This window comes from Puerhibacterium puerhi (assembly GCF_009846865.1).
GTDB lineage: Bacteria > Actinomycetota > Actinomycetes > Actinomycetales > Cellulomonadaceae > Puerhibacterium > Puerhibacterium puerhi.
In genome coordinates, this window is record NZ_WUWN01000015.1 from 1 (window position 1) to 83,151 (window position 83,151).

The window sequence follows — 83,151 nt, forward strand, 5'->3', positions numbered from 1 at the left end:
CGCGCCGGACGGTGCCGCCCGGGGCAGTGCCGTGCAGGCGCCGCCCGCGCCCTCCGCGCACGGCCGCCCGGCGCGCGACGACCGCCCGGCGCGCGACGACCGCCCCGCCGTGCCGACCTCCGGCGCGCCGGGGCGCTCCCCGCAGGCGTCCGCCGTCGCGGTGGTCGAGCGTCCGGTCGAGCTGGCCATCCCCGCGCAGGAGGTGCCGCGACCCCGGACCGCCGGCCCTGACGAGCGCCCGGTCGAGCGGTTCGCCGACGCGTCGGGCCTCCCCGCACCGGACCTTCCCGTGACCGTCCAGTCGGTGGCGGTCAACGAGGCCGACGCGGCGTGGCTCGCCGGCGTCCCGCTCAAGGATCCCGCCGCGGCCGACGACCCCGGCCCGGACTGGGGCCCTCCCGGGTCCCCGGCGGCCGACCCGGTGCCGGCGCGCCCGGCGGCGAGCGCGCCGGTCGCGAGCCCTGTCGCCACGCCCCCGGCCGCGCCGGCGGCCGCCCCGGCACCCGCGGCTGCCCCGCCGGCTGCCGCTCCTGCTGCCGCGCCCGCGTCGGCGCCCGTGCCGGCTCCTGCAGGTCTGCGGCGTGAGTCCCCGCTCGAGGCGGTGCAGCGCCACGCGCTGCAGGCCCGCGGCGCGGCGCCCGCGCCGCCGGCCGGCGCCGGTGCGCGCCCGACCGTCCCGGACGCCTACTACGACGACGTCTCCGCCGACGACCCGGACATCACGTCCACCGGGCTGGTCGGCGTGCCGCTCGTGGTGCGGATGCTCGACGGCACGGTGATCGAGGAGAAGCTGGACAACGAGTGACGCCGCGAGGCCCAGCCGACAGCGCCTACCCTGGCGGGGTGCCCGCCGCATCGCCCACCGTGCTGAACATCGTCGCCGCCGTGATCGTCCGCGACGGGCGGTTCCTGCTCGTCCGCAAGCGCGGGACGGCGGCGTTCATGCAGGTGGGCGGCAAGATCGAGCCGGGCGAGGAGCCGCTGGCGGCGCTGCTGCGCGAGGTCGCCGAGGAGATCGGGGCCGACGTCGCGCCGGACGCCGTGCGCCCGCTCGGCCGCTGGTCGGCCGTCGCGGCCAACGAGCCCGACCACGTGGTCGACGCGCACGCGTTCGCGGTCGAGCTGCCGGCCGGGTTCGACCCGCGGCCTCAGGCCGAGCTCGAGGACCTCGTGTGGGTCGACCCGGCGGCGCCGGTCACGCCCTACCCCGTCGCGCCGCTGTCCCTCGACCTGCTGGCCGCCGCCGTCGACGCCGGGCGCTGACCGGCGCGCTGCCCGGCGCCGGCGCGCCGGCCGGCACCGCCCGGCCGACGCGCCGACCGGCGTCAGACAGCGGTGACGTGCACGACGAGCGCCTGGACCGGCCACAGCGTCGGCAGCTGCAGCCCGATCTCGCTCAGCACGCGCCCGGGCAGCACCACCGGCTCCTTGCCGATCCACGCCGGCGTGATCCAGCCCCACCGCCCGGCGCCGATCTCGTCGCGGACCCGCACGGCGTAACGGCGCTGCGGGTCCAGCCCCTCGAGGCGCACCCGCTCGGTCAGCGCCTCCTCGAGCGACGCCACGGTGGCCACCGTGAACACCGCCTCGCCGCGGTCGGCGGCCACGACGCCCCGCACCCGCAGCGCGGGGTCCACCACGTCGGGGTGCACCACCGTGCCGGAGTGCAGCAGGCCGCGCAGCTCCTTGTACAGCGCGCCGAACGCGGTGATGGCGGCGGTCTCCTCCTCGCTGCACTGCAGGATGTCCCACTCGAAGCCCGCCGAGCCCTGCAGCGAGGTGGCGATCCGGTAGGACAGCGCCGCCGCCCGCCCCGAGGAGTGCGCGGGGGAGGGGCCCACGTGCGCACCGATCAGCTCCGGCGGCAGCACCAGCTCCGTCCAGCGCTGGATGTCCTGGCGCTCGACCGGGTCGTTGGAGTCCGAGGCCCACACCCGGTCGGTGCGGGCGAGGATCCCCAGGTCGGTGCGGGCGCCGCCCGAGGAGCACGACTCGATCTCCAGGCCCGGGTGGTCCGCCTTGAGCCGCTCGATCAGCCGGTAGGCGGCCAGCGTCTGCGCGTGCGTGCCCGGGGCGCCGTCGTGCACCGGCTCGACGAGGTCGCGGTTGTGGTCCCACTTGACGAAGTCGACGCCGAGCCGGCCGATCACCGCCGACATCTGCGCCCGGACGTGCTCCCACGCCTCGGGCCGGGCCAGGTCGAGCACGTACTGCGTGCGGAACGACAGGCCGTCCGGGGACGGCACCGACGCCGGGTTGGCGAGCAGCCAGTCCGGGTGGGCCCGGGCCAGGTCCGAGTCGAGGTTGACCATCTCCGGCTCGAACCACAGCCCGAGCTGCATGCCGAGGGAGTGCACCAGCTCGGCCAGCGGCTCGAGGCCGTCGGGCCACACGGCCGGGTCGACCTCCCAGTCGCCGAGGCCGGCGGTGTCGTCGCGGCGGGCCAGGAACCACCCGTCGTCGAGCACGAACCGCTCGACCCCGACGGCCGCGGCGCGGCGCGCGAGCTGCTCGAGCCGGGCCGGGTCGTGGTCGAAGTAGACGGCCTCCCAGGTGTTGAGCACGAGCGGGCGCGGCGTGCGCGGGTGCTGCGGCCGGGCCCGCAGCCAGGTGTGGAACCGCGAGGCGACGCCGTCGAGGCCCGCGGCCGACCACGCGAAGTACGCCGTCGGGGTGCTGTACGACTCGCCCGGGGCCAGGCGGATCTCGGCGGGGCGCAGCAGCTCGCCCGCCCCGAGCAGCGTCGCGTGCTCGGTCACCCGGTCGGTGCGGTGACGCACGTCGGCGCTCCACCCCAGGTGCACCGCCCACACCTCGCCGGTGCGGTTGCGCGGCGCCCCGGCGGACGCGAGCGTCACCCACGGCGCGTCGTGCCCGCCGCGGCCGCGGCGCGACTCGCGCGTGGTGGTCCCGCGGGGCATCGGCGTGGTCAGCGGCGACTTCTCGCGCGTCCAGCGCCCGCCGAAGGTGGTCAGGTGGTCGGCGGTCCGGGCCACGGGCAGGGTGGCCTCGAGCCAGACGACCTCGACCTCGCCGGGGGCGTCGTTGACCAGCTCGTGCTCGAGCAGCACCAGGCCGCCGGCGCCGATCTCGAGGCGGGTGCGCAGGGTCAGGCCGGCGTCGGCGTCGGTGGCCACGACGTCCGCGCGCCCGTCGTCCGCCTGCTCCACCCGGGCCGTCCACCGCGGGAACAGCGGGCGGCCGTCGCGCGTGGCGAGCAGGCCGGGTCGCCCCGCCCAGCCGTCGGACTCCTGGGGCACCAGCGGCAGGCGCCACGCGGCGTCGAGCGTGCCGGGCGGGGTCTGGCGGCTGGTGGCCCGGTCCAGCGCCGCGAGGTCGGCCGGCTCGAGCGGGCCGAGGTCGGCCCCCCAGTGCAGCACGGCGGGCAGGCCGGCGGTCGGCAGGGCGACGACGACGGCGACGCCGTCGCGGCGCAGGACGGTCCAGGTGGGCTGCTCGGTCACGGTTCTCCCTCGGGTGCGGGGGCGGAGGATCGGTGCTGGAGGGTGTCGCGGTCGACGGGGATGGTGCGCAGGACGTGCAGCGCGCCGCCGATCGCCGCGGCGGTGCCGACATCGGTGGACAGCAGCACGGTGGGTGCGCTGAGCGTCCGGCTCAGCGCGCGCTCTTCGAGCTCGGCGAGGATCAGGCGCTGGTAGAGGGGGCCGGTGGTGACGAAGGCCGGCCCGGCCAGCACCACCGTGTCGAGGTCGAAGAGGTTCACGAGCGTCACGGCCGCCTGCCCGACCCACCGCGCCGAGCGCTCCAGGATGGCCGTGGCGGCCGGGTCGCCGGCGCGCCAGGCGCGGGCCACCCGCTCGAAGTCCGCGAGCGTGCTGTCGATCGCCCCGCGGACGCCGAGGCGCTCGGCGAGCGGCTCGTCGGCGAGCACCTGCTCGACCACGGTGCGGGGCCCGGCCTCCGCCTGGGCGCAGCCGCGGTTGCCGCAGACGCACGGCGTGCGGCCGCCGCTGAGCGCCACGTGGCCGATCTCGACGGCGTTGGACGCGCGGCCGCGGTAGGCGTCGCCGTCGACGACGACGCCGCCGCCGATGCCGGAGGCCATGTAGATCAGCCCGAACGTGTCGGTGGCGACCGTCCCGGCCCACTGCTCGCCGAGGGCCGCGGCGGTGGCGTCGTTCTCCAGCAGCACGGGGAGCCCCAGGCGCTGCGAGAGGGTCGAGGTGAGCGGGTACTCGAGCCACTCCGGCGTGGGCTGCGCCGTGAGGAGCACCCCGCGCTCGCGGTCCTGCGGGCCGTGCGTCACGAGGCAGACGCCCAGCACCCGGTCCCGCGGGACCTGGGCGCTGTGGAGCAGGTCGGTCACGTGGTCGGCCAGCGTCGTCACGGTCTCCTCGGGCCCGCTGGTGCCCGAGCCGCGCAGCCCTGCCGAGGCCACGCGGCCGCCGGCGAAGTCGACGACGACGATCGTCGTCGTCGTGCGGTCCACCTGGATGCCGACGGCGTACCAGGCCGACGGGTCGAGCTCCAGCAGGCGCCGGGGCTGGCCGCGGCCCTGCAGCGACTCGCGGCCGACCTCGTGGACGAGGCCGTCGTCGATGAGCCGGCGCACGACGTTGGTGATGGTGGCGGCCGTCAGGCCCGACTGCTCCGCGAGCTCGACCCGGCTGAGGGTGCCGGCCGTGCGCAGGAGGTCCAGCATGCGCGCGGCGGTCGCCCGCCCCGCACCATTGTGCAGCATCGTCGCCCTCTCGAACTGGTGGTCGCGTCCTACTTGACCACTTTAATTAAGTGAGTCAAGAATACACGGCGACGCCGCTCCCGGTGGCGTCCGGCCGGCGAGGTGGCAGGCCGACGAGGACTGCGGGCGCTGCTGCCCGGCAGAAAGGACCGACGATGCTCCACAAGACCCGCACCCGGCGTCGTGCCGCGGTGCTCGCGGGCGCTGCGGCGCTCGGCCTGCTCCTGACCGCGTGCTCCGGCTCGTCCGGCGGCGGCACCGGCGAGTCCAGCGGCGGCGGTGGCGGCGACGCCACGCTCGTGGCCTACACCGGCCAGGCGGGTGACTACCAGATCAACTTCAACCCGTTCTCGCCGACGCGGATCGGCGGCCTCGGCACCATCTACGAGCCGCTGTTCTTCCTCAACAAGGCGGAGGTCGGCGACCCCGTGCCGCTGCTCGGCACCGAGCAGTCGTGGAACGAGGACGGCACGGTGCTCACCGTGACGCTGCGCGAGGGCGTCACCTGGAGCGACGGCGAGGCGTTCACGGCCGACGACGTCGTGTTCACGTTCGAGCTGCTCAAGAGCACACCGGCCATCAACAGCATCGGCTTCGACGCCGACGTGGCGGCCGTCGACGACACGCACGTGACGTTCACCTTCGGCGCGCCGGCGTTCGTCAAGGGCCCCGACGTCCTCAACACCCCGATCGTGCCCGAGCACCTGTGGAAGGACGTCAACCCCACCGAGGACGTCATCGAGGAGCCGGTCGGCACGGGCGCCTACGTGCTCGGCGACTACAAGCCGCAGGCGTTCACCTACGACGCGAACCCCGACTACTGGGGCGGCGAGCCGGCCGTGAAGCACATCCGCTTCCTGGCCCTGTCCGGCAACCAGGCGGGAGCGGACGCCATCGCCGCCGGCACGGTCGACTGGCAGACCGGCCCGATCCCGGACATCCAGAACACCAACAAGAACTTCCCGAGCTACGACGCGTACACGCAGTGGCAGATGCAGATGGTGCTCGCCACGTGCTCCAGCGCCGAGATGGGCTGCACCGGCCCGCAGACCGACCCCGCGGTGCGGCAGGCGCTGTACTACGCGATCGACCGGACCCAGCTCAACAAGCTGGCCTTCCAGGAGACGGCGGGCGAGATGTCGCCGACGTTCGCCCTGACGCCCAGCCAGGACGCGTTCATCTCCGACACGGTCGAGGAGAAGACCGTGCCCATGACGGCGGACCCGGGCAAGGCGGCGGAGATCCTCGAGGCGGCGGGCTGGCAGAAGGGCTCCGACGGCATCTACGCGAAGGACGGCGAGCGCCTGTCGCTGACCGTCGAGGTGGTCACCGGCTGGACCGACTACATCACGGCGCTCGACGCGATGGCCTCGCAGGCCAAGGCCGCCGGCATCGACCTCCAGGCGGCGCAGTCGTCCTGGAACGAGTGGACCGAGAAGAAGACCTCCGGCCGCTTCCAGCTCGTCATCGACTCCCTGGGGCAGGGCCCGGCGCCCGACCCGTACTACCTGTACAACTACTACTTCTCCTCGGCGTCCGGGGCGAAGGTCGGCGAGACCGCCGGCGAGAACTTCGCGCGGTACGCCAACCCGGACGTGGACGCCGCCATCGCCGAGCTGGCGAAGCTCCCGCTGGACGACTCCGCTGCGCGCCAGCAGTACTTCGACACGATCCAGCAGGCCATCGTCAACGAGATGCCCTACATCCCCGTCATGACGGGCGGCACCACGAGCATCTGGAACACGGCGAAGTTCACGGGCTGGCCGGCCGACGACGACCTCTACGCCTTCCCGGCGGTCTGGTCGGCGCTCGACTCCGCCGAGATCTTCAAGCGCCTGGAGCCGCAGGGCTGAGGCCCTGACGTCGCCCCCGAGGAGAAGGGACCGCCGTGAGCTATTTCCTGCGCAAGCTGGGCTTCTACGTCGTGGCGTTGTGGGCCGCGCTGACCCTCAACTTCGCGATCCCCCGCCTGCTGCCCGGCAACCCGGTCGACATCCTGCTCGCCAAGCTGCAGCAGCGTGGCGGCAGCGTGACGCCGGAGACCCGGGAGGCCTACGCCCTCCTCCTCGGGGGCGACGACTCGCAGCCCCTGTGGAACCAGTACCTCAGCTACCTGGGGAACCTCTTCCGGGGCGACCTGGGCGTCTCGGTGAGCTACTACCCGGCCAAGGTGTCGGACGTCATCATGGCGTCCCTGCCCTGGACGGTGGTGCTCGTGGGGCTGTCCACCGTGATCGCCGCGGTGCTCGGCGTCCTGCTCGGCGCGTTCGTCGGCTGGCGCCCGGGCACCTGGCTCGACTCGCTCGTGCCGGCGGGGACGCTGCTCGCCGCCGTGCCGTACTTCTGGCTCGCCCTGATCCTCGCCTACCTGCTCGCGCGGGTCCTGGGGTGGTTCCCGCTGCAGGGCGGCTACGACGTCGTGCTGGACCCCGGGTGGAACGGGGAGTTCATCCTCTCCGCGGTGCAGCACGGCATCCTGCCGGCGCTGACCGTCGTGCTCGCCTCCGTCGGCGGCTGGCTGCTGGGGATGCGCAACATGATGGTCTCGACGCTGTCCGAGGACTACGTCCTCACGGCCGAGGCCAAGGGCCTGTCGCCGCTGAAGATCCTGCGCTCGTACGCCTCGCGCAACGCGGTGCTGCCGTCCGTGGCCGGCTTCGCCATCTCGCTCGGGTTCGTGGTCTCCGGCTCGGTGGTCACCGAGCAGGTGTTCTCCTACCCCGGGATCGGCGGGCGGCTGCTCGGCGCAGTGACCAACAACGACTACGCGCTGATGCAGGGCGTCTTCCTCTTCATCACGCTGGCCGTGCTCGGCGCCAACCTGGTCGTCGACCTGCTCTACGGCCTCATCGACCCGCGCACCCGCGCCCGGTCCTGACAGGAGGCCCGTCCATGACCAACGTGACCCCCGCCAACGAGCCCGTCGTCGCCGACGCGGCCGACCGGCTCGCCTCCGCGGCCGCCGAGGAGGGCCGGCGCCCGCCGCGCGGCTGGCGCATGCTGCTGCCGACGATGACGCCCTGGCTGGCCCTCGGCCTCGTCCTCGTCGCCGTGATCACGCTCTTCGGCGTCGTCGCCCCGTACCTGGTCGGCGACCCCCAGACCGTCCGCGACCAGGGCCTCACGCCGCCGTCGTCGCAGTTCCTGCTGGGCACCACCCAGACCGGCCAGGACGTGCTGGCCCAGCTCGCGTTCGCCACCCGCGGCTCGCTGCAGATCGGCCTGCTGGTCGGCGTGCTCGCCACCGTCCTGTCCGCCTTCTTCGGCATCTACGGCGCCTACCGCGGCGGCATCGTGGACGAGGCGTTCTCCCTGCTGTCGAACGTGTTCCTGGTCATCCCGGGCCTGCCGCTGGTCATCGTCATCTCGGGGTTCGTGCCCCGGGAGAGCCGCGGCCTGTGGACCATCGCCGTCGTGCTCGCGCTGACGAGCTGGGCGGCGTCGGCCCGCGTGCTGCGCGCCCAGACCCTGTCGGTGCGCAACCGCGACTACGTGGCGGCGGCCAAGGTCGCCGGCGAGAAGCCGTGGCGCGTCATCGTCGTGGAGATCCTGCCGAACCTCCTGCCGGTGCTGGCCTCGCAGTTCGTGTTCGCGGTCATCGCCGCGATCCTCGGCGAGGCGGGGCTGTCCTTCATCGGCCTCGGCGCGGCGAACTCCTCGACGCTCGGCACGATGCTCTTCTACGCCCAGAACGGGTTCGCCCTGTCGCTCGGCGCGTGGTGGTGGTTCGTGCCGCCGGGCCTGATGATCGCGCTCTTCGGCACCGGCCTGTCCCTCATCAACTTCTCGATCGACGAGATCATCAACCCCAAGCTCAAGAACCTGCGCCTGCACCGCAAGCGCGCGCGGCGGGCGGCGCGGCTCGAGCGCGAGCTGGCCCGCTCCGCGCGCCGCGGCGTCCCGGCCGACGGCGGCGCGTCCGACGGCGCGGACAGCAGGGCCCCGGAGGTGGCTTCCCGATGACCACGACAGCCCCTGTGCTCGGCGGCGGCCCGGGCGCCGCCGGCCGCGCGAGCGACGCGGTGCTCACGATCGACCACCTCACCGTCGTCTACGAGGTCGACCAGCCCGTCACCGCCGTCAAGGACGCGAGCCTGACGCTCCACCGCGGCGAGATCCTCGGCCTGGCCGGCGAGTCCGGCTGCGGCAAGACGACGCTCGCCTACGCGGTGAACCGGCTGCACCGGCCGCCGGCGCGCATCGCCGCCGGCAGCATCACGTTCCACGACCGCGGCGGCCAGGACGTCGACGTGCTGGCGCTCACCGACGCCCAGCTGCGCGCGTTCCGCTGGGACAAGCTCTCCATGGTGTTCCAGGGCGCGATGAACGCGCTCAACCCGGTCACCACGGTGCGGGCGCAGCTGCGGGACACGCTCCTGGCCCACCGGCCGGGGATGTCCCGCGCGGCGGTGCGGGCGCGCTCCGAGGAGGTGCTCGAGCGGGTGGGCGTCGACCCGCGGCGGCTCGGGTCCTACCCCCACGAGCTGTCCGGCGGCATGCGCCAGCGCGTGATGATCGCGATGGCGATGCTGCTCGAGCCGCAGATCATGATCATGGACGAGCCGACCACTGCCCTCGACGTCGTCGTCCAGCGCGAGATCCTGCGCGAGATCGTGCGGCTGCGCGACGAGCTCGACTTCGCCGTCGTCTTCATCACCCACGACCTGCCGCTGCTGCTGGAGATCAGCGACCGCATCGCCGTCATGCTGGCCGGCGAGATCGTGGAGCTCGACACCGCCGACCGCCTGTACCGCGCGGCGCAGCACCCGTACACGCGCCGGCTGCTCGGGTCGTTCCCGAGCCTGTCCGGCGCCCGCGGCGGCTTCATCCGCACCGGCGTCGACGAGACGTCGCCGGCCGAGAGCACGGAGGCCCAGGCATGACGCGCGTCCACGTGACCGACCTGGTCAAGGACTACTCCCTGCGGTCCGGGCTGCGACGCACCCGGCTGCGCGCCGTCGACCACGTGAGCCTCGACCTCGTGCCGGGTCGCACCGTGGCCCTGGTGGGGGAGTCGGGGTCCGGGAAGTCCACCATCGCCAAGATCCTCACGCGCATGGAGCGGCCCACCTCGGGCACGGTGGACGTGCGGCTCGACGACGGCACGCCCGTGCAGGGGTCGCTGTACCGCCGGCAGGTGCAGATGGTGTTCCAGGACCCGTTCGCGTCGCTCAACCCCTTCCACTCGATCGAGCACCACGTCGCGCGCCCGCTGCGGATCCACCAGCGCACCCGCACGGCGCAGGAGACGCACGAGCGCGTCCTGGAGCTCCTCGAGCGGGTCAACCTGACGCCCGCCGAGACGATCGCGCCGCGGCGCCCGCACGAGCTGTCCGGCGGGCAGCGCCAGCGCGTGGCGATCGCCCGCGCGCTGGCCCCGGGCGCCCAGGTGCTCGTCGCGGACGAGCCGGTGTCGATGCTCGACGTCTCGATCCGCCTCGGCGTGCTCAACCTGCTGGGCCGCCTCCAGCGCGAGGACCGCCTGGCCGTCCTGTACATCACGCACGACCTGGCGACCGCCCGGCACTTCTCGGACGAGATCGTGGTGCTGTACCGCGGGCGCGTCGTCGAGCGCGGGCCCGCCGACGCCGTGATCCTCGACCCCCACCACGCCTACACCCGGCTGCTCGCGATGGCGGCGCCCGACCCGGAGCGCGAGCACCGGGTCACCGCGCAGGCGGCGGTGGACCGCGAGGCGATCGACAACAGCGTGTGCTTCGACCACTTCACCGGGGAGTGGACGGAGGCGGGAGTGCCGTCCGCGACGGCCCGCGAGGTGCAGGGCGCGTGAGCGAGGAGCGAGGTGCAGCGCACGTGAGCGTGGAGTTCGTGCCCGCGGTGGTCCCGCCCGCGCGCCCGGCGCCGCCCGTCCGGCTCGCGGACGGCCTGGCCTACGGCGGGGACTACAACCCCGAGCAGTGGCCCCGCGAGGTGTGGGACGAGGACGTGCGCCTCATGCGCGAGGCGGGCGTCAACCTCGTCACGCTGGGCGTGTTCGCCTGGGGCACCGTCGAGACGTCCGACGGCGTGCGCGACTGGTCCTGGCTGGACGACGCCGTCGCGCTGCTGCACCGCCACGGCATCGGCGTCGACCTGGCGACCCCCACGGCGGCGCCGCCGAGCTGGCTGCTCAGCGCCCACCCCGAGATCGCGCCGGTCCTCGCCGACGGCTACCGCGAGCCGCCGGGGGGCCGCAACGCCTGGTGCCCCGCCTCGCCGCTGTACCGGCGGTACGCGCTGCGCCACGTCGCCGCGCTCGCGGAGCGCTACGGCCACCACCCCGCGGTGCGGCTGTGGCACGTCGGCAACGAGCTGGGCGGCGGCAACGCCCGCTGCTACTGCGACGTGTCGGCGGCGGCCTTCCGGCACTGGCTGGCCGCCCGGTACGGGTCCCTGGAGGCGGTCAACGCCGCCTGGGGCACCGCCCAGTGGGGGCACCGGTATGGGGCGTGGGACGAGATCGACCCGCCGCGCGGGCGGCACGGCGCCCCCAACCCCGGGCTGTTCCTCGACTACGAGCGCTACTCCTCCGACGCGCTGCTGGCGCACTACCTGGCGGAGAAGGAGGTCCTCGAGCGGCACTCCGCCGGGCCCGTGACGACCAACATGATGGTCGGGGCCGGCGCGCAGGTCGTCGACTACGCCGCCTGGGCGCCGCACACCGCCGTGGCGGCCAACGACCACTACACGCTCGTCGACGACCCGCTGCGCGAGCAGGACCTCGCGTTCGCCGCCGACCGCATGCGCGGCATGTCGGCGGAGCGGCGCCCGTGGCTGCTGATGGAGACCTCCACCGGCGGGCCGAGCTGGCAGCAGCGCAACCGCGCCAAGGAGGCCGGGGAGATCGAGCGCAACGCGCTCGCGCACGTCGCGCGCGGCTCGGACGGGGTCCTGTTCTTCCAGTGGCGCGCCTCGCGCGCCGGCGCGGAGCAGTTCCACTCGGCGATGCTGCCGCACAGCGGCACCCGGTCCCGGGTGTGGCAGGAGGTGGTGACGCTCGGGGCGCACCTGCGCGCGCTGGCGGAGGTCCAGGGCACGCGGGTGGAGCCGGCGCGCGCCGCGATCGTCGTCGACGACGTCGCCGGCTGGGCGCTGCAGCACGGCCTCAAGCCGCACCGCGGCCTGCGGTACGGCCGGGAGCTGCGCGCGTGGCACCGGGCGCTGTGGGAGCGGCAGGTGCTCTGCGACGTCGTGCCCCCGTGGGCGGACCTCGACGCCTACGACCTGGTCGTCGTGCCCACGCTCCTGGTCGTGGACGACGAGACGGCCCGTCGGGTCGCCGCGGTCCCCGAGCGGGGCGGCACGCTGCTCGTCACGTACCTGTCCGGCGTCTGCGAGCCGGACGCCCAGGTGCGCACCGGCGGGTTCCCCGGGGCGTTCCGCGACGTGCTCGGCGCGTGGTCGGACGAGCTCTACCCCCTGCAGGTCGGCGAGCAGGTGCTGCTCGACGACGGCGGCCGCGTCGAGGACTGGACCGAGCGCGTCCACCTCGACGGGGCGGACGCCGTCGTGCGGTACACCAGCGGACCGCTCGCCGGCGGGCCGGCCGTCACCCGCCGCGCGGTGGGCCGCGGCGCGGCCTGGTACGTGTCGGCCGCGCTGCCGCCCGACGGCGTCGACCGGGTCACCGCCCGGCTGCTGGACGACTCCGGCGTGCCGCGGACGGTCGAGGCGGACCCCGGCGTCGAGGCCGTGCGCCGCGTCGGCGACGACCGGTCCTACCTGTTCCTGCTCAACCACACCGGCACCGACCGCAAGGTCGCGGCGGCGGGCACCGACCTGCTCGCCGCGGCGGAGGTCGGCCCCGTGGTCACGATCCCCGCCGGGGGCGTGCGCGTCCTGCGCGAGCCGCCCCGCCCCGGTGCGTCCGCCGACGGCTCGGCGCCCTCTGCACTCTCAGCCTCCTCAGCCTCCTCAGCCTCCTCAGCACCGACCCTGCGACCCGAGGACCCACGATGACGTTCGTCCCCCCGACCTTCCGTCCCCTGCACGAGGGCTGGACCCTCTCCGCCGCCGCCCTGCCCGACGGCGCGCCCGACGGCCTCGCCGCGGCGCTCGCGGACGGCGTGCCCGCCGTCGTGCCCGGCGAGGCGCACCTGGACCTGCGCCGCGCGGGGCTGATCGCCGACCCGTTCGACGGCGACAACGAGGCGGCCCAGCAGTGGGTCGGCGACACTGCGTGGCGCTTCACGACCACGTTCGCGTGGTCCGACGACGGCGCCGCGCGCCACGACCTGGTCGCCCACGGCCTCGACACCGTGGCCACGGTGGAGCTCAACGGCGTCGCGGTGGGGCGGGCCGAGAACATGCACCGCTCGTACCGCTGGGACGTGCGCGAGGCCCTGCGCGAGGGCGAGAACACCCTCACCGTCACGTTCGCCGCCCCCGTGCCGGAGGCCGCCGCCCGCGCCGCGCGGGACGGCGCGCTGCCGCGCACCAACCACCACGAGTACAACCAGCTGCGCAAGATGGCCTGCTCGTTCGGCTGGGACTGGGGCATCGACGTCGCCGGGGCGGGCATCTGGAAGCCCGTCGGGCTGGACGCGTGGTCCGGCGTGCGGGTCGCGGCGGTGCGGCCGCTGGTCGACGTCGTCCCGGGCGCCGAGGGCGGGCACGACGGACTGCTGACCGTGCACGTCGAGATCGAGCGCGACGGCGTGCGCCCCGACGCCGACGTGCCGCTCGTCGTCACCGTCACGGACCCCGACGGCGAGGCGCTGCACGCCAGCGGCACCGTGCCCGCGGGCGAGACCTCCGCCGTCGTCCTGGCGACCGTGACCGACGTGCGCCGGTGGTGGCCCGTCGGGCACGGCGACCAGCCGCTGTACGGCGTCGAGGTCACCGCGTCCGCCGGCGCCGACGTCGCGGCGTGGTCGGGACGCGTCGGGTTCCGCACCGTCGAGGTCGACACCACCCCCGACGCCGCCGGCGCGCCGTTCGTGCTCAAGGTCAACGGGGAGCCGGTGCTGGTGCGCGGCGCCAACTGGATCCCCGACCACGCGTTCCTCACCGAGATCGACCGCGACCGGTACGCCCGGCGGGTGGCCGACGCGCTCGAGGCCAACGTCAACCTGCTGCGCGTGTGGGGCGGCGGCATCTACGAGTCGGACGACCTGTACGACCTGGCGGACGAGCGCGGGCTGCTGATGTGGCAGGACTTCCTGTTCGCCTGCGCGGCCTACGACGAGGGCCCGGCCATGCGCGCCGAGATCGAGGCGGAGGCCCGCGAGAACGTGACGCGGCTGGCCCCGCACCCGTCGCTGGTGATCTGGAACGGCAACAACGAGAACACCTGGGGCTCGGTGGACTGGGGCTGGGCGGGGCGTCTGGAGGGCCGTGGCTGGGGCGACGCCTACTACAGCGAGCTGCTGCCGCGCGTGCTCGCCGAGCTGGACCCCACCCGGCCGTACTCGCCGGCCAGCCCGTACTCGTTCGGCGACTACCGGCACCCCAACGACGAGCGGTACGGCACCATGCACGTCTGGGACGTGTGGAACCGCGCCGACTACACCGTCTACGCGCGGTACAAGCCGCGGTTCGTCTCCGAGTTCGGGTTCCAGGCGCCGCCCGCCTGGTCCACCCTCACCGCCGTGGTGCACGACGAGCCGCTGGACCCGTTCGGGCCGCAGATGCTGGTGCACCAGAAGGCCAACCTCGGCAACGCCAAGCTCGAGCGCGGCTGGCAGGGCCACCTGCCCGACCCGACCACGATCACCGACTGGCACTGGACCACCCAGCTCAACCAGGCGCACGCCATCCGGTTCGGCGTCGAGCACTTCCGCTCCCTGACGCCGCACAACACCGGCACGATCCTGTGGCAGCTCAACGACAACTGGCCGGTCGTGTCCTGGGCGGCGGTCGACTTCGACGAGCACCGCAAGCCGCTGTGGCACGCGCTGCGCGCGGCCTACGCCCCGCGCCTGGCCACGCTCCAGCCCCGGGCGTCGGACGCCGCCCGGGCGGCCGCGTGGGAAGGGCTCGAGCCCGAGCCCGACACCCTCGCGCTCGTCCTGGTCAACGACACGGGCGAGCCGTACGCGGGCACCTTCACCGTCACGCGCGAGGCGTTCGACGGCACGGTGCTGGCCAAGGCGACGCTCGAGGCGGCGGTGCCCGCGCGCGGTGCCGCGACGCTGACGGTGCCGGCCGACGTCGCCGCGTTCGGCGACCCGGCCGCCGAGGTGGTCGTGGCCGAGCCCGACGACGCCGCTGCCGGGTTCGCGACCGCGTACCGGCACGGGGCCGAGGTGGTGGACCAGCGGCTCGACCCGGCGCCGCTGCAGGTGCGGGCCGAGGCGACCGACGGCGGCTGCCTGCTGCACGTGACCGCCACGTCGTACGCCCGCGACGTGTTCTGCCCCGTCGACGTGGTGGACCCGGCCGCTACGGTCGACGATGGCATGGTGACCGTGCGGGCCGGCCGGGCGGTCACGCTGCGCGTGACGTCCGGCGTCGGCGCCCCGGACGCCTTCGCGGCCGCCGTGCGCTGTGCCAACGACCTCCTCCTGCCCCCCGAAGGGACCCGTCCGTGACCGTTCCCCCCGTCGTCCCCGTCGACTGGCTCACCGCGCCGACGCACCGCGTGTGGCTCGACGCCGAGTGCCGCCGCCTGCTGGCGTTCGGCACCCGCGCGGGCCTGCCCGCGGGCGGCGCGGCGTACCTCGACGACGCGGGCGAGCCGGACCCCGCCCAGGGCGTGCAGACCTGGGTCACCGCCCGCACCGCGCACGTGTACTGCCTGGGGGTGCTGCTCGGCGTGCCGGGCAGCGCCCCGGTCGCGGACGCCGCGCTCGCGGGCCTGACCGGCCGGCTGCGCGACGCCGAGCACGGCGGCTGGTTCCACGCCCTGGACGCCGACGGCGCGCCCGACGCCGCCTCGGGCAAGTCCTGCTACGACCACGCGTTCGTGCTGCTGGCGGCCTCGTCGGCGGCGCTGGCGGGCCGCCCGGGCGGGACCACGCTGCTGGCCGAGGCCGCCGACGTCTACCTGCGGTACTTCTGGGACGAGAGCGTCGGGCGACCCGTGGACACCTGGGACGTGGCGTTCACGCGGCCTGACGACTACCGCGGCCTGAACGCCACGATGCACTCGGTCGAGGCCCTGCTGTCGGTGGCGGACGCCGTCGAGGCGCTGGAGGGCCCCGAGGCCACGGCGATCGGCGGGGGAGCGGCGGCGTGGCGCGAGCGCGCCACCCGCGCGGCCCGGTTCGTGGTCGAGCTCGCCGACGCCCACGGCGACCGCCTGCCCGAGCACTTCGGGCCGGACTGGAACCCCGACCTGGAGCTCAACCGGGACCGGCCCGGCGACCCGTTCAAGCCGTACGGCGCCACGCCCGGCCACGGGCTGGAGTGGGCCCGGCTGCTGCTGCACGTGGAGGCGGCGCTCGGGAGTGGCGAGGCCGGCGACGACGAGGCGCTGGCCGCCGCGGCGGTGCGGCTGTTCGACCGGGCGGTCGCCGACGGCTGGGCCGTCGACGGGGCCGACGGTTTCGTCTACACCACCGACTGGGACGGCACGCCGGTGGAGCGCCAGCGGATGCACTGGGTGGTGGCCGAGGCGATCGGCACGGCCGCCGCGCTGCACCGCAGGACGGGCCAGCGACGGTTCGCCGACCGGTACGCCGCCTGGTGGGACTACGCCGAGCGGTACCTGATCGATCGTGCCGCCGGGTCCTGGCACCACGAGCTGGACCCGGCCAACCTCCCGGCCGCGACGGTCTGGCCCGGCAAGCCCGACCTGTACCACGCGGTGCAGACCACGCTGGTGCCCCGCCTGCCGCTGGCGCCCATGCTGGCCCGGGCGCTGCGCGAGGGGCGGCTGACGGCCGAGGGAGGGCTGGCATGAACGCCCACCTCGACATGGCACCGGCACCCGTCCCCGAGGGGCCGCTGGTGGTGATCGGCGAGACGCTGATCGACGTCGTGCCCGCCGACGGCGGTGACGGTGACGGCCGCGGCGGGGTGCGCGAGCTGCCCGGCGGCAGCCCGGCCAACGTGGCAGTCACCCTCGGCCGGCTCGGGCGGGGGCCGGTGCTGGTGACCACCCTGGCCGACGACGAGCGCGGCGCCGCCGCGTGGGACTGGCTCGAGGCCTCCGACGTGCGGGTGGTGGCCCAGCCGCCGGCCACCGGCCGGACGTCCACGGCCGCCGTGCGGCTCGCCGCCGACGGGTCGGCGACGTACGACTTCGACCTGACGTGGGACCTCGTGCCCGAGACCGTCGCCCGCGCGACGGCCGGCGCTCGGCCCGCCGTCGTGCACGCCGGCTCCATCGCCACGGTGCTCGACCCCGGCGCGGACGCCGTCGAGCAGGCCCTGCGCGCCGCCCACGGCCGAGCCCTGGTGACGTTCGACCCGAACGCCCGCCCCGGCATCACGCCGGACGTCGCGCGGGTGCTGCCGCGCGTCGAGCGGCTGGTCGCGCTCAGCGACGTGGTCAAGGTGTCCGAGGAGGACCTCGCCTGGTACCACCCCGGCACGGACCCGGTCGCCACCGCGCGCGCCTGGGCGGCCGCGGGGCCGGTGCTCGTGGTCGTCACCCGCGGCGGCGACGGCAGCGTGCTGGTCCGGGGCGACGACGTCGTGACCGTGCCCGGCGTGACCGTGGAGGTCGCCGACACCATCGGCGCGGGCGACACGTTCATGGGCGCCCTGCTCGACGCGCTCGTGACGCTCGGCGCGCACGGCCCCGGCGCACGCGAGGTGCTGGCGGTGCTGAGCGCCGCCGAGCTGCGCCGGGCGGCGTCCTGGGCGGCCGCCGCCGCGGCGATCACCGTCTCGCGGCCCGGCGCCGACCCGCCGACCCACGCCGAGCTGGAGGCCGTCGCCCAGGCGCCGGCCCCCGGACCGGACTACTAGGAGGGCCCGGGCGCGGCGGCGCCGAGCGCGTCGAGCCAGCCGCGCAGGTTCGCGGTCGAGTCCGGCACGAACGGCACCTCGTCCAGCATCCGCAGCAGCGCGGCCGGCTCCACCCACGCGCCCCACGCCACCTCCTCGGGCTGCCACGTGACCGGCCCGTCGTAGGTGCACTCGTAGAGGTAGGCGTGGTAGCGGGTGCGCTCGTCGGCGTAGTCGGCCTCGCCGAGCGGCCGCAGCGGCACCCCGGTGACGCCGAGCTCCTCGGCGAGCTCCCGCTCCGCGGACGCCGCCGGGTCCTCCCCGGCCTGCAGCACCCCGCCGGCGCAGAAGTCGTGCAGGCCGGGGTAGACGTCCTTGGTGTCGGTGCGCCGGTGCACGTAGACGCGCCCGGCCGGGTCGCGCACGACGACGGCGGTGGCCGCGTGCCGCAGGTTCTGCGCCCGCACGCGCGCCCGGTCCGCCACCTCGCCCGTGGGGTGACCGGCGTCGTCGTACAGCGCGACCAGCTCGACCATGCCGCCCATCCTGCACCCGGCGCTGCCTCGGGGCGGGCTGGTGGTGAGGGTCCCGCGGTGTCGTCCTCGCGGTGGCGGAGCGCGACGGGGCGGGACGCTCGGGGCGGCGCGGCCGGCCCACGTGGCCGGGCTCACGGCGCCGAGCCCGCGCCCGCCGTGGCAGCCGCCGGCGCCGCGGGCCTAGAATCGCCGAGGCCCGGCCGGACTCCCCGGCGGGCACGATCGCGCGCCCGGACCGCACCGGGCGCCCCGGGGACGAAGGGAGGTGGCACGCCGTGCAGCGCAGCGAGCCCCCCAGTAGTCCCCGCCGCGGCTGACGCCCCGGCGGCCCCGCCCGACCGACGCGCCAGCCGTGGCGCCGCACCCGCGCACCACTCACCCCGGCCGCACGGCCGCGCCGTCGCGCGTGTGCTCCCTGCCCCGAGCCGGCCTGTCCTGAGGCCACCGGAGGCAGCCCGCTCCCCGAGCATCCCTCGGAGCGCCGAGCACCCGCCCCGAGCGCCCGTGCGCCTGCGCCCCTGCGGAGGTCCCCATGGTCGTGTCCCAGCCCACCCGCCCCACCCGCCCGACGACGTCGCTGCCCGCGGCCCCGTCGGCGCCGTCCTCGCTGCCGTCCGCCCTGCGCGGCGTGCTGCGCGCCCGCCGCCGTCCCGGCGACCCCGTGCCGGGCGCCCGCACGGCGCCGGGCCGGGACGCCGGGCACGACGCCGTCGCCGCGGCAGCCATCTACGAGCGCGGGCGGCGCGTCTCGAGCCACGCCCGCGTCCCGGAGACCCTGCACGCCCTGCGCTCGCGGCCCGACGGGGCGGACAGCCTGGCGTGGATCGGCCTCGACCGGCCCGACGCCGACGAGCTGACCTCGCTGGCCGCCGCGTTCGACCTGCACCCGCTGGCGGTCGAGGACGCCATCCAGGCGCACCAGCGACCCAAGCTCGAGCGGTACGGCGACACGCTGTTCGTGGTGCTGCGCGCCGCGCGGTACGTCGACGCCACCGAGAGCGTCGAGTTCGGCGAGCTGCACGTGTTCGTGGGCGCGGACTTCGTGGTCACCGTGCGGCACGGCGCCTCGCCCGACCTGGCGGCCGTGCGCGCGCGGCTCGAGGACGACCCGCAGATGCTCGCCCGCGGCCCGCAGGCGGTGCTCTACGCGATCCTCGACGCCGTCGCGGACGGCTACGCGCCGGTCGTCGCGGGCCTGGAGAACGACATCGACGAGATCGAGACGGACGTGCTGGGCGGCGGCACCGAGGCCTCCCGCCGCATCTACGAGCTGTCGCGCGAGGTGGCCGACTTCCAGCGCGCCGTGCGGCCGCTGCGGCAGGTGTGCTCGGCGCTCGCGCAGGGGTCGGCCAAGTACGGCGTCGACGAGGAGCTGCAGGCGTCGCTGCGCGACGTCGCCGACCACCTCACCGAGGTCGCCGAGCGCGTGGACACGTTCCGCTCCGCCCTGCGCGACATCCTCACCGTGAACGCCACCCTCGTGGCGCAGCGGCAGAACGAGGAGGCCAAGGCCCAGAACGAGGAGATCAAGAAGATCTCCTCGTGGGCGGCCATCCTGTTCGCCCCCACGCTGGTGGGCACCGTGTACGGGATGAACTTCGACGACATCCCCGAGCTGCACTGGGCCTACGGCTACCCGTTCGCGCTGGCGGCGATGGTCGCGGTGAGCGTCACGCTGTACGGGGTGTTCCGCCTCAAGCGCTGGATCTGACGGCGGCGCCCGGCCGCCGGACGGCGCGCGCGGCCGGGCATGACATCCGTCATGCCCGGCCCGTGCAGCTCCCACACGGACCGGTGACGGCACGCACTACCGGCGGGCCCCGGGCGCCGGGAGGCTCGAGCCATGAGCCCATCACCGAAGCCAGCGACCGCGCCGATGATCTCGGTCCGCGGGGCCCGGCGCCGCTACGGCGGCTTCGAGGCCGTCCGCGGCGTCGACCTCGAGGTCCACCGCGGCGAGCTCGTCGCCCTGCTGGGCACCAACGGTGCCGGCAAGACGTCGCTCGTCGAGATGATCGAGGGTCTCGCCCCGGCCGACGGCGGCGAGGTCCGCGTGCTCGGCCACGACCCGTACCGCGAGCGCCGCCGGGTGATCGACCGGGTGGGCGTGATGCTCCAGGAGGCGGGGTTCTCCTCCGACCTCACCGTGGCCGAGACCGTGCGCATGTGGGCGTCCACGATGACCAGCCCGCGCCCGCAGGCCGAGGCGCTCGACGCCGTCGCGCTGACCCACCGCGCCGACGTGCGGGTGGCGAGCCTGTCCGGCGGCGAGCGCCGCCGCCTCGACCTGGCGCTGGCGATCCTGGGCGAGCCGGAGGTGCTGTTCCTCGACGAGCCGACCACGGGCCTGGACCCGGAGAGCCGGCAGGCCACCTGGCGGCTGGTGCGCAGCCTGCAGGCGGCGGGCACCACGGTGCTGCTGACCACCCACTACCTCGACGAGGCCGAGGCGCTCGCCGACCGCGTCGCGATCATGAGCGGCGGGCGCATCGTGCGCGAGGGCACCGTGGCCGACGTCGTCGCGGCCGAGCCCGCCACGATCGAGCTCGAGGCGCGCGACGCCGCCGGGCGCACCGTCGTCGTCGACCCGGAGGACCTGCCGCCGCTGGCCGGTCTCCTCGACGCCACGGTGGACCGCGAGCGGGTGCGGTTGCGCACCGAGCGGCTGCAGGAGGACCTCGAGGCCGTGCTCGCCTGGGCCCGCCGCCTGGAGCTGCGCCTGCACCACCTCGACGCGCGGTCGGCGTCGCTGGAGCAGGCGTTCCTGGCCCTCGCGGAGCGGACCGCCGCCGGCCCCGCACCGTCCGGCACCGCATCGTCCGACGCCGGCACGCCCGCCGCCGGCCCGAACCGACCGGAGGTGGTCGCATGAGCGCCGCACCCGTCACCCCGTCCACGGCCTCGACCGAGGCGCACGCCGGTGCGGCCCGCCGCGGCACCGCGTCGCGCCGCCCGGCGGCGTTCTCGCTGCGCCGCGTGGCCGCCCTGGCCCGGGCGGAGACCCTGCTGCTGCTGCGCAACGGCACGGCGCTGTTCAACGCGGTCGCGATCAGCCCGTTGTTCGTGCTGTTCTTCTCGACGATCTCGGGCACCCTCGGGCCGGACGCCGACCCGGACGTGGCCGGTCCGCTGATCCTGCAGCAGCTGGCCGCGATGAGCCTGCTGTTCGTCGTGTACTACAACCTCACCACCACCTACGTGGCGCGCCGCCAGGAGCTGGTGCTCAAGCGGCTGCTGACGGGCGAGTGCTCGCGGCCCGAGCTGCTGGCGGCGGCGGCCGTGCCCGCTCTGCTGATCACGGCGGTGCAGCTCGTGCTCGGGTATGCCGCCGTGGCGCTGCTGCTCGCCCCGCCGCCGCTGGCCAACCCGGTGCTGGTGGTCGTGGCGCTCGTGCTGGTCACCCCGACGCTGGTGCTGCTGGCCGCGGCCACCTCGGGCGTCTCGCGGACCGTGGAGTCGGCGCAGCTGACCACGCTGCCGGCCCTGGCGGTGCTCATGGTGTTCTCCGGCGTCGTCGCCCCGGCCGGGGGCGGCGGGTTCGACGACGTCGCCCGGTTCACCCCGATGCACGCCGTCGCGTCGCTGTTCCGGCTCGGCCTGACCGGGACCGACGCCGACGGCGCCGCACTCGCCCTGGGCGAGACGTTCGCCCAGGCCGCGCTGCCGGTGGCGGTGCTGCTCGCGTGGCTGGGGCTGGCCTGGTACGCCGCCCGGCGGTGGATGCGGTGGGAGCCGCAGCGCTGAGCGGGCGCCGGGCGGGGGACTCCGGCGTCGCGCGCGGTCCGTGGCAGGCTGACGCCATGGACCGCGCGCCCCGCCCTGCCCTGGGACGGGGGATGACCGGCGTCCGCGGCGTCGAGCTGTACACCCGGACCACGCTGTACGTGGTCTGCCTGCTCGAGCCGTTCCTCTTCCTCGTCGCCGCCGCGGCCCTGGCGCACGACCCGCCCAGCCCGCCGGTGGCCGGCGCGCTGCTGGCGCTGGCGCTGGCCCACACGGGCCTGAGCATCGCCGTCCTGCACCTGGGGATGGCGCCGGCGCCCGAGCGCGGGCGGCCCTTCCGGGCCACGCTCGCGGTCTTCGCCGTCGTCTCGGCGGCCCTCGCGGCGCTCGCCCTGAGCGCGGTGCCGTCGCTGCCCCCGCCGTACGACGGCTTCTGGTACACCGAGGACCCCCGCTCCGTCGTGCTGGTCACGGCGGGCATGTTCACGGTCGGCGCCGTCAGCCCGGTGCTGCGCTCGCGACCGCTCGTGGTGGGCTCCCTCGCCGCGGCCGCGGTGGTCGGGCTCGGGCGGGTGCTGGCCGGGGTCCCCGGGCCGGTCGGGATCGCGGTCCTGTCGGCCTTCATCATCACCGCGTCCATGCTCAGCTTCCGGCTGTCCGTGTGGATCCTCGAGGTGGTGCGCGAGCTCGACGCCGCCCGCGACGCCACGACCCGCCTCGCGGTGGCCGAGGAGCGGCTGCGCATCGCCCGCGACGTGCACGACGTCGTCGGGCGCGCGCTCGCCACCGTGGCGGTCAAGAGCGAGCTGGCCGCCGAGCTGGCGCGGCGCGGCGACGCCCGCGCCGTCGACGAGATCCTCGCCGTGCGCACGCTCGCCCAGGACTCCTCCCGCGAGGTGCGCGGCGTCGTCGCCGGCTACCGCTCGGTCGACCTCGCGACCGAGCTGGCCGGCGCGCGGTCGGTGCTGGCCGCCGCCGGCATCGCCGTGCGCGTGCTGGGCGCGGTGCCGCCGCTCGACCCGCGGCGCCAGGAGGCGCTGGCCTGGGTGGTGCGCGAGGCCGTCACCAACGTGGTGCGGCACTCCGCCGCCGGCGAGTGCGTGCTGCGGCTCCAGCAGGCCGACGGCGCCACCGTGCTCACCGTGAGCAACGACGGCGTCCGCTCCGCCGTGCGCCCCGGGGCGCACGGCGGGGCGGACGGCAACGGCCTGGCGGGCCTGCGCGAGCGGCTCGCCGCCGTCGGCGGCGGCGTCACCACGCGGTTCGACGGCGACCGGTTCGTGCTCACCGCGCGGGTGCCCGCCGTCGTCGAGCCGGAGCGTCCCGCCGAGCCCGCCGGCCCGGCACCCACCGACCCGAAGGAGCGCGCATGATCCGCGTGGTGCTCGCGGACGACGAGACCCTCATCCGCGACGCCGTCGCCACCCTGCTGGCGCTCGAGGAGGACATCGAGGTCGTGGCCGTCGCCGGCTCCGGCACGGAGGCGCTCGCGGTGATCGAGGCCGTGCGGCCCGACGTCGCCGTGCTCGACCTGCAGATGCCCGGCCTGGACGGCATCGAGGTGGCCGAGCGGGTCGCGCGCAGCGTGCCGGGCTGCGGCATCGCCGTCGTCACGAGCCACGGCCGGCCCGGCTACCTCAAGCGGGCGCTGGCGGTGGGGGCGCGGGCGTTCCTGCCCAAGACCGTGTCGGCCGGCGTGCTGGCCACCGCGGTGCGGCAGGTCGCCGCGGGCGGGCGGTACGTGGACTCCGAGCTGGCCGCCGAGGCGATCGCCGCCGGCGACTCCCCGCTCACCGCGCGGGAGGCCGACGTGCTCGAGCTCGCCGCCGACGGCGCGCCCGTGGAGGAGATCGCCCAGCGGGCCGCCCTGGCCCCCGGCACCGTGCGCAACTACCTGTCCTCGGCGGTCGCCAAGCTCGGCGCGAGCAACCGGCACGAGGCGGTGCGGCTGGCCCGCGCGCAGGGCTGGCTGTAGGCGCTCGACGGGCGCCTCGACGGGCACCTCGGTGGCCGTCTCGCGCGGCTGCGGCGGTGTCCCCGGCGGCCCGTAGGCTGGTCCCGTGTACGAGGGCGCTGTCCAGGACCTGATCGACGAGCTCGGCCGCCTGCCCGGGGTCGGGCCCAAGAGCGCCCAGCGCATCGCGTTCCACCTGCTCGCGGCCGACGCCGGGGACGTGCGCCGCCTGGTCGACGCGCTGACCGAGGTCAAGGCGCGCGTGCGGTTCTGCGAGGTGTGCGGCAACGTCGCCGAGGCCGAGCGCTGCCGCATCTGCCTGGACCCGCGCCGCAGCGACGAGGTCATCTGCGTGGTCGAGGAGCCCAAGGACGTGGTCGCCATCGAGCGCACGCGCGAGTTCCGCGGGCGGTACCACGTGCTCGGCGGCGCCATCAACCCGATCGAGGGCGTGGGCCCGGACGACCTGCGCACCGCGGAGCTCATGTCCCGCCTGGCCGACGGCGTGGTGCAGGAGGTCATCCTCGCCACCGACCCGAACGTCGAGGGCGAGGCCACGGCCACCTACCTGGCCCGCCTCATCGGGCCGATGGGCATCACCGTCTCGCGCCTGGCCAGCGGTCTGCCGGTCGGCGGAGACTTGGAGTACGCCGACGAGGTCACCCTCGGCCGGGCGTTCGAGGGACGGCGCGTGGTCGGCCGCTGAGGCCGGCCCGACGAGATTGGGGGGATCCGCGTGGGCGAGATCGAGGTGGCGGGCGACCTGCGCGAGGTGGCCGAGAAGACCCAGGGCCACGTGCGCGCGTTCCTGTCGACGACCACGCAGGTCGCCTCGGGCGCGTACCCGGGCGCGGAGCTGAGCCTGCTGCTGCTGGCCACCAGCGACCTGCTGGCCGCGGGGGCGCAGCTGGCGGCGATCACCGACGTCGTGCCCGTGGAGCGGTTCGAGCCCGACGCCGGGCCGGACACCGACGTCGACCCCCTGCGCGCCGCGCTGGCCCGGATGTTCGACGGCTTCGACGACTACGTCGAGATCGTCGACCCGGTCCTCGGGGCCGAGGCCGGGCCCGCCACGCTCTCGGGCGACCTCGCGGCGGTGGTCGAGGAGCTCGCCAAGGGCCTGCAGCACTACGACGACGGGCACGAGCTCGAGGCGCTGTGGTGGTGGCAGTTCTCCTACCTGTCCTCGTGGGGCGAGCGCGCGGCGAGCGCCGTCCGGGTGCTGCACGGCGTGCTCGCGCACCTGCGCCTCGACGTCGCCGACGACGTCGCGCAGGAGGCCGAGTACGACGCGCTGCACTCCTGACCAGCGCCGCCGGGCGCCGGACGGTCCCGGGCGCTTCACCCGCGCGGGTCCGCCCGGCCCCGCCCGCCGGCCGGTAGCGTCCGGGCCATGGAGTCCAGCAGGGGGATCCACGCCGTCGGCGTGCGCAGGGCGTTCGGCGAGGTGCAGGCGCTGGCCGACGTGCGGCTGGAGGCCCGCCCGGGCCGCGTGACGGCGCTCGTGGGGCCCAACGGGTCGGGCAAGACCACGCTCCTGCTCGTGCTCGCCGGGCTGCTCGTGCCCGACGCCGGGCAGGTGTCGGTGGCGGGCTTCGACCCGGTGACCGAGGGCCCGCAGGCCCGGGCCCGGACGGGCTGGATGCCCGACGTCTTCGGCACGTGGGACTCCCTGACGGCGCGCGAGGTGCTCACCACCGTGGCCGCGGCCTACCGCCTCCCGCGCGACGCCGGCGCCGCCCGCGCCGCCGAGCTGCTGGATCTGGTGCACCTCACCGAGCTGGCCGACGCCCCGGCGCACGTGCTGTCCCGCGGCCAGAAGCAGCGCCTCGGCCTGGCCCGCGCGCTGGTGCACGACCCCGACGTGCTGCTGCTGGACGAGCCGGCCTCGGGCCTCGACCCGCGCTCGCGGGTGGACCTGCGCGTGCTGGTGCGCGAGCTCGCCGCCCGCGGCCGGACCGTCCTGGTCAGCTCCCACGTGCTCACCGAGCTCGACGAGATGGCCGACGACGCCGTGTTCCTCTCCGGCGGGCGCACCGTGGCCACGCAGTCGGTGACCGCGGCGCAGGAGCAGCGGCGCCGCTGGCGCCTCGCCGCGCTGGACGCGGCCGCGCTGCGCGCCTGGCTCGCCGCCGCGGGCGTCCCCGCGGTCGCGGCCGACGACGGCGCCGTGCACGTCGACCTCGCCGGCGACGCCGCGGCCGCCGCGCTCCTGCGCGACGCCGTCACCGCCGGCGTGCCGGTCACGAGCCTGGCCCCTGCCGGCGGGCTGCTGGAGCAGGCCTACCTGGCCCTGGAGGAGGAGCGGCGATGAGCACGCAGACCGTCGACCCCGCGGTCCGCCCGCCGTCGTCGGGCGGCCCGCGCCGCCGCGCCGCCGCGGCGGCGTCGGGGCGACCTGGCGCCTGACGTGGCAGGGCGTGCGCACGGTCGCGCAGCTCGAGCTGCGCCAGCGGCTGCGCTCCACGCGCTGGAAGGTCGCGCTCGTCGTGTGGTTCGTCGTGGTCGGCGCGATCACCGCGCTGGCCGTGGGCGCCCTCGGCGACGTCGGGGACGGGCTCGGTCTGGGCTCCTCGATCTTCGGCATCGTCGTGTTCTTCGTGCTGTTCCTTGGCCTGATCGTGGCGCCGACGTTGTCGTCCGCCGCGGTGAACGGCGACCGCAACGCCGGCACGCTCGCCACCCTCCAGGCGACGCTGCTGACGCCCGCGGAGATCGTCGTCGGCAAGCTGCTCGCCGCCTGGGCGGCCGCGCTGGCCTTCCTCGTCGCCAGCGTGCCGTTCATCGTCTGGGCGATCCTCGCCGGCGGGCTGAACCCGCTGCTGCTGCTGGCCACCCTCGCCGTGCTCGCGCTCGAGCTCGGCGTCGTGTGCGCGATCGGGCTCGGCTTCTCGGCGCTCGTGACCAAGACGTCCGGCTCGGGCGTGCTCACCTACCTCGTCGCGGGCGCGCTCAGCGTCGGCACGCTGCTGGTCTTCGGCCTCACCGTGCCGGCGATCACCGCCGAGGAGCAGGTGCGGGCGTGGGACGTGGAGCAGGGCTACGACTGGGAGTCCGACGAGCCGCCGGTCTGCGAGTGGCAGACCGTGGAGACCACCCAGGTGCACACCGAGCGCACCTGGTGGCTGCTGGCCGCCAACCCGTTCGTCGTCGTGGCGGACGTGCAGCCCGTCCCGCCGTACGACATCGACGACCCGGCCGCGACGTCGGCGGATCCCCTCGCCCTCATCCAGACGGGCGTCCGCGCGGCCCGCACCGGCCCTGCCGACGAGGTCGACTGGTGCACGGGCATGCATGTCTCGTTCGACGCGGACGGCCAGGCGAGCGCGCCCGCCTCGCCCGTGGAGACGCCGGAGCTCTCGACCGCGCCCGTGTGGCCGTGGGGCCTCGGGCTGCACCTGCTGCTCGGCCTGGGTGCGGTGGCCGTGGCGGTGCGGCGCCTGCGCATCCCGGCGTACAGCCTGCCGCGAGGCACGCGCGTGGCGTGACGGCGGGCGCCCGGCCGACGTCGGGACGGGCGGCGCTCAGACCAGGTCGCAGACCACCCGGTCGCGGCCCGCGCGCTTGGCGCGGTACAGGCAGGCGTCGGCGCTGGAGAGCAGCTGCGCGGGGGTCGGCACCGGCACGGTGGGCGCGCTCGCGGCACCGATGCTCGACGTGACCGGCACGTCGCCGGTCAGCGCCGACCACGGGTAGGCCCGGATGGTGGCGCAGAGGTCCTCCAGCAGGGCGGCGGTCGCGGCGCGGTCGGCCCCGGCCAGCACGAGCAGGAACTCCTCGCCGCCCATCCGGGCGGCGAACGAGCCCTCGGGCGCCTCGGCCGCGGCCTCCTCGAGCAGGTCGGCCACGGCCCGCAGCACCTGGTCGCCGACCTCGTGCGAGCACCGGTCGTTGACGGCCTTGAAGTGGTCGAGGTCGAGCAGCGCGACGGCCACGGGGACGCCGCGGCCCGCGGCGGCGGTGAGCAGCAGGTGCAGCTCCTCGTCGACGAACCGGCGGTTGTACAGGCCGGTGAGTGGGTCGCGCAGCGACAGCTCCCGGTAGCGCAGGCTCTGGCGCTGGGCCTCCGAGGTCTCGTACACCGCCTGCAGGGTGCGCGCCCGGGCGTCGCGCTCGTCCGACTGCAGCCGCAGCGCCTCGCGCGCGTACGCCTGGTGCTCGCGGAAGGCGGCCTCGAAGTCGCCGGCGGCGGCGTGCAGCTCCGCCTGCTCCTCCCTGGCCTCCACCCGCAGGGTGCCCAGGCCGAGCTCCTCGCAGATCCCGACGCACACGTCGAGGTTGCGCTGCGCCTCGTCGAGCCTGCCCAGCGCGCGCTGCACCCGCACCAGGGCGAGCAGTCCCTCGGCCCCCGCGTCGCCGTCGGCGTCGAAGCGCCGGAACTCGGGGTCGGTGGCCGGCTGCAGCACCTCCTCGGCCTCGGCCAGGCGGCCCATGCGGATGAGGGCGCGCGCCACGGTGTCCAGGCGTCCGAGGGTGAGCGTGCGCCCCTGGGCGGCGGAGAGCTCCTGCAGCCGCGTGGACAGCCCCAGCGCCGTCTCGGCGTCCCCGTGCTGCGCCTCGATGTAGGCCCAGTTGTTGACGACCGTGAGCTCGCGGTCGACGTCGCCGAGCTCGACGGCCATCGCGAGCGACTCGCGGTACCGCCGCCGGGCACCCTCGACGTCGCGGTTGAGGCCGAGGGCGTCCCCGAGCCGGCACAGGTGGTCCAGGCGCATCGGCGCGGACGCCCGCTCGTCCAGCAGCTCGACGGCGCGCAGCGAGTGCTCCAGCCCGCGGGACAGGTCGCCGAGGTCGAGGAAGATCCGCTGCAGCACGTAGTGGGCGCGCGCGAGCACCAGCGTGGCGCCGTGCTCGGTGGCCCACCGCAGCGCCTGCTGCGCGAGGTTGCCCGCCGGGCCGAGCCGGCCGTCGCGCTGCAGCACCTCCGCCTGCGCGAGCTGGGCACGCATCTCCAGCTCGGTCAGCCCGTGGGCGCGCGCCACCCGCAGCAGGCGCTCGGCGCGGGCCGCGGCCCCGGAGGCGTCGACCCGGGGGAGCAGCTCGACCTCCGCGACCTCCGCCTCGAGGGCCGTGAGGTCGTCGGTCGAGAGCGGGGCGGGCCCGGCGTCATCGGCATCGATGTGGGTCACCGCCGTCACCTCGGATCGACTCATGGTTGAAGGGGAAACCGCTTGTCCCCGTCATCGGCAGCCCCGCACCCGCGTTGAGCGCGCCGCGCCGACTTCACCCGGCCGGCGGCGGGTCGGGCGCCCGGCCTGCGGCGACGCCGGGGAGCGCCCTGGACCGCGCCGTCGTCCTGCGCGGGCCGCGTGGCAGGATCGCCCGGTGCCCGACATCGACCTGCTCACCCTCGTCCTGCTGCTGCTCGCCGGCCTCACCGCCGGGTGGGTCGACGCGGTGGTCGGGGGTGGCGGGCTGATCCAGCTGCCCGCGCTGCTGCTGGTGCCCGGGCTGAGCCCGGTGCAGGCGCTGGCCACCAACAAGGTGGGGTCGATCATGGGCACCTCGACCAGCGCCATCACCTACGCCCGCCGGGTGAAGCCGGACTTCACCACGGCCGGGCCGCTGGCGCTCGCCGCGCTGGTCGGCGCGGTCGGGGGCGCGGCGCTGGCGTCGCACATCCCGGCGTCGGCGTTCAAGCCGATCATCCTCGTGGTCCTGGTCGCCGTGGCGGTCTACACGATCGTCAAGCCGTCGCTCGGGGAGCACACCCGGCTGCGCTGGGAGGGCAACGGGCACCGCTGGGCCGCGGCCGCCATCGGCCTGGTCATCGGCTTCTACGACGGCGTGCTCGGCCCCGGGACCGGCACGTTCCTCGTCATCACGCTGGTCAGCGCGCTGGGGTACGCGTTCCTGCCGGCCTCCGCGCTGGCCAAGATCGCCAACTTCGCGACCAACCTCGGCGCGCTGATCTTCTTCGTCCCCGCCGGGCACGTGGTGTGGCCGCTGGGCCTGGCGATGGGTGCCGCCAACCTCGTCGGCGGGTACGTCGGCGCGCGCATGGCCGTGGCCAAGGGCTCGCGGTTCGTGCGCGTCGTCTTCGTCGTGGTGGTCGGCGTGCTCATCTGCCGCCTGGGCTACGACGTCGTCACCGGAGCCTGACGCTGCGCCCCACCCTGCGCGTGGCCGGCCGCCGTCGCGGCGGGGCGGTCACCAGTCGTGCCCGCCGGTCACAGCGTGGCGCGTGCCGTGCCCGGCCCGCCAGGGTCGTGCACCGGTACCGTCGCCGTCATGACCCACACCTACGCGACGCGGCTGACCTGGCAGGGCTCGACCGGCGAGGGCTACCGGGCGTACTCGCGCGACCACGCGGTCGCCGCGGCCCCGGCCGAGCAGGAGCTCGCGCTCAGCGCCGACCCGGCGTTCCGCGGCTCGCCGGAGCGGCTCAACCCTGAGCAGCTCGTGGTCGCCGCGGCCAGCTCGTGCCAGCTGCTGTCCTTCCTCGCGGTGGCCGCGCGGGCCGGCGTCGACGTGCGCGGGTACGCCGACGACGCCACGAGCACGCTCGACCTGTCGCTCGAGCGCCCGCGCCTGACGGCGATCCGGCTCGCCGTGGTCGTCGAGGTGGCGCCGGGCACCGACCACGCGACGGTGGAGCGCCTGGCCCACGAGGCGCACGAGGAGTGCTACATCGCGAACTCGCTCGCGGTGCCGGTCGAGCTGGAGGTCAAGGTCGTCGACGCGGCCTGACGACGCTCGCGACGCCCGCACGTGAGACGGGTTCGACCGCCCGGGCGGCCGGCGCCTACCATCGAGCGTTCCTGCAAGCACCCGGCGGACCGTTGAGAGAGACGGAGGCCGGCGACAGAAAGTAGCGAGCATGGCACTTGTCGTGCAGAAGTACGGCGGGTCCTCGGTCGCCGACGCGAACAGCGTCAAGCGCGTGGCCAAGAGGATCGCCGAGGCCAAGCGGGCGGGGAACGACGTCGTCGTCGTGGTGAGCGCGATGGGCGACACCACCGACGAGCTCCTCGACCTGGCCGCCCAGATCACCCCCCTCCCGCCGCAGCGGGAGCTCGACATCCTCCTGACCGCCGGCGAGCGCATCTCGATGTCGCTGCTGGCGATGGCGATCACCAACCTCGGGGTCAAGGCCAAGTCCTTCACCGGCCAGCAGGCCGGCCTGATCACCGACGCGGTGCACGGCCGGGCCCGGATCGTCGACGTCGTGCCGTCGCGCATCCGCGAGACGATCGAGAAGGGCCAGGTGGCGATCGTCGCCGGGTTCCAGGGCGTCACCACGGAGACCAACGACGTGACGACGCTCGGGCGCGGCGGCTCGGACACCACCGCGGTCGCGCTGGCCGCGGGGCTGGACGCCGACGTGTGCGAGATCTACACCGACGTCGACGGCGTGTTCACCGCCGACCCGCGCATCGTGCCGGCCGCGCGCAAGATCGACCGCCTCACCTACGAGGAGATGCTCGAGCTGGCGGCGTCCGGCGCCAAGGTGCTGGCGCTGCGCAGCGTCGAGTACGCGCGCCGCTACGGCGTGCCCGTGCACGTGCGCAGCTCGTTCTCGCACGCCGCCGGCACCCTCGTCGTCGGCACCCACGGCGACCGCATCGACCCCAACGCCCCCGCCCCCGCCGTGGCTCGCGCCGCCGGCGACGGGGCCGCCCAGAAGGAAGCAGAGATGGAAGCCCCGATCATCTCCGGCGTCGCGCACGACCGCAGCGAGGCCAAGATCACCGTCGTCGGCGTGCCCGACGTGCCGGGCATGGCCGCCCGCATCTTCGAGGTCGTCGCGGCCGCCGGCGCGAACATCGACATGATCGTGCAGAACGTGTCCGCCGCCCAGACCGGCCTGACGGACATCTCGTTCACGCTGCCCGAGGGCGACGGCCCCCAGACGATGGCCGCGCTCAAGTCGGTGCAGGACGAGCTGGGCTTCGCCTCGCTGCAGTTCGACGACCAGATCGGCAAGCTGTCGCTGGTCGGCGCGGGCATGAAGTCGCACCCGGGCGTGTCCGCCGCGCTGTTCGGCGCGCTGCGCGACGCCGGCATCAACATCGAGATGATCTCCACCTCGGAGATCCGCATCTCCGTGGTGACCCGCGCCGACTCGCTCGACGAGGCCGTGCGCGCCGTGCACCACGCGTTCGGGCTGGACTCCTCCGAGGGCGAGGCAGTGGTCTACGCCGGGACTGGGCGGTGACGCGGGATGGCTGAGATCAGCGAGAACGGCGTCAACCTCGCCGTCGTGGGCGCCACCGGCCAGGTCGGCGGCGTCGTGCGGCGCCTGCTGGTGGAGCGGGAGTTCCCGGTCAAGGAGATCCGCTTCTTCGCCTCGGCCCGCTCGGCGGGGCAGACGATCGAGTTCGCCGGCGTGCCGGTCACCGTGGAGGACGTCGCCGCGACCGCCACCGAGGACCTGGCCGACGTCGACGTGGCGATCTTCTCGGCCGGCGGCGGCACGTCGCGCGAGCACGCGCCCCGGTTCGCCGAGGCGGGCGCCGTCGTCGTGGACAACTCGTCGGCCTGGCGGCTGGACCCCGAGGTGCCGCTGGTGGTCTCGGAGGTCAACCCCGAGGCGATCGGCGAGGCCGCCAAGGGCATCATCGCCAACCCGAACTGCACCACGATGGCCGCGATGCCGGTCCTCAAGCCGCTGGCCGACGAGGCCGGGCTCGAGCGCCTGCGCGTGGCCACCTACCAGGCCGTCTCCGGCTCGGGCCTCGCCGGCGTGCAGGAGCTCGCCTCGCAGGTGCGCGCCGCCGTCGGGCAGGACTTCGAGGCGCTCGCGCACGACGGCGGCGCCGTCGAGCTGCCCGCGCCGGAGAAGTACGTCGCGCCGATCGCGTTCGACGTCGTCGCGCTGGCCGGGTCGCTCGTGGACGACGGGTCCGGGGAGACCGACGAGGAGCAGAAGCTGCGCAACGAGTCGCGCAAGATCCTCGGGCTGCCCGACCTCGCGGTGGCCGGCACCTGCGTGCGCGTGCCGGTGTTCACCGGCCACTCGCTGGCGATCCACGCCGAGTTCGCCGAGCCGATCACGCCGGAGCGGGCGCGCGAGCTGCTCGCCGGCGCGCCGGGCGTGCAGCTGGCCGACGTGCCGACGCCGCTCGCCGCCGCCGGGATCGACCCGTCGCTCGTGGGGCGCATCCGCACCGACCAGTCGGTGCCGGACGGGCGCGGCCTGGTGCTGTTCGTGTCCAACGACAACCTGCGCAAGGGCGCCGCGCTCAACGCGATCCAGATCGCCGAGCTCGTGGCGGCCGACCTCGCCGAGCTGGCGGCGCTCGACGCCGCCGAGGCGGGCGTGCCGCAGGAGCTCACCGAGGGCTGAGCCCGGTCCGGGCGGCGCCGGCCTCGTCAGGGCCGGCGCCGCCCGTCCGCGCACCGTCGGCGATCGTCCCCCGCCGCTTCGACGAAGCGGAGTCGACGCAGAGGAGCCGTGCGTGTTCGTGCCGCCGATGATCGGACTGGTGCTCGTCGCCGTCGTCGCCGCCGTGCTGGCGCGCCTGCAGCGCGCTGGCCGGCTGCCGCGCAACGGCGCGGTCGGCGTGCGCACCCGGCGCACGCAGCGCTCGGACGCCGCATGGGCGGCGGGGCAGGCGGCCGCGGCGCGACACCTCGTGGGCCTCGCGGCCGTCGGCGCGGCCGGCGCCCTCGGCCTGCTCGTCGTCCAGCTCGCGGGCGCTGTTGAGGCGCTCGGCCACGCGGTGGTGCTGGGCAGCTACGGCGTCGTGATCGTGGTGGCGCTCCTCGCCCGGCGCGCGGCCGACCGCGCGGCCGACGCGGTCGCCGACTGAACCACAGGTCCCGTGCGGCAGGGCGTCAGCAGGTCGCGGAGCCGGCGAGGTCGTCGCAGACCAGCTGCGTCCGGGCCTCGGTGACCGTGGCCGGCTCGCCGGCGCTGGTCGTGGTGATCGTCCCGGCGATCGGCGTCCAGTCGGTGCTGCCGGCGATGCGGAAGCTGCCCTCCCACGTGGTGGCGAGGCTGACGGTGACGCCGGACCGGTAGGTGTTCCCGGCGTCGTCGACGGCCGAGCCCGCGTCGCTGCCGGGCTCGCCGAGCCGCGTGTAGGTGTGGCCCACCCAGGACTCGTCAGGGGTGGGGTCGCCGTCCCGCCAGGGGCGGCCCGGGTCCGACGTGACCAGGGTGCCGCCGCCGGGGGAGTGCGGGTCGTCGAAGTCCCAGGCGAACTCGACCGGCTCGGCCCGGATCGTGACCGGGACGCCGAGCAGCGTGACGTCCTGCTCCTGCGCCGCGGCGGTCGTGTAGGCCGGGTAGCGCACGTTCACCAGCAGCGGCTCGCCGCCCTGGAGGGTGACCGGCGGGGCGGAGACGCGCATCGAGCGGAAGGCGCGCTCGGCCTCCGCCCGGATGTCGCCGGGCGTGACGCACTGGTCCTCGCTCACCTGCTCGGCCGGGGCGTAGGAGCCGTCGTCCTGGACGCGCTGCACCCAGAGGGCGTCCAGCTGGTAGGTGCCGTCCTCGCACGGGGCGGGGACCACGGTCTCGGCGTAGCCCTCGGCGCAGGTGCCCGCCTGGGTGACGATGTCGACGAGCATGTCGAGATCGCCGATGGCGCAGGTCTTGGCGTCGGCGCGGAAGTACTTGTCCTTAGAAGCGGCCGACGATTGACCGCCACCACTTGCTTCGTCGCTCGATGCCTTTCCGGTCGCACCGGCGAAAACTTCCTTTGTGTAATTGTCTGCCCAGCCGGAGTAATCCGTCTCGGGTGGTGCGAGCGCTACTCCTAGGATCAACGTGCTGGCGATTGCAAGAGCGTTCATGTCATTGCTCCGGTGGCTGAGCCACGTTCACGACAACCCACCGCCCATCACGACGGCCCACTTCAACGCGGGCGGTACTTACGCGTGGGTCTTGCTCGTAAACGGTGTTTCCAGCGGAGTCCGTCACGGTGGCGGCGGCCTCGTTGACTTCGATGTCCATGGGCCAGAGGCCGGTGGCACTGTCTTGCTCATACGCGTGCAGTAGCCGGGTCTGCGTTGCCCCGCCTTCCCAAGTGTCATCGCGCTGGGCGATTCTCGAGGCCTGCTCGAGCCCCTGGGCGCAAGGGGCGCACGCCTGGTGTGACATCGCCTCCCACTCGGCGGTGTCGTTGGTCTGCATGATGTAGGGGCGCAACTGGAGAAAGTACTGCGCGGCCGCCTCAGCGCCGGCGGCGCCGTCGTCGTCCATCTCTGCCGGCCGCTCCGGCTTGACAACGACGCTCGAGGCGCTCGGGGAGGGTGACGGGGGTTCCGAAGAGCTCGCACTCGCGCTCGCCTTGGCGCTCGACGAGGGCGGCGGCGGCGAGTCGGGATCGTCGGCGGAGCAACCGGCCAGGGCCAGCATCGTCGCAAGGCCCCCGCCCGCGATGGCGGCCCACCCTCGTGGCCGGCCGCGGCTCCGGGCCTGGGTCCAGGTGCGCATCATGTCGTGGCTTCCCCCTGACGGCAGCGACAACATCGCCACGATAGAGGATCGCCATCCGGAGCGCCTGGGGCCTGTGGACAGCCCCACGGCGCCGCTGACGGCGCTCGGCGTCCGCGCGTTGCCACCGCAGCTCCTCCCCGGAAACTCTTGTGCCCACACCAGCCTCTGTGGTTCATTAGTCGAGTAATGAACCACAGAGCCACCGCCGCACTCGCGGCGGCACCCGCCACGACACCCCAGAGGCAAGCGCATGTTCGACGGACCTGAGCCGATCTACCTGCAGATCGCGCAGATGATCCGCGCGCAGGTGCTCGCCGGCGAGCTCGGTGAGGAGGAGCAGGTCATGTCGACGACGCAGTTCGCCACTACGTTCCGCATCAACCCGGCGACGGCGGCCAAGGCGTTCGCCGAGCTCGTCGACGAGGGCCTGCTGTACAAGCGCCGGGGCCTGGGGATGTTCGTGGCCCCGGGCGCCCGCGAGAAGCTCCTCGGCGAGCACCGTCGCCGCTACTTCGACGAGGTCCTCGACCCGGCCCTCGCCCAGGCCGACATCCTCGGCATCCCCACCGCGGACGTCGTCGCGTACGTCCTCGGCCGCTCCGGCTCCGTCGCCGGCCCCGCCGACGAACGCCCCGCCCCCGCCGGCCCGGTCCGCGACCACCTAACCCATCCCGACCCGAAGGGCCCGTGACCATGCCACCGCCCCTGCCCCCGCTGCCGCCGTTCGCTGCCCAGGTCGACGACGTCGTCGTCCGCTTCGGCCGTCGCCGGGACATCGACGTCGCCGCGGGCACGACCCACGTCAGCGACTCCTCCACCGCCCTCGACGGCGCGACCCTCGCCATCCGCCCCGGCGTCATCACGGGCATCCTCGGCCGCAACGGCGCCGGCAAGACCACGCTCCTGTCCCTCCTCGCCGGCTTCACCCGGCCCACCAGCGGTTCCGTCCGCGTCGGGCCCACCGGCCAGATGGAGGAGCCGTGGGAGAACCCGTGGGTCACCTCGGGCACCCTGCTGGTCCGCGAGAGCGGCGACGTCGTCGACGACGAGAAGGTGTCCTGGGCGCTCAAGTACTACGCCGCCATGCGCCCCGGGTGGGACGCCGACCTGGCCGAGCGGCTGCTCGACCGCTTCGAGGTCGACACCCGCAAGAAGCCCACCGCCCTCTCGCGCGGCAAGCGCTCCGCTGTCGGCGCCACGATCGGCCTGGCGTCGCGGGCCCTGCTGACCATCTTCGACGAGGTCTACCTCGGCATGGACGCGCCCACGCGCTACGCCTTCTACGACGAGCTGCTGGCCGACTACGCCGAGCACCCCCGCACGATCCTGCTGTCCAGCCACCTGGTCGAGGAGGTCGAGCGGCTCTTCGAGGACGTCGTGGTCATCGACCGCGGTCGCGTCCTCATCGCGGAGACGGCCGACGAGATGCGCTCCCGCGGCGTCTCGCTGACCGGCCCCGCGGCCGCCGTCGAGCGCCTCGCCGCCGGCCGCGAGGTGCTGCACCGCCAGCAGCTCGGCGGCACCGTGCAGGTCACGCTGGCCGGCGCCCTGCCCGACGACGTCGTCGCGGCCGCGCAGGCGGCGGGCGTCGCCGTCGGGGCGGTGCCGCTGCAGGACCTGTTCGTGCGCCTCACCGACCACGCCGCCCCGGCGCGCCCCGGCGCGCCGGAGTCCGAGACCGTCCCGAGAGGAGCGCTGCGATGAGCGCCGTGGCCCCGACCGCCCGCCCCGCCGTCGATCGCGCCGCCGTCGTGCGCGACGCCGACCGTCGCGCCTTCCGCCAGGCCTGGGACTACCTCGCCGGCGGCCAGGTCCTGTTCGCCCTCGGGTTCTGGGTCGTCTTCGCCCTCGTCATGGTCGTCGTGCCGCTGCTGGTGCGCGCCAACGACGGCGTCATGAGCGGCGGCGTGCTGACGGGCGCCAGCTACAGCGCCCGGTGGTTCGCCTTCGCGCTCGGGATCGCCACCACCGCGTCGCTGGTGGTCGTGCACCTCGCCGCGGGCGGCACCCGCCGCTCGTTCTTCCGGGCCGCTGCCGCCGCTGCCGTCGTCGTCGGCCTCACCTACGCCGCGTGCTACGGCGTGGCCACGCTCGGTGAGCAGGCGCTGTTCGGCGCGCTCGGCTGGGACTGGGAGCGCCCGGGGGGCCTGCCGGCCGCCGGCGCCGCGACCACCGTGGTCCACGCCGCGGCCGAGGGGCTGGCCTGCGCGGTGTACTCGCTGGTCGGCACCGCGATCGGCATGGGCTACCAGAGCCACGGCGCGTGGCTGGGCACGGTGCTCGTCCTCCCGGGCATCGCCCTGCTGGCGCTCGTCGGCACCGCCACCCGCACCGGCGCCAGCGAGGCGCTGGGCGAGCGGCTGCCGTTCGACGGCTCCACGGCCGTCGTCGCCGGGCTGCTCGGCGCGCTGCTCGCGGCCCTCGTCGCGGCCGGCTGGCTGCGCGCGCAGCTGCAGCGCGTGCAGCTGCGTCCGCCGTCCTGACCCCCACCCGCCTCCACCACCTCGAGGAGACGACCATGAGTGCCACACCCGTCGTGGAGGTCGCCCACCTCCGCAAGACCTACGGCGAGAAGGTAGCGGTGGACGACGTGTCGTTCGCCGTCCAGCCGGGGGAGATCTTCGGCATCCTCGGCCCCAACGGGGCCGGCAAGACGACGACCGTCGAGTGCCTCGCCGGGCTGCGCCAGGCCGACGGCGGCACCACGCGCGTGCTCGGCGTCGACACCCAGGCCGACCCCGGCGCCGTGCGCGGCCTGCTCGGCGTCCAGCTCCAGGAGTCGGCCCTGCACGACAAGATCACGGTCGGGGAGGCGGTGCGGCTCTTCGCGTCGTTCTACCCGCGCCCGGCCGACGTCGGCGAGCTGCTCGACCTGCTCGACCTCGCGCAGCACCAGGGCGTGCAGTACGCGAAGCTCTCGGGCGGCCAGAAGCAGCGGCTGTCGATCGCGCTGGCGCTCGTCGGCGACCCGCGCGTGGCGGTGCTCGACGAGCTCACCACGGGCCTCGACCCGCAGGCCCGCCGCAACACCTGGGACCTGGTCGAGCGCGTCCGCTCGCGGGGCGTGACCATCCTGCTCGTCACGCACTTCATGGAGGAGGCCGAGCGCCTCTGCGACCGGCTCGTGGTCATCGACGGCGGCCGCGTGGTGGCCGCCGGCACGCCACCCGAGCTGATCGACGGCATCGACGACACCCGCACGGTGCAGCTGCGGCTGCCCGAGGCCGACGCCGCGCGCGGCCGCGAGGTGCTCGCGCGCCTCGCGGCGTCGCACGCAGACGTCCACTCCGTCGCCGACGCCGGCGGCGTCACCGCCGTCACCGGCACGCGCCGCGTGCTGTTCGCCGTCGTGCCGGCCCTCGCGGATGCCGACGTGCTGCCCGACGACGTGCGCACCGTCTCGCGCACGCTCGAGGACGTGTTCGTGGCCGTCACCGGCCGTACCTACGACCCGGACGCCGCGGGCACCCGGGCCGTGCGCACCGCCGACGGCGCCGGCCGCCGTCGGGAGCTCACCTCCACCGCAGACCGAGGAGACCGGTCATGACCGCCGCCGCCCCGTCCCCGTCCCCCCTCGTCGTCGCCCGCCCCCGCGCCGCCGCCGGCTGGCGCGGCCTCGGCCGCCTGCTGCGCACCGAGACCGTGGTGTGGCTGCGCGACGCCGGCGCCGTGTTCTTCGGCCTCGCGTTCCCCACGGTGGTGCTGCTCGGGGTCGGCTTCGTCGTCCCGGGCATGCGCGACGTGATCACCGACGCCCCGCCGCCGTGGGGCGGCCTCACGCCCGTGGCGCTCTACGTGCCGGTCGTGCTCGCCGCGGCCATCGCCACCTCGGCGCTCACGGTGATGCCCGTGACGCTCGCGACGTTCCGCGAGAAGGGCGTCCTGCGGCGGCTGGCCACGACGCCGATGCGGCCGCAGGCCCTCATCGTGTCCCACCTCGGCATCAACCTCGGCTCCACGCTGGTGGCCTCGCTCCTGGCGGTGGTGGTGGGCGCCCTGGTATTCGACGCGGTCGCCCCGCAGCAGCTGGGCGTGGTCCTGCTGGCCTTCGTGCTCGCCGTCGCGGCGATGTTCGCGCTCGGCACCCTCGTCGCCGCGCGGGCCGCCCGCGGCACGACGGCGTCGGCGATCGGGATGACGATCTACTTCCCGTCCCTGATGCTCGCCGGCCTGTGGACGCCCGGCCCGGTGATGCCCGACGTGCTGCGCGAGGTCGGGCGGCTCACGCCGCTCGGCGCCGCCTCGCAGGCGATGACCGAGGGCTGGTTCGGCGACGGGTTCCCGGCCTTCCAGCTGGTCGTCATGCTCGCGTGGACGGCGGTGCTGCTGCCCCTGGGGGTCAGGCTGTTCCGCTGGTCGTGACGTCAGGGCGCGACGGCGTCCGCGCCCCGCCGGGGTGCGGACGCCGCGTCGTCCGCGGCGACCGGCCGGCGGGCCCAGTACGTCGCCATGAGCGCGCCCGAGATGTTGTGCCACACGGAGAACAGCGCGGCGGGCAGCGCGGCGAGCGGCGTGAAGTGCGTGGTCGCGAGGCTGGCCGCCAGGCCGGAGTTCTGCATGCCGACCTCGACGCTCACCGCTCGCCGGGCCGACTCGTCCAGCCCGGCGGCGCGGGCGGCCAGGTACCCCAGCCCGAGCCCGGCCCCGTTGTGCAGCACGACGGCGAGCGCCATCAGCACGCCCGTGGTGGCGATGGCGGGCTGGTTGGCGCCCACGACGCCGACCACCACGAGCACCACGCCGACGACCGAGACCAGCGGCAGGTAGGGCAGCAGATGCTGCACGGCCCGCCCGGCCACGGCGCGCACGGCGATCCCGAGCAGGATCGGCACCAGCACCACCTGCAGGATCGACGTGAACAGCGCCGCGAAGCCCACGGGCAGGTCGGAGCCGGCGAGCCAGAGCACCAGCGCCGGGGTGAGCAGGGGCGCGAGCAGCGTCGCCACCGAGGTGAGCGTCACCGACAGCGCGACGTCCCCCTTGGCCAGGTACACCACGACGTTCGACGCCGTGCCGCCCGGCGCGGCGCCCACGAGGATCATGCCGACCAGCGCCATGCCCTCGAACCCGAACAGGTGGCCGATGCCCCACGCGGCGAGCGGCATGATCAGGAACTGCGACGCCAGGCCGAGCAGCACGGCCCACGGCCGGCGCGCCACGAGAGCGAAGTCGGCGCCGCGGAGCGTCAGCCCCATGCCGAACATGATGACCCCGAGCAGGATCGGCACGTGCGGCGCCAGGGTGGCGCTCGGCCCGGGTGCCGCGACGCCCACCACGGCGCCGACCAGCACGAGCAGGGCGAACCACCGCCCCGCGAGCTCAGCCACCGTGCGCAGACCAGCGAGAACCTGCACGACCGTCCCCCTCCTGTCGGCTCGTCCGCGGCGAATGTACGCCCGGGCGACTGTGGCGCCGGTCACCGTCTCAGATGGCGACCGGCGTCCGTAGGCTGGTCGCATGAAGCCGTTCCTGCTCCTGGCGACCCGTGCGGAGGACGTCGCCGCCGACGGCGAGCTCGCCGCCGTCCTGCGGTACGGCGGCCTGGAGCGCGACCAGGTGCGCCGGGTGCGGCTCGAGCGCGAGCCGATGCCCGCGATCGACCTGCGCGACTGGTCGGGCATCATCGTCGGCGGCAGCCCCTTCAGCTCCTCGGACCCGGAGGAGAGCAAGTCCGAGGTCCAGCGCCGGGTCGAGCGCGAGATCGCCGCCCTGCTCGACGACGTCGTCGCCCAGGACTTCCCGTTCCTCGGCGCCTGCTACGGCGTCGGCACGCTCGGCCGCCACCAGGGCGCCGTCGTCGACACCACCTTCGCCGAGCCCATCGGCCCGATCACCGTGGAGCTCACGCCCGAGGGCGTGGCCGACCCGCTGCTCAAGACGCTGCCGCGGCGGTTCGCCGCGTACGTCGGGCACAAGGAGGCGGTGCGCGAGCTGCCGCCGGGCGCCGTGCTGCTGGCGACGTCGGACCGGGCGCCGGTGCAGATGTTCCGGCTGCAGGAGAACCTCTACGCCACGCAGTTCCACCCGGAGCTCGACCTCGACGGGCTGCTGCAGCGCGTCGAGGTGTACTCCGGCTACGGGTACTTCCGGCCCGAGGAGCACGACGAGGTGGTGGCCCGCGCCCGGTCGCGCGCGGTGACCGAGCCGGCGCGGATCCTGCGGGCTTTCGTGGAGCGCTACGCCCGCGGCTGAGGCCGGCTGAGCCCGGCTGAGCCCGGCTGAGCCCGGCCGTGTCCCGGCGTCGCGCGGTGCTTGCCCGGCCCCGGGCGGACGACGACGGCCGGCCACCCCGCGAGGGGTGACCGGCCGCCGTCGTCCGCGGCGGGCGCTGCCCGCCGCTCGGCTGTCATCCGGCCGTCAGTCGACGACCTTCCACGGGCCGTGCTCGTCGCCCGGAGCCTGGTTCCGGGTCCACCACTGCGCCTGGTAGGTGGTGCCCTGGTGGGTCACCTTCTCCCCGCCGGTGTAGATGCGGCTCGGGGCCCACTCGCTCACGCCGTTCTCGTCGACCGGGGTGAGCTCCTGCCACGGGCCGTACGGGTTGCCCGGCTCCTGGCCGCGCGTCCACCACGAGGCCAGCCACGTCGAGCCGTCGTAGGAGACCACGTCACCGAAGTCGTAGACCGTCGTGGCGTCCCAGGCCGGGGCCGAGGCCGGCGGCTCCTCGGCGTCCGGCACGGACACCTCCACCGTCATGGTGCCCTTGCGGGTGTTCTGCTTGGTCACCTCGATGGTGGTGCCGGTGCCGGCGACGATCACCGAGCCCTGCGGGTTCGCCGGGTCGTAGTAGGCGTTCGGGTCGGAGTCGTCGAACACCGGCACGGCGGCCTGCTTGCCGACCTTCAGCGTGGTCGTCCCGTCAGCGGTCTCGCGGTGCAGCGAGACCGGGTCGGTCTTCTGCGTGCCGAACGTCGCGTCGAAGGACTGCACGCGGCCGCGGGCGAGCGAGCCGTCCGACCACGTCAGGGCGTCGGCGCGGGCATCGACCGGCAGCGCCTGGCCGGCACCGGGGTGCTGGGAGGTGTTGTTGTCGCCGTACAGCGAGTTCGCGTACCAGACCAGCAGACCGTCCTGGTACGGGTAGTGCTCGACGCGGTCCGGCGCCGAGACCGACCAGCCGAAGTTGTACGGCCCCGTCTTCAGGGTCGCGTCGTAGCCGCCGTAGACGCGGTTCTCGGCCACGTAGTAGTGCTCGTACTCCTGGTCGTAGGTGCCGTCGGTGACGACGACGAACCCGTTGTTCACCCAGTCGGCGGCGCCGTCCTCGACGTCCTCGGCGAGGGCGTCGCCCACCGCGACGTCGTCGACGAGGAAGCCGAGCTCGTTGACGCCGCCGTCGCTGGCGTACCGGAAGCGCACCGAGGCGTCCTGGCCGGCGTACGCCGACAGGTCGGCGGTCAGGTCGACCCACGCGTCGCCGGACGAGCCGGTGATGCCGCCGCCGGTGTTGCCGTTGCCCTCGCCGGTCGCTGACCGGTTCGTCTGCAGCGCCGTCCACGTGCTGCCGCCGTCGGTGGAGATCTCCACGTAGGCGTAGTCGTAGTCGGCCTCGATCTCGTAGCGGACCTTCGCCGTGAGGTCGGCGTCGGCCGGCACCGTGAACACGGGCGACGCGACGCTCGTGCTGAGGTTGTTGCCGGTGCCGGAGTACAGGTACTTGCCGTCGTGCGGGTCGGCCACCTCGACCTTCTCGACGCCCGGCGGGAGGTTCACCACGACCGCCTGGGTGCCCAGCGTGGTGGCGTGGAACGACGGGCCGAGGTCCACGGTGGCGTCCTCGCCGACGTCCACGGTCTCGTGGTCGAGCCAGCCGAGGAACAGCTTCTCGGTCGCGCCCATGTGGTTCGGCGTCGTGCCGATGGTGCCGTCGCCGTGGCCGAGCCAGGAGCCGGAGCTCATGAGGTTCCAGAACCCGGTGCCGTTGTCGCCGCCCTGGGTGTCGTAGTAGTCCGGCAGGCCGAGGTCGTGGCCGAACTCGTGCGCGAACACGCCCAGGCCGCCGTTCTCCGGCTCGGTCGTGTAGTCACGGATCCAGATGTCGGTGTCGCCGATCTGGATGCCGCCGGCCTTGGCGTAGTCCGCCGGGCCGTCGACGCCGAGGCCGCCCTGGTTGACCGCCCAGCGGTGCGCCCAGATGGCCCACTCCGGCGCGCCGGCCTCCTCGCCCTCGCCGGCGTGGATGGCCTGGAAGTGGTCGATGTAGCCGTCCGGCTCGTTGATGATGCCGTCGCCGTCCAGGTCGTAGCGGTCCCAGACGTCGAACGACCGCAGGTAGTCGACGACCTCGTCCTTGGTCTTGCCCTGGGCGAGCTGGTCGGCGTACCAGGCGTCGGCGCTGTCCTGGATGAACCGCGTCATGTCGGCCTGGGACTCGGTCTGGCCGTAGGACGCCTCCGAGTAGGGCACCGTCACCCAGTCGGACACGTCGCCCTGCAGGTCGAAGCGGCCCGACGACATCTCGTCGTAGACCCCCGCGAACGACTCGCCGCCCTGGTCCTCCAGGCCGGTGAAGAACATCTCCTCGTAGTGCTCGCGGGAGAAGTCCGGCTCCCAGTAGGTGGAGTTGTCGTCCGCCGCGGGCTCGGGGATCTCGTTGTGCACGGGGCCCGACGCCGGGGCGTCGGGGAAGCGCGGGTCGGCCTCGTCGCCGAACTCCACGAGGAACGTCAGCAGCTGGGCGGTCTCCTGCACGCCGTACTCGACGTACTTGTCGGGGGAGACCTCCACCACCTTCGACTTCGCCCGGCCCGAGCCGCGGGTCTGCACCTCGGCCTTGCCGGTGGCGACCGCCGAGGCGGCCTCCTGCTTCATCGCCACCTGCTTCTCGCGCAGGGCGTCGGGGCGGTCGTCCTCCTTGGCGTGCTCGGACGTCTGGGCGGGGGTGTCGTCGGGCGCAGGGGCGGCCACCGCGGTGACCGGGGCGACGGCCGCGGCGGCGATGAGTGCCGCGGTGACGCCGAGTGCGCTCGTCAAGCGTCGGTTCACATGTCCTCCAGTGTGAGGCGGACCCCGGGCCCCTGACCCGAGGTGGACCGACGACGGCGCGACCTCGGTGTCGCGCGTCGACCGTGTCCGCCGTCACACTAGCGCGCCAGATATTTCCGATGTGTGTCATGTGCCCTGCCTGGACGCCGTCTGAGCAGGTCATGCCCCAATTTCTCGGGGCAACACAGTCGGCGCGGCCGCGCCGCCCTCAGGGCGCGACGAACACCGTGGCGCGGTCGGCCTGCTCCTGGAACCGGCGCAGGAGCGCCAGCCGCTGCGCCGTCGACCCCGTCAGCGGCTCCGGCAGCGCGTCCAGCGCGAACCAGCCGACGTCGGTGTTCTCGTCGTCGGCCACGTGCGCCGCCGCGGCGGCCGCGGCCGAGACCGGCCGGGCGGTGAACAGCAGGTCGAGGTACGTGGTGCGGTCGCCGTTGGGATAGGTGATCTCGCCCGTGGTGGACACGGCGGCGAGGTCCTCGACGACGACGGCGACGCCCGTCTCCTCCAGCGCCTCGCGCGCCGCGGCGACCGCCGGCTCCTCGCCCGGGTCGAGGATGCCGCTGACCAGCGCCCACATGTCGTTGTCGGCGCGGCGGGTGAGCAGCACGCGCCCGGCGTCGTCGCTGACGACGACGGTGACGCCGGGCAGCCAGAGCAGGTCGGTCCCGACCCGCGTGCGCAGGTCGGCCACGTACGGCGGGATCGGCATGGCAGCGACCCTACGCCCGGGCGCCCGACGGCGTCGTTCCCACGATCCGGACGCCGGGTGGACGCGGCGTGGCGCGCCGCGTACCGTCGTCGTCCGTGAACACCCGTTGGTATTGGCGCTTTACGCCGGCTCCGTGTGGAGCTCGGCGGGCTCGCGCCTGACCGACGCCATCCACCGGAGCCAGCACAGGGCCTGGGACCGCTCGCCGAGCGGTCCGGGCCCTTCGTCGTCAGACGAGCCGCTCCGGTCGCCGGGACCACGGTGCGTCGACGACGACGTCAGACCCACCGGCACCACGACCGACGACCAGGAGCGACACCCCATGAGCACCACGACCGAGCCGGCCGCCGAACGCCGCGAGCTGCAGGCCGAGACCTCCGACCTGCGCATCCGCGCGCTCGAGCCGCTGCCCGCGCCGCGCGCCCTGCGCACGGAGATGCCGCTGGGCACCCGCCGCAGCGACCTGGTGACCACCTCGCGCCGCGAGGTCCGCGACGTGCTGCGCGGCGAGGACGACCGGCTGATCGCCATCGTCGGGCCGTGCTCCGTGCACGACCCGGAGGCCGCGCTCGAGTACGCCGGGCGCCTGGCTGCCGTGGCGCGCGAGCTGTCGGACGACCTCGTCGTCGTCATGCGGGTGTACTTCGAGAAGCCGCGCACCACGGTGGGCTGGAAGGGCCTGATCAACGACCCGCACCTGGACGGCACGCACGACGTGCACCACGGCCTGCGGCTCGCGCGCGAGGTGCTGCTCGGGGTGCTGGACGCCGGCGTCCCGGCCGCCACCGAGTTCCTCGAGCCGACCAGCCCGCAGTACATCGCCGACGCCGTCACGTGGGGCGCCATCGGCGCGCGCAACGCGGAGTCGCAGGTGCACCGGCAGCTCGCCTCGGGCCTGTCGATGCCGGTCGGGTTCAAGAACGCCACCGACGGCGACGTGCAGATCGCCGTCGACGGCTGCATCACCGCCGCCAGCGAGCACACGTTCTTCGGGGCCGACGCCGAGGGTCGCGCGGCGGCGGTCGAGACGGCCGGCAACCCCGACTGCCACGTGATCCTGCGCGGCGGGCGCGGCGGCCCCAACTACTCCGCCGCCGACGTCGCCGCGGCGCTCGAGGTGGCCCGCGGCTCCGGGCTCGGCGGCGCCGTCGAGGCGGGCGTCGTCGTCGACGCCTCGCACGGCAACTCCGGCAAGGACCACGTGCGCCAGGCCGAGGTCGTGCGGGAGATCGCCGGGCGCCTGGCGGCGGGGGAGCAGGGCGTCAGCGGCCTGATGATGGAGAGCTTCCTCGAGGCCGGCGCCCAGAAGCCGGGCCCGCTCGACACCCTCACCTACGGCCAGTCCGTCACCGACAAGTGCATGGACTGGGGCACCACCGAGGGCCTGCTGCGCGAGCTCGCGGCGGCGGTGCGGGCGCGCCGGGAGGCCTGAGCCCGGTCGGCCTGGCGCTCCGTGGGGCCGGGCCCTGGTCGGCGGGACGACGCGCGATCGGGGCCGGCGCCGAGCGTCCCGGGACGTCGCTCAACGCTCGCCGTTGGACGACCTCCCGGGACGCTCGTCGTCCGTCCGCTCCCCGGGCGTCCCGCGACGTCGGGCATCCGCGGCCGGAAGGCGACGTCCCGGGACGCTGGCACGACGGTGCAAGGGTGTGACGGTGCAAGGGTGTGACGGTGCGAGGGCGCACCAGTCCTCCGGAGGCGCCGGGCCCGTCAGCGGTCGAGCGTCAGCACGACGTCCGGGCGCACCGGCCGTGGCCGCCAGCCCGCTGCGCGCAGCTCCCGCGCGACCTGCGGCCCGACGACGCCGCGCCACGCGTCGGCCCCGGAGAACCGCCGCAGGATCGTGCGCCGGCTGTCGATGAGGTTCTGCCGGCGACGGTCGTCGACCACGGCGCCCGGCGTGGAGTGGATCTCCGCGCCGTCGATCTCCACGAGCAGCGCGCCGCCGTCCGGGAGCAGCCACGCGAGGTCGACACGGGCGGTGACCCGGCCGGCGAGCACCACCGGGAGCTGCAGCACGTCCGGCGGCACCCCGAGGTCGTGGCAGGACAGCCGCACCCACGACTCGGCGGGCGACTCCGACCGGCCGTCGGCGAGCGCCCACAGCGGGTGCGTCCGTGCGACGCCACGGTGCCCGCGCGCGGCGTCGTGCGCCGCGGCCAGGGCGGCCGGGGTGACCAGGCCCTGGTGCAGCGCCGAGTCCATGACCGCCAGCGCGTGCCGGCGGTCCAGGCGCGGCACGGCCTGTCGCAGGGCGTCGACGGTGGTCGCGCAGGCGAAGCCGTCGACGAGGTCCCAGCGTCCCAGCGGGAGCCGGCGGACCACGACCGGACCCCGGGACTCCCGCGAGGAGCCGTCGGGGAGGGTCACCTCCGGGCGGATCTCCGGCGGCGTGCCCGCGACGCCCCGCAGGTACAGCGCGCACGGACCCGTGGCGACCGCCGCGGGGTACACGAGCAGGCCGAGGACGGCGGCACGCCGGCGGCGGTGGTCGTACGGGTCGCCGCCCGGGTTCGTCACGCCGGTGTCGTAGACGCCGCGGGCGGCCGGTGCCCAGTCCTTGCGACGGACCCGTGCCGCCACCTGCTGGCGCGTCACCCCGTGCCGGCCGCACTGCCGCACGGAGAGCAGCCCTCCCTGTCGCGCGGCGAGAGCCGTCAGGGCGTCGGGGACCGGGGGCAGGAGGCGGGGCACCCGTCCAGCGAACCACCGCACGGGCGCTCCCGGCTGTGGTCATCCACAGGTGCGGGTCGCTCGCCGGTGCGGCGCCGCGCGAGCGCCCCGTGCACGAGCGTCCCTGAGCGAGCGTCCCGCTGCGTCGTCGTCCCGGGCGCGGACCGCGACGTTCCGGGACGCTCGGCCGGTGTCCGGTGGATGGGCGTCCCGCTGCGTCGTCATCCCCGGCCCGGATCGCGACGCGGAAGGACGCTCGGCGCCGGAGGGCCGGGAGTCAGCCGCGGAAGGCCTCGAGCTCCTCGCGCGGCACCACCCGCCGGGAGCGGACGAGCGCCTCGGCGTCGGGCATCCGGTCCCACGTGTTGAGCGCCATCGCCATCTGCACAGCGCCGCCGCGCCGCCAGAACGCCACCGCCTCGCGGTCGTCGAGCGACCCGCTGACCACGACGTCGTCGTAGCCCCCGGGCCCCTCGACCCAGCCGACGGCCTCCATCCCCAGGTCGTACTGGTCGGTGAAGAAGTACGGCAGGACGTCGTACGGGTCGCCCGCGCCGAGCATGGCGCGCGCCGCGTGGGTGCCGGTCGTGTCAGCGCCCGCCCAGTGCTCGTGCCGCAGCGGTCGGCCGAACTGCGGCGACGGCACGGACGCGATGTCGCCGGCGGCGAAGACGTCCGGGTGCGACGTGCGGAGCGTCCCGTCGACGGCGACGCCCCCGCCCTGCGCGGCCGGCCGCAGCTCCAGCCCGGCGGCCGCGGCGAGGCCGATTGCGGGCACGGCGCCGATGCCGACCACCACCACGGCGGCCTCGACGTGCGTGCCGTCGGCGGTGACGACGCCGGTCACCTGTCCCTCGGAGTGCGTGAACGCCGTCACCGGTGCCCGCCGGTGCACGCGCACGCCGCGCTGCTCGTGCAGCCGGGCGAAGACCTCGCCCAGCTCCGGTCCGACGACGTTGCCGAGGGGGTGCGAGCCGCGCCCGAGCAGCGTGACGTCGAGCCCCAGCTCCCGCGCCGAGGCAGCGACCTCGAGCCCGATCCAGCCGTCGCCCACCACGGCGACCGGGTCGCCGCCCTCGAGCGCGGCGGGCAGCAGCATGCCGGCGAGGTGGTCGGCGTCGTCGATGGTGCGCAGGTAGTGCAGGCCCCGCAGATCACCGCCCGGGACGGACAGGTGGCGCGGCGTGGATCCCGTGGCGAGCAGGAGCTGGGAGTACCGCAGGGTGCTCCCGTCGGAGAGGGTCACGGTGTGGTCGCCGGGGTGCAGGCCCAGCGCGGCCGTGCCGGGCCGCAGGTCGACGCCGTGGCGGCCGTACCACTCCTCCGGCAGCGGGTACAGGGCGGACCGGGCGGCCTCGCCCCGCAGGTAGTCCTTCGACAGCGGCGGACGCTCGTAGGGGCAGTGGCGCTCGGAGGTGAGGACGACGACGTCCCCGTCGTGGCCCTCGTCCTGGAGCGTGGCGACGGCGCGCGCGGCGGCCAGGCCTCCGCCGACGACGACGATCGGTGCGGGCACGGTGCCTCCTCGGCGTGGTCCGGGCTCGGTGTCCCGGTGCGTACCTCACCCTCTCACCCGCAGCGGACCGCCGCGGGGCCCGGGCCGGTCCGGGAACGACGAAGGCCCGGGATCCGTGCGGATCCCGGGCCTCGCGTGGTCGGGGTGACAGGATTTGAACCTGCGACCTCTTCGTCCCGAAGCCGCTCGGACGCGCTGCTGGCCGTTCTCTTCGTCGTGGTTCTGCGGGCTGTCGTTCGCTGGCGTCCGCACGCCGCCGTCGACTACGTGAAGCAGTTGATGAAGCAGCACGCACTGGATCGGGCAGTCGGGACATTCGGAGGCGCTGCGGCGACAGTGGAGCACAAGAGGCTGACGGAGGCCCGGGTCAAGGGTGGCCGTAGGCCATCGCGCAGCGACGCCGCAGGCGCCCTTGACACGGGGTTGAGTCGGCCGGATGCTCGGCTGTCGGTGCAGGGGCCGGGAGCGAGGTGGTCCACGAGCTCGCCCCGGATGACGGCGTGCAGGTCGACGTCGACGACGAGGTCGGCGAGCAGGTGGGGCGGTTCCGAGATGCCTCGGGACCGCCTTCGTCGTGCGGGGTGGGCGGTCGGACGGGTGGGGTGCGCGGAGCGAGCTCCAGCGAGCGGAGCGCGGGGCCCCGCCCGGGAGGCCGCCGCGCGCGGCGAAGCCGCGCGCTTGAGCCAGTGAGGAAACTACTCACCGGCAGCCCGTACGAGTGACCCAGCGGCCAACCCTTACAGCTCGCCATGCGTCCGTGGCGACGTCAGGCGGCTACTCGTCTTCGGCGTCGACCGCAACGTCGAGTCCGTCGCTCGTGACGACGATGTTTTCCTGAGCGAGATGGCGCACTTCGTCGAAGAGGTCGTCGGGGGCATCGAACGTCTGCTCCCCGATGGCAACGGCGAGCAGCGGGCACCCCCGCGCGTCGCCTCGCTCCAGTCTCTCGACGAGCTTCTCAAAGTTGGACGTCGTGCTCGTCCCGAGTGGGTCAGCGGGTGTCTTCTTCATCCGCTTCGTCCACGCCTCGGTTGCGTCGGGCACCTCGATGGCACGCACCTGGGCAACAAGATCACGCACGAAGTAGCGGAAGTCGCCACCGCGGCGCGTCACGATGACGCCGACATCGATCACACCGCCCTCGTGCAGTGAGACGTAGTTGGCGAAGTCCCGGTCGAGGTTTCCGTCTTTGGGGTTCCACTCGACGTCGACGACGGCGCGGTCCTTCACGTTGTCGACCTTGTGCCCGCCGTAGGAGTTCGAAGTCTCGCGAATCTCGGCGGGCTCCGTGCCCCACGCCGAGATGACGAGTCGAGTTGTCACGTCCTGCTCGAAGCGAGCCTCACGGTAACCGCGCTGGCGGAATGCACAGTCGAGCTCGGCAGCGATTTTGCTCTTGTTGCCACCGGGTCGCACGAGGAGGTCCACCGAGAGGCTGAACGCCTGGAGCACGTTCACCAGGTCGGCGAACGCACCGGGGTTCAGGGTCTTGAGGATGGCGGCGGCGTTGCGGGTCTCAGCGAAGTCGTACCGCGCTTGAATCTCGATGGGGAAGGCGTCGCGCCAGGACTCGGTCAGGAGCATGGCGTAAGGAGACCAGAAGGTGCCCACCGGGCGCCAGGCGACACGCGTTCTGGCGCTCGGTGGGTGAGTCGTTGGCTACGTGGAAGCTGTTGACGGGGTGCGGCCCCTGCCGCGAAGCTCGGTGTTTGCCGTTGCAAGCAGCGCGCGAACTCTCGCGATCGAGTAATCGGTCTCACTCGCGAGCTGGCGAATCGATGCCCCAGCTTCATAGCGCTCGCGGAGGACCATTCCGATCCGCTTCGCGGTGTCCGTCGTGAGGCGCTCGTGGGGCTCGAGGATCGGGACGCGCTCGACCTCGCCGCCTTCGTAGCCCCGGTGCGAGCGCCCGCGAGGTACGACTTCTGCCCCTGCCTCGTCACCCCAGGCGGACCAGCCCTCCTGCGGGTATCGGGCGAACATCTCAAGGAATGGCCCGGGCGAGCAGCGTTCGATCAGGTCGTACTGCTCGTCTGGCTTGCGGGAGTGCTCGCGCTTTCGGGTCTCGATCATGTTGACCTGCGACCGGGCAGGGGGGAGCGTCCGCATCGAGCCGCGGACGCCGAAGAGCATGATCTCTGTGACGTTGCGGAAGTAGAAGCCGACACCCCGGCCGTCGGGGCCGCCGTCCTTGCGCCGCTTGGCCCAAACCACGTTTGACACGTAGCGGAAGCCCCACGCATCGAGGACGCGGAGGCCATCGGGGAGCAGCGCGTTCGGCACCCAGAGGTAGAGGTGCGCGTTCTTGGCGACTACGTCGCGAACGGGCAGGTCGCAGATTGTCTCGAGATCCATCGTCGAGTAGCGATCGAGACGACGATGCTCGGGCGCAACCTTGCCCGTTCGGTTCGCGAACCGCCACGGCGGGTCAGCGAGTACCGTCTTGAACCCGCCGTCGACGGACGGAAGCGGCGGGGGAGACTGGACGAGCCGGAGCGGCGCGACCCGGTCGCGTGCATCAGGACGGGCTGTGTCGAGGACGGCTTCGGCGGACATGTAGAGCACTCTAGACGATAGATCTATTTGTGCGAAGTAGATCTATCGCGGGTCGCTTGAGCTGGGCGCTTCTCGCCCTGGAGCGAGAGCGCCGATCAGGCGCTCGTGAACCATCGGCGCTCCAACCACAAGGCTCGACCCGCTGAGTCCATACGGCTGCGCGTCGACTTGGGTGACAGTCGCCGACACGGCGTAGGCCAGAGCAACACCGGCCGCCACGTCCCAAGGCCGATTGGCGTCGATGACTACGGCGTCAAGGCGGCCTGCTGCGAGCCAGGCGAGGTCCGTTGCTGCTGAGCCGAGCATTCGGATGCGGCCGACCGAGTCGGCCAGCCTGGCCATCATGCCGAGGCGTCGCCGGTTCTTCTCGGCGCTGCCCTCTCCCGTCGCGAAGTCGCCCATCGAGACGACCGCGTCGCGGAGCTCGGTCGTCGTCGAGACGGTGATGCGCTCTTCGTTGAGATAGGCGCCGCCGTTGCGCGTGATGTACCGCTCGCGGTGCATCGGGAGGGCGATGGTCCCGAACGTCGGTTGGTCGCCCTCGATCAGCGCGAGCGAGACGCCGAAGTTGGGTATGCCGCGCGAGAAGTTGGTGGTGCCGTCGATGGGGTCGAGGCACCAGTACCGCTCGGTGCTCCCCTCGGCCCCGCGTTCCTCGCCGAGGAACCCGATCTCGGGCGTCTCGCGCGCGAGGAAGGACCGCACAGCGTCCTCGATGGCGTAATCGGTGGCGGTGGCGAAGTCGCGGTCGGTCTTGTAGGTCCGGCCGCCTGTGGTCCCGTCGCGCAGGATCGAGAGGGCGAGGTCGACGGCCGCGGTCGCGACACTCTCAATGCTCGACGTCACGGCCGCGCTCCCAGGTCTCGGTGAAGACACGCTCGAACACGGGGTAGAGGCCGTGAGGTTCGTCGTCGTCGGCGTCGATGAGGAACGTGGGGGCGTCCAGCCCGCGCACGTTCGGGAGGTACGGCTGAACGAGCGAACGCACGCCGTCGATGTTGGTGATGTTGAAGCGCACCGTCTCGTCGTAGGTGCGGACCTGGACGCGCTCGCCGGCCTCAGGGGAGAGGCGATCGCGCAGACGCTGAATCACGAGGAGGTTCGCCCGGGTCAGCTTGGTCAGGTGTCCGGCGGGGTGGCCTTCCTCGGCCTCACGGGCCTTCGTCGCCTTGCCGTTGGGGTCGAGGAACAGGCAGCGGAGCGTGAGGCCATTCTCGACGAGTTCCGCGAGCGTGACGTCGGAGACGGTCTGGCACAGGGCGTTGAGGCTGAGCCCCATCGCGTCGACGTGCTCGGCCGCCGCGAGGGTGCGGAGCACGGGCACGGCGGCCTGGGCCTCGGAGCGCGTGGCGAAGACACCGCGGACGTCGCGCGTCGACCACGGCGAGTCGTCGGCCCGGGGTGCGAGCCGCTCGTGGACCAGTGTTTCGAGCCGGTGGACCGCGCCACGCAGCTCGTCGATGCCCTCGGGGTCTGACGTGGTGCCCGGGGTCTCCACGCCGAGGCGCGAGTCGAGCGACAGGCCGTAGAGCGACGCCGCCGCGAGCACGACGTCGGCGGGCGGGCGAGCGCGGCCCTTGATCCAGTTCGATACGGCCGACTCGGAGTAGGTGCCCGACTCGGGGCCGACGTTCGCGGAGCGCAACGCGAGGGCAAGCGGCGCACCGCCTCCGGCTGCGCGTCTGGCCTGGTCAAGCACGTCCCGAACGACGGCGTCCCATGTTTGGCTCACGTCCTCAGTGTGTCACGGATCGCGTGTCGCGCGAATGTGGTCACTCAGATCGCTTGACAGACGATTCGCGCGGGTGTGTAGGCGTTCGCAGGAGTAGCGAGAGACGCGCTCCACAAGCGAACGGAGAGTCAAGTGGCCATCGCCAAGCGTTTCCCCATCGCCCACGGCCTGGCGTTCCCGAACGGTGCCTTCCTCCGTGGCGAGGTCGAGCCCGTCGTGGACTTCCAGGCGCCGAAGCGCGAGGACGGCTCGCGCCCGCAGCAGCGGGACAAGGAGACCGGCCTGCTCGTCTGGCAGGCGACCGTGATCGACGCCGACGACGACGCGAACCGCAAGGACATCGGCGTCTCGGTGAAGTTCGTGGCCGCGGTCCAGCCCGTCCCGCCCAAGAACACCTCGCCGCTGCCCTGGACTCCGGTGGAGTTCGTCGGCCTGACGGCCCTGCCGTGGATCGACGACAGCGGCAGCCGCCCGCGCCTGTCGTGGTCCTTCCGGGCCGACGCCATGGTCGCTCCGGGGCAGGGCCGCACCGAGGCGAAGCCTCCCGAGCAGAAGGCGGCGGCCTGATGTCCGCCGCATTGACGGGCGAGATCGTCGAGCGGTCGGACGCCTCGATGGCCGAGCTGCTGACCATCGCATCCGACCTGGTCGAGTGGGTCGGTGGTCGGGCCACCTACGTCGCCATCGGATCCAACTCGGTCGGCGTACACGTCCGCACGCAGGCCGACGCCGAGCTCCTGGCCCGCCTGCTCTCGCTCGGCAGTGTCACCGACTATCCGCCTGACGCCGGTTCTCACGGGTTCACCGTATGGGCCTCGGAGTGGGGGCCTGGCCTTCGAATCTCGGTCTACTGCGCTGCCGACCTGGTGCGCCCCGTGCGGGCATTCCCGCCCGCAGAGCCGTGGTTCGACCTCGACGACGACGGAGCGGAGGCGGCGTGATGAAGGCGCTCAGTGCGGCGTGGGCCATCGTCGGCACGATCGGCCTTGCCCTGTGGCACCTGGTCGTCTGGACGGTCCGACCCTGGCGCACCCTGCTGGCCTGCGTCGTGCTGGGCAACCTCCTTCTCCTCGCTGGGCACTCCGTGGCCGGGTACGCGGTGGTCTGGTGCATCCCCGCGTTCAGCCTCGTCCGAGTGATCTGGTCCACGGCCCACCCGCTGACCTACGAAGCCGTCGTCGGTGGGCCGCTCCGTCGTCGCGGCTGGAAGCGGCGGGTGCGACGCAGTTGGAAGGTCATCGCGGACCGCTGCGGGCTCGCAACCTCATCCCGTGACGACGGCCGGGTCGTGATCCCGCGCATGCGGCACGTCCAGGCGTCCGGCAACACGCTCACGTTCCACGTCCGGGCCCGCGTCGGACAGACCGCTGACGACGTCGTGTCTGCCGCCGAGGCCATCGCCACCTCGCTCGGCGCGCAGGCCGTGGACACGCACCGCCTCGGCGCGGGATGGGTCGAGCTCGCGTTGACGATGCGCGAGCTGCTCGACGTCGCCACCTTGCCCACGATCCCGTCTCGGATCGAGTTCCAGGGCGTGACCCTGGGGCGGTGTTCGGACGGCACCCCGTGGCGGCTCGACCTTGCCGGACGGCACACCCTCGTCGTCGGGCGGTCCGGGTCCGGGAAGGGCTCGATCTTCTGGGGCGTCGCCGGGAACCTCGCCCCGGCGGCGCACGCGGGGATGGTCCGGCTGTGGGGCGTCGACCTGAAGGGCGGCGTCGAGGTCTCGGTCGGCACCCCAATGTTCTCGTACGTCGCCATGAACGAGGCCGACGCCGTGAGGCTCCTGCGCGGCCTGCACCGCGTCATCGTCGAGCGCCAGGCCGCCATGCGCGGACTGTCGCGCATGTTCCACCCGACGCCGGGCGACCCCGCCCACGTCCTGATGATCGACGAGCTCGCCGTGCTCACCGCGTATGCGTCCAAGGAGGTCGTGGGCGAGGCCGCCAAGCTGTTGAAGCTGATCCTCACGCAGGGGCGCGCCTTCGGCGTCATGGTCGTCGCGTTCGTCCAGGACCCACGCAAGGAGACCGTGGGCATGCGCGACCTGTTCACGCAGACCGTCGCCCTGCGCCTCGCCTCCGGCACCGAGACGCGCATGGTTCTCGGGGACGGCATGGCCGCCCTCGCCCCGGCCCACCACGTCTCGCAGACCATGCCGGGTACGGGATACGCCGTCACCGACGACGGCACGGTCTCCCGCGTGCGCGCCGACTACTGGGCCGACGACTTCATCCGCATGGTCGCCGCCACCTACCCCGCGCCGCCTGCCCCGGCGCTGCTCGACGAGGTCGCCGTGACGCACGCCGCGTCCGACACCGCCACGGCCGCGGGCGCCCCGGTCGGGGTAACCCTGGGCGACCCTGCGCCGCGTCCGCGCACGCCGCGCAAGCCCCGCGCTCCGCGCGCCTCGACCCGTCAGCCCGCCCATGAGGGCGACCCCGAGGCCGCGTGATGGCCGTCGCCGAGACCGTGAGCGCGGGCTTCGGGGGCCACTCCCCGGACGAGCCCCTTGACCTCGGCGCGCTCACACCGGCCGCCGCCGCGTCCATCGTCGGCCGCCTGACGGACAAGACCATGCCCGCCCTCGCGGACACCCTCGCCCGCGTCGGCAACTGCTCCCACCCGGTGCGGCTCGTGGGCCGCTCCGACACCGTCGACACTCGCACCGGCGAGGTCGTCGAGACGTTCGCCTCGGCCGACCAGCCTCTCGGCATGCTCTACAAGCCGTGCGGCAACCGGCGCGAGGACGTCTGCCCCGCGTGCTCGCGCATCTACGCCCGCGACACCTTCGAGCTCATCTCCACCGGGCTGCACGGCGGCAAGGGTGTCTCGGAGGACGTGCGCGCGAACCCGCTGCTCTTCGTCACGCTCACGGCGCCCTCGTTCGGCGCCGTCCACGGCGTCCGCGACGGCAACCGGCCCTGCCACCCGCGGACCGGCGCCACGCTCTGCGAACACGGCCGTCCGCGCGCCTGCTGGAAGCGGCACGACGACGGCGACGTCCAGGTCGGAGCCCCGCTGTGCTTCGACTGCTACGACGTCAACTCGGCGGCCGTGTGGCAGTGGTGCGCGCCGGAGCTCTGGCGCCGGTTCACGATCACGCTCCGGCGTCACCTGGCGGCGGCTCTCGACGTCCGACCGTCCGCGCTGACGAAGCACCTACGGCTCGAGTACGCCAAGGTGGCCGAGTTCCAGTCCCGCGGCCTGGTCCACTTCCACGCGCTCGTGCGGATCGACGGCCCGGACGGCCCTGGTTCGCCCGCACCGATCCCCGCCGCCGCGCTGGCAGACGTCGTGCGGGAGGCTGCCGCCGCGGTCCGCTACTCGCCCGCCCCGGTCGACGCCGACGACGTCGTGCGCGTCCTGCGCTTCGGTCTCCAGACGGACGTGCGCATCGTCCGTGCGGGGTCCGTCACGGCCGGCGACATCACCGCTGACCAGGTCGCCGCGTACCTCGCCAAGTACGCGACGAAGTCGACCAGTGCCGACCCAACGAAGCCGCAACCGCACCTCGTCGCGCTTGCCGAGGCGTGCCGGACCCTCGCCGCGCGGGCCATGGCCGGCTGCCCCTTCGGCTGCGGCGAGCGGGCAGGAGACCGGCACCCGCGCCTCTGCGGCGACTGCGTCGAGAACCCCTACGCGCTGCTGGGCCATTGGTCCACGATGCTCGGCTTCCGGGGGCACTTCTCCACCAAGTCGCGCCGCTACTCCGTCACGCTCGGCGCGCTGCGTCGTGCCCGACGCCGGTTCCAGCACCTCACCGCCGACGCCCGGCGCCACGGCGTCGCCCTCGACACCCGCGACCTCGAAGCACGCCTCATGGCCGAGGACGCCGAGGAGACCACCCTCGTCGTCGGCTCCTGGCGCTACGAGGGCACCGGCTGGCCGCGCACCGGGGACAAGGCTCTCGCCGACGCCGCCGCCTCCCGCGCACGCGAGTACGCCCGGTGGCGAGCAGGGAAGACCGCGAGCACGACCACGGGGACGACCACCAACCGCACGACCCGAACGGGGGAGAGATGACCAAGCGTGAACCGCTCACCGTGAGCGAGATTGCCCCGGTGCTCTACCGGGTGGAGGAAGCGGCCGAGGCGCTGCGACTCGGCCGGACCATCGTGTACGAGCTGATCCGCTGCGGGCGGCTCCGCACGGTCAAGGTCGGCACGCGTCGCCTGGTCCCGGTCGCAGCCGTGCGGGAGTACGCCGCGACGCTGGAGGACGGTGCGGCATGACCGAGCAGGCCGCCCCGAAGCCGCGCCGGACCCGGGGCGAGGGCGGCGTCTCCTGGAACGCGAGCCGCCAGCGGTTCATCGCGACCCGCGTCGTCGGGTACACCGACCGTGGGAAGGAGATCCGCAAGACCGCCTCGGGCAAGTCCCGCACCGCCGCGCTGGAAGGCGTGCGCCGCCTCGTCCGGGAGTACGAGCGCGGTCTCGCGGCGGGCTCCGACAAGATGACCGTGAGCGACGCGGTCAAGGACTGGCTGCTCTACGGACAGGGCCAGGTCGACGACGAGACCGTCAAGCAGCGCGAGTTCATGTGCGCGCACATCGACGCAGGGATCGGTGACGTGCTGCTCCGCAGACTGACGGCCAAGCACGTCGAGAAGCTGCTGCGCTCAATGGTTGCCACGCACTCGACGCGGACCATCCGGGACGTGCGCGGCTGCCTGAACGCCGTGGTGAAGCGGGCCATGGCTCGCGACCTCGTCGACCGCAACGTCGTCGAGGTCGTAACCACGCCTCGGGGCAAGGCGGGCCGGAAGTCGAAGTCCCTCTCGGAGCGACAGGCGCTCGACGTGCTCACGCTGACCAAGGGTCACTGGATGTACGCCTACATCGTCGTCTCGATGCTCGTCGGCGTCCGCACCGAAGAGATGCGGGCGCTCACCTGGGATGCCGTCGACCTCGAGTCGGATCCCGCCACCATTGCGGTGTGGCGCTCGGTGCGGAAGTCGGGCGACACCAAGACCCGCCTCTCGCGCCGCACGCTCGCCATCCCTGACCTCGCCATCGACGCGCTGCACCGCCGTCGTCGGGAGCAGATCGCGGACCGCGTGAAGGCAGGGGAAGCGTGGACGGAGACGGGTCTGGTGTTCACCACTAAGGTCGGGACGGCGCTCGACGCCGCGAACGTGCGCCGCGGCTTCCGGTCAGCGCTCGGAGCCGTGCCCAGCGTCGTCCCGGCCGAGTGGACCCCGCGCGAGCTGCGGCACTCGTTCGTATCGCTCATGTCGGCGGGCGGCGCGGCCGTGGAAGAGATCGCCCGCGTCGTCGGCCACTCCGACACGACGACGACGGAACGCGTCTACCGGCATGAGCTCCGCCCGGTGATCCAGACAGGCGCCCGGTACATGAACGACTTCGTCGCGGTCGCGGACGTCGGCCCGGGCTGGCACATGGAACCGCTGTTCAGGCTGCCGGGCGAGACCCGCCGTGTCGAGGCGTAGTGAAGCAGTTAGTGAAGCACCTGGGCTTCTGTGGGCCTCGGGGCAAAGCGAAAGGCCCTCCGACGTCAGCGTTTCCGCTGGTCAGAGGGCCTTTCGGCTGGTCGGGGTGACAGGATTTGAACCTGCGACCTCTTCGTCCCGAACGAAGCGCGCTACCAAGCTGCGCCACACCCCGAGTGGTGCGCCCCCATCGCTCACGGACGCCGTTCGGCGGCCGACCTCGTGGGGAAGCCTGCCCAGCATAGCCGACCGGGGGCCTCGGAGAAAAACCGGACGGGCGCCGGGCCTGGAGCACCTCCGGGCGTACGCCCCGGTCGCGGGCTCAGCGGGCGGTGAACGTGAGCAACGTCGCCTCCGGCCGGCACGCGAACCGGACCGGCGCGTACGGCGAGGTGCCGGCGCCGGCAGACACGTGCAGCCACGTCGAGCCGGCCCCGCCCGGGGCGTCCGGGCGGGGGCCCGGCCAGCCGTGCAGGCCGCTGACCCGGCCGCGGTCGAGGTCGCAGTTGGTCACGAGCGCGCCGTAGAACGGCACGCGCAGCTGCCCGCCGTGCGTGTGCCCGGCCAGGACCGCGTCGACGCCGTCGGCGTGCATCGCGTCGAGCACCCGCACGTAGGGAGCGTGCGCGACGCCGAGCCGCAGGTCGGCCGACGCCCCGTCCGGCGACGCCGGCGCGAGCGGGAGCTCGTCCTTGTCCAGGTGGGGGTCGTCGACGCCGACGCAGGCGACGGTGCGCCCGGCGGCCCGGACGACGTCCCGGCGGTTCGTGAGGTCTTTCCACCCGGCGGCGGTGAACGCGTCGACCATGTCCTGCCACGGCAGGTCGATCGGCTCGGCGTGGAACACGCGCGGGTCGCGCCGGAGGTAGCGCGCGGGGTTCTTGGGTCGCGGGCCGAAGTAGTCGTTCGAGCCCATGACGAACACACCCGGCGTGCTGGCCAGGAGCGGCTCCAGCGCGTCGAGGAGCGGGCCGACGGCGTCGCGGTGGGCGAGGTTGTCCCCGGTGTCCACCACCAGGTCCGGCTGCAGCTCGGCCAGCGACCGGATCCACGCCAGCTTGGTGCGCTGCGAGGGCACCACGTGCAGGTCGCTGACGTGCAGCACGCGCAGGTCGTCCTGACCGGGGGGCAGCACCGGCACGGTCACGTGCCGCACCGTGAAGAGCTTGGTCTCGACGTGCGCGTAGGCCACGCCCGCCGCCCCGACGGCGGCGAGCCCACCGAGCAGGCGCGCGGCCCGGGCCACGCCGGGGGCGCTCAGCCCTGGCCCCCGGCGTCGCCCTGGCCGGCGCCCGCGTCGCCGACGTTGCCGTTGCCCCGGCCGGCGCCCGCGTCGCCCTGCCCGTTGCCCTGCCCGTTGCCCTGCGCGCCGCCGGCGTTGCCCTGGCCGGCGCCCGCATCGCCCTGGCCGCCGCCGTTGCCCGCGGCGGCCTGGCCGCCCTCCGGGTCGCTCGCCGGCGTGGTGCTGCTCGCGGGCTCGGCCGTGCCGGTCGAGGCCTGCGTGCGGGGCGCGCTGCCGATGAGCGCGGGGTCCGGGGCGGGGAAGTCGACGACCGGCATGTCCTTGGTCGCCTCGTTCATGTAGTCCCGCCACAGGGGCGCGGCGATCGTGCTGCCGTAGAGCGTCCGGATGTACCGACCCTGGAAGTTGATGTCGAAGTGCTTGGTCTCGCCCGAGGCCTCACCCACCCAGACGGTGGTGGAGATCTGCGGGGTGAAGCCGGTGAACCAGGTCTGGGCCGAGAACTGGTTGGTGCCGGTCTTGCCGGCCGCGGGCCGGCCGCCAGCCAGCCCGTCACCGCGCGCGGTGCCGATCGTCAGCACGTTCTTCATGGCGTAGACCATGGTGGCCGCGACGTTGCCGGGCAGCGCGTCAGGGTTGCAGTTGGCCGAGGGTGCCTGGATCTCCGAGCCGTCGGGCTTGGTGACCTTGGTGATGGCGATCGGCTCGCAGTAGGTGCCGTTGCTGGCGATCGTCGCGTACGCGGCGGCGAGCTGCAGCGGCGAGGTGTTCTGCGTGCCGACCACCATCGCCGGCGTGATGAGGATGTCGTCCACCGTGGGGTTGGTCAGCGCCTCGCGCGTCTGGTTGTTGACGGTGGGGCGGAAGCCCATGTCCCAGGCGGTGTTCCGGACGCCGCACAGGTCGAGCTGGGTCGACATCGAGGCGTAGGCGGTGTTCACCGACAGGTAGGTGGCCTTGAGCACGCTCATCTGCCCGCCGAGGTTGGTCTCGGTGTTGGCGGGACCCCAGTCCTCGCCGCCGAACCGGTTGCCGCAGGTGGCGTGCCAGGCGGACTGGGGCCGCTGGACGTGGTTGGCGTTGACCGTCTGGTTGAGCGTGTGACCGGTCTTGAGCCACTCCGCCAGCACGAACGGCTTGAAGTTGGAGCCGGGTTGGAAGCCGCGCGAGCCGCCGTGGGCGTAGTCGGCCGCGTAGCTGACCGACGTCGTGCCCGGCTTGGGGTCGCTGCTCGGGTCGAACGGCACGTTCTGCGCCATCGCGAGGATCTTGCCCGTGCCGGGCTCGACCGAGACGACGGCGGACTCCAGGCCCGCGGTGTTGTCCGCCGGCACCTGCGTGGTGACCTGCCGCTCGGCCGCGCTCTGCTTCGCCGGGTCGAGCGTCGTGGTGATCTCCAGGCCGCCGCGGTACAGCAGCCCCTGGCGGTCCTTGGCGGTCTCCCCGAACTCGGGGCTGGCCATGATCTCCTTGATCACGTACTCGCAGAAGAACGCGGCGCCGCCGGCAGCCTGGCAGCCGACCTTGACGGGCGTGACGTGCAGCGTGTCGGCGATCGGCGTCGCGAGCGCCTCGTTGTACTCCTCGGTGCTGATGTAGCCCAGCGACCACATCTTGTTCAGCACGATGTCGCGGCGCTTCTGCGACTCCTCCGGGTGCACCGTGGGGTCGAACTGGCTGGGGGCCTTGGTGACGCCGGCGATCGTGGCGGCCTCGACCGGCGTGAGGTCCTTGGCGGACTTGTTGAAGTAGTACCGCGAGGCGGTCTCGACGCCGTAGACGCTCGTGCCGAACTGGGCCACGTTGAGGTAGCCCTGCAGGATCTCGTCCTTGCTCATCGTCTTCTCGAGCGCGATGGAGAGCTTGGCCTCCCGCAGCTTGCGCTCGATCGAGTCCTCGCGCGCCTCCAGGACGCCGAACGGGTCGCCCGACTGCTCCGCCTGGTCGATCAGCACGTTCTTGACGTACTGCTGGGTCAGCGTCGAGGCGCCCTGCGTGGACTTGCCGGCGAGGTTGTTGGCGAACGCGCGCGTGATGCCCCGAGGGTCGATGCCGCCGTGCTCGTAGAAGCGCTCGTCCTCGATGGCGATCACGGCGTGCTTCATCGCGTCGGAGACCTCGTCGAGCGGGACGACGATGCGGTTCTGGGCGTAGAACGTGGCCAGCAGCGAGCCGTCGGCGGCGTAGACGAACGAGGCCTGCGACAGCGGTCCCGGCGTGAGCTCGTCGGGGACCTCCTCGAACAGCTCGACGGTGCTGTTCGTGGCGGTGCTCGCGCCCGCGGCCAGCGGGATCGCGAGGCCGGCCGCGAGCACGCCGCCCGCGCCCGCCGTCAGCAGGAAGGCGAGCAGCAGCGCGACGAGCTGGGTCGCCGGCATCGTGCGCGTGATGCGGCGGGGGTCCGAGGGGTTCGCGTCACGTCTCGCCATGGCGACCAGGGTAAGGGGTGGGCCATGGGACCGGGCAGGCACGGACGGGGGACCGATGTGCAGGTCCTGTGGACGCACGGGGCCGCCGGACGTCGCGGGCCGCGGGGCCGCGGCTAGCCTGGGCGCATGGCAACGACGTGGGAGTACGCGACGATCCCCCTCCTCATCCACAACACCAAGGCGATCCTCGACCAGTGGGGCGCCGACGGCTGGGAGCTCGTGCAGGTGGTGCCGGGTCCGGACGGCACGGGGCTCGTGGCGTACCTCAAGCGCCCGACCGGGAGCCAGTGATGACGGCCGCCGCCACCGCCGAGGCGCGCCTCGCCGAGCTCGGCATCGAGCTGCCCGACGTCGTCCCGCCCGTCGCGTCGTACGTCCCGGCGGTGCGCTCCGGCCGCTACGTGCACACCTCGGGCCAGCTGCCCATGGTCGACGGAGCCCTGCCGGCCACGGGGAAGGTCGGGGTCGGCGAGGGCCTGGTCCCTCCGGAGGACGCCGCCCGCCTCGCCCGGCAGTGCGCGCTCAACGCCCTGGCCGCCGTCCGCTCCCTCACCGGCACCCTCGACAGCGTCGCCCGCGTGGTCAAGGTGGTCGGCTTCGTCGCCTCCCACCCGTCGTTCACGGGCCAGCCCGCGGTCATCAACGGCGCCTCGAACATCCTGGGCGAGATCTTCGGCGACGCCGGCGTGCACGCCCGCTCGGCCGTGGGCGTGGCGGTCCTCCCGCTCGACTCCCCGGTCGAGGTGGAGCTCCTGGTCGAGCTCGCCGAGTAGGACGGCCAGGCCCGCCAACCCCTCAGCACTCCCACGGGCCGCGCCGTCGTCCCCAGGCCGAAGGCGCGGCCCGCCTGCAGCCAGGCCGGCCACGCGGAGCGGCGGTCACCGGCCCACCGACGGAGCGGGCAGACGAAGGCCCGTCCGCGCAGCCGTATCCGTCCCGAAGTGGAGCGCCCCCTGGGGCGCGCGAACGCGGCTGCGCGGACGGGCCTTCGTCTGCCCGCGGCCCTCCGCGACGGGCGCGGAGGCAAGGCGAAGATCAGCGCGCCCGGCGCTCCAGGCGGTCCATGTCGAGCAGGACGACGGCGCGGCCCTCACGACGGACCCAGCCCCGCGACGCGAAGTCGGCCAGCGCCTTGTTCACGGTCTCGCGCGAGGCGCCGACGAGCTGCGCCAGCTCCTCCTGCGTGAGGTCGTGGGCCACGCGCACGCCGTCGTCGGACGGCTCGCCGAAGCGGGTCGACAGGTCGAGCAGCGCCTTGGCGACGCGCCCGGGGACGTCGGAGAAGACCAGGTCGGCGAGCGTCTCGTTGGTGCGGCGCAGGCGGCGGGCCAGCGCGCCGAGCAGGTGGGTGGCGACCTTCGGGTGCGCGTTGACCCACGCGACGAGGGCCTGGTGGCGCAGCTCGTACACGACCGAGTCGGACACCGAGGAGGCCGTCGCGGTGCGGGGGCCCGGGTCGAAGAGGGACAGCTCGCCGAACATCTCGCCGGGGCCGAGGATCGACAGCAGGTTCTCGCGGCCGTCCGACGAGCGGCGGCCGAGCTTGATCTTGCCCTGCGCGATCACGTAGAGGCGGTCGCCGGGCTCGCCCTCGCGGAAGAGCACGTCGCCGCGGGACAGCTCCACGGGGACCATGGAGTCGAGAAGGGCACGCGTCTCCTCGTCCTCCATGTCGGCGAAGAGGGGGGCGGAGAGCACGACGGTGGTGTCGTCCACGGGGCTTCCTCACGTTCTCGGGACCGTCGCGCGGTGCGCCACCGCGGTGCGGTCCAGGTGTCGATGGCTTGTGTTCCAGTTCTCAAGTCTGCCTCACATCCCCCGGGACGCAGGTCACACCGGCCCGCGACGCGCCTGAGCGGCCGCGCGGCGTCCCGGGGCGCCGGTGTCCGGGGCGCTCGCTACGCTGCCGGTGTGCCGCCGTCGAAGCCGTCGAAGCCGCGCCCGTCCACCGCCGCGTCGGCGCCCCCGGCCGCGCAGGCCGAGGTCGCCGCGCCCACGCCGACGGGCGAGTCCCGCCTGGCGCTGGTGCGGCGCGCGCGGCGCATCGACCGGGAGCTCGCGGCGGCGTACCCGGACGCCCGCGCCGAGCTCGACTTCACGACGCCGCTGGAGCTGCTCGTGGCCACGGTGCTGTCCGCCCAGACGACCGACGTCCGGGTCAACGCGACGACGCCCGAGCTGTTCGCGCGCTACCCCGACGCCGCGGCGTACGCGGCCGCCGACCCGGAGGAGCTCGAGCAGATCCTCAAGCCGCTGGGCTTCTACCGCGCCAAGACGCGCTCGCTCATCGGGCTGGGCCAGGCGTTGGTGGAGCGGTTCGGCGGCGAGGTGCCCGGCCGCCTGGAGGACCTCGTGACGCTGCCGGGCGTGGGCCGCAAGACGGCGAACGTGGTGCTGGGCAACGCGTTCGGCGTCCCGGGGATCACCGTGGACACGCACTTCGGCCGCCTGGCGCGCCGCTTCGGCTGGACCGAGTCCGAGGACGCGGTCAAGGTCGAGCACGAGGTGGGGGAGCTGGTGCCGAGGAAGGACTGGACGATGCTCAGCCACCACCTCGTGTGGCACGGGCGGCGGGTGTGCCACGCGCGCCGGCCGGCGTGCGGCGCGTGCGTGGTCGCGCGCTGGTGCCCGTCGTTCGGCGTCGGCGAGACGGACCCCGAGGTGGCGCGCACGCTGGTCAAGCCCGGCCCGACGCCGTCCCCGACGACGCCGCAGCCGCCGCACGCCTGACGGACCGGCGCCCGAGAGGGACCGGCGCCCGGGGATCAGCGCGGCGCTACCCGCTCCAGCCAGCCGGTCAGCAGCGCGTTGACGCGGTCGGGGGCCTCCTCGGGCAGGAAGTGCCCGGCGCCGTCGACCACCTCGAACCGGAAGTCGTGGGCGAGCGCCGCGCCGTCGGCGTCGGCGAGCCGGCGCCGCAGCAGCCCGTCGTGCGCGCCGTGCACCTGCAGCGCGGGCACGGGCACGCCGCGGCGCACCGCGGACAGGAAGCGGCGCCCGTCGGGCCGCGGCGTCGAGCGCACCAGCCAGCGCACCTGCTCCAGCGCCGCGTGCGCCGCGAACGGGATCCGCAGCGCCGTGCGGTAGAGCCGGACCTCCTCGGCGGGGCGCGCCGCGGCAGCCCCGGCGGTCAGGAGGTGCTCGACGAGGTCGGCCTCCCGCAGCGCTCGCTCCGGCAGCGTCGGGACCTGCGCGAACGCCACCAGGCGCAGCGCGGCCGGGGTCAGCAGCTGGCGCATCGAGGCGTGCAGCCGCGCCGGGTGGGGGGCCGACAGCGCCGCGACGGCGGCGGTGACGGCCGGCTGGAGCGTGGCCATCGCCCAGGCGACGGCGCCGCCGGTGCCGTGCCCGACCACCACCGCGCGGTCGTGGCCCAGCGAGCGCACGAGGCCGGCGACGTCGCGGGTGCGGGTGGGCACGTCGTAGCCCGACGGCGGCTTGTCGGAGGCGCCGGTGCCGCGCAGGTCCATCGCGGCGACGCGGTAGCCGGCGTCGGCCAGCGCGACCACCTGGTGGCGCCACGCCCACCAGAACTGCGCCGCCCCGTGCAGCAGCACCACGAGCGGCGAGCCGGGGCCGTTGCGGTCGTGCCTCGGCTCGGGTCCCGCCAGCGCCACGTGGAACCGGGAGCCGTTGGCGGCGACGAACTCGTGCCGCCACGGGCCGTCGACGAGCGCGGCGGAGTAGTCGGCGACCGCCAGCGCGTCGCTCATCGGCCCGCCCCCACGGCGCGCGGGCGGGACGGGGCGGGGACGAGCGGAGCGATCACGCCAGGCAACCTACCCGGCGGTCCACGTCAGCGGCGGGACGCCGCCGTCCGCGGGCCGGTCGTCCCGGCGGGCGTCGTCGCGCCCGGGCGCCGCGCCGGCCCGCCGTCCCCGTCGCTCGCGCCGGCGGCGCCGTCGGCCGCGCCCGCGGCCTCGGCGTCGACCGGGGCGCGGTCCTTCGGCGGGTCGAACCGGTAGCCGACGTTGCGGACCGTGCCGATGAGCTGCTCGTGCTCCGGGCCCAGCTTGGCGCGCAGCCGCCGGACGTGGACGTCCACGGTGCGCGTGCCGCCGTAGTAGTCGTAGCCCCAGACCTCCTGCAGCAGCTGGGCGCGGGTGAACACGCGGCCCGGGTGCTGCACCAGGTACTTGAGGAGCTCGAACTCCTTGTAGGTCAGGTCGATGGGGCGCCCGCGCAGGCGGGCGGTGTAGCCGCCGGCGTCGATGGCGAGGTCGCCGGCCGAGATCTCCTGCGGCGACTCCTCCGCCGGCCCGCGCGCGGACCGCTCCACGACCAGGCGCAGCCGCGCCTCCACCTCGGCGGGGGAGGCGGTCTCGAGCAGCAGGTCGTCGGCGCCCCACTCGTGCGTGACCACGGTGAGGCCGCCCTCGGTGAGGATCAGCACGAGCGGCACGGTCAGGCCCGTGGCGTGCAGCAGGCGGCACGTGGTCCGCGCGGCGACGAGGTCCCGGCGCGCGTCCAGCAGCACGACGTCCGAGTCCGGCGCGTCGACCAGGGCCGACGGCTCCATGGGCAGCACGCGGACGCGGTGGGACAGCAGCCCCAGGGCGGGCAGGACCTCGACCGACCCGCCCGTCGCGGGGGTGAGGATCAACAGATCTGCCAACGCGCACCTCCTCCCGGCGTCGTCGGACCGGGTGCCACCGGTGGTGGCCGCAGGGCGGACGAGCCGCCCGGCTGGTCGCCAAGGTACCGCCCGGTGGCGGCGCCCTGCACTCCGTTCCGACACACCTGTGTGATCCCGGGCAGTGTGCCCCGGACCACGTTACGGGCACATTACGCGTCGTTTTCCTGGACGTGCGCGGCGGCGCGTGCGCGGGGGCGCGTGCCGCGGGGCGTCACACGGCCGATGCCTGCGCGACGCACGACGGGCGGGACCGGCCGCGCGGTCCGGGATACTCGTCCCCGTGACCGTGACCTCCCGCGCCGTGACGACCGCCGTCCTCGCCGCCGCCGTGGCCGCCGCGGCGTACGCCGGGACGCTCGCGCTCGTGGGGGTGGCCGTCGTGCTGGTGGCCGGGGTCGCCGCGGGCGGCCCGCGCCTGGTGCGCTCGCCGGCGCCGGGCGGCGCCACCGTCGTCGTGGCCCTCGCGGGGCTCGGGGCCGTGGGCGTGGCGTGGCGCACCCAGGGCGAACCGGTGCTGCGGCACCTGCCCCTGGTGGTGGCGATGGCGCTGATGCTCGCGTTCCTCGCCGAGATGCTGCGCCGCGACGGGCGCCCGCGGCTCGTGGAGTCCGTCAGCGGCACCGTGACCGGCACCGTCGTGGCCGTGGCGGCCGCCGGGTGGGTCGCCGTCGGGCGCAGCGAGCCGGGGACGGCGCTCGTCGTCGCCGCCGCGGCGGCGCTCGCCCTCGCGGCGGCGGTCTCGGCGATCCCGGCGGGCCGGGTCGCGGCGCTCGCCGCCGTCGTCGCGGCGGGCGGGGCCGGCGCCGCCGCGGGGTCCGTGCTGCCGGCGCTCGACGTCGTCGTCGGCCTCGTGGCCGGTGTGGTCGCCGGGGCCGTCGTGGCCGCGGTGCGGCTGCTGCTGGTCCGGCTGCCGGAGCTGTCCGAGCGGCGGGCGGGGCTGGCCGCGGCGGTGGTGCCGGTGGCGGTGGCCGGCGTCCTGGTGTTCGCGGTGGGGCGCGCGCTCGCCTGAGCCGGGGCTCAGCCCGGGTCCCTGACCGCCTCGCCGGCCAGCTCGATGCGCACGGTGCGGGCCACGAGCACGCCGCCGGCCTCGAGGGCCACGTTCCAGCGCAGGCCGAACTCCTCGCGGTCGAGCTCCCCGGTGGCGCTGAACCCGAACACGTCCTCGCCCGTGGGGGCGCGGCGCGCGCCGCCGTACTCGGCGTCGAGGGTGATCGGCCGGGTCACCCCGCGGATCGTCAGGTCGCCGTGCACCACGAACGCCGTGGACTGCGCCGGCTCGGGCGTCGCCACCCGGCCGGGGGTGCGGCCCTTGAGGCGGGCCCAGGCGAAGATCGGGTCCGCCTCCGGCGCCTTCCAGTCCAGGCGCGTGCTGACGAACTCGATCGTGGGGTGGTGCGCGACGTCGAGGAAGTCGGCGCTGCGCAGGTGCGCGTCGCGGTCGGGGTTGTGGGTGGTGATCGAGTCGGCCCGGATCCGGGCCACCACCTGCGACTGCATCGGGTCCTCCGCGACCCGGACCGCGGCCGTGCCCTCGGCGAACTCGCCGCGCACCGCGGAGACCATCATGTGCGTCACCTGGAACCCCAGGCGCCGGTGCGCAGGGTCGAGCGTGAACGTGCCGGGCATCGGGATGACGAGGCCGTTCCACGTCCGCAGGGGCAGGTCGGTCATCAGGCGTCCCCTCGGCTCACGGGTCCCTGGCCAGTACACCACCGCGGGCCCCGGACCACCAGGGATCGTGCGGATTTCAACCACTGTGGCCGGGCCGCGGGGCTCCGGCCCGGCCACCAGGCCCCCACCGGCGGCCGGACGCTACGATCGGAGCCATGTACTCCGGTCTCGAGGCGTTCTTCATCGGCCTGCTCTGCGTCACCTCGGTGGCGATCGTGTGGTTCGCCGGCTACGTCGTCTACAAGCTCTTCCAGGGTCAGCGCTGATGCCCTTCGCCTTCCCCGAGGGGCTCGCCCCGGAGGTGTACCCGCTCGCGTGGCTCGTGGGCCGGTGGCGGGGCGAGGGCGTCATCGAGTACCCCGGCATCGAGACGACGGCGTTCGTCAACGACGTCGTCTTCGACCACGACGGCGGGCCGTACCTGCGGTACGAGTCGACGATCCGGGTCATCGAGGCGCAGGTGCCCGAGACCGTCCCCGACGAGGGCGAGTGGCCCGCGCCGGTGACCGACGGCCCGCAGGGCGACGTGGCCGCCAAGGCCGACGCCGGCACCGTGTGGTCCACCGAGACCGGCTACTGGCGCGTCTCCAGCGACCGCCCCGAGGGCATGGACGCGGAGCGGCACGCCCTCGAGGTGCTGGTGGCCGACGCCTCGGGCCGCATGAGCCTGTTCCTCGGCATGGTGGGCAACGGCCGCATCGACCTCGCCACCGACTTCGTGGCCCGCACGTCGACGGCCGCCGAGGTCAGCGCCGCCAAGCGGCTGTACGGGCTGGTCGAGGGCCAGCTCATGTGGGTGGAGGAGCTCGCCGCGTTCGGCCACCCGCTCGGCTCGTACGCGTCCGCCCGGCTCGACCGGGCCTGAGACGCCGGAGGCACCCGTGACCGACGCGCAGCAGACCGAGACCACCCGCCCGTACGCGAGCCCGCTGCTCGCGCGGCACGGCGCCGTCGCCGCGACCGGGCCGGACGCCGGCGTCGCGTGGCACTACGGCGACCCCGTGGCGGAGCAGCGCGCGCTCGCGCGCGGCGGCGCCGTCGTCGACCAGTCGCACCTGGGCGTGGTGCGGGTGGCCGGCCCGGACCGGCACCGCTGGCTGCACGACATCACCTCCCAGCACCTGGCCGACCTCCCGCCGCGCACGTCCACCGAGACGCTCGTGCTGTCCCCGCAGGGGCACGTGGAGCACGCGGCCGGGGTGGTCGACGACGGCGAGGCCACCTGGCTGATCACCGAGCGCGACCACGCGGCGCCGCTGGCCGCCTGGCTGGACCGGATGCGGTTCATGCTGCGCGTCGAGGTCGCCGACGTGACCGACGACTGGGCCGCGATCGGCGAGGCCGTGGCCGGCGAGGGCGCCGAGGGCGAGCCGCTGACCTGGTGGGACACCTGGTCGCGCGTCGCCGCCGGCGGCACCCGGTACGGCCCGCCCGAGGCCGAGCACCCCGGCATGCAGCGCCCGTGGCGCCTGGTGTTGGTGCCGCGCGAGCGCCTGGCCGCCGAGGTGGCCGCCCGCGAGGCGGCCGGCTGGCGGCTGGCCGGCACGTGGGCCACCGAGGCGCTGCGCGTCGAGGCCTACCGCCCCCGCCTGGGCCGCGACGTCGACCACCGTTCCATCCCGCACGAGGTGGACTGGCTGCGCACCGCCGTCCACCTCGAGAAGGGCTGCTACCGCGGCCAGGAGACCGTGGCGCGCGTGCACAACCTCGGCCGGCCGCCGCGCCGGCTGGTGTTCCTGCACCTGGACGGGTCGGTGCACGTGCTGCCCGAGCCCGGCGCTGAGGTGTTCGTGCGCCGCGCCGACGGTGCGCCCGAGGGCCGCGCGGTGGGCACGCTGACGTCGGTGGCCCGCCACCACGAGCTCGGCCCGGTGGGGCTGGCCGTGGTCAAGCGGAACGTCCCGGAGGACGCCGAGCTGGTCGTCGTCGGGACGATCGGCGCCGACGCCGAGGGCGCCGGCGGCGAGCAGGTGACCGTCGCGGCGGCGCAGGAGGTCGTGGTGCCCGGCGACGGCGTCTCGGCCGACCGGCCCCAGCCCCGGGGGCCGCTCGCGCGCGGGCTCGGCGCGCCCGGCGGGCACCAGAGCCTGCTCTGAGGTAGACCGACCGCGTGACCCTGCCCCGCCCCGTGCCCGACGCCGACCCCAGCACCGACCGCAGCCCCGACCCCGGCACCGGCGGCGAGCGCCCCGCCCCGGCCTCCCGCCTCGCCCGCGCGGTCGTCCGGCGGCTGGTGGTGCGGGCGCGGGTGCGCCAGGGCTGGTCGCGCGTCCGGGGATCGTTCTGGCCGATGGTGCAGGCGTCGCTCGCCGCCGGCGCCGCGTACGGCATCGGCAGGTACGTGCTGGGCCACGAGATGCCGTTCTTCGCCGCCATCGCGGCCTGGGTGTGCCTCGGCTTCTCGTTCGAGCGGGACCTGCGCAAGGTCGCGGAGGTCGCCGTCGGCGTCGCCGTGGGCGTGGGCATGGGCGACCTGGTGGTCCACCTCATCGGCTCGGGCTGGTGGCAGCTGGTGTCGGTCATGTTCGTCTCGGCGCTGATCGGCCGGTTCATCGACCGCGGCGCCGTGCTCGCCTCGCAGGCCGGCACGCAGGCGATCGTCGTCGCCGGGCTGCCGATCCTCAGCGGCGGGCCGTTCGGCCGCTGGACCGACGCGCTCACCGGCGGCCTCGTGGCGCTCGCGGTCGCCCTGCTGACCCCGGGCGACCCGCGGCGCGGGCTGCGCACGGCCGGCGCCACCGCCACGAGCGCGCTGGCCGACACGCTGCGGATGATCGCCACGGCGCTGCGCGAGGCCGACGAGGAGGGGCTGCAGGCGGCCCTGGTGCGCGCCCGCGCCGCCGAGCCGGCCTTGCAGGACTGGATGGAGTCCGCCCACAACGCCAGCGACCAGGCGCGGGTGTCGGTCAACCGGCGCCACCGGGACGAGATCGTCCGGCTGGAGAAGCAGGCGGTGCTGGTGGAGCGGGCGATGCGCAGCGTGCGCGTGCTCGCCCGGCGTGCGGCGGTGACCGTGGGGCACGCGGACCCGGCGCTCCTGGACCCGGTCGCGGACCTGGTCGAGCGGTACGCCGTCGGGGTGCAGGAGCTCGCCTCCGCCGTCAGCCGGGGCACGGGCCTGGGCGCTGCGCGCGCGGCGCTCGAGGAGGTGGGCCACGCCGCCGACCCGCACACCCTGGGCGCGGGTGCCTGGGAGGTGCAGTCGCTGGTGATGCTGCTGCGCTCGCCGGTCGTCGACACGCTGGAGGCCGCGGGCGCGACGGGGCAGGAGGCCCGCGCCGCGCTCACCGAGCTGTGACGCCCGCCGGCCCGCCCGGCAGCTCGCCGGGCGGGCCTGCGCCGGGCCGGCGTCGGGCCGGGCCCCTCAGCCGGCCAGCAGCGCCTTCGGCACCGAGGCCGTCACGAGCTGGTTGCCGTCCACCGCCTCGGCGACGACGAAGTCCACGGCGATGCTGCACAGCGCGTAGGCGTCGGCGGGCGAGAGCGCCCCGCCGGTCCGCTCGCGCAGCAGCGCGATCGCCTCGGTGACGGCGACGCGCAGGGCGACGTCGAGGTCCGCGTGCGCACCCATGGCCAGGAGCCGGTCCGGCGTCTCGACGCGCGGCCACGTCAGGCGCAGGTCCTTGCGGACGGTGCACCGGACGGTGAGGGCCATGGAGTGCTCGACGGCGGTCTGGTTGACCTCGCCGTGGCCCTGTGCCCCGTGCGTGTCGCCGACGTAGAGCTGCGCGCCGGGCTGGAACACCGGCAGGTAGAGGGTGGTGCCGGCCACCAGGTCCTTGACGTCCATGTTGCCGCCCCACCGGTCGGGCGGGTTGGCGGAGACGACGCCGCCGGCGGGCACGGCGTCGTCCGGCGGCGCCACGGCCATGATGCCGGCGAACGGGGCGGCCGGGACGCGGATGCCGTGGCCGAACTCGTAGTGCGTGCCCGCCTCGTCGAGCCGCAGCAGCCGCACCGACGGCGCGTCGAGCAGGTCGGGCAGCACGCCGGCCCCGTGCCCGCTGGCGTTGACGCCGTACGGCACCCGCGGGGCGACGTCGAGCACGTCGACCTGCAGCACGTCGCCCGGCTCCGCGCCCGCCACGTGCACCGGCCCGGTGAGCACGTGCCCGGACGCCCCCGGGGTGCGGGGCGTCGCGGCGACCTCCACGAGCTCGGGCAGCACCTCGTCGGCCGCCACGCCCAGCGCCGCGAAGTACGCGAGCGGGCCGCCGGGTGCGGCCGCGCCCGCCTGGTTCACGGCGTCGATGCGCACGACGGCGCCGGAGCCCACCTCGAGCGCCGGCTCCCGGTGCGGCAGGAACCAGCCCCACAGCGCCGTGTCGGGGGTCGTGGGCAGGACGGCGTCGACGGCGAGAGGCGTCGGGGCGGTGCTCGGAGCGGTGCTCGGAGCGGTGGGCGCGGCGGAGGTCGGGGCGGGGCGGGCGGCGTGCGGCACGAGGCCTCCGGGACGTGACGGCGGGGGAGGGACGGCGCCATCCTGCCCGACGCGCGCCGATGGCGGCCCGGCCGGGCCTGGCCGGGCCTGGCCCGGCCGCGGCAGGCACGGGCCCTGGTGGCGCCCGTCGCGGGACGGTACGGTCGCCTGCCATGGAGGTGCCCGTCAGCGCGCTGCGCGCCGAGCTGAAGTCCTGGATCGAGAAGGCGCGCGCTGGCGAGGAGGTGGTCATCACCGACCGCGGCCTGCCCGTGGCACGGCTGACCGGCGTCGCGACGGCCGACCTCGTGAGCACGCTCGTGCGCGACGGCCTGCTCACCCCGGCGCAGGCGCCCCGCCCGGCGCTCGACGCCGCCGAGCCGTCCGACGGCGTGGTCGCCGGTGCGCCGGCCGCGGCCCGCGGCCCGCGCGGCGGGGCGGCGGGCCTCGCCGGGCTCGTGCGCCGGATCCGGCGCTGAGGCCGCCGTGGCCCTCGTCTACTTCGACGCCTCCGCGCTGGTGAGGCTGCTGCTGCCCGAGCCGGGCACGGCGCTCGCGGCGGCGCTCTTCGCGCGCGCCGACGTCGTCGTCACCAGCCGCATCGCCGACACCGAGGTGCGCGCCGCGCTCGCCGCGGGCGAGCGCGGCGGCATCATCAGCGCCGAGGACCACGCCACGGCGCGGGACCGCTGGGCAGCCGTCTGGCCGTCGCTGCACGTGGTCGAGGTGGGCGACGACGTGGCCCGGCGCGCCGCCGACCTCGTCGTCGACTGCCCGGTCCCGCTGCGCTCCGGGGACGCGCTGCACGTGGCCTCGGCGCTCGCCGTCGGGCACCCCGACACCCTCGTGGCCGCGTGGGACGAGCACGTGGCCGGCGCCGCACGCTCCCGCGGCCTGCGAGTGGTCCCGTAGGCTCTCGACCGTGCTCGACTTCTTCCGCTGGGCCGTCGTCCACCTCATCGCGCTCGTCGTCATCGTGGTGGCGGTGATCGCGCTGCTCGATGCCGCGCGCCGACCCGAGCGGGCGTTCTCCTCCGAGGGCAAGCTCACCAAGAACCGGTGGCTGCTCATCCTCGGTGCGGGAGCGCTGTTCGCCCTGCTCGGGCTGCTGCAGCTGATCGGCGTGGTGCTGAACATCGTCGCCATCGCGCCGGCAGTCATCTACTGGGTGGACGTGCGCCCGGCGATCAAGCCGTACGGCACCGGCCGCCCGCGCAACCAGGGCCCGCAGTGGTGAGCGGCGCCGCGGCCCCCGCGGTGGCCGACGGCGCCGGGCTGCTCGCCGAGGTGGTGCGCGGCGACCTCGTGGAGTCGGTGCACCTGGGGCACCTGGTCGTCCTCGCCCCCGACGGTGCGCCCGTGCTCACGGTCGGCCGGCCCGACGCCGTCATCTACCCGCGCTCGTCGCTCAAGCCGTTGCAGGCCGCCGCGATGCTGCCCGCCGGCCTGGACCTGCCCGACCGGCTCCTCGCCCTGGCCGCCGCCAGCCACAACGGCGAGGCGGTCCACCTCGACGGGGCGCGCGAGATCCTCGCCGGCGCCGGCCTCGGCGTCGCGGCGCTGCAGAACACGCCCGACCTGCCGCTGCACGCGCCGTCGGCCCTCGCCTGGCAGCAGGCCGGGCACGGCCCCGAGCCGCTGACGCAGAACTGCTCCGGCAAGCACGCCGCGATGCTCGCCACCTGCGTCGCGGCAGGCTGGGACACCGCGACGTACCTGGACCCGGCGCACCCGCTGCAGCAGGCGGTGCGCGCGGAGGTGCTGGCCCTGACCGGGGACGACCCGGCCGACCTGCACCCCACGACCGACGGCTGCGGTGCGCCGCTGTTCGCCACCTCGCTGACCGGGCTCGCGCGGGCGTTCGCGCGCCTGGCGGCCGACGCCGACGGCCCGGGCGGCCGGGTCGTGCGTGCCATGGCCGCCCACCCCGAGATGGTGGCCGGCACCGGCCGGGACGCGACCGCCGCGATGCGCGCCGTGCCGGGGCTGGCCTGCAAGGACGGCGCCGAGGGCGTCTACGCCGGCGTGCTGCCGAGCGGCGCCGCGTTCGCGTTCAAGGTGCTCGACGGCGCGGGGCGACCGCGCCCGGCGGTCCTCGCCGCGGTGCTGCGCGCCGCCGGGGCGGCCGACGTCGACGGCGCGGACACCGGCGCCCTCGACGCGCTCGGCGACGTGCCGGTGCTCGGCCACGGGCGCCCGGTCGGCGGTGTGCGGGTGCCGTTCGCCGGCGTCGCGGCGGGGGCCCGAGCATGAGGACCGTCGCGTGAGGGCGGTGGTGCAGCGGGTCACCCGCGCGAGCGTCACCGTCGACGGCGAGGTGGTCGGCGCGATCGACCGGCCCGGCGTGGTCGCCCTCGTCGGCGTGACGCACGACGACGGGCCCGCCCAGGCGGACACAGTCGCGCGCAAGATCGCCGAGCTGCGCATCCTGCGCGACGAGCGGTCGGTCGCCGACGAGAAGGCGCCGGTGCTGGTGGTCAGCCAGTTCACGCTGTACGGCGACGCGCGCAAGGGCCGCCGCCCCTCGTGGTCGGCCGCGGCGCCGGGCGACGTCGCCGAGCCGCTCGTGGACGCCGTCGTCGAGCGGCTGCGCGAGCGCGGGCTCGAGGTGGCGACCGGGCGGTTCGGCGCCGACATGGCGGTGGAGCTCGTCAACGACGGGCCGTTCACGGTGCTCGTCGAGGCCTGAGGACCGGGCGCGCGGGCGGGGCGACCGTTGCCGCGCGTGTCACCGTGCGGCAGGGTGCGGGACATGGCGATCCGCTACCCGCGCCCGCTCCGGCCCGGCGACCCCGTCGGCGTCACCGCGCCGTCGTCGGGCGTGCCCGCGCGCCTGGCCGGCCGCCTCGACTTCGCCGTCGAGCGCCTGCGCGCGGCCGGCTACACCGTGCGCCTCGGCGACGCGCTGCGCTCGGACGGCATCGTGAGCGCGCCGGCGCCCGTCCGGGCCGCCGAGCTCACCGCGATGCTCACCGACCCGGCGGTGCGCGGCGTCGTGCCGCCGTGGGGCGGGGAGCTCGCGATCGACCTGCTGGGCCGCCTCGACTGGGACGCCCTCGGAGAGGACCCGACCTGGCTCGTGGGGTTCTCGGACCTGTCCACCCCGCTGCTGCCGCTCACGCTGCGCACCGGCGTCGCCACGCTGCACGGGCACAACCTCATGGACTCGCCGTACGCCGCGCCGACCGGGCTGCTCGGCTGGCTCGACGTCGCCACGGCGCCGCCCGGCGCGACGCTGGAGCAGGCGTCCCCGCGCGTGCACCGCAGCCCCGGCTGGGACGACTGGGAGACCGACCCGACGTCGACCGCCTGGACGCTCGACACCCCCGGGTCGTGGGTGCGGCTCGACGGCGGCGCCGACCCGGACGAGCCCGTCGACGCCGCCGGCCGCCTCATCGGCGGGTGCGTCGAGACGGTCTCGTTCCTCGCCGGCACCGCCTACGGCGACGTGCCCGGCTTCGCCGCCGCGCACGCTCCCGACGGGCTGGTCGTCTACCTCGACGTCTTCGGCTGGAGCGCCAACGACGTGGGCCGCGCGCTGTGGGGCCTGCGGCACGCCGGGTGGTTCGACGCCGCGAACGCCATCCTCGTCAGCCGCACGCGCGCCCCGGAGTTCGAGGGCTTCACCCAGCACGACGCCGTCCGGGACGCCCTCGGCGACCTCGGTGTCCCGGTGCTGGCGGACGTCGAGCGCGGCCACGTGCCGCCCTACCTGGCGCTGGTGAACGGGGCTGTGGCGCGGGTGCGGCACGACGCGACGGCGTCGTCGGTCACCCAGACGCTGGCGTAGGGCGCCCCCGGGCGCGTGCGGGCGCGTGCGGGCGCGTGCGGGCGCGGGCGGGCACGTGCTGGCGCGCGGCGGGCACGTGCGGGCGCGGGCGGGCGCGTGCTGGCGCGGGCACCCGCCAGTTCGCGCCCTCTGCCGCCTCGCCCTGGTCTGCGTCGCCTCGCACTGGTCTGCGTCGGTCTGTTCGGTGAATCGTTGGCTGTTCGGCGGTGCGGGTCACCGATCAGCCCACGAGTCACCGACCAGAACGCAGCGGCGGGGCGGCGGATCGCCGAACAGACCGGCGGAGCGGGCCGCCGAATCGCCGAACAGACCCGCGGAGAACGGGTGGGGCGACGGTCGGGGCAGCACGGGTCCGGTCGCCGGACCTCGGACGGCGCCCTACGCTCGGCGCACGACGACGGAGGTCGTGCCGTGCCCCGACCGAGACCGGTAGAAGAGCTGTCCGCGACGACGTGCGCGGCGGTGACCGCGGGCTGCCTCGTCCTGGCGGGGGTCGTGGTCGCGTCCTGGCCGGGCGACGTGCTCGGGACCCTGCTCCTGCTCTCGCTGCTGGCCAACGCGGGGATGTTCGCGACCGGTCTCCGGGCGGCGCTGCGCCGACGCCGGTCGTCGGCGGCCGACGACGCCGCGGAGGGGAACGGACGATGAGGGCTCTCGGGCTGCTGCTGTTCGCGTCCGCGTTCGCGGTGGTCGCCGCGTCGCTCGCGTACGCCGTGCGGCACCCGCGCCGGCGCGGCGACCCCTTCGAGCGCAGGAGGTGGTGGGGGATCGTCGGCGTCGGCTACTTCCTCGTCGCGTTCCTCTCCTCGCTGGTGCTCTTCAGGCTCGGGTGATGAGACCGACGGCACCTGACGACACTCGAAGGGGATGCGGATGACACGACTGCGTGAGTACGCGCCGACCTTCGCCGGCGCCGCGGCGGCCGCCGCCGGCGGGATCGTCGCCCTGGCAGCCGTCTTCGCCGTAGGCCGCACGCTCGCGCCGTGGGCGACGCTCGGCATCGTGGTCGCCGGGGCCGTGGGCGCCGGGCTCGTCGTCGGCCTCGGCCTACGTCGCCGGCTGCGGCGTCGCTGACCACGTCCGCTTGCGACCACGCTGCGTCCGCGGCGCCGACGACCGACGCCGTGTGCCGGGTGTCGCGAACCGACCTCGGTCGAGGGGGACAGGGTGTCAGGCGCCGCGCCGTCGTCGTCGGCCGGCCACGATCGCTCAGCCGCCCGCGCCGTCGTCGTCGGCGTGGCCACCTCTCTGTTCGGTGAATCGTTGGCTGATCGGTGATCCGGATCGCCGATCAGCCAACGATTCACCGAACAGACCGGCGGAGCGGGGCGGCTACCGACCGGACGGGGGAGTCGCCGGACGGGCGAACCACCGGACAGCGACCACACCGGGCGGGCGACCCACCGAACCGAGGCGGCAGGCGCGCGGGCGACCCGCGGCCGCCGCGCCGACGCGGCAGGGCCGCCCACGCGGCGCTACGGTCGGAACCGACGCCGTCGTGCCTGCGGGCGCGGCGGTGAACCCCGACCCCCGAGCGAAGGAGCAGTCATGGCCACCCGTACCGCACGCACCGCCTGGAGCGGCACCCTCAACGAGGGCTCCGGCCAGGTGGAGCTGACGAGCTCCGGCACCGGCACGTTCGACGTCTCGTTCCCGCGCCGCACCGCCGACCAGGCCGAGGGCGTCACCAGCCCGGAGGAGCTCATCGCTGCCGCCCACACCTCCTGCTTCGCCATGCAGTTCTCCGGGCTGCTCGGCAAGGCCGGCGGCACGCCGGAGCAGGTGGAGGTCACCGCGGACGTCACCGTCACGCCGGTCTCCGGCGGCCTGCAGATCTCGAAGATCGCGCTCAAGGTCCGCGGCTACGCCTCCGGCGTGGACGAGGAGACGTTCCGCAAGACCGCCGAGGAGGCCAAGGACACCTGCCCGGTCTCCGTGGCCCTCAAGAACGTCCCGGAGATGACCCTCGACGTCGAGTACGAGGGCTGACGGCCCGGACCGATCCCCGGCCGTCCGACGGCCGCCCGACGGGCCCGCACCACCGATGGTGCGGGCCCGTCGCCGTCCGCGATGCCGCCGGGGCGGGGCCGACGGCGGGCGCGGACCCGCCCGCACGCGGCGGCCGCGCCCGTGCGACCGGCCGGGCAGGCCCGCACGATGGAGGGGACACCGCCGACGGCGGCGCCGCACGGACCACCGCAGCGAGAGGGGCCGCCCATGGCCTCCGTCGACGACGCCCCCGACGTCACCCGCGACGACGTCCCCGACGACCCCGTCGCGGCCTACCTCCAGGCCCACCGGGAGCGCCTCCTGAACCGCCTCTCGGAGTGGGTGCGCATCCCCTCGGTGGCGGGCGTGCCGGAGCGGCACCACCACCTGCTGCGGTCGGCCAACTGGCTGTCCGGCGCGCTGCGCGACATCGGGTTCCCGGTCACCGAGGTGTGGCCGGGCGACGACGGCGAGGCCGTCTACGGCGCGTGGTGCGAGGCGCCGGGCGCGCCGACGGTCCTGGTCTACAGCCACCACGACGTGCGCGCGGTCAAGGAGGACAACTGGGACCAGACGTCCCCGTTCGACCCCGTCGCGCGCGACGGCCGCCTGTACGGCCGCGGCACCTCGGACGCCAAGGGGCAGGTCGCCGCGCACCTGTGGGGCGTGCGTTCCCACCTCGCCACGACGCGGCGCACCGGGCCCGCGGTGAACCTCAAGCTCGTGGTCGAGGGCGAGGAGGAGGCCGGCTCACCCGGCCTCGCCCGGCTGCTCGACGAGCACCGCGAGAAGCTCGCCGCCGACCTCGTGGTCTTCTCGGACACGCTGCTCTGGCGCACCGACCACCCGGCGGCGTGCACCAGCGTGCGCGGGATGCTGGGTGCACGGCTGGAGGTCTACGGTCCGTACACCGACATCCACAGCGGCGCCGTGTCCGGGGCTGCGCCCAACCCCGCCGTCGAGCTGGCCCGCCTGATCGCGCAGCTCCACGACGACCACGGGCGGATCACCCTGCCGGGCTTCTACGACCCTGTCCCGGAGCTGCCGCAGGAGCGCCGTGACGCCCTCGCGAGGCTGCCGTTCGACGAGGAGGACTGGCTGATCCGCTCCCACACCCGCAGCGTGGGCGGCGAGGAGGGCTACACGGTGCTCGAGCGCCTGTGGGAGCGGCCCGCGCTGGAGGTCATCGCGATGACGGCCGGCGACCCCGTCGGGGTGTCACGGGCGTCAATCCCGTCGATGGCGTCGGCCGACCTCAGCATCCGCACGGTCGCGGGACAGTCGGTGCACGACGTCGCCGACCAGCTGCGCGCGTGGGTGGACGAGCGGGTCGGCGACCGGTTCGGGCACGAGCTGACCGTCTCCATGCCGACCTCCCAGGAGGCCTACCGGACGCCGGAAGTCCCCGCCCTCGACGCCCTCACGCGTGCCATCGCCAGGGGCTTCGGCGTGGACGTCGGCGACGTGGGCCGGATGGGCAACGCCGGCGGCGGGCCGGCGGACCTGCTGGCCACGGCGGTCGACGCGCCGATCCTCTTCTTCGGCACCGGGCTGGTCGAGGACAACTGGCACGACAGCGACGAGAGCGTGCGCATCGACGTCCTGCTGTCGGGGGCCGCCACGCTGGCCCACCTGTGGGCCGAGCTCGGCGCGACGACGCCGGAGGAGGCGGCCGGGCGGGCGGCCGAGGAGGCGACGAGGGCGAGCTAGCCGCGCGCCCTGCCGCTCGTCCCGGCGGTCACTTCTCCTTGGACAGCGGCGGCGTCGTGGCGTCCCGCTCGTCCAGCAGGGCGTCGACCATCTCGAGCACGGCCTGGCGGGTGGTGCGCCGCGGCGCCCAGTCCAGCTCCTCGCGGGCCCGGGCGGCGTCGAGCTGCGGCACCTGCATCGCCATGTCGAGGTAGCCCTCGCCGACGCTGACGAGCCGGAGCCGCCACGCCAGGGCGAGCGCCGTGCGGACCACGGCGACGGGCAGCTCGACCGTGCGGCCGCCGGACAGCAGGTCCGCCAGGTCCCGGCCGGTGAGCACCTCGTCGGAGGCGAGGTTAAACGTGCCGGCCTGCCGCTGGACCACGGCCGCGCGGACGGCCCGGGCCGCGTCGTCGGCGTGCATCGCCTGCAGCCGCAGCCCGGCCGGGAGGGGGAGCACGGGGAAGCGTGGCCGGGTGCCGGGCCCGGACGTCCCGACCAGGCGCACCACGCGCGACGCCAGGACGCCGAGGAAGATGCCCGCCACCTCGGCGCCCGCCGCGGCCTGGAACATCAGCGCCGGACGGAACCGGGTCACGGTCAGCTCGGGGTGGCGCTCCTCGAGCTCGTCGAGCAGCTGCTCCTGCGCCGCCTTGTCCACGGAGTAGTCGGACGTGGCGATGCCCCGGGCGGGCCAGGACTCGTCGACGAGGTGGTCGTCCGCGGGACGGGGGGAGTAGGCGCCGACGGACGAGACGACCACCAGGTGCGGCACCCCGGCGCGGACCACGGCGTCCAGCACCGCCCGGGTGCCGCCCACGTTCACGAGCTTCTGGTACGCGCGGTCGTGGCTCGGCTGGATCGCCCACGCGAGGTGCACGACGGCGTCCGCCCCCGCCAGCGCCTTGTCCAGACCGCCCCGGACGTGGTCGGCCGTCCCCGCGAGGTCGACGCGGACCCACTCGGCCCGGTCGTGCGGGTAGCCGACCGTGCTGCTGCCGTCGGCGCGCGGCACGCGGCGCGCCACCCCGACGATCGACGTGACGGCGGGCTCCTCGGCGAGCGCGCGCAGCACCGCCGTCCCGACGTTGCCGCTCGCTCCCACCACGACGACGCGCATGGACGCTCCTCCCGGCGCCGACGCCCGGTGCGCCGGCGAGCTCGCCTGTGGCGACGCTAGCCCGGCCCGGGCCGCCCCGCGCGCGCGGCCTCGTCGTCCGGGCCGCCGGCCAGGTAGCCGGCGAGCACGCGGAACGACTCGAGCACGAGCCGCTCCACCTCCGCCCGGGAGACGCCCGAGCCACCCTCGAGCCACGCGGCGACGACCCGCTCGACGAGCGCCACCCAGCCCTGGGTCAGCAGCCGGGCCTGCGGCCCCGCGGCCGGCGGGACGCCGAGGCCGGCGGTGACGCGCTCGACGAGCGTGCCGCGCAGGTCGGCGAGCGCGGCCTCCGTCTCGTCGTCGCCCGCCAGCGCGCCCTGCCACACGGCCAGCCACGTGTGCCGGTGCGCGACGACGGAGTCGAGGAAGGCGGTCAGGCGGGCCGCCGCCCGCGTGGTGTCCGGGGCGCCGGTGGCCGGTGCGCCGGTGTCCGGGGCGCCGGTGGCCGGGCCGGCCGGCGGTGCGGGCGGCGCCGCGTCAGTGGTCAGCGCCGCGCGGGCGTCGTCGACGGCGGTCGCGGCCACGGCACGGCGCAGGCCGGCGGCCGTGCCGAAGTAGTGGAAGACCAGGGGCTTCGAGGCGCCCGCGCGCGCGGCGACGGCGGCGGCGCCGAGGCGGTCGAGGCCGTCCGCCTCGGCGACGGCGAGGGCGGCCTCGAGCAGCTCGGCACGGCGGTCGGCGGGGTCGCGACGGGCGGGGCTCACCGGACCAGTGTCCCCCAATTGTTGACCACTGGTCAACGGTGGGCGTACCGTTGTTGACCAGTGATCAACGGCCGATCCCGGCCGGGCGCACCGGCCGGACCGGCCGGTCCCGCTCTCCACGCAGGCAAGGTAGTCAGTGCCCCTCCAGCTCACGCAGGTCCGTGTCGACGGCCGCCGCGAGGTCCTGCTCGCCCCCGTCGACCTCGTGCTGTCCCCCGGCGAGCGCGTGCTGCTCGCCGCCGAGCCCGGGCACGGCCACACGGCGCTCGCGCTCGCGGCGACCGGGCGGCTGCGGCCCGACGCCGGGCAGGTGGCGCTGACCGGCGCGGGCGACCCGGGCGCCGGCGGTGTCGCGGAGCCTGCGTCCGACGCCGCGGAGGCCGCCACCACGGAGGTCGCCGCGCTGCGCGCCGCCACCGCCGTCGTCGACGTGCCCGGCGTCGACGAGCCGGACGAGGCGCTCACCGTGGGCGCGGTCGTGGCCGAGGGCCTGGTGTACGCGGGCCGGCGGGCGCTGCCGCGCGACGTGCGCGCCTGGCTCGCCGACGTGGCGGAACGCTGGGCGCCCCGCTGGGCCGGCGCCGCCGCGCAGCCCACGCCCGACGTCGCCGAGGCCGCCGCCGCAGCCGCCGACGCCGCCGGTGTCGACGC

The 83,151-nt window shown here is 74.9% G+C and carries 79 protein-coding genes, 1 tRNA gene and 2 pseudogenes; 57 read left to right on the forward strand and 25 right to left on the reverse strand.

The window, feature by feature from the left end; all coding sequences use genetic code 11:
* Both GSF02_RS09770 and GSF02_RS09775 read left to right on the forward strand, forming a co-directional pair.
* A pseudogene (locus GSF02_RS09770) lies at nucleotides 1–805 on the forward strand (hypothetical protein); the annotation flags it as partial.
* Nucleotides 806–843: 38 nt separating this feature from the next.
* On the forward strand, nucleotides 844–1,263 hold the full coding sequence (locus GSF02_RS09775; protein WP_159795299.1) for an NUDIX hydrolase: 420 nt from the start codon (nucleotides 844–846) through the stop codon (nucleotides 1,261–1,263).
* Between the two features lie 62 nt (nucleotides 1,264–1,325).
* Here the strand turns inward: GSF02_RS09775 and GSF02_RS09780 are convergent, their stop codons facing one another.
* Together GSF02_RS09780 and GSF02_RS09785 are read right to left on the reverse strand one after the other, a co-directional pair.
* The gene (locus GSF02_RS09780; RefSeq protein ID WP_159795302.1) at nucleotides 1,326–3,464 is read right to left on the reverse strand and encodes an alpha-galactosidase; all 2,139 of its coding nucleotides are present in this window, start codon (nucleotides 3,462–3,464) and stop codon (nucleotides 1,326–1,328) included.
* Nucleotides 3,461–4,702 carry an ROK family transcriptional regulator gene (locus GSF02_RS09785; RefSeq protein WP_159795305.1) on the reverse strand — a complete coding sequence of 414 codons (1,242 nt, stop codon included), beginning with the start codon at nucleotides 4,700–4,702 and terminating at the stop codon, nucleotides 3,461–3,463. The genes GSF02_RS09780 and GSF02_RS09785 overlap by 4 nt, the downstream gene beginning before the upstream one ends.
* Before the next feature lie 155 nt (nucleotides 4,703–4,857).
* Here GSF02_RS09785 and GSF02_RS09790 point away from each other — a divergent pair, with 155 nt between their 5' ends.
* From GSF02_RS09790 to GSF02_RS09830, 9 genes are read left to right on the forward strand one after another with little or no spacing between them, the layout of a single operon-like run.
* Nucleotides 4,858–6,555 carry an ABC transporter substrate-binding protein gene (locus GSF02_RS09790; protein WP_159795308.1) on the forward strand — a complete coding sequence of 566 codons (1,698 nt, stop codon included), beginning with the start codon at nucleotides 4,858–4,860 and terminating at the stop codon, nucleotides 6,553–6,555.
* A 35-nt stretch (nucleotides 6,556–6,590) separates the two neighbouring features.
* Nucleotides 6,591–7,580 carry an ABC transporter permease gene (locus tag GSF02_RS09795; RefSeq protein ID WP_159795311.1) on the forward strand — a complete coding sequence of 330 codons (990 nt, stop codon included), beginning with the start codon at nucleotides 6,591–6,593 and terminating at the stop codon, nucleotides 7,578–7,580.
* A 14-nt stretch (nucleotides 7,581–7,594) separates the two neighbouring features.
* Nucleotides 7,595–8,665, forward strand: a complete 1,071-nt coding sequence (locus GSF02_RS09800) for an ABC transporter permease (RefSeq protein ID WP_159795314.1) — start codon at nucleotides 7,595–7,597, stop codon at nucleotides 8,663–8,665.
* Nucleotides 8,662–9,585 carry an ABC transporter ATP-binding protein gene (locus GSF02_RS09805; RefSeq protein WP_159795317.1) on the forward strand — a complete coding sequence of 308 codons (924 nt, stop codon included), beginning with the start codon at nucleotides 8,662–8,664 and terminating at the stop codon, nucleotides 9,583–9,585. The genes GSF02_RS09800 and GSF02_RS09805 overlap by 4 nt, the downstream gene beginning before the upstream one ends.
* Entirely contained in the window at nucleotides 9,582–10,493 is a 912-nt protein-coding gene (locus GSF02_RS09810; RefSeq protein WP_159795320.1) for an ABC transporter ATP-binding protein, read from the forward strand. The genes GSF02_RS09805 and GSF02_RS09810 overlap by 4 nt, the downstream gene beginning before the upstream one ends.
* Nucleotides 10,490–12,661, forward strand: a complete 2,172-nt coding sequence (locus tag GSF02_RS09815; protein WP_235915486.1) for a beta-galactosidase — start codon at nucleotides 10,490–10,492, stop codon at nucleotides 12,659–12,661. The genes GSF02_RS09810 and GSF02_RS09815 overlap by 4 nt, the downstream gene beginning before the upstream one ends.
* Nucleotides 12,658–15,234, forward strand: a complete 2,577-nt coding sequence (locus tag GSF02_RS09820) for a glycoside hydrolase family 2 protein (protein WP_159795323.1) — start codon at nucleotides 12,658–12,660, stop codon at nucleotides 15,232–15,234. The genes GSF02_RS09815 and GSF02_RS09820 overlap by 4 nt, the downstream gene beginning before the upstream one ends.
* Complete coding sequence (locus GSF02_RS09825) at nucleotides 15,231–16,547, forward strand: AGE family epimerase/isomerase (RefSeq protein ID WP_159795326.1); 1,317 nt, start codon at nucleotides 15,231–15,233, stop codon at nucleotides 16,545–16,547. The genes GSF02_RS09820 and GSF02_RS09825 overlap by 4 nt, the downstream gene beginning before the upstream one ends.
* The gene (locus tag GSF02_RS09830; RefSeq protein ID WP_235915487.1) at nucleotides 16,544–17,560 is read left to right on the forward strand and encodes a carbohydrate kinase family protein; all 1,017 of its coding nucleotides are present in this window, start codon (nucleotides 16,544–16,546) and stop codon (nucleotides 17,558–17,560) included. The genes GSF02_RS09825 and GSF02_RS09830 overlap by 4 nt, the downstream gene beginning before the upstream one ends.
* On the opposite strand, the gene GSF02_RS09835 is transcribed toward GSF02_RS09830, so the two are convergent.
* The gene (locus GSF02_RS09835) at nucleotides 17,557–18,075 is read right to left on the reverse strand and encodes an NUDIX hydrolase (RefSeq protein WP_235915488.1); all 519 of its coding nucleotides are present in this window, start codon (nucleotides 18,073–18,075) and stop codon (nucleotides 17,557–17,559) included. The genes GSF02_RS09830 and GSF02_RS09835 overlap by 4 nt on opposite strands.
* Before the next feature lie 532 nt (nucleotides 18,076–18,607).
* On the opposite strand from GSF02_RS09835, the gene GSF02_RS09840 reads away from it, so the two are divergent.
* From GSF02_RS09840 to GSF02_RS09880, 9 genes are all read left to right on the forward strand, one after another.
* Entirely contained in the window at nucleotides 18,608–19,786 is a 1,179-nt protein-coding gene (locus GSF02_RS09840; protein ID WP_159795332.1) for a magnesium and cobalt transport protein CorA, read from the forward strand.
* Nucleotides 19,787–19,918: 132 nt separating this feature from the next.
* Nucleotides 19,919–20,947: an ABC transporter ATP-binding protein gene (locus GSF02_RS19025; protein ID WP_201308870.1), complete on the forward strand. Its 1,029-nt coding sequence runs from the start codon at nucleotides 19,919–19,921 to the stop codon at nucleotides 20,945–20,947.
* A complete protein-coding gene (locus tag GSF02_RS09850) occupies nucleotides 20,944–21,819 on the forward strand; it encodes an ABC transporter permease (protein ID WP_159795335.1) in 876 nt (291 codons plus the stop codon). The genes GSF02_RS19025 and GSF02_RS09850 overlap by 4 nt, the downstream gene beginning before the upstream one ends.
* A gap of 56 nt (nucleotides 21,820–21,875) precedes the next feature.
* A complete protein-coding gene (locus GSF02_RS09855; protein ID WP_159795338.1) occupies nucleotides 21,876–23,171 on the forward strand; it encodes a sensor histidine kinase in 1,296 nt (431 codons plus the stop codon).
* Nucleotides 23,168–23,773: a response regulator transcription factor gene (locus GSF02_RS09860; protein WP_159795341.1), complete on the forward strand. Its 606-nt coding sequence runs from the start codon at nucleotides 23,168–23,170 to the stop codon at nucleotides 23,771–23,773. The genes GSF02_RS09855 and GSF02_RS09860 overlap by 4 nt, the downstream gene beginning before the upstream one ends.
* 85 nt (nucleotides 23,774–23,858) lie before the next feature.
* On the forward strand, nucleotides 23,859–24,458 hold the full coding sequence (gene recR, locus GSF02_RS09865; protein WP_159795344.1) for a recombination mediator RecR: 600 nt from the start codon (nucleotides 23,859–23,861) through the stop codon (nucleotides 24,456–24,458).
* Between the two features lie 30 nt (nucleotides 24,459–24,488).
* The gene (locus GSF02_RS09870) at nucleotides 24,489–25,058 is read left to right on the forward strand and encodes a DUF5063 domain-containing protein (protein WP_159795347.1); all 570 of its coding nucleotides are present in this window, start codon (nucleotides 24,489–24,491) and stop codon (nucleotides 25,056–25,058) included.
* Nucleotides 25,059–25,145: 87 nt separating this feature from the next.
* The gene (locus GSF02_RS09875; protein WP_159795350.1) at nucleotides 25,146–26,066 is read left to right on the forward strand and encodes an ABC transporter ATP-binding protein; all 921 of its coding nucleotides are present in this window, start codon (nucleotides 25,146–25,148) and stop codon (nucleotides 26,064–26,066) included.
* A 106-nt stretch (nucleotides 26,067–26,172) separates the two neighbouring features.
* Nucleotides 26,173–27,240: an ABC transporter permease gene (locus GSF02_RS09880; protein ID WP_235915489.1), complete on the forward strand. Its 1,068-nt coding sequence runs from the start codon at nucleotides 26,173–26,175 to the stop codon at nucleotides 27,238–27,240.
* Between the two features lie 36 nt (nucleotides 27,241–27,276).
* Here GSF02_RS09880 and GSF02_RS09885 read toward each other — a convergent pair whose 3' ends face one another.
* Nucleotides 27,277–28,905 carry a GGDEF domain-containing protein gene (locus GSF02_RS09885; RefSeq protein ID WP_159795353.1) on the reverse strand — a complete coding sequence of 543 codons (1,629 nt, stop codon included), beginning with the start codon at nucleotides 28,903–28,905 and terminating at the stop codon, nucleotides 27,277–27,279.
* Between the two features lie 172 nt (nucleotides 28,906–29,077).
* Here GSF02_RS09885 and GSF02_RS09890 point away from each other — a divergent pair, with 172 nt between their 5' ends.
* From GSF02_RS09890 to GSF02_RS09910, 5 genes are all read left to right on the forward strand, one after another.
* The gene (locus GSF02_RS09890) at nucleotides 29,078–29,854 is read left to right on the forward strand and encodes a TSUP family transporter (RefSeq protein ID WP_159795356.1); all 777 of its coding nucleotides are present in this window, start codon (nucleotides 29,078–29,080) and stop codon (nucleotides 29,852–29,854) included.
* Nucleotides 29,855–29,983: 129 nt separating this feature from the next.
* Nucleotides 29,984–30,442, forward strand: a complete 459-nt coding sequence (locus tag GSF02_RS09895; protein WP_159795359.1) for an OsmC family protein — start codon at nucleotides 29,984–29,986, stop codon at nucleotides 30,440–30,442.
* 130 nt (nucleotides 30,443–30,572) lie between these two features.
* Nucleotides 30,573–31,910, forward strand: coding sequence for an aspartate kinase (locus GSF02_RS09900; RefSeq protein ID WP_159795362.1), 1,338 nt, complete (start codon nucleotides 30,573–30,575; stop codon nucleotides 31,908–31,910).
* A 6-nt stretch (nucleotides 31,911–31,916) separates the two neighbouring features.
* On the forward strand, nucleotides 31,917–33,041 hold the full coding sequence (locus tag GSF02_RS09905; protein WP_159795365.1) for an aspartate-semialdehyde dehydrogenase: 1,125 nt from the start codon (nucleotides 31,917–31,919) through the stop codon (nucleotides 33,039–33,041).
* A 112-nt stretch (nucleotides 33,042–33,153) separates the two neighbouring features.
* Complete coding sequence (locus GSF02_RS09910; RefSeq protein ID WP_159795368.1) at nucleotides 33,154–33,507, forward strand: SdpI family protein; 354 nt, start codon at nucleotides 33,154–33,156, stop codon at nucleotides 33,505–33,507.
* Nucleotides 33,508–33,532: 25 nt separating this feature from the next.
* Here GSF02_RS09910 and GSF02_RS09915 read toward each other — a convergent pair whose 3' ends face one another.
* Together GSF02_RS09915 and GSF02_RS19105 are read right to left on the reverse strand one after the other, a co-directional pair.
* Complete coding sequence (locus GSF02_RS09915; RefSeq protein ID WP_159795371.1) at nucleotides 33,533–34,495, reverse strand: hypothetical protein; 963 nt, start codon at nucleotides 34,493–34,495, stop codon at nucleotides 33,533–33,535.
* Between the two features lies 1 nt (nucleotide 34,496).
* The gene (locus GSF02_RS19105; protein ID WP_328799015.1) at nucleotides 34,497–35,393 is read right to left on the reverse strand and encodes a DUF6318 family protein; all 897 of its coding nucleotides are present in this window, start codon (nucleotides 35,391–35,393) and stop codon (nucleotides 34,497–34,499) included.
* Between GSF02_RS19105 and GSF02_RS09925 the strand changes: the two genes are divergently transcribed.
* The 5 genes from GSF02_RS09925 to GSF02_RS09945 are packed head-to-tail and all read left to right on the forward strand — an operon-like array spanning nucleotide 35,392 to nucleotide 39,503.
* On the forward strand, nucleotides 35,392–35,832 hold the full coding sequence (locus tag GSF02_RS09925; protein ID WP_159795377.1) for a GntR family transcriptional regulator: 441 nt from the start codon (nucleotides 35,392–35,394) through the stop codon (nucleotides 35,830–35,832). The genes GSF02_RS19105 and GSF02_RS09925 overlap by 2 nt on opposite strands.
* Nucleotides 35,833–35,834: 2 nt before the next feature.
* Nucleotides 35,835–36,845, forward strand: coding sequence for an ATP-binding cassette domain-containing protein (locus GSF02_RS09930; RefSeq protein ID WP_159795380.1), 1,011 nt, complete (start codon nucleotides 35,835–35,837; stop codon nucleotides 36,843–36,845).
* On the forward strand, nucleotides 36,842–37,624 hold the full coding sequence (locus tag GSF02_RS09935; RefSeq protein ID WP_159795383.1) for a hypothetical protein: 783 nt from the start codon (nucleotides 36,842–36,844) through the stop codon (nucleotides 37,622–37,624). Before GSF02_RS09930 ends, GSF02_RS09935 begins: the two co-directional genes overlap by 4 nt.
* A 35-nt stretch (nucleotides 37,625–37,659) precedes the next feature.
* The gene (locus GSF02_RS09940) at nucleotides 37,660–38,688 is read left to right on the forward strand and encodes an ABC transporter ATP-binding protein (RefSeq protein ID WP_159795385.1); all 1,029 of its coding nucleotides are present in this window, start codon (nucleotides 37,660–37,662) and stop codon (nucleotides 38,686–38,688) included.
* Nucleotides 38,685–39,503, forward strand: a complete 819-nt coding sequence (locus GSF02_RS09945) for an ABC transporter permease (protein ID WP_159795388.1) — start codon at nucleotides 38,685–38,687, stop codon at nucleotides 39,501–39,503. The genes GSF02_RS09940 and GSF02_RS09945 overlap by 4 nt, the downstream gene beginning before the upstream one ends.
* A 2-nt stretch (nucleotides 39,504–39,505) precedes the next feature.
* Here the strand turns inward: GSF02_RS09945 and GSF02_RS09950 are convergent, their stop codons facing one another.
* Nucleotides 39,506–40,468, reverse strand: coding sequence for a bile acid:sodium symporter family protein (locus tag GSF02_RS09950; RefSeq protein WP_235915490.1), 963 nt, complete (start codon nucleotides 40,466–40,468; stop codon nucleotides 39,506–39,508).
* Nucleotides 40,469–40,598: 130 nt separating this feature from the next.
* On the opposite strand from GSF02_RS09950, the gene GSF02_RS09955 reads away from it, so the two are divergent.
* On the forward strand, nucleotides 40,599–41,333 hold the full coding sequence (locus tag GSF02_RS09955; protein ID WP_159795394.1) for a glutamine amidotransferase: 735 nt from the start codon (nucleotides 40,599–40,601) through the stop codon (nucleotides 41,331–41,333).
* Between the two features lie 165 nt (nucleotides 41,334–41,498).
* Here GSF02_RS09955 and GSF02_RS09960 read toward each other — a convergent pair whose 3' ends face one another.
* Both GSF02_RS09960 and GSF02_RS09965 read right to left on the reverse strand, forming a co-directional pair.
* Nucleotides 41,499–44,114, reverse strand: coding sequence for an immune inhibitor A domain-containing protein (locus GSF02_RS09960; protein WP_235915491.1), 2,616 nt, complete (start codon nucleotides 44,112–44,114; stop codon nucleotides 41,499–41,501).
* A gap of 220 nt (nucleotides 44,115–44,334) precedes the next feature.
* Entirely contained in the window at nucleotides 44,335–44,835 is a 501-nt protein-coding gene (locus GSF02_RS09965) for an NUDIX hydrolase (protein WP_159795400.1), read from the reverse strand.
* 322 nt (nucleotides 44,836–45,157) lie between these two features.
* On the opposite strand from GSF02_RS09965, the gene GSF02_RS09970 reads away from it, so the two are divergent.
* The gene (locus tag GSF02_RS09970) at nucleotides 45,158–46,267 is read left to right on the forward strand and encodes a 3-deoxy-7-phosphoheptulonate synthase (RefSeq protein WP_159795403.1); all 1,110 of its coding nucleotides are present in this window, start codon (nucleotides 45,158–45,160) and stop codon (nucleotides 46,265–46,267) included.
* A gap of 278 nt (nucleotides 46,268–46,545) precedes the next feature.
* On the opposite strand, the gene GSF02_RS09975 is transcribed toward GSF02_RS09970, so the two are convergent.
* The 6 genes from GSF02_RS09975 to GSF02_RS10000 all read right to left on the reverse strand — a co-directional run bounded on the left by GSF02_RS09975 (nucleotide 46,546) and on the right by GSF02_RS10000 (nucleotide 53,312).
* Entirely contained in the window at nucleotides 46,546–47,529 is a 984-nt protein-coding gene (locus GSF02_RS09975) for a type IV toxin-antitoxin system AbiEi family antitoxin domain-containing protein (RefSeq protein WP_159795406.1), read from the reverse strand.
* Nucleotides 47,530–47,785: 256 nt separating this feature from the next.
* Complete coding sequence (locus tag GSF02_RS09980) at nucleotides 47,786–49,024, reverse strand: NAD(P)/FAD-dependent oxidoreductase (protein WP_159795409.1); 1,239 nt, start codon at nucleotides 49,022–49,024, stop codon at nucleotides 47,786–47,788.
* A gap of 774 nt (nucleotides 49,025–49,798) precedes the next feature.
* A complete protein-coding gene (locus tag GSF02_RS09985; RefSeq protein WP_159795411.1) occupies nucleotides 49,799–50,608 on the reverse strand; it encodes a BglII/BstYI family type II restriction endonuclease in 810 nt (269 codons plus the stop codon).
* A gap of 75 nt (nucleotides 50,609–50,683) precedes the next feature.
* Nucleotides 50,684–51,580 (reverse strand): MT-A70 family methyltransferase, encoded by an 897-nt coding sequence (locus GSF02_RS09990; protein WP_159795414.1) that lies wholly within the window; start codon nucleotides 51,578–51,580, stop codon nucleotides 50,684–50,686.
* Nucleotides 51,581–51,622: 42 nt separating this feature from the next.
* A complete protein-coding gene (locus GSF02_RS09995) occupies nucleotides 51,623–52,426 on the reverse strand; it encodes an inositol monophosphatase family protein (protein ID WP_159795417.1) in 804 nt (267 codons plus the stop codon).
* Nucleotides 52,410–53,312, reverse strand: coding sequence for a DUF5919 domain-containing protein (locus tag GSF02_RS10000; protein WP_159795419.1), 903 nt, complete (start codon nucleotides 53,310–53,312; stop codon nucleotides 52,410–52,412). Before GSF02_RS10000 ends, GSF02_RS09995 begins: the two co-directional genes overlap by 17 nt.
* Nucleotides 53,313–53,444: 132 nt before the next feature.
* On the opposite strand from GSF02_RS10000, the gene GSF02_RS10005 reads away from it, so the two are divergent.
* Genes GSF02_RS10005 through GSF02_RS10030 form a run of 6 tightly spaced genes read left to right on the forward strand, consistent with a single transcriptional unit; the run spans nucleotide 53,445 to nucleotide 58,764 of the window.
* Nucleotides 53,445–53,879, forward strand: a complete 435-nt coding sequence (locus tag GSF02_RS10005) for a plasmid replication, integration and excision activator (RefSeq protein ID WP_159795422.1) — start codon at nucleotides 53,445–53,447, stop codon at nucleotides 53,877–53,879.
* Nucleotides 53,879–54,253 carry a hypothetical protein gene (locus tag GSF02_RS10010; RefSeq protein ID WP_159795425.1) on the forward strand — a complete coding sequence of 125 codons (375 nt, stop codon included), beginning with the start codon at nucleotides 53,879–53,881 and terminating at the stop codon, nucleotides 54,251–54,253. The genes GSF02_RS10005 and GSF02_RS10010 overlap by 1 nt, the downstream gene beginning before the upstream one ends.
* Nucleotides 54,253–55,767: an FtsK/SpoIIIE domain-containing protein gene (locus GSF02_RS10015; protein ID WP_159795428.1), complete on the forward strand. Its 1,515-nt coding sequence runs from the start codon at nucleotides 54,253–54,255 to the stop codon at nucleotides 55,765–55,767. Before GSF02_RS10010 ends, GSF02_RS10015 begins: the two co-directional genes overlap by 1 nt.
* Nucleotides 55,767–57,338: a replication initiator gene (locus tag GSF02_RS10020; RefSeq protein ID WP_159795431.1), complete on the forward strand. Its 1,572-nt coding sequence runs from the start codon at nucleotides 55,767–55,769 to the stop codon at nucleotides 57,336–57,338. Before GSF02_RS10015 ends, GSF02_RS10020 begins: the two co-directional genes overlap by 1 nt.
* Nucleotides 57,335–57,547 (forward strand): helix-turn-helix domain-containing protein, encoded by a 213-nt coding sequence (locus GSF02_RS10025; RefSeq protein ID WP_159795434.1) that lies wholly within the window; start codon nucleotides 57,335–57,337, stop codon nucleotides 57,545–57,547. The genes GSF02_RS10020 and GSF02_RS10025 overlap by 4 nt, the downstream gene beginning before the upstream one ends.
* Nucleotides 57,544–58,764, forward strand: a complete 1,221-nt coding sequence (locus GSF02_RS10030) for a site-specific integrase (RefSeq protein ID WP_159795437.1) — start codon at nucleotides 57,544–57,546, stop codon at nucleotides 58,762–58,764. Before GSF02_RS10025 ends, GSF02_RS10030 begins: the two co-directional genes overlap by 4 nt.
* Nucleotides 58,765–58,862: 98 nt before the next feature.
* Here GSF02_RS10030 and GSF02_RS10035 read toward each other — a convergent pair.
* From GSF02_RS10035 to GSF02_RS10045, 3 genes are all read right to left on the reverse strand, one after another.
* Nucleotides 58,863–58,939, reverse strand: a tRNA-Pro gene (locus GSF02_RS10035).
* 147 nt (nucleotides 58,940–59,086) lie between these two features.
* Nucleotides 59,087–60,010, reverse strand: coding sequence for a metallophosphoesterase (locus GSF02_RS10040; protein ID WP_159795440.1), 924 nt, complete (start codon nucleotides 60,008–60,010; stop codon nucleotides 59,087–59,089).
* Between the two features lie 11 nt (nucleotides 60,011–60,021).
* Nucleotides 60,022–62,436, reverse strand: a complete 2,415-nt coding sequence (locus GSF02_RS10045; protein WP_159795443.1) for a transglycosylase domain-containing protein — start codon at nucleotides 62,434–62,436, stop codon at nucleotides 60,022–60,024.
* Nucleotides 62,437–62,562: 126 nt separating this feature from the next.
* Here GSF02_RS10045 and GSF02_RS10050 point away from each other — a divergent pair, with 126 nt between their 5' ends.
* Together GSF02_RS10050 and GSF02_RS10055 are read left to right on the forward strand one after the other, a co-directional pair.
* Nucleotides 62,563–62,727, forward strand: a complete 165-nt coding sequence (locus GSF02_RS10050; protein ID WP_159795446.1) for a DUF4177 domain-containing protein — start codon at nucleotides 62,563–62,565, stop codon at nucleotides 62,725–62,727.
* On the forward strand, nucleotides 62,727–63,209 hold the full coding sequence (locus GSF02_RS10055; protein WP_159795449.1) for a RidA family protein: 483 nt from the start codon (nucleotides 62,727–62,729) through the stop codon (nucleotides 63,207–63,209). The genes GSF02_RS10050 and GSF02_RS10055 overlap by 1 nt, the downstream gene beginning before the upstream one ends.
* Before the next feature lie 262 nt (nucleotides 63,210–63,471).
* Here GSF02_RS10055 and GSF02_RS10060 read toward each other — a convergent pair whose 3' ends face one another.
* Nucleotides 63,472–64,107: a Crp/Fnr family transcriptional regulator gene (locus GSF02_RS10060; RefSeq protein WP_159795521.1), complete on the reverse strand. Its 636-nt coding sequence runs from the start codon at nucleotides 64,105–64,107 to the stop codon at nucleotides 63,472–63,474.
* Nucleotides 64,108–64,452: 345 nt separating this feature from the next.
* On the opposite strand from GSF02_RS10060, the gene nth reads away from it, so the two are divergent.
* Nucleotides 64,453–65,166, forward strand: coding sequence for an endonuclease III (nth, locus tag GSF02_RS10065; RefSeq protein ID WP_235915493.1), 714 nt, complete (start codon nucleotides 64,453–64,455; stop codon nucleotides 65,164–65,166).
* Between the two features lie 35 nt (nucleotides 65,167–65,201).
* Here the strand turns inward: nth and GSF02_RS10070 are convergent, their stop codons facing one another.
* Both GSF02_RS10070 and GSF02_RS10075 read right to left on the reverse strand, forming a co-directional pair.
* A complete protein-coding gene (locus GSF02_RS10070; protein ID WP_159795452.1) occupies nucleotides 65,202–66,149 on the reverse strand; it encodes an alpha/beta fold hydrolase in 948 nt (315 codons plus the stop codon).
* 83 nt (nucleotides 66,150–66,232) lie between these two features.
* Nucleotides 66,233–67,051 (reverse strand): winged helix-turn-helix transcriptional regulator, encoded by an 819-nt coding sequence (locus tag GSF02_RS10075; protein WP_159795455.1) that lies wholly within the window; start codon nucleotides 67,049–67,051, stop codon nucleotides 66,233–66,235.
* A 301-nt stretch (nucleotides 67,052–67,352) separates the two neighbouring features.
* On the opposite strand from GSF02_RS10075, the gene GSF02_RS10080 reads away from it, so the two are divergent.
* Nucleotides 67,353–68,081 (forward strand): hypothetical protein, encoded by a 729-nt coding sequence (locus GSF02_RS10080; protein WP_159795458.1) that lies wholly within the window; start codon nucleotides 67,353–67,355, stop codon nucleotides 68,079–68,081.
* An 8-nt stretch (nucleotides 68,082–68,089) separates the two neighbouring features.
* On the opposite strand, the gene GSF02_RS10085 is transcribed toward GSF02_RS10080, so the two are convergent.
* The gene (locus tag GSF02_RS10085) at nucleotides 68,090–68,746 is read right to left on the reverse strand and encodes a YceI family protein (protein WP_159795461.1); all 657 of its coding nucleotides are present in this window, start codon (nucleotides 68,744–68,746) and stop codon (nucleotides 68,090–68,092) included.
* 265 nt (nucleotides 68,747–69,011) lie between these two features.
* Between GSF02_RS10085 and GSF02_RS10090 the strand changes: the two genes are divergently transcribed.
* From GSF02_RS10090 to GSF02_RS10100, 3 genes are read left to right on the forward strand one after another with little or no spacing between them, the layout of a single operon-like run.
* Complete coding sequence (locus tag GSF02_RS10090) at nucleotides 69,012–69,611, forward strand: FABP family protein (protein WP_159795464.1); 600 nt, start codon at nucleotides 69,012–69,014, stop codon at nucleotides 69,609–69,611.
* A gap of 16 nt (nucleotides 69,612–69,627) precedes the next feature.
* The gene (ygfZ, locus tag GSF02_RS10095) at nucleotides 69,628–70,842 is read left to right on the forward strand and encodes a CAF17-like 4Fe-4S cluster assembly/insertion protein YgfZ (protein ID WP_159795468.1); all 1,215 of its coding nucleotides are present in this window, start codon (nucleotides 69,628–69,630) and stop codon (nucleotides 70,840–70,842) included.
* Between the two features lie 14 nt (nucleotides 70,843–70,856).
* Nucleotides 70,857–72,044, forward strand: a complete 1,188-nt coding sequence (locus GSF02_RS10100; RefSeq protein WP_235915492.1) for an FUSC family protein — start codon at nucleotides 70,857–70,859, stop codon at nucleotides 72,042–72,044.
* A 66-nt stretch (nucleotides 72,045–72,110) separates the two neighbouring features.
* Here the strand turns inward: GSF02_RS10100 and GSF02_RS10105 are convergent, their stop codons facing one another.
* Nucleotides 72,111–73,187 carry an acetamidase/formamidase family protein gene (locus GSF02_RS10105; protein WP_159795471.1) on the reverse strand — a complete coding sequence of 359 codons (1,077 nt, stop codon included), beginning with the start codon at nucleotides 73,185–73,187 and terminating at the stop codon, nucleotides 72,111–72,113.
* Nucleotides 73,188–73,339: 152 nt separating this feature from the next.
* Between GSF02_RS10105 and GSF02_RS10110 the strand changes: the two genes are divergently transcribed.
* From GSF02_RS10110 to GSF02_RS10160, 11 genes are all read left to right on the forward strand, one after another.
* Nucleotides 73,340–73,645 (forward strand): type II toxin-antitoxin system Phd/YefM family antitoxin, encoded by a 306-nt coding sequence (locus GSF02_RS10110; protein WP_159795474.1) that lies wholly within the window; start codon nucleotides 73,340–73,342, stop codon nucleotides 73,643–73,645.
* Nucleotides 73,646–73,652: 7 nt separating this feature from the next.
* Complete coding sequence (locus GSF02_RS10115) at nucleotides 73,653–74,078, forward strand: type II toxin-antitoxin system VapC family toxin (protein WP_159795477.1); 426 nt, start codon at nucleotides 73,653–73,655, stop codon at nucleotides 74,076–74,078.
* 10 nt (nucleotides 74,079–74,088) lie between these two features.
* Nucleotides 74,089–74,403 (forward strand): DUF2516 family protein, encoded by a 315-nt coding sequence (locus GSF02_RS10120; RefSeq protein WP_159795480.1) that lies wholly within the window; start codon nucleotides 74,089–74,091, stop codon nucleotides 74,401–74,403.
* Nucleotides 74,400–75,419 carry an asparaginase gene (locus GSF02_RS10125; protein ID WP_159795483.1) on the forward strand — a complete coding sequence of 340 codons (1,020 nt, stop codon included), beginning with the start codon at nucleotides 74,400–74,402 and terminating at the stop codon, nucleotides 75,417–75,419. The genes GSF02_RS10120 and GSF02_RS10125 overlap by 4 nt, the downstream gene beginning before the upstream one ends.
* Before the next feature lie 10 nt (nucleotides 75,420–75,429).
* Nucleotides 75,430–75,855 (forward strand): D-aminoacyl-tRNA deacylase, encoded by a 426-nt coding sequence (dtd, locus tag GSF02_RS10130; RefSeq protein WP_069984002.1) that lies wholly within the window; start codon nucleotides 75,430–75,432, stop codon nucleotides 75,853–75,855.
* A 63-nt stretch (nucleotides 75,856–75,918) separates the two neighbouring features.
* On the forward strand, nucleotides 75,919–76,956 hold the full coding sequence (locus GSF02_RS10135; protein WP_159795486.1) for a S66 family peptidase: 1,038 nt from the start codon (nucleotides 75,919–75,921) through the stop codon (nucleotides 76,954–76,956).
* A 462-nt stretch (nucleotides 76,957–77,418) separates the two neighbouring features.
* Complete coding sequence (locus tag GSF02_RS10140; RefSeq protein ID WP_159795489.1) at nucleotides 77,419–77,604, forward strand: hypothetical protein; 186 nt, start codon at nucleotides 77,419–77,421, stop codon at nucleotides 77,602–77,604.
* Nucleotides 77,601–77,789: a hypothetical protein gene (locus GSF02_RS10145; RefSeq protein ID WP_159795492.1), complete on the forward strand. Its 189-nt coding sequence runs from the start codon at nucleotides 77,601–77,603 to the stop codon at nucleotides 77,787–77,789. The genes GSF02_RS10140 and GSF02_RS10145 overlap by 4 nt, the downstream gene beginning before the upstream one ends.
* A 40-nt stretch (nucleotides 77,790–77,829) precedes the next feature.
* Entirely contained in the window at nucleotides 77,830–78,030 is a 201-nt protein-coding gene (locus GSF02_RS10150; protein WP_159795495.1) for a hypothetical protein, read from the forward strand.
* Between the two features lie 474 nt (nucleotides 78,031–78,504).
* Nucleotides 78,505–78,945, forward strand: a complete 441-nt coding sequence (locus GSF02_RS10155) for an OsmC family peroxiredoxin (protein WP_159795498.1) — start codon at nucleotides 78,505–78,507, stop codon at nucleotides 78,943–78,945.
* A gap of 228 nt (nucleotides 78,946–79,173) precedes the next feature.
* Complete coding sequence (locus GSF02_RS10160; protein ID WP_159795501.1) at nucleotides 79,174–80,655, forward strand: M20/M25/M40 family metallo-hydrolase; 1,482 nt, start codon at nucleotides 79,174–79,176, stop codon at nucleotides 80,653–80,655.
* Between the two features lie 28 nt (nucleotides 80,656–80,683).
* Here GSF02_RS10160 and GSF02_RS10165 read toward each other — a convergent pair whose 3' ends face one another.
* Nucleotides 80,684–81,754, reverse strand: a complete 1,071-nt coding sequence (locus GSF02_RS10165) for an NAD-dependent epimerase/dehydratase family protein (RefSeq protein ID WP_159795504.1) — start codon at nucleotides 81,752–81,754, stop codon at nucleotides 80,684–80,686.
* Between the two features lie 56 nt (nucleotides 81,755–81,810).
* Nucleotides 81,811–82,500, reverse strand: a complete 690-nt coding sequence (locus GSF02_RS10170) for a TetR family transcriptional regulator (protein WP_159795506.1) — start codon at nucleotides 82,498–82,500, stop codon at nucleotides 81,811–81,813.
* A 136-nt stretch (nucleotides 82,501–82,636) separates the two neighbouring features.
* Between GSF02_RS10170 and GSF02_RS10175 the strand changes: the two are divergent.
* Nucleotides 82,637–83,151 (forward strand): annotated as a pseudogene (locus GSF02_RS10175) (hypothetical protein); the annotation flags it as partial.

Bases quoted from the DNA above. Each gene is read 5' to 3' on its own strand.
- GSF02_RS09785 (WP_159795305.1), bottom strand. From the start codon at position 4,702: ATGCTGCACAATGGTGCGGGGCGGGCGACCGCCGCGCGCATGCTGGAC.
- GSF02_RS09790 (WP_159795308.1), top strand. From the start codon at position 4,858: ATGCTCCACAAGACCCGCACCCGGCGTCGTGCCGCGGTGCTCGCGGGC.
- GSF02_RS09800 (WP_159795314.1), top strand. From the start codon at position 7,595: ATGACCAACGTGACCCCCGCCAACGAGCCCGTCGTCGCCGACGCGGCC.
- GSF02_RS09805 (WP_159795317.1), top strand. From the start codon at position 8,662: ATGACCACGACAGCCCCTGTGCTCGGCGGCGGCCCGGGCGCCGCCGGC.
- GSF02_RS09810 (WP_159795320.1), top strand. From the start codon at position 9,582: ATGACGCGCGTCCACGTGACCGACCTGGTCAAGGACTACTCCCTGCGG.
- GSF02_RS09820 (WP_159795323.1), top strand. From the start codon at position 12,658: ATGACGTTCGTCCCCCCGACCTTCCGTCCCCTGCACGAGGGCTGGACC.
- GSF02_RS09830 (WP_235915487.1), top strand. From the start codon at position 16,544: ATGAACGCCCACCTCGACATGGCACCGGCACCCGTCCCCGAGGGGCCG.
- GSF02_RS09835 (WP_235915488.1), bottom strand. From the start codon at position 18,075: ATGGTCGAGCTGGTCGCGCTGTACGACGACGCCGGTCACCCCACGGGC.
- GSF02_RS09840 (WP_159795332.1), top strand. From the start codon at position 18,608: ATGGTCGTGTCCCAGCCCACCCGCCCCACCCGCCCGACGACGTCGCTG.
- GSF02_RS19025 (WP_201308870.1), top strand. From the start codon at position 19,919: ATGAGCCCATCACCGAAGCCAGCGACCGCGCCGATGATCTCGGTCCGC.
- GSF02_RS09850 (WP_159795335.1), top strand. From the start codon at position 20,944: ATGAGCGCCGCACCCGTCACCCCGTCCACGGCCTCGACCGAGGCGCAC.
- GSF02_RS09855 (WP_159795338.1), top strand. From the start codon at position 21,876: ATGGACCGCGCGCCCCGCCCTGCCCTGGGACGGGGGATGACCGGCGTC.
- GSF02_RS09860 (WP_159795341.1), top strand. From the start codon at position 23,168: ATGATCCGCGTGGTGCTCGCGGACGACGAGACCCTCATCCGCGACGCC.
- GSF02_RS09875 (WP_159795350.1), top strand. From the start codon at position 25,146: ATGGAGTCCAGCAGGGGGATCCACGCCGTCGGCGTGCGCAGGGCGTTC.
- GSF02_RS09885 (WP_159795353.1), bottom strand. From the start codon at position 28,905: ATGAGTCGATCCGAGGTGACGGCGGTGACCCACATCGATGCCGATGAC.
- GSF02_RS09895 (WP_159795359.1), top strand. From the start codon at position 29,984: ATGACCCACACCTACGCGACGCGGCTGACCTGGCAGGGCTCGACCGGC.
- GSF02_RS09900 (WP_159795362.1), top strand. From the start codon at position 30,573: ATGGCACTTGTCGTGCAGAAGTACGGCGGGTCCTCGGTCGCCGACGCG.
- GSF02_RS09905 (WP_159795365.1), top strand. From the start codon at position 31,917: ATGGCTGAGATCAGCGAGAACGGCGTCAACCTCGCCGTCGTGGGCGCC.
- GSF02_RS09915 (WP_159795371.1), bottom strand. From the start codon at position 34,495: ATGAACGCTCTTGCAATCGCCAGCACGTTGATCCTAGGAGTAGCGCTC.
- GSF02_RS09925 (WP_159795377.1), top strand. From the start codon at position 35,392: ATGTTCGACGGACCTGAGCCGATCTACCTGCAGATCGCGCAGATGATC.
- GSF02_RS19105 (WP_328799015.1), bottom strand. From the start codon at position 35,393: ATGCGCTTGCCTCTGGGGTGTCGTGGCGGGTGCCGCCGCGAGTGCGGC.
- GSF02_RS09930 (WP_159795380.1), top strand. From the start codon at position 35,835: ATGCCACCGCCCCTGCCCCCGCTGCCGCCGTTCGCTGCCCAGGTCGAC.
- GSF02_RS09935 (WP_159795383.1), top strand. From the start codon at position 36,842: ATGAGCGCCGTGGCCCCGACCGCCCGCCCCGCCGTCGATCGCGCCGCC.
- GSF02_RS09940 (WP_159795385.1), top strand. From the start codon at position 37,660: ATGAGTGCCACACCCGTCGTGGAGGTCGCCCACCTCCGCAAGACCTAC.
- GSF02_RS09945 (WP_159795388.1), top strand. From the start codon at position 38,685: ATGACCGCCGCCGCCCCGTCCCCGTCCCCCCTCGTCGTCGCCCGCCCC.
- GSF02_RS09955 (WP_159795394.1), top strand. From the start codon at position 40,599: ATGAAGCCGTTCCTGCTCCTGGCGACCCGTGCGGAGGACGTCGCCGCC.
- GSF02_RS09965 (WP_159795400.1), bottom strand. From the start codon at position 44,835: ATGCCGATCCCGCCGTACGTGGCCGACCTGCGCACGCGGGTCGGGACC.
- GSF02_RS09970 (WP_159795403.1), top strand. From the start codon at position 45,158: ATGAGCACCACGACCGAGCCGGCCGCCGAACGCCGCGAGCTGCAGGCC.
- GSF02_RS09985 (WP_159795411.1), bottom strand. From the start codon at position 50,608: ATGCTCCTGACCGAGTCCTGGCGCGACGCCTTCCCCATCGAGATTCAA.
- GSF02_RS09990 (WP_159795414.1), bottom strand. From the start codon at position 51,580: ATGTCCGCCGAAGCCGTCCTCGACACAGCCCGTCCTGATGCACGCGAC.
- GSF02_RS10010 (WP_159795425.1), top strand. From the start codon at position 53,879: ATGTCCGCCGCATTGACGGGCGAGATCGTCGAGCGGTCGGACGCCTCG.
- GSF02_RS10015 (WP_159795428.1), top strand. From the start codon at position 54,253: ATGAAGGCGCTCAGTGCGGCGTGGGCCATCGTCGGCACGATCGGCCTT.
- GSF02_RS10020 (WP_159795431.1), top strand. From the start codon at position 55,767: ATGGCCGTCGCCGAGACCGTGAGCGCGGGCTTCGGGGGCCACTCCCCG.
- GSF02_RS10025 (WP_159795434.1), top strand. From the start codon at position 57,335: ATGACCAAGCGTGAACCGCTCACCGTGAGCGAGATTGCCCCGGTGCTC.
- GSF02_RS10030 (WP_159795437.1), top strand. From the start codon at position 57,544: ATGACCGAGCAGGCCGCCCCGAAGCCGCGCCGGACCCGGGGCGAGGGC.
- GSF02_RS10045 (WP_159795443.1), bottom strand. From the start codon at position 62,436: ATGGCGAGACGTGACGCGAACCCCTCGGACCCCCGCCGCATCACGCGC.
- GSF02_RS10050 (WP_159795446.1), top strand. From the start codon at position 62,563: ATGGCAACGACGTGGGAGTACGCGACGATCCCCCTCCTCATCCACAAC.
- GSF02_RS10055 (WP_159795449.1), top strand. From the start codon at position 62,727: ATGACGGCCGCCGCCACCGCCGAGGCGCGCCTCGCCGAGCTCGGCATC.
- GSF02_RS10060 (WP_159795521.1), bottom strand. From the start codon at position 64,107: ATGGAGGACGAGGAGACGCGTGCCCTTCTCGACTCCATGGTCCCCGTG.
- GSF02_RS10070 (WP_159795452.1), bottom strand. From the start codon at position 66,149: ATGAGCGACGCGCTGGCGGTCGCCGACTACTCCGCCGCGCTCGTCGAC.
- GSF02_RS10085 (WP_159795461.1), bottom strand. From the start codon at position 68,746: ATGACCGACCTGCCCCTGCGGACGTGGAACGGCCTCGTCATCCCGATG.
- GSF02_RS10090 (WP_159795464.1), top strand. From the start codon at position 69,012: ATGCCCTTCGCCTTCCCCGAGGGGCTCGCCCCGGAGGTGTACCCGCTC.
- GSF02_RS10110 (WP_159795474.1), top strand. From the start codon at position 73,340: ATGGAGGTGCCCGTCAGCGCGCTGCGCGCCGAGCTGAAGTCCTGGATC.
- GSF02_RS10135 (WP_159795486.1), top strand. From the start codon at position 75,919: ATGGCGATCCGCTACCCGCGCCCGCTCCGGCCCGGCGACCCCGTCGGC.
- GSF02_RS10145 (WP_159795492.1), top strand. From the start codon at position 77,601: ATGAGGGCTCTCGGGCTGCTGCTGTTCGCGTCCGCGTTCGCGGTGGTC.
- GSF02_RS10150 (WP_159795495.1), top strand. From the start codon at position 77,830: ATGACACGACTGCGTGAGTACGCGCCGACCTTCGCCGGCGCCGCGGCG.
- GSF02_RS10155 (WP_159795498.1), top strand. From the start codon at position 78,505: ATGGCCACCCGTACCGCACGCACCGCCTGGAGCGGCACCCTCAACGAG.
- GSF02_RS10160 (WP_159795501.1), top strand. From the start codon at position 79,174: ATGGCCTCCGTCGACGACGCCCCCGACGTCACCCGCGACGACGTCCCC.
- GSF02_RS10165 (WP_159795504.1), bottom strand. From the start codon at position 81,754: ATGCGCGTCGTCGTGGTGGGAGCGAGCGGCAACGTCGGGACGGCGGTG.